Source organism: Alkalihalobacillus phoenicis, assembly GCF_047302405.1.
In the GTDB taxonomy this organism is placed as follows: Bacteria; Bacillota; Bacilli; order Bacillales; family Bacillaceae_D; genus Alkalihalobacillus.
In genome coordinates this window covers 4,786,728-4,886,946 of sequence record NZ_CP154853.1, presented here as the reverse complement: position 1 = coordinate 4,886,946, position 100,219 = coordinate 4,786,728, and the positions used below count along the sequence as shown (strand labels likewise).

70 protein-coding genes and 2 pseudogenes (1 of these 72 running past the window's edge) are annotated in these 100,219 nt (G+C 36.3%); 8 read left to right on the top strand and 64 right to left on the bottom strand.

Annotated elements, in window-relative coordinates; all coding sequences use genetic code 11:
* Positions 1–317 (top strand): annotated as a pseudogene (locus AA0017_RS22705) (glycosyl transferase family 2); the annotation flags it as partial.
* Between the two features lie 148 nt (positions 318–465).
* Here the strand turns inward: AA0017_RS22705 and AA0017_RS22700 are convergent.
* The 8 genes from AA0017_RS22700 to wecB form a co-directional block, all read right to left on the bottom strand.
* On the bottom strand, positions 466–2,073 hold the full coding sequence (locus tag AA0017_RS22700; RefSeq protein ID WP_413378304.1) for an ABC transporter ATP-binding protein: 1,608 nt from the start codon (positions 2,071–2,073) through the stop codon (positions 466–468).
* 14 nt (positions 2,074–2,087) lie between these two features.
* Positions 2,088–2,891: an ABC transporter permease gene (locus tag AA0017_RS22695; protein ID WP_413378302.1), complete on the bottom strand. Its 804-nt coding sequence runs from the start codon at positions 2,889–2,891 to the stop codon at positions 2,088–2,090.
* Positions 2,888–4,165 carry a nucleotide sugar dehydrogenase gene (locus AA0017_RS22690; protein WP_413378300.1) on the bottom strand — a complete coding sequence of 426 codons (1,278 nt, stop codon included), beginning with the start codon at positions 4,163–4,165 and terminating at the stop codon, positions 2,888–2,890. Before AA0017_RS22690 ends, AA0017_RS22695 begins: the two co-directional genes overlap by 4 nt.
* A gap of 38 nt (positions 4,166–4,203) precedes the next feature.
* Complete coding sequence (locus AA0017_RS22685) at positions 4,204–6,963, bottom strand: glycosyltransferase (protein ID WP_413382790.1); 2,760 nt, start codon at positions 6,961–6,963, stop codon at positions 4,204–4,206.
* A 7-nt stretch (positions 6,964–6,970) separates the two neighbouring features.
* On the bottom strand, positions 6,971–7,876 hold the full coding sequence (locus AA0017_RS22680) for a hypothetical protein (protein ID WP_413378298.1): 906 nt from the start codon (positions 7,874–7,876) through the stop codon (positions 6,971–6,973).
* Between the two features lie 18 nt (positions 7,877–7,894).
* Complete coding sequence (locus AA0017_RS22675) at positions 7,895–9,184, bottom strand: glycosyltransferase (protein WP_413378296.1); 1,290 nt, start codon at positions 9,182–9,184, stop codon at positions 7,895–7,897.
* 22 nt (positions 9,185–9,206) lie between these two features.
* Positions 9,207–10,415: a glycosyltransferase family 4 protein gene (locus tag AA0017_RS22670; protein WP_413378294.1), complete on the bottom strand. Its 1,209-nt coding sequence runs from the start codon at positions 10,413–10,415 to the stop codon at positions 9,207–9,209.
* Positions 10,416–10,497: 82 nt separating this feature from the next.
* On the bottom strand, positions 10,498–11,640 hold the full coding sequence (gene wecB, locus AA0017_RS22665; RefSeq protein WP_413378292.1) for a non-hydrolyzing UDP-N-acetylglucosamine 2-epimerase: 1,143 nt from the start codon (positions 11,638–11,640) through the stop codon (positions 10,498–10,500).
* A gap of 403 nt (positions 11,641–12,043) precedes the next feature.
* On the opposite strand from wecB, the pseudogene AA0017_RS22660 reads away from it, so the two are divergent.
* Positions 12,044–12,148, top strand: a pseudogene (locus tag AA0017_RS22660) (AAA family ATPase); the annotation flags it as partial.
* Positions 12,145–12,285, top strand: coding sequence for a hypothetical protein (locus AA0017_RS22655; protein ID WP_413378290.1), 141 nt, complete (start codon positions 12,145–12,147; stop codon positions 12,283–12,285). The pseudogene AA0017_RS22660 and the gene AA0017_RS22655, both read left to right, overlap by 4 nt.
* A gap of 458 nt (positions 12,286–12,743) precedes the next feature.
* Here AA0017_RS22655 and AA0017_RS22650 read toward each other — a convergent pair whose 3' ends face one another.
* From AA0017_RS22650 to tnpA, 4 genes are all read right to left on the bottom strand, one after another.
* Entirely contained in the window at positions 12,744–14,720 is a 1,977-nt protein-coding gene (locus AA0017_RS22650; RefSeq protein WP_413378288.1) for a hypothetical protein, read from the bottom strand.
* A gap of 724 nt (positions 14,721–15,444) precedes the next feature.
* On the bottom strand, positions 15,445–17,025 hold the full coding sequence (tnpC, locus tag AA0017_RS22645; RefSeq protein WP_413382470.1) for an IS66 family transposase: 1,581 nt from the start codon (positions 17,023–17,025) through the stop codon (positions 15,445–15,447).
* Between the two features lie 47 nt (positions 17,026–17,072).
* Positions 17,073–17,429 (bottom strand): IS66 family insertion sequence element accessory protein TnpB, encoded by a 357-nt coding sequence (gene tnpB / locus AA0017_RS22640; protein WP_413378286.1) that lies wholly within the window; start codon positions 17,427–17,429, stop codon positions 17,073–17,075.
* On the bottom strand, positions 17,426–17,743 hold the full coding sequence (gene tnpA, locus AA0017_RS22635) for an IS66 family insertion sequence element accessory protein TnpA (protein ID WP_413378284.1): 318 nt from the start codon (positions 17,741–17,743) through the stop codon (positions 17,426–17,428). Before tnpA ends, tnpB (AA0017_RS22640) begins: the two co-directional genes overlap by 4 nt.
* A 513-nt stretch (positions 17,744–18,256) precedes the next feature.
* On the opposite strand from tnpA, the gene AA0017_RS22630 reads away from it, so the two are divergent.
* Complete coding sequence (locus AA0017_RS22630; protein WP_413378282.1) at positions 18,257–19,048, top strand: SGNH/GDSL hydrolase family protein; 792 nt, start codon at positions 18,257–18,259, stop codon at positions 19,046–19,048.
* Positions 19,049–19,329: 281 nt separating this feature from the next.
* Here AA0017_RS22630 and AA0017_RS22625 read toward each other — a convergent pair whose 3' ends face one another.
* The 14 genes from AA0017_RS22625 to AA0017_RS22560 form a co-directional block, all read right to left on the bottom strand.
* A complete protein-coding gene (locus tag AA0017_RS22625; RefSeq protein ID WP_413378280.1) occupies positions 19,330–22,284 on the bottom strand; it encodes a hypothetical protein in 2,955 nt (984 codons plus the stop codon).
* Between the two features lie 286 nt (positions 22,285–22,570).
* A complete protein-coding gene (locus AA0017_RS22620; RefSeq protein WP_413378278.1) occupies positions 22,571–23,188 on the bottom strand; it encodes a hypothetical protein in 618 nt (205 codons plus the stop codon).
* A 2-nt stretch (positions 23,189–23,190) separates the two neighbouring features.
* On the bottom strand, positions 23,191–24,312 hold the full coding sequence (locus tag AA0017_RS22615; RefSeq protein ID WP_413378276.1) for a capsular polysaccharide biosynthesis protein: 1,122 nt from the start codon (positions 24,310–24,312) through the stop codon (positions 23,191–23,193).
* A 1-nt stretch (position 24,313) separates the two neighbouring features.
* Positions 24,314–26,332, bottom strand: a complete 2,019-nt coding sequence (locus AA0017_RS22610) for a hypothetical protein (RefSeq protein ID WP_413378275.1) — start codon at positions 26,330–26,332, stop codon at positions 24,314–24,316.
* Positions 26,333–26,339: 7 nt separating this feature from the next.
* On the bottom strand, positions 26,340–27,074 hold the full coding sequence (locus tag AA0017_RS22605; protein WP_413378273.1) for an ABC transporter ATP-binding protein: 735 nt from the start codon (positions 27,072–27,074) through the stop codon (positions 26,340–26,342).
* 14 nt (positions 27,075–27,088) lie between these two features.
* Complete coding sequence (locus AA0017_RS22600) at positions 27,089–27,868, bottom strand: ABC transporter permease (RefSeq protein WP_413378271.1); 780 nt, start codon at positions 27,866–27,868, stop codon at positions 27,089–27,091.
* Positions 27,869–28,368: 500 nt separating this feature from the next.
* Complete coding sequence (locus tag AA0017_RS22595) at positions 28,369–28,788, bottom strand: HIT family protein (protein ID WP_413378269.1); 420 nt, start codon at positions 28,786–28,788, stop codon at positions 28,369–28,371.
* 25 nt (positions 28,789–28,813) lie between these two features.
* A complete protein-coding gene (locus AA0017_RS22590) occupies positions 28,814–29,338 on the bottom strand; it encodes a KdsC family phosphatase (RefSeq protein WP_413378267.1) in 525 nt (174 codons plus the stop codon).
* A 9-nt stretch (positions 29,339–29,347) separates the two neighbouring features.
* A complete protein-coding gene (locus AA0017_RS22585) occupies positions 29,348–30,337 on the bottom strand; it encodes a KpsF/GutQ family sugar-phosphate isomerase (protein ID WP_413378265.1) in 990 nt (329 codons plus the stop codon).
* Positions 30,338–30,358: 21 nt separating this feature from the next.
* Positions 30,359–31,186, bottom strand: a complete 828-nt coding sequence (gene kdsA / locus AA0017_RS22580) for a 3-deoxy-8-phosphooctulonate synthase (RefSeq protein ID WP_413378263.1) — start codon at positions 31,184–31,186, stop codon at positions 30,359–30,361.
* Positions 31,179–31,910, bottom strand: a complete 732-nt coding sequence (kdsB, locus tag AA0017_RS22575; protein WP_413378261.1) for a 3-deoxy-manno-octulosonate cytidylyltransferase — start codon at positions 31,908–31,910, stop codon at positions 31,179–31,181. The genes kdsA and kdsB overlap by 8 nt, the downstream gene beginning before the upstream one ends.
* Entirely contained in the window at positions 31,907–32,269 is a 363-nt protein-coding gene (locus tag AA0017_RS22570; protein WP_413378259.1) for a hypothetical protein, read from the bottom strand. Before AA0017_RS22570 ends, kdsB begins: the two co-directional genes overlap by 4 nt.
* A gap of 13 nt (positions 32,270–32,282) precedes the next feature.
* Positions 32,283–33,251: a hypothetical protein gene (locus AA0017_RS22565; RefSeq protein WP_413378257.1), complete on the bottom strand. Its 969-nt coding sequence runs from the start codon at positions 33,249–33,251 to the stop codon at positions 32,283–32,285.
* Positions 33,252–34,191: 940 nt separating this feature from the next.
* Positions 34,192–34,440: a hypothetical protein gene (locus AA0017_RS22560; RefSeq protein WP_413378255.1), complete on the bottom strand. Its 249-nt coding sequence runs from the start codon at positions 34,438–34,440 to the stop codon at positions 34,192–34,194.
* A 493-nt stretch (positions 34,441–34,933) separates the two neighbouring features.
* On the opposite strand from AA0017_RS22560, the gene deoD reads away from it, so the two are divergent.
* Positions 34,934–35,635, top strand: a complete 702-nt coding sequence (deoD, locus tag AA0017_RS22555) for a purine-nucleoside phosphorylase (RefSeq protein WP_413378253.1) — start codon at positions 34,934–34,936, stop codon at positions 35,633–35,635.
* A 56-nt stretch (positions 35,636–35,691) separates the two neighbouring features.
* Here deoD and AA0017_RS22550 read toward each other — a convergent pair whose 3' ends face one another.
* The 3 genes from AA0017_RS22550 to galE all read right to left on the bottom strand — a co-directional run bounded on the left by AA0017_RS22550 (position 35,692) and on the right by galE (position 37,946).
* A complete protein-coding gene (locus tag AA0017_RS22550; RefSeq protein WP_413378251.1) occupies positions 35,692–36,399 on the bottom strand; it encodes a nuclease-related domain-containing protein in 708 nt (235 codons plus the stop codon).
* 22 nt (positions 36,400–36,421) lie between these two features.
* Entirely contained in the window at positions 36,422–36,871 is a 450-nt protein-coding gene (locus tag AA0017_RS22545) for a VanZ family protein (RefSeq protein ID WP_413378249.1), read from the bottom strand.
* A gap of 79 nt (positions 36,872–36,950) precedes the next feature.
* Positions 36,951–37,946 (bottom strand): UDP-glucose 4-epimerase GalE, encoded by a 996-nt coding sequence (gene galE, locus AA0017_RS22540; RefSeq protein ID WP_413378247.1) that lies wholly within the window; start codon positions 37,944–37,946, stop codon positions 36,951–36,953.
* 239 nt (positions 37,947–38,185) lie between these two features.
* On the opposite strand from galE, the gene AA0017_RS22535 reads away from it, so the two are divergent.
* A complete protein-coding gene (locus AA0017_RS22535; protein WP_413378245.1) occupies positions 38,186–38,989 on the top strand; it encodes an alpha/beta fold hydrolase in 804 nt (267 codons plus the stop codon).
* Between the two features lie 23 nt (positions 38,990–39,012).
* Positions 39,013–40,071 (top strand): SDR family oxidoreductase, encoded by a 1,059-nt coding sequence (locus tag AA0017_RS22530; protein WP_413378243.1) that lies wholly within the window; start codon positions 39,013–39,015, stop codon positions 40,069–40,071.
* An 838-nt stretch (positions 40,072–40,909) separates the two neighbouring features.
* Here AA0017_RS22530 and AA0017_RS22525 read toward each other — a convergent pair.
* The 18 genes from AA0017_RS22525 to AA0017_RS22440 form a co-directional block, all read right to left on the bottom strand.
* Positions 40,910–42,070 carry an ROK family protein gene (locus tag AA0017_RS22525; RefSeq protein ID WP_413378241.1) on the bottom strand — a complete coding sequence of 387 codons (1,161 nt, stop codon included), beginning with the start codon at positions 42,068–42,070 and terminating at the stop codon, positions 40,910–40,912.
* A 180-nt stretch (positions 42,071–42,250) separates the two neighbouring features.
* Positions 42,251–43,384, bottom strand: coding sequence for an IS200/IS605 family element RNA-guided endonuclease TnpB (gene tnpB, locus AA0017_RS22520; protein ID WP_413378239.1), 1,134 nt, complete (start codon positions 43,382–43,384; stop codon positions 42,251–42,253).
* Between the two features lie 276 nt (positions 43,385–43,660).
* A complete protein-coding gene (locus AA0017_RS22515; protein WP_413378237.1) occupies positions 43,661–44,695 on the bottom strand; it encodes a Gfo/Idh/MocA family protein in 1,035 nt (344 codons plus the stop codon).
* Positions 44,692–45,609, bottom strand: coding sequence for a sugar phosphate isomerase/epimerase family protein (locus AA0017_RS22510; protein ID WP_413378235.1), 918 nt, complete (start codon positions 45,607–45,609; stop codon positions 44,692–44,694). Before AA0017_RS22510 ends, AA0017_RS22515 begins: the two co-directional genes overlap by 4 nt.
* Before the next feature lie 27 nt (positions 45,610–45,636).
* On the bottom strand, positions 45,637–46,611 hold the full coding sequence (locus tag AA0017_RS22505) for an ABC transporter ATP-binding protein (RefSeq protein WP_413378233.1): 975 nt from the start codon (positions 46,609–46,611) through the stop codon (positions 45,637–45,639).
* Positions 46,611–47,585 carry an ABC transporter ATP-binding protein gene (locus tag AA0017_RS22500; protein WP_413378231.1) on the bottom strand — a complete coding sequence of 325 codons (975 nt, stop codon included), beginning with the start codon at positions 47,583–47,585 and terminating at the stop codon, positions 46,611–46,613. Before AA0017_RS22500 ends, AA0017_RS22505 begins: the two co-directional genes overlap by 1 nt.
* A 13-nt stretch (positions 47,586–47,598) precedes the next feature.
* The gene (locus AA0017_RS22495) at positions 47,599–48,453 is read right to left on the bottom strand and encodes an ABC transporter permease (protein ID WP_413382787.1); all 855 of its coding nucleotides are present in this window, start codon (positions 48,451–48,453) and stop codon (positions 47,599–47,601) included.
* 51 nt (positions 48,454–48,504) lie between these two features.
* The gene (locus AA0017_RS22490) at positions 48,505–49,428 is read right to left on the bottom strand and encodes an ABC transporter permease subunit (RefSeq protein ID WP_413378229.1); all 924 of its coding nucleotides are present in this window, start codon (positions 49,426–49,428) and stop codon (positions 48,505–48,507) included.
* A 29-nt stretch (positions 49,429–49,457) separates the two neighbouring features.
* Positions 49,458–51,050, bottom strand: a complete 1,593-nt coding sequence (locus tag AA0017_RS22485; protein WP_413378227.1) for a glutathione ABC transporter substrate-binding protein — start codon at positions 51,048–51,050, stop codon at positions 49,458–49,460.
* 1,806 nt (positions 51,051–52,856) lie between these two features.
* A complete protein-coding gene (locus AA0017_RS22480) occupies positions 52,857–54,452 on the bottom strand; it encodes a Na/Pi cotransporter family protein (protein WP_413378225.1) in 1,596 nt (531 codons plus the stop codon).
* A gap of 137 nt (positions 54,453–54,589) precedes the next feature.
* A complete protein-coding gene (locus tag AA0017_RS22475; RefSeq protein WP_413378223.1) occupies positions 54,590–55,399 on the bottom strand; it encodes an HAD-IIA family hydrolase in 810 nt (269 codons plus the stop codon).
* Between the two features lie 91 nt (positions 55,400–55,490).
* Complete coding sequence (gene phoU / locus AA0017_RS22470) at positions 55,491–56,138, bottom strand: phosphate signaling complex protein PhoU (protein ID WP_413378221.1); 648 nt, start codon at positions 56,136–56,138, stop codon at positions 55,491–55,493.
* 163 nt (positions 56,139–56,301) lie between these two features.
* Positions 56,302–56,871, bottom strand: coding sequence for a glycerol-3-phosphate responsive antiterminator (locus tag AA0017_RS22465; protein ID WP_413378219.1), 570 nt, complete (start codon positions 56,869–56,871; stop codon positions 56,302–56,304).
* A 36-nt stretch (positions 56,872–56,907) separates the two neighbouring features.
* Entirely contained in the window at positions 56,908–57,678 is a 771-nt protein-coding gene (locus tag AA0017_RS22460; protein ID WP_413378217.1) for an MBL fold metallo-hydrolase, read from the bottom strand.
* Between the two features lie 12 nt (positions 57,679–57,690).
* Positions 57,691–58,503 carry a carbohydrate ABC transporter permease gene (locus AA0017_RS22455; protein WP_413378215.1) on the bottom strand — a complete coding sequence of 271 codons (813 nt, stop codon included), beginning with the start codon at positions 58,501–58,503 and terminating at the stop codon, positions 57,691–57,693.
* Positions 58,504–58,518: 15 nt separating this feature from the next.
* Positions 58,519–59,409 carry a carbohydrate ABC transporter permease gene (locus tag AA0017_RS22450; protein WP_413382784.1) on the bottom strand — a complete coding sequence of 297 codons (891 nt, stop codon included), beginning with the start codon at positions 59,407–59,409 and terminating at the stop codon, positions 58,519–58,521.
* Positions 59,410–59,550: 141 nt separating this feature from the next.
* Complete coding sequence (locus AA0017_RS22445; RefSeq protein WP_413378213.1) at positions 59,551–60,828, bottom strand: ABC transporter substrate-binding protein; 1,278 nt, start codon at positions 60,826–60,828, stop codon at positions 59,551–59,553.
* A gap of 893 nt (positions 60,829–61,721) precedes the next feature.
* The gene (locus tag AA0017_RS22440; RefSeq protein ID WP_413378211.1) at positions 61,722–63,230 is read right to left on the bottom strand and encodes a hypothetical protein; all 1,509 of its coding nucleotides are present in this window, start codon (positions 63,228–63,230) and stop codon (positions 61,722–61,724) included.
* Between the two features lie 257 nt (positions 63,231–63,487).
* Between AA0017_RS22440 and AA0017_RS22435 the strand changes: the two genes are divergently transcribed.
* The gene (locus tag AA0017_RS22435) at positions 63,488–64,705 is read left to right on the top strand and encodes an IS110 family transposase (protein ID WP_413376313.1); all 1,218 of its coding nucleotides are present in this window, start codon (positions 63,488–63,490) and stop codon (positions 64,703–64,705) included.
* A gap of 238 nt (positions 64,706–64,943) precedes the next feature.
* On the opposite strand, the gene AA0017_RS22430 is transcribed toward AA0017_RS22435, so the two are convergent.
* The 17 genes from AA0017_RS22430 to AA0017_RS22350 all read right to left on the bottom strand — a co-directional run.
* The gene (locus tag AA0017_RS22430) at positions 64,944–67,877 is read right to left on the bottom strand and encodes a lamin tail domain-containing protein (RefSeq protein ID WP_413378209.1); all 2,934 of its coding nucleotides are present in this window, start codon (positions 67,875–67,877) and stop codon (positions 64,944–64,946) included.
* Between the two features lie 595 nt (positions 67,878–68,472).
* Positions 68,473–70,356 (bottom strand): beta-N-acetylhexosaminidase, encoded by a 1,884-nt coding sequence (locus AA0017_RS22425; RefSeq protein ID WP_413378207.1) that lies wholly within the window; start codon positions 70,354–70,356, stop codon positions 68,473–68,475.
* Positions 70,357–70,791: 435 nt separating this feature from the next.
* The gene (locus tag AA0017_RS22420; protein WP_413378205.1) at positions 70,792–71,979 is read right to left on the bottom strand and encodes a glycoside hydrolase family 88 protein; all 1,188 of its coding nucleotides are present in this window, start codon (positions 71,977–71,979) and stop codon (positions 70,792–70,794) included.
* A 56-nt stretch (positions 71,980–72,035) separates the two neighbouring features.
* Positions 72,036–74,153 carry an alginate lyase family protein gene (locus AA0017_RS22415; RefSeq protein ID WP_413378202.1) on the bottom strand — a complete coding sequence of 706 codons (2,118 nt, stop codon included), beginning with the start codon at positions 74,151–74,153 and terminating at the stop codon, positions 72,036–72,038.
* Positions 74,154–74,233: 80 nt separating this feature from the next.
* Positions 74,234–75,970 (bottom strand): sensor histidine kinase, encoded by a 1,737-nt coding sequence (locus AA0017_RS22410; RefSeq protein WP_413378200.1) that lies wholly within the window; start codon positions 75,968–75,970, stop codon positions 74,234–74,236.
* Positions 75,971–76,161: 191 nt separating this feature from the next.
* Entirely contained in the window at positions 76,162–77,496 is a 1,335-nt protein-coding gene (locus tag AA0017_RS22405; protein ID WP_413378198.1) for an ABC transporter substrate-binding protein, read from the bottom strand.
* Positions 77,497–77,592: 96 nt separating this feature from the next.
* A complete protein-coding gene (locus AA0017_RS22400) occupies positions 77,593–78,435 on the bottom strand; it encodes a carbohydrate ABC transporter permease (RefSeq protein ID WP_413378196.1) in 843 nt (280 codons plus the stop codon).
* 14 nt (positions 78,436–78,449) lie between these two features.
* Complete coding sequence (locus AA0017_RS22395; RefSeq protein ID WP_413378194.1) at positions 78,450–79,385, bottom strand: carbohydrate ABC transporter permease; 936 nt, start codon at positions 79,383–79,385, stop codon at positions 78,450–78,452.
* An 857-nt stretch (positions 79,386–80,242) separates the two neighbouring features.
* On the bottom strand, positions 80,243–84,208 hold the full coding sequence (locus tag AA0017_RS22390; protein ID WP_413378192.1) for a DNRLRE domain-containing protein: 3,966 nt from the start codon (positions 84,206–84,208) through the stop codon (positions 80,243–80,245).
* A gap of 14 nt (positions 84,209–84,222) precedes the next feature.
* Positions 84,223–85,248, bottom strand: coding sequence for a hypothetical protein (locus tag AA0017_RS22385; RefSeq protein ID WP_413378190.1), 1,026 nt, complete (start codon positions 85,246–85,248; stop codon positions 84,223–84,225).
* 444 nt (positions 85,249–85,692) lie between these two features.
* A complete protein-coding gene (locus AA0017_RS22380) occupies positions 85,693–87,285 on the bottom strand; it encodes a response regulator (RefSeq protein ID WP_413378188.1) in 1,593 nt (530 codons plus the stop codon).
* Positions 87,286–87,356: 71 nt separating this feature from the next.
* The gene (locus AA0017_RS22375) at positions 87,357–87,998 is read right to left on the bottom strand and encodes a YesL family protein (protein ID WP_413378186.1); all 642 of its coding nucleotides are present in this window, start codon (positions 87,996–87,998) and stop codon (positions 87,357–87,359) included.
* A 197-nt stretch (positions 87,999–88,195) separates the two neighbouring features.
* Positions 88,196–92,989: a S8 family serine peptidase gene (locus AA0017_RS22370; RefSeq protein WP_413378184.1), complete on the bottom strand. Its 4,794-nt coding sequence runs from the start codon at positions 92,987–92,989 to the stop codon at positions 88,196–88,198.
* Positions 92,990–93,830: 841 nt separating this feature from the next.
* Positions 93,831–94,874 carry a Gfo/Idh/MocA family protein gene (locus tag AA0017_RS22365; protein WP_413378182.1) on the bottom strand — a complete coding sequence of 348 codons (1,044 nt, stop codon included), beginning with the start codon at positions 94,872–94,874 and terminating at the stop codon, positions 93,831–93,833.
* 38 nt (positions 94,875–94,912) lie between these two features.
* Positions 94,913–97,147 (bottom strand): helix-turn-helix domain-containing protein, encoded by a 2,235-nt coding sequence (locus AA0017_RS22360; RefSeq protein WP_413378180.1) that lies wholly within the window; start codon positions 97,145–97,147, stop codon positions 94,913–94,915.
* A 611-nt stretch (positions 97,148–97,758) separates the two neighbouring features.
* Complete coding sequence (locus tag AA0017_RS22355; RefSeq protein WP_413378178.1) at positions 97,759–99,327, bottom strand: extracellular solute-binding protein; 1,569 nt, start codon at positions 99,325–99,327, stop codon at positions 97,759–97,761.
* 54 nt (positions 99,328–99,381) lie between these two features.
* Positions 99,382–100,219, bottom strand: the 3' portion of a protein-coding gene (locus tag AA0017_RS22350) for a carbohydrate ABC transporter permease (RefSeq protein ID WP_413378176.1). The gene runs 65 nt beyond the window's last position; 838 of the gene's 903 nt are visible here — the last part of the coding sequence; its start codon lies beyond the right edge, outside the window; it ends in the stop codon at positions 99,382–99,384.

Genomic DNA, 100,219 nt, shown 5'->3' with positions numbered 1-100,219 from the left:
ATCAAGAACATGTAAAACGTTTGAAAATTTGTGTAATGGAGCATAATTTAAGTCTTGAAAGAGCCGATATTATAAGTGTTTTCAAAGCTAACGATTATGTACCAAAAATTCTTTATATGCAAAATACGGCTTGTGAGGAAGATATGGTGAATCACTTTGTTCCATTTATAACTTCTTTAACTGACTTAAGTAAAGGAGGTGCCTTCAAAAACCGAATTCGAACACTTTTATATTCAAATGAAGAGCAAGGGCACAATCCACTACCTGAAAAAGAAACGATAAGTGTTATCAAAAATAATTTAAAATTACTAAAGTAATTGCTTCTAAATAGAAAAGAAAGTCTAACTCTGTATTGGTAATACCGTCAACTTAGCCAATATAGATTACAATAATAACCTATCGAATACAAATGCAAAATAATCCCCTCTTTAAAAAGGGGGGGATTATTTTAATTGTATTCGATTCCTATATCGTCACAAAAAGTGTTTTTTCACTAATATCAATAATTATAGAGTAATTATTAATATTAAAACCTAACCTATTATGTGCAGCAAATTTTGTTGACAAGTTCTCATTTAAAAATTCTATATCGGGTTCAAAATCAAAAATTATTAAGCTAGATACAATATCTTCTTCATTAATAATATAAGAAAATTTTTCACGTTCAAAATAATATTCTCTTTGCCCAAATGTATCGCTTTCCTTTTCTTCCCCACCAAACATTTTCTCTTTCATCTCAGTTGCTTCATAACCTAAATGCATAAAAAAATATTGATAAGATTGTACAAATTCCTCCGAAAAATACTCAGTAAAGGTATTAATATTAACTTGAGATTTCTCTTCAAAGTCTTTTTCTAAAAGTATCGAATTTTTCCCAACATAACCTTCAATACTATTATTTTTAAATTTATAACTTAAAGTCGTTTCTTCTAACAAATTCAATCCAGTATTAGGTAATATTTCCCCTTTAATATTCACTAGATTAGGATCATCATAAATTAAAGTATTACTAAAACCTAATTTATTAATAGGCATTATATCAATAGGTTGATTAATTTCAGCGTTTTCTGTTTCGCTTTTGATAATCATTTCAACATTATCATTCTCTTCAGTTTCACTACCCGATGTAAGAAAATGAGGAGATACAACAAGAAGAAACCCGCTTAATATAAAGATTAAAAAAGATATTACTATTTGACCGTATACTTTTTTATGGATATTCTTAGTAGACTTATAACGAGTACTACGATTAATAGAAATCTCATTATTATCTTCATTTAATAAAGGGCTTGATTGCTTACTTAACATTTCCATTTTATAGCTTTTTTTATCACGTTCAGTTAATTCATTAAACCATTTTATAAATGATTGATAGTTATCTAAAACCTGTTTAGATTCACCGAACTCCTTCAATTGGCCATAATGAATCCAAATTACTTTATCTGAAATTGACCGCATCTGACCAATGGAATGACTAATAAAGAAAATAGTCTTCCCTTCTTTTTTAAATTCATTTATCTTATTCAAACACTTTTTATAAAAAGTTTGGTCACCAACTGATAAAGCTTCATCAACTATTAAAATATCTGGATTTGTATGCACGGATATAGCAAACCCTAACCTTGATTTCATACCTGATGAATAATTTTTCACAGGTTGTGAAATAAAATCACCTATATCTGCAAAATCAATAATCGTTGGCAATAATTCGTTAATTTCTTGTTTATTCAGTCCATGCATTAAACATTTTAGTTCAATATTCTCTAACCCAGTTAACGCATTATTTAACCCAACTGATATGGCAATTAAAGAGCTCTCACCGTTAATAGATATTTCGCCAGAAGACTGTGGGATAATTTTAGCTAATAAATTTGATAAGGTTGATTTTCCAGAGCCATTAATCCCAACTATACCTATTGTTTCTCCTTCAAATACTTCAAACGAAACACCTTTTAAAGCAAAAAATTCTTTCCTCTTTCTTGAAGGAAAAAATAAACTTAGTATCTTATCGATTTTTCTATTGTATATCTCATATTTTTTAGATACACCTTTAAAAACTACTTTAGGCTTCATTAACTTAGCCTCCACTACAAATAATCAACAAATCGATCTCTAAATTTCACATGAATAAATGAACCAACCAAAATCAACAACAGTGTTAAAGACCAAAAGTATATAGAGTACAGATAGTCTTGAAATACCCAACCTTCTCCTAATAATGACATTCTAAATCCATTAACAATATAATAAAAAGGATTCAATTTTAGTAGTTCTTGAAAAATAACCGGCATATTAGTTGGAACCCAAAAGATCGGTGTTAAAAAAAATAACATTCTCATCATTGATTGTAATAACACTTGATAATCTCTAATAATAATAGAAATTGTCGAACTGAACAAAGTAAACGAAAATACAAACATATACATACAGAATAAATAGTAAGGGAATTGTAACAAATAGACCGATGGATAAATATTATTAACAAGCAGAATAATTACAAGTAAGACTAACATAACAAGAAAGCCAGCTGAATTCCCCACTATTGTCACAGAAGGTAAAATACTTACTGGAAACTTCATTTTTGACACTAAATTAACTTTGGCATAAACACTATTTGATCCTTGTACAATAGTTTGACTTATAAAAAACCAAGGTATTAATCCTATTACTAACCAAACAAAGAAGGGGGTATCTCCAACTGGAGCTCCCCCTCGGATTCCTAAACCAAACACAATCCAAAAGACAATCACTTGAAGTAGGGGATTAAGAAATTGCCAGAGAATACCAAGGTAGTGCATTTGGTACTTACTTTTCGTCTCGTAGGATGCTAACCTGAATATCAATCTTATATGATTAACTTGTTCCCTTAAGACTTTTAAAACAAATTTCATACTAAACTTGCTTCCTTCTTAATAAACTTGTGTAAATTACCGAAATTAACTAATTCAAAATCAATAGGCAATTCGTCAATTATGTTTTTAGTATCTAAAACTCGTTTGTTACCTAATTGACTTAAACTGTTCCAATCAAGCTCTTTAAATTCATTATGGTCAGTTAAAATGACAATCAGATCCGAATTAATAGTTGCTTGGTTGATATCAGCAATTACAAAGTCTGCTTCTACGTGTGGATCAAACGATCTTATCTCAAATTTATTTTGATTTATTAATTTTTCTCTTATTTCCATTGCAGGACTTTCACGTATATCATCTACATTACCTTTATAAGTTAAACCAAATAAAGTTACTGTTCTACCATTTACTTTTTCCATTAAAGTATTTATATTATTTACTACATAATCTGGCATTGATGTATTTACATTCCGCGCAAGATTAATAATCTGAGCGGTTTCAGGTGCTTTAGCAACAATGAAATATGGGTCTACTGCTAAGCAATGTCCACCTACACCAGGTCCAGGAGTATGAAGATTAACTCGTGGATGCTTATTAGCCATTGAGATTACATCTAAAGCATTAATATCTAATTCATTACATACTTTCGTTAATTCATTTGCAAGTGCGATGTTTACGTCACGGAAAGTGTTCTCCATTAATTTTGACATCTCAGCAGTTTTTGCTTCTGTTTTGATAATTTCACCTTGAACAAAAGTACTATAAACTTTAGCTCCAGCTTCAGTACAATTCGGTGTAACCCCACCAACAATTCGATTATTAAAAATAAGCTCATGCATAATCTGACCTGGTAATACACGCTCTGGACAATGTACCAAGTAAATATCTTCACCTATATTAAATCCGTTTTCTTCTAACAATGGTCTTACATAATCATCCATACTTCTTGGTGCAATTGTTGATTCAATTATTAATGTATTTCCTTTTTCTAAGTGAGGAATAACTGAATTCACAGCTCCTAAGACATACGTTAAGTCACACGATTTATACATATCATCATTATTTGGTGTTGGTACTGCAATAATAAATGTATCTGCTTTTTCAGGTACTAGACTTGCTTTAAAAGTGCCCGCTTTAATTACTTCCTCTAATGCCTCTTGTAAGCCAGGTTCTTCAATATGAATTTTCCCTGAATTTAATGATTCTATAACTTCTAGTCTAACATCTACCCCAACAACATCTACTCCATGTTTTGCAAACATTATTGATGTAGGCAATCCAATATATCCTAATCCTACTGTACATAATTTCATTTAAAACATCTTCCTTTCAATAACTTTATTCTTTTTAATCATAACTTATTTTCTACAAATTCTTCTATAATTCTTTCATAATCTTTATTTTTACACAAATTTGAAAATGTGACTAAATGAGCTTCTTTCGGTTCAAAACGCTGCTCATAAAGATTATAGATTCCACATAATATCTCTACACATTCTTTAAGTTCTTTTTTACTAACCCGTTTTAGCTTATTTAAATACCAATTATCAAAATAGTATTCAAATCTTATATCAATATATGAGTCTAATAAATTATACTTTTTAAGTTCCTTAACTCTTCCTTCTTCCATTATAAAGTATTTTTGAAAGAATGAAATTCCTACTGAATTAACAGCAGAACCAGATACTGCAGCATAGTAAATATGAATATCCAGATTAATAGCTTTAACTTTCAAACAATTTAATAATAATTCTTGGAAGAATAAAGTATCTTGACCAACTGCTCCCTCAATCATTTTTAACTGATTGTTAGAAATGATTTCTCTTTTAACAATTAATGCTTGTATACTCATAGCTTTAAAGGAACTTCTTTTTAGAAACTCGCCCTTGTCTTCAATTAATACATCCTTTTTATCATTGAAGTAATAAACTGTTTTGTAATAGTCGAAGCTCAATACATCATCTGACACTCTAAGCATGTTTCCAACAACCATATCATAATCAGTTGATTCTACAGCTTTTATTAATTGTGAGTAGCCATTATTAATAGCTTCATTATCAGGGTCTAAATAAGTTATATAAGGTGCAGTTGAGATCTCAAAACCTTTATTTCTTGGGCGCGATGCACTACCACTACCATTATCACCGAAAAAGTAAGATTTAATGTTTGGATATTGTCTAGTTAAATATGAAATAATTTTAGTCGTATAATCATCAGTAGAGCCATCATCTACTATAACAATTTCCATTTCATTAAATATAGAACTTCTTTTTAGACTATTAAAACATTTACTCATCAAATGGTCACCATTATTGTAAGTTGGGATGATGACTGACAATTTATAAGGTTTAATTTCCGGAATGACTTTATTAGTTCCCTTTTCAAAATTATACCTATCAATACTATAACCATTTGCACGACGAACATTTCTATCCATTTCAATCAATTCATTCACTCTAAATGCACTAGCCCAAAAAACAGTTTGATATTTATCTTTAATCACATCAACGTAATCGTGCTCAATTCCTTTTTGTAGCTCACCATTTATATAATAAGAATCTTTAGTAACGTAATCTACATCCGTGTACTTAAATCCATTTATCATGTCTTCCAAATAGAATTCATCATATTTATACTCTTCATTAAAAAAGGTAATGAAATCATAATGTTGTAGTGTTTCGTCTGAAAGCTCTTCATTTAAAAGTAACTCTTTATTACATATAGTTTGTGAATTATACATTTCCAGTAATCTTTCAGTTCTTTCTCTTACTACAACAGCAATTTTTCTATCTACTTTGGTGTCAGAATAACCAATGACCGAAAACATTTCTTCTAGCCTTTGATAAGTTGTTTCTTTTGACATGACTCTCCGAATTCCAAGAATTTGTTGCTTATATAATTCGTCTTCTGAAATATTATTTATAATTTCTCCCACTTCATTTTTATCATGTACTAAGTGTACATTCGGAAACAAATTATTTATCCCTGTATTATAATTTGAAATCAATATATTCCCTAATGCTTGAAGTTCATATACTCTATTTGCAAACATTGTCTCGCTATTCTTAACAGAATTTAGATTGAGCGAGTAATTAAAGAGTTTATGAAGCTTCTGCAGATAGACATGATCGATAGCTGGAGAGATATATTTAATATACCTTTCTGGAAAGAAATATTGTTCTAATTTCAAATTAAAATTACGATCAATAATTTTTAACTTATTCTTACTTTCTATTACTCCATCAAATAACATTTTTGTTTCTTCTTGTCGTTTAGGATACTTGTTATACCATGAGCCAGCAAACAATACTTCTTTTCGTTTAGCAAACTTATTAATTCCAATTGGATTATGAATAGTTGGATTTATACCGAAACTTAATACATTAACATTTGGATTTTTACAATCTCTTTTATAATCTTCAACTTTTTCGATAGCTGTAGTAAAGATATAATCACATTTTTTAGCTAGTTCAACAAATATATCATAATTGACAGGGTCTTCTTTTGAATAAAAAACTGTTTTTATACCATTGTCCTTATATAAATTGATGATTTTCTCCATATCATTTCTATGTCTTTTAATATTTGGATTACCAAGCCCTTTCCAACTTAAATCTAGACCTTTCCAAGTTGTCACTAATAAAAATATATCCAATTTATTTGCATATTCTTTATAATTATCTCTCGTAATGTATATAAAATTAGCTTGTCCTTCAAATGAATGATATAAGAATTCATCAGAAATTATTCCAATGTTAGCTTTCATCTTTTGATAGTACCTACTTCCATTACTTTCTGGTAATTCATCAAGTAAAGGCTTTATTTCTTTAAAGAAGCTACCATCATGATCTCTTTTCAACTTATTTAAATAATTTGCTCTTTCTGTATTAACTTCTTTTTTTATTTCTTTTTTTCTATTTATAGGATTATTGTTATGACCTTGATAATCTAATTGTTTTACTTGTTTTAACTTTTCTTTATACTCATTATCATTTTTTCTCTCTTTTAAATAATCTTCAATATCACTTATTAAATCATTTTTAGTTTTTTGCTTTAACTTTTCTAATGTATTTATCCTTTGATTTATAGAATCTTTATTCAATTTCTTCACCTCCAGACTATTTTTTACGTCTCCAATATGCAAGTTGAATTTTACCTAGTTTTGATTCACTTAAAGCATTATACTTTCTTTGTAAATCATCATATTTTTTTGTATTATCATTTTTGATACTCTTTAATAGTTTAGTTTCTTTTTCATATTGATTTAATAATTCTTCTTGTAATTGTATCTTCTCTTTTTTGGCTATTAAATATAGCTTTTTGTATTTATTTATTTCTTCATCTATATTCTTATTAACCTCGATAGTAACTGGTTCCATTTCTTTTTGAACATTATTTGTAAAAGATGCACTTTCTTTAGCATATAATAGCTTTTCAATCTTTCTTATCACTTCAAATAAATTCAAATTATCATTTTCATCACTATGTTCTAATTGCATCAAGACGATTCCTACCCAATCTTGCTGGTACTCGATCTCCTTTATATATAGCTTTTCTTTTATCTCATTAAAAAAATCTTCAAAATAAAAAGGACTAACAAGATTCTGTCCTTTTTTTATTCCTAAGGGCAACGTTATAATAATTCTACCTTTTATGCTTAATTTATTTGTTACATGCATTAAATATCTTTTCATATCAGTTATATGAACCAATGAATAATCCAGTAGTATTGAGTCAAATAATTTATTGTTTTCGAGGTTAAATAAACTTGTTATTCTGCACTCAACATTCTTCTGAACACATTCAGGTTCATTTTTTAATTTCTCACTTAAAACATCAATCCTATCTTTTTCTAAGCTTATTGATAGGACCCTTTTATTTTCTTTCGCTAAAATTATAGGAAAACTATCACTTTCTAAACTTGAAATGTCTAATATATTTTCTCCAAAAGCATTTTTACAGATCCAATAATTTCTAATAGATTCCCCTGAATTATTTACTAGCTCATTTAAATTATTATTCATTCTAACCCTCCTAGCCCTTCAAATAGCCATATCTTGATAGACTTTTAAAAAGTTCTTTTTCTCTAAATCCCAGTTGTATTTCTTTCCAGCATTTTCTGTATTTCCACTTAAAACATTTCTTAATTCTATATCTGTCAATAGTTTATTTACTCCATTAGCTATAGATTTATAATTATGAGAATCTACACACAAACCTACCTTTTCACCTTCAACCACTTTCTTTATTTCAGGAAAATCACAAGCAATAACAGGTACACCAGCCATCATATACTCAAAAAGTTTATTGGAAGAAGCTGAGTAATGATTAAAACATATATTATTAAGAACTTGGAACCCTAAATAAGCATTTCTCGTATACTTAGGTAGATCACTTAAAGGTACTTTAGATAAAAATCGAACTCGACTTTCTAAACCTTTTTCTTCAACCAGTTTTTCAAGGTTTGGTTTAATTTTACCATCACCTATAAAGACTAAAGTTCCTTCCTTTATGAGAGCCATTGCACATATTAATTTTTCCAACCCCCGACCTTCTTGGATTCCACCCTGATATAACAAAATTTTTTCTTCTTCGTGTATGTTTAGTTGATTATGTAAATCAACTTTTACTATTTTATCTTTATCTTGTTTAAACGGATAATTATGAACAACGTGAGGATAAAGACCATAAAGCTCCTCATTATATTTAGCTCTAGTATGGTTTTCCACAATCATTTCATCTGTTTTTTTAATCAAAAACGCTTCTAACTTGCCATAAATGGGACTTTTATAGCCCGTTCTACTTGTTTGAACCTCGTGCGAATCATAAATTAATTTCTTCTTTTTGAATCTTAATTTTGAAACAATATAAGCTTGAGGTAGAGTATTTAAATCATTTGCATGGTAAATATTATAATTTTTTTTATAACCATGTAAAATCATTTTAAATATAATATTCCCTCTTACCCACACTGTTTTTAATTTTGTTTTCACAATTAAAAAAGCAATCATAGTTACTGGCAATACAAAAAAAGGAAATAAATAAACTAAAAACATCCACAGAGCAGCTGCCAATAATGCGATTAGTTTATTCCGTTTCAAAAAAATAACACTCTCTTTTAATATCTCTAATAGAATAGGATATCGTCTTACTCTATAAACGTTGAAATTCTCATCTTTTCTTTCATATAGGGGTAAATTCTCATCAGTAGGATCATGTATACAAATCAAATCAACTTTAAATCCCTCTTCTGACAAGGCTGTACATTCTCTTAAAACCCTAGCATCATTGGTGAAGTGGTTCCATACATACATACAGACATTCTTATTCATTTTTTCGCTCAACCTCTTTAATTTAATGAAGTAAATATTCTACATTATCATATAACTTTTTAATATTTTCTTCCCACAAAAAATCATTTTTTACACAATTAACTGCATTAGAAGACATTCGTTCAATAATAGTTTCACTTGATAATATCTCAATTATATAATCTATAAGTTCATCTACATTTCTAGAATTTGTTACATACCCTACACCGTTTTTTAAAATAACTTCTTCTGAATAACCGGAAACTGCAGCTACTACTGGAACACCACAAATCATGTAATCAATAATTCTACCTGGTAAGACCGTTTTAAATACTTCTTTATCGTTTAATGTAGCAATTCCAACTGGATACTCCCTTATTATCTCTAAACATTTTTTCCGTGTTTTTGTTGAAAGAAAGTGAACATTTTCTAATTTATTGATTTCTGTATGATTTTGCAAATCACTACGTTTCATGCCATATCCAATTATATCAAGATGAATGTTATTTTTTTGAAGTCCCTCAGCTAAACTCATTAATAGAGAGACATCTTGCGCTAATCCAATGTTTCCTGCAAATACCACTCTTTTTTTTATTTTAATAGTTTCCTGTTTAGAAACACTTAATTCTGATAGCCTTGCAGAATTAGGTAAAAAAAGTATTTTATTTAGATCTATTTGGAAGTTTTCATGGATATATTTTATAAACCCTTTACTATTTACTATAATTGTATTAGATTTTTTATATAGTAATTTTTCTACTAATTTCAACAGCCAAATAACAAGTTTGTAATCAAAAACACCTACACCTTTTAAAGACTCTGGCCATAAATCTCGAATATCAAGTATTAGCTTGCTTTTGTAACGCCATTTTGCTATTAGACCAACAAAACCTATAAAAATAGGGGGCGATGAAACAAATATTAAATCGTAATGCTTCTTATTATTTATTATAAAAAGCAGCATCTTTATAGTTATTTCCATATAATAAAAAAGTCTATTTATAATACTTCTTGAATATTTTCTATTTTTGATTCTAACCCTGTGTACCATTTCGCTATTAAAATGATTGTTTGGTTCATCCCAAAACTCATTATCTTCATAGATGCTCTTATTTGGATAAGAGGGCTCAGTCGTTAGTACATTTACTGTATATTCTTGCTCTAATAGTTGGTAAATATTCTTCATCCGATTCCCAGCACTCCCTATCTCCGGATAAAAGTGCTGGGAAATTATTAATATATTTTTCCCCATATGTCCCTCACCACTGTAAAAAGTCCCTTTTCTTTACAACTAGAAATTGAGAAGGGATTCTAGGACCCTTCATCAATACTCTCTAAGCTTTAAAATGACTTGGTTTCTCATTAGTAACATTAAAGTAATATAAAATTGCATCAACAATTCTTTTTGATGCATGGCCATCCCCGTACGGATTAGATGCTTTTGACATCGCTTGATAAACACTCTGTTGGTCCAAGAGTTCATTTATTAAAGAATAAATCGTTTCTTCATTTGTACCAGCGAGTTTCAATGTACCAGCATCAATCCCCTCCGGTCTCTCGGTTGTATCTCTCATAACTAATACTGGCTTCCCTAAAGAAGGTGCTTCTTCTTGTACTCCACCTGAATCAGTTAAAATAATATGAGCTCTATTCATGAAATTATGAAAATCCTTCACATCCAAAGGTTCTATTAATTGAACTCTTGGGTTATCTCCAAAAATATCATTCGCAGCTTCCCTTACTGCTGGATTTAAATGCACAGGATATATTACTTTTATATCAGTTCTTTCTTCAACAATCCTTCTTATTGCTTTAAACATGTTTCTCATTGGTGAACCCAGATTCTCTCTCCTGTGTGCAGTCAACAAAATAAGTTTATCCGAACCGAGTTCTTCAAAAATAGGGTGTTCATAACCTTCTACAACAGTCGTTTTTAAAGCATCTATTGCTGTATTACCTGTAATAAAAATGCTATCCTCTTTTTTATTTTCCTCCAATAAATTATTAGCTGACTTTGCAGTAGGAGCAAAATTCAAATCAGCTAGTACACCAGTCAATTGACGATTCATTTCCTCTGGAAACGGTGAATATTTATTCCAAGTTCTTAAACCAGCTTCAACATGCCCAACTTTCACTTGATTATAAAACGCAGCTAAACCCGCTATAAATGTAGTAGTCGTATCACCATGCACTAAAACAATGTCTGGCTTTACCTTCTTAATAACCTCATCTAGTCCTTGTAGTGCATTTGTCGTTACATCCACTAATGTTTGGCGGGCTTTCATAATATTTAAATCATAATCCGGAGTTACCCCAAAAATCTCTAACACTTGATCAAGCATTTCTCTATGTTGACCTGTTACAGTAACAATGGATTCAATTTGTGCATTTTTTTCTAATTCCAAGACTAGCGGAGCCATTTTTATAGCTTCTGGCCTAGTTCCAAAGACGGTCATTACTTTAATTTTATTCAACATTTTTCACCTACTAAGTTAATTTATGTTTAAAAGTCTTTACCAGTTCGGATTATAACACAGTTTGTCTTAATTTGTAATTAGAGAGAGATTACACTATTTTATTGTCACAACATAAATTCCCCTATATTACTACTATTAAATATTATCATAGTTAAGCAAAATTACAGTTAGGTAAAATAAGTAAACTTAAATAGAAAACAATGATTTTTTAGATTATTCCAAAAAAACCTCAAAGCTTTATCTCTATTAAAAATTTATCTAACTTCATACTTTTTTAACTTCTGTACTATTTCATTTACAACTTCAGTCACTTCGATATCTTGTTCTTCTTCAACTTTTCCACTAATTTCTTTTAGAATTATTAATAACTGTTGTTGATTTAAATTTTTAGCAAATACCATAAGTCGCCGATGCCATATTAGACAGGATTGTTCATGATTCCTATCCTATTTTAGTAGACGGTGATGTATCGATGAGAGAGTGCCATGGATTGGTGGGTATAAGATGATTCCTATTGAAGTTGAAAATCGAATAGCTAAGTATTTTTTTCATTATTACTTACCTCAAGAGGTAATGGCGAAGGTAGAAAGTCGATTACTACAGATATGCGTATTTGAAGATGAAGAGTTTCTTGATCACGATTAGCTTTGGAGATTATCTCATACGAATTAAATGATAAGCGATTTAAATAAGCTGAACCAGCCATTGGAAAGTAACCAATGGCTGGTTCAATATATCAAATGGATCATAAGGGCGCACTCAGTGGCTCAATTGTCCGCTTTTGGTAGATCAAAACTCCTCACAGCTGGCTCATTTTGAGCGCAGTATTCAATTACATAACGACAAAAAATACCTCATTCTTTGGTAAAACGGAATAGACTAGAAGCTATTACCACAAAGAAGAGGTACCTTCTTCTAGGACAAAAGAAAAACACTTGAATGAGCAACTACCATAATGAACTTTCTACAATGTTCTCTGAATTACAAATATTAAAGTCCTCATCAATCAGACATTCGAAAAGCTTTGGATTTATATTTTTGGGAGGCACTTCCTTTTTTCTCCTTGGAATCCTTGAAACACAAGGGCTAATATTGATACTCAATTAATTATTTAGTGTTACCTTAGAGAATGGACTAGAAGTTGATATACTAAAGTTTGAATCTGTTTGAACCTCTCTAAAAATCAGTCTTTCTATAATCAATGTGCCAGCTCGACCCCAGCTCCATTTTTCGCAGTCTCTTATTGCAACAATCCTTATCGATATTTTAGATGAATTATCTTCAGCCCTAAAGGGTATTGAAATAGTATTACTTTCTTGCCATTGTGAAATATCCTCTTCAATAAATACATTTTCATTTAGCAATACCTGATACTTCATTCTTCCTATATTTTTTTTGTTTTCATATGGCGACCTTACATTCAATAAGATTAGATAATCATGATCGGCTTTTGTTTGTAAATTATAATAACATTCAACAAATTCACCTTTTTGTGGATCACTCTTATTTATTAAAAATTTATTTGAAGATCTAGTTTTTTTAAATTTAAACGATACATTACTATTGAATTTAAATTCCTTAAGATCAAGTCCGTAATTATTATCTATCTCTTCATTAATACGATCAATAGGTTTTTCAATAGTATTAATTCCCCAGTAATCTAAAATAGGCCAATTTGAACTAGTAATTTCTTTAAAAACACTATAATTTTTTTTATGGTTTTCAGAAACAGAAAGAAATAATTTCAGTATATGTCTACTATTAAACGGAATAAACGTATCGTGTGAAACGTCACTTTCCAACAACAATTGCGAGTGCCAAATGCCCATCCGATACTCCCAATATAAAATATCGTACGGATCATAGTTATAAATCTCTTTCATATTTACGTGTGAACTGTACTCATTAAAAAGATCTTGTATGGGTTTATTATCGGTTGCATTTTTAGAATAACAACTTGCCATTCCTTCAGAAGTTAATTCTCTTGGAAGCTTAATTTTCTCACGATAGAAATATCTACCTATTTCTAATATATTTGATCTAATATGGATAGACTCATCAGAAAATTTCTCATAATAAAACTTAGCCAGTTTGAAATTATGTGGACGTAAGCTATTTAAACTCATTATTTTCACGAAATCTGAAAAATCATTCTCTACTTCATCTACCCTTAAAGGTAAGAAAGAATGCTTTAGTCCGAGATTATAAACAATATCCTCTACAACATGTTTATCTATTTCTAAGGATTTGACTCTTTTTTTATCCTCTTTAAACACTTTATAATAAGTAAAGAAATCAATCTCGTTAGTTATTTCCTTACAAAGTGATAAAGTTGTTCTGCTATCCATTCCAGCTGTCAATGAAAAGATTATTTTTTTATCAAAATCAATTGACAAAATACTAAATTGTTTTCTAACAGACTCACTAATTAATTCAGCTACTTCTTTAACAGGTTTTAGATTAAGATTTTCGCGTGGGAAAAATCTAATAACCTTTTTCGTCTCTAAATCTAAGTATGTGTTTGGTGTTAAAAAATATATATTTTCATATGGTGTGTAATGACCCGGTATATAATATCCCCCAAACTCCTTTTTCCATTCATCTTTTATTTTGCTATCCTTTTTAGCTCTAGTTAAGTCTTTTACGATGTTTACATGAGACGCTATCACATTTTGATTCATAGAATAGACTATCGATTTCAACCCAGTTGCATCAGATAAAACCTTAATTTTCCCTCTTAATTGATATATAATAATATGCCTTCCTGATAAATAATCGAGATACTCATAAAATTCATTATCTGATTTATATAAACAAGCAAGCAATTTGTTAGCAATGAAACAAGAATCTGATGTATTGTTTTTAACATCAATTGTATAACCAAGTAACACTAACCAATCTTCTCCGTATTTGCTTAATTCTAATTTATTAAGTGGATCATAATACAAGTTAAATTTCCCCAAATTTAACTTCACCCACATACTATTAGGTATTTCCACATGCAAATCAGTAAGCAAATAGCCTCTTTTATATTTAAGTTCATTAAAACTAGAGATAATAATCCCTCCTAATTTCACCATTCTAATTTTATCATACCAAAAATATAGTATAAAGACTCGGAAATTAAATGAGTAATTCTAGGTCTTTTGGAAGATGAAAGCAAATTTAAAAAGAAGAACTTGAATTTTCAAAGTTATTTTGAAATGTAGTTATAATGACAACAGAGATTTAATTACAGTGTGGAGGCTTGTAAAATAATTCTTTTTTGCTTACTTCATCCTCACATTGACATGCTGACACATGCCGATGATATCACTTCGAATATTCCAATGTCTGGAACTACACCCTCTTGAATCGTCTAATCGATAATCAATTTTTTGTCGTTTGATACAACGTTCGCCCCCAGTACGTAAAGCGTAACGCTTATACCATTCTTTACTATCACGTTTGGCTCTATGAAAGAGACAAGGATTATCCTTCGTCTCTTTCTAAAAGATCCGTCCATAGGCAGATTCTGAATATGGTGTTGGACATGCCCATTCTCCAATAACGGCTGAGCAGCACCACTTACGGCAGTATCGTTTTTTACCTACTCCCCAATCTAACATTTTTCGTCTGATGAGGCAGATAGTGAGGACTTCTAAGTTATTTAGACAATGTTTTTCACCAATAAATCTTTAACTATTTGTTGAACAAATGAGAACATTGAAAGCAGGTCACTAAATTAAGAAGAAACTTGCTACAGAATCATTGTAAGCGTCAAATAGTCCCCACCTATTAAAGAGATGGGGACTAACTTATAATCTACTTATCATGTTGAATACGACAGTGAGCCGGAAGACTGTTTGACCAAGGAAGCAATTGATCAATGGCGTTTTCATCACTCACATCAATATTGGGAAGCTCCTCAAATAAGTGCATTAAGTATTGATAAGGATTGAGGCCATTTTCTTTGGCTGTTTCTACAATACTATAAGTGACAGCACTTGCCTTTGCTCCTTTCGGAGTGTTGGCAAAAATCCAGTTCTTTCTGCCGATTACAAACGGCTTAATGGATCTCTCACTTCTATTATTATCAATCTCTAGTCTACCATCCTCTAAGAAAGCCTCTAGCTTATCCCATTGATTACGGCAGTATTTGATCGCTATTCCGAGTGCACTCTTTGGTAACACTTTTGGCGTTTGCATGCGAAGCCATGCTGAAAAAGCGTCAAGAAGTGGTCGACTTTTTTCTAGACGTACTTGATGGCGGTCAGAGAATGATAAACCTTTGATTTCTCGTTCAATCGCAAAGAGTTGGTTACAGAATTTCAAGCCTTCTTTGGCTGTGACATCTTTCGACTGTTGTTCTTTAGGCAAGGCCTTTAAAGCTTCATCAAATTTTCGACGAGCGTGTGCCCAACAACCAACTAACGTTACGTTTGGAATTCCATTGTATCCAGCATATCCATCTACATGTAAGTACCCTCGGAAAGGGGATAAAAACTTTCTAGGATGTTTACTTGCTCGTGTTTGCTGGTAGTCAAACAATACAATTGGGGGACCTTCCTGTCCCGAACGATACAACCATAAAAAAGAAGTTGCCGTTGATGGTCGATCTGGCTCTCGTAGCACTTGCAGCGTCGTTTCATCCGCATGAACAATATCAAGCTTCATCAGAAATTGATACATTCGATCATAGATGAGGTTTAACCATGTATTAGCACCATAAAGAACCCAATTAGCTAATGTTTGGCGTGACAAAGAGACACCTAAACGAGCGAATTGTTGTTCTTGACGATACAATGGAAGTCCTTCTACATATTTTTGATTTAAGATGTAGGCCATCGCAGATGGCGAAGCTAGACTTTTAGGGAATACTGATTTAGGCATGGAAGCTTTAACAATAGGAGTCTCTGTACTTTCGCGTTCACAATGGCGACACGCATAGACATGTTGAACATGTTCAATGACCTTCACTTCCGCTGGAATAACTTTTAATTCACGACGTACCTCCGTCGACATTTCGTGTAGATTTCCATTGCAGCACAAACAAACCTGATCTTCTTCAGGTAATCGATACTCAATAACTTCCTTCGGAAGGTTCTCAAGTTTACTATCACGTTGACCTTTGGTTTTTTTACGTTCGTACGTAATGGTTTCAACCGTAGGTTCTTCAATCGATGGGTCAGCCGTAATTTCTACCTCATTAAAAAGAGGCAATTCTAACTGATCAGCATTTGTCTTCTCACTTGAAGTACCAAATTGGCGTTGCTTACTGAGACGGAATTGTTCTTCATACCATTTAATTTTTGCCGTCAGCTCTGCGTTTTGTTCCTCAAGTGATGAGACACGTTTTTCTAAATCTTCAGTTGTAGGTTGAGAGGTGGTTTCTGTTGTTTTCATAGCTTCATTATACATTACCTCTCATCCATTTGCTTATCATTTATTCATTAAATGACACGTTGTGCAGTAACTTTTGGATGTGCTGATTTTTGATCAATTGAAAGGCCGTCAAGTAACCAACGGAACTGACGATGGCTAATCATTTGCGGAGAAGAAGATGAATCTTCTGGCCAAGGGAACGTACCTTTTTCTAAACGGCGATAATAGAGCCAAAATCCATTATGTTCCCAGTGAAGGATTTTGATCTTATCTCGTTGTCTATTACAGAAAACAAATAAACACGGGGAAAATGGATCTAATTGAAAATTTTCTTGTACGATAGCCGCGAGGCCATCAATGGATTTTCGTAAGTCTGTATTTCCTTTTGCAAGGTAGACTTTATCAATGGAGCGTTGATTGATCATCCATGTCTCAGCACGCGTAGTACACGAGATAAATGGTCTTCACTCACATTTTCAGGAATATAGACAGACAGGTCATCTATTCTCACTTCAATGGATGTGGTGGGGAAGGTAGGGACATCAAAAGATGTCCAAATCTGGCTTGCCTCATCACTTGAATCTGAGTTTACTTCTGCCTTGATCTTCTTTCGCCAATAGTGGAATTGATATTCTGTAATGTCATCTTGTTTAGATACCCATTCTTGTATCGTCTCCCCGCTGTCTTCGTATGCCTCCATGCGTTTTTTCCACAAATCGTGTTTTTCTTTACGCTTCATAGCGACACCCTTTCATCATTATTGATTAAAGTATCGCATGGGACCAGGGTTATTGGAATGTGGGTATTATTTGACGCTTACGAATCATTCTTAAAACTATTACTTTTTGCGTATTTGTAAGCTATAGAAGCCCAATCCCTTAAGTAACAACTGCAAAAAGAGATCTCACTTGATTCAATCAGTATTTCTAACTTTCACGTAGATTGAATTGAATATAGTGATTCTAGATTTAGCTCAAAAGTTATTCCTTGGATTGGTAGAACCTTTCCATGGCAATACACCTGACACAAAACTCATCATACCATTCAAAGTCATTGATGATTTCACATTAATTTAGTCATTTTTTGTCGTTACTACTTTTCCTTTGCCTACTGATTCCATATAATAGAAAGGTAGTTTTCTATTGGTTATAGATAAATTACAAATCATTCATATAGTTCTTTATACCTATTTAATTCTGCTGCAATTGAATCGCAACATAATATACTTTAAATAACGAAAAGAGATGATTTAATGAAGAATTTTCTGTACTTATTACTAGTAATTGCCTGCATAGTCATTCTTGGATTAAGCCACTTTGCCTATGAAAACAAACTAGACAAAATTGCTAAAGAAGCTTATGACCAGTACATTGCCAATCAAGAAGGTGAGAATAGCAATACGAATTCTGATGAAGTAAATAGCAATTCAAAAGAAACTGAACCATCCTCTGGCCTACTTGGTAAACTTTTTGATGAAATTAACAATGATTCTCCGTTAAAAATTGTCTATTTCGGCTCCGAATCAATATACAGCTCAGATTTTACACGGTCAACTTGGCCTGAGTTGCTAACTATTCAATTAAGTGAGTTAGTTGGTGAACACCTCGTTGAAAGTAAAATTATTAGTACAGGCGACCGCTCCAATGTAGAAGTAGCGAATGAAGCATTTGTCACAGATGTCATTGAATCAGAACCAAACTTACTATTATTTGAGCCATTTATACGGAGTGATAATGGAAGAGTTGCTATTGAAGATAGCCTCGATTATTTAACCATTTATTTAAATCAAATAGAGGAAGCCTTACCAGATACAACTGTTGTCCTTATGCCTTCGAACCCGATCTATAATCCACAATTGTATATGACACAAATTACTGAACTAAAAGACTTTGCAGAAGTGAACCAATATTTATATGCGGATCATTGGCAAGCTTGGCCTGATATCCGCTCCGAGGAAATTCAAGATTATTACGCGGGTAAGTATACAAATGAACAAGGTCATAAAGTATGGGCTGAGTTTATGTATGACTATTTAACAAAATAGAATAAATTAAATACGGGAGACTCCGCAGCGATTTTGAAGTGAGGAGGCTCCCAGTTCACCCGCCGAACGCTGAGGGAGTTGTTAATAATCCATATCTCCTCTTGCTCATTAGATAGCACAAGAAGACTGCCCCATAAGGTCTTTCTCATGAGATAAAAGACCAGGTATTTCCTATAAATGGATTTTCGAGTACTTCTTATTCATATTATTCTTCCAACTTATCTCTTCCTAAAACATAAAATAAAACACCCGCTCAAACGGGTGCCTGACCTAAATAATAATCACTTCACTACCCCACACACTAACTCATCCATCATTCTCTCCACCTTAATAGATGCATCAAACTCAAATCCTCCGTCACTTAATTGCCTTGCAGCCCACTCCCAGCCTTCTTTTGATAAGGAATGCTCGTTTGTAGCAATAAAATGTTTGATCGTTTTATTAAGTTCTTCATAGTTGTAAACGACTGGAAGATCGGCCCTTTCCCAAAAGGATTCAAATTCAACATATTTTATCGAAAGGGACGGTGTATTTAATAAGGCGGATTCAAAGAGCATTGTACTATTAATGGAAACGACGATATCCGAATGAGAGATCGCATCCATAGGCTCAAGGGGTGCATCTTTATACCCTTCTAAATAAACATCCGGGCGTTCGGCTAGCTTAGCTAATAATGGCTCGTCTAATAATTTTTCACCTAATGCTGGTGGTAGTCTGAGAATCAGTTGAAATTCATTTTGATTGGTCACTTTTAATAAATCATCGATGATTTGATGTTGGGCCTGTCTCGCTTCTTTTTCATTATATTGGGAATCAAGAGGCTGCATTACAAATAAGATCGTTTTTTTGTTTACGGAAAAGCCAATATGCTCAAAATACTCTTTTTTTGTAACGAGCGGTTCGTAGTCTTTGTAGACATCGAACTTAGGGCTGCCAATATTGATGATTTTTTCACGCTCATACCCTCTAGAACTGAAGATATCCTTTTGTAAATCCCCCCATGCTAACACATAATCGGTTACTGGGCGATTAATTCCGGTTATATAATCAACATAGTACATCTCCCTTTTGGCAAATACAGACTCGTGCGGGATTAAAATCGTTTTTAACCCTAACTCTTTACACACCTCGATAAATAAATGAAGCGGGGCAATCCAATCTAAAGTGACCACGACGGCATCTACATCGATAAAATGAGTACGAAGATAATTTTTCATTTCTGCCTTGATTCTGTTTTTGTTCTCACGAGTATAGGCAATCACCTTTGTTCGATCTTTATGTTCATTTACATCGATAAAAAATCGAAACGGAATAAAGTTCAGGTTTGTTCTTTTTTCGATAATATGAATTAATCCATTAGTCGAACGGTCAATCCAAGGCATATAGAGAACATTTAACTTATAATTTGAAAAGGGTTCAACCTTAGGCTGTTCAAGCAAAAGGTAATCGCTTTTAAATTGCTGCCATTCCGACTCATCTTTTATGGATGATTTGGCGATTTCCTTTCGTGACCCATTCTTTTCGACCGCCATAAAGGAATTATGGACGCTTATGTTATAAAGCACACCATTAATCGTTAGTTTGTTTAAATCTACTCGTTCCTTTTCCCATTGTAAAACCGTGGACTCATTTGCTCCGTCCTTAATTAGAACGAACTCCCAAACGCCTTGATCAAATTTGGGATATTGATAAAAAATTTGCTTCGTTGTGACGGTATATTCAAGCTCAACTTCATCATGAATATTCATATCTTTTGGTTTGAGCTTATGAAAAATAGCTAATTCTTCATTTCTTAAATACACATTAAAAGGTGTACCTAAATCACCTTTAGAATAAGTTAGTTTTAACAGCATATTCCCAATTTTAGTAAATCGAATTTCGTTTACATGAATATCAAGATTATCGGCTCGATTGATTTCTTTTGGTCGTTCAATATGAATATCCATTCCATTTATCTGTAGCATTTTCCCAACTAATTGTTTAACCGATTCCTGACAAGCATCCGGGTAAAAGATTTCAGCAAAATAATCAAAGCGCAAATAATAGAGAAACTTCATAATTAATTCTTTATGAACCTTTCTTTCTATTAATGTCTCGAAGTCTTTTATTAATTTGGTCGGAGTGACATTTTCGACAACTCCTTCAATATTGTAAAAAGCATCTCCTAATGTAACCACATTTTTATACTGTTTTAACGCCTCAATTCCAACAGTAGAGTTAATCGTAATCACCATTTTGGCGTCTCGAATCAAGCCCGCCGTATCTCCGTTTGAGACAAAATAACAATGCTCTTTATACGTTTCACATATTTTTTTAATCGCTCCTAATTGCAGGGCGGCCCCGTCATTTTTAAAAAAGGGATGGGCTTTAAAAACAATCTTTAGATTCTTCTTATGTATTTGATTATATTGTAGAACGGCTGTTAACACATATAAGACAAGTTCCTTCATTTCTTTTATATAAGCGGAGTGGCTAATAATTTGTGAATCCGTTTCTAACTGGAATGGAACAAACACATAATCACACATCGCTAAATCTAATTTCGTTTCGCTCGTTGTCTTATCACTTTGTTTAATAGGAGTTTCTTCTTTATATAATAGGCTTAATTCATCGTCGACTTTAGCAAAATACGGCTTGTTCAAATATTTGGCGTACTTATCTTGGTCAATCGGATATTGTTCATAAAATTCTCGCTGCCGTGGAACCGAATTTTCAGCGTTGACACCATTTGCATCAATCATAAGTGTATACGGTCTAAAATAGCCATTTTCCATCACGATTAACTTTTTCTGATGTTTTTTAGCATAATAGCTAATCGTTTTTGGAATATAACCAGCTCCCCATACGACGAACATGTCGATGCCATATTTCTCATCATAAATCTTTAAGTTTTCTAAAATTCTTAAGACATTATGTTTATAAATATGGCTTTTATCGACTTGATGTAGTCTCCTTGTTTTCCTATCGTCAAATTCAACGATCTCTTCTATTTCGTCTTTAGAAAAACATTTGTATTCGGTAAAAGGCGTTTCTACATGACTTTTCAAAGGTAGTTGAAGTGCCTCGATCTTTAGCTCATCAAATATATTAAGGTCTGTGATATTCTCTCTATATAAATAGAAACAATCGTTGTTATTTCTTCTAAATTCATCGACGATTTTTTTTAAGAATATCGGCTGACCGACATACTTATTTTTGATAGACATAAAACTCAAACCATAGAAAAAAACATTCATTGCTATTTCACTCCTTTAAAAACGAGGCTACTGATCTGATTACATTAGTTTGCTGTACTCTGCCAGCTCCATACTCTACGCGTTCCGCGGGTGAACCGGGAGCCTCCTCGCTATTGCTGCGGGGTCTCCCGTCCTTCACTAATCCCGCAGGAGTCTCCGGGCATTTCGCTCGCTCCGTTTTGGTTAATGAAAAGACAGTTTGAAACCATGACCCATGACCGCACATCTTACTGATAGAACTAATGACCTTTGATTTTCTCCCAAAAGATGTAGTAATGGTTCGCTTTTAGATAAACCTCTTTTTGCATTTGACGAGGAATTGATTGACTTTTTGGTGTTTGTATTTTGATGGGATTTTTTTATAGAACTTTTTTGTTTTCTTATAAATTGAGTACTTCCAACCTCTCTGATGCTTCTGAGGGGATTTCTTTTGAGCCGCCGATTTTAAAATTAAATAGTCGGGGACGATTATTTTCTCTAACGTATCCTGCACATTACTCAACTGCTCTAAATATTCGGTTTCTTCAAACTTCAGATACACAAATACTTTTAGCTGCTTAAGCTTTCTTTGTTTCTGAAGGTCATTGAAGGAAACGTCGAGATGAAACCCTGAGAGTTGATAATGATATTGATTGTATTCGTCATAAAGATAGGAAAGGTCTTCTCTCTTAAACTCATTTTTATGAGGAATCAAATATTCGGTTTTATGTAACTCATCATATAAAATAAATTGGATTTGTTGTATAAGAGCGACATTTTTATGTTCAATAAAACAATACCCTTTTAGTTCAAAACCGTTCTCACCAAAATCTATTTCCTCAATTTCATGAATAAACTGAGGATGATTTGACTCGACATTCGTTTTAGAAAGGAATGGATGGGCACTTTTATTAATCATTGTCATGTTTATCCCTTCCTTTCTTCCATCATTTCTATACTAATTTGTTTCATCGCTGTCTCCATTGTGATTGTCTCACCTGATAGAACATCGACATACTTTGGATATAAAAGATAAGCCCCTGCAAAGACTTCTTCTAGGGTGAGCTTTCTTTTCCTTCTCGATACAGGTTGCCTGTCATCCGTCAAACCCCAGCCAGAGTAAAAAGGGGCTCCGATCGTCGTAACCGGTATATTTCGAATCAAGGCTTCAAACCCCGCTAATGAAGTAATCGTATAAACATGATCAATCGTTTCGAGAGCATCATTTAATCGAATCGGTTCCTCCATGACATAAGCTATCTCTTTAACCTCTTCTGGATTTGAATATAACTTTCTTTTTCCATAAAGAACGTCAGGATGTGGTTTATATATAATATCAGCATTCGGATTCTCTTTTTTCGCTAACCGTACTAATTCATTATTCGTTATCGATATCTCACATCCTTTTTTTATAGAAGCATCATCTTCCACTTGACCGATAACTAATACTCGCTTACGTTTCTTTTCTCCAAAAATTTCCTCGATACCTTTTGGCAAAACGTGGTTGTACTTACTAATCCCTAGATTTTTTATCGTTTCGATGCCTGCTTGTGCCCGTTCTATTAATCTCGTATCTGCCTGAAAATCATAATGATTTAAAATCTCTTCTAAATCACTAGGCGAAGTTGCATCAAAATAAATTCCTTTAGAATCAATACATAAAGAAAGAGGTGGAGCTTTCATGACGCCAAGGTTTTTTGAGCGGATAAAGCCATCCTCAACTCGAAAAAAAGGAATTTTCTCGCTTTTAGCAAACTCGATAATTTTGTCATCTCTTTTCTCGTCACAACCCCAAATATAAAAGGCCTTTTTTTCATACCTCTTCATTATTAAAGACAAGAAGTTCATCTGAATGGTAGAAGGAATCAACTTTATTTCCTCATTAGATAAATAATGAGCCATAAACGATTTCTTCCAATTTGAAAAACCGAATAAAAACGCGATTGGTTGATTTTCTTTATTTTTAGGTTCGATGACCCAACAGCCAACCTTCCAATAGGACCATATGACTTTTAGAGCCCCTTTAAGAGTTTCCTTTATTTTAGCCATTTCATTTCACTCTTTTTATGTTGTTTTTTTGGTCGATTACTTCCGCAATAACATCAAAAATATTACCGGGTTTATTTGTTTTCGGATTGATATAGCTGCAATAAATTAAATAAGCAGCAGCAAATAATTCCTCAAACGTCCTTTTCTTATTTCTCCTCTTTGTCCTAATACGGTCATCTGTTAACCCCCACCCTGCATAAAAGGGCATTCCAAAACAGTAGACTTCTTTACCTAACATCAGAGCCTCAAATCCCATTTGTGAGGTGACGACATAAACGACATCCATATCGTTCAGGAGTGATAAGGCGTTACTATCCTCCGTTAAAAAGATAAGGTTAGGGTCGTCTTTTATTTGCGTGAGATCGAGATTTCCTTTTTTCTTTCCTGAAATGACATCAGGATGAACTTTTATATAAAAGTCGCCATCTGGATGGTTCTTTCTTGCACTATAATACATTTCCATAAACGTTTTTTGTGACGCTAACCCCATGGAAATCGATAAATCGCCTAAAGTTTGGTCAACGATTAAGATTGTTTTCCTTGTTGTTTCTCTCATGAGCTGAGGGGAAAACAGCTCACCCGTATTGTATTTAGACAAATGATTTTCCTTGATTAAATGAATGGCTTTACTCGCTTGTCTCATTAATTCTTCTGTTTCCCAACCTGACGAATTTAAAATCCATTCTAATCTTGAAGGCTTTGTCGCATCATAGTACATACCAAGATCATCATAACAAAGCGATAAAGGAGCAACCCCATCAACACCGAGCCCAAACGAACGTAAAAACCCATCCTCTATTCGCAATTCAGGAATTTGGTTCGTCTCCATGATTTCTCGTGCCCGGTGATTTTCTTTTAAACCCCACAGGCCAATATAGTCTAAGTCTTTTATTTGTTTTTTAGATGGATTAACGATGACATCCATTGGTAAAAGGTTATTTAACTGCTTAATTTGAGCCATACCATATGAAAAGACACCGACTTTTTTTGTTTGAAATTCATTTTGTAGAAGGTTTTGGGCTGTCTGCTGCTTATACGATTCAATAAAAGCTTCTTGCCCGTTTCTTTTTTTTAGTAGAGGAATTACTTCCCTTAAACCAAGTTCTGATTTCCCCTCATATATAAAATAAGTTCGAGATAAGAAATATTGATACGCTCTCTCTAAATTTTCTTTTGCCTCATGGAGCGTATTGAGAGGGCTTCCCTTAAAAATGACCGGGATCCCAAATTGAATGGCCTTGAGCACTTGTGGCGAAGAAAAGGTATAAACCTTATCAACTAAGCCACCCGCATGATTTATAAAAAAGCTAGACTCCTCCTCGATCATAACTTCTTCAGAAATTCTAAAATATTCAAGTGGTTCATGAAACGATTGCAAAGGGTAGGGAACATAATAAATGTCTGCATCCGGATTTTCCATTTTTGCTTCTTTTACAAGCTCCCAATTACTAAACGATTCTTTGATGTCTCTTGCATGAACCGCTCTATCAAGGTAAGACTCTCCAAACACAACTATCACTTTGTTTTCTTTACCCGATTGAGGTGATGGTCTGTTTGGATAAAGCTCCATGACTTTATCAACCTCTTTAATTGGATAAGGCTGACCTTTTTCTTTCGGATAAACATGATACATAGTAAGAGAGTCAATAGAATCATGCTGATTGAATTCAGCGGGATGAATAAACCCGTTTGTGATAACCGTTGTTGGGATTTGCTGTTCTTTTGTATACTCGATTATTTTTTTTGCATCCTCTTTAGGACAAGCACTGCTTATAAAATAAGAAACATTCTTGTATCTTACTCTTTCTTCATTGAATTTTTTTAAATCGACAAACTTGATTTTGTAAGATTTGTTTAAAATAATCGCGATGTTCTTTCTTTGCTTTCCTGTAAATCCAAATAACAAAGCGACTGGAATTTTATTATTTTTAGTTGGCAAATGTTTTAAAAAGAAACCTCTTATTCTCGCTATACGTTCTTCACCAAGAAATTTAGCTATTTGTCTTTTGATAAGCTCCATCACATTCTCACTCAATTTCCATAGTCTGATTTTCATAAAATTCAATCGCTGACTTTGTATCTCCTTCATACACAAGTTGACCGTCCTTTAAGACAATCGCTTTTTGACAAATTTGTTTGACTTGATGAGTACTGTGTGAGACAAAGATAATCGTTTTTCCCTTTAAATAGCTTTTGACCGCAGCCAATGCTTTTTTTCTAAATCGTTTATCACCAACAGCCAAAACTTCATCTAATAAAATAATGTCTGACTCGACATGAATCGCGATCGAAAAGCCTAATCTCACCTTCATCCCTGAAGAATACTGTTTAATCGGTTTATCAATATGATTTTCTAATTCAGCAAACTCGATAATTTGATCGATAAGTTGGTCAATTTCCTTTTCCTTAAGGCCAAGAACGACGCCATTCATATAAATATTTTCACGTCCTGTCAGCTCCTTATGAAAACCTGCCCCAAGTTCAATTAATCCACCAATCTTTCCGTTCACTACAACCGATCCAGTAGTCGGTGCTGTCACACCCAAAATCAACTTTAATAATGTACTTTTCCCTGAACCATTATCACCAAGAATCGCTACTGAATCACCTTTTTGTATATTGAAGGAAACATCTTTTACAGACCATTGGCCGTCAAAATTTCTTTCTTTTTTTAAATATCGAGCCTTTAAAGACAAAATTTTCGTCGCATGTTTGGGATATAGTTTCCCGATATTTTTCACTTCAACGACAGGGTTTTCCATTCTCATCACTCTTTCTAGACAACATCAGCAAAATTCTTTTCTAGCTTCATAAACACAATCCAACCAATGATAAAAACGACGACACTAAATACGAGCGAATAAACAAGCATTAGCGTATTTGGCGGTTGGTTGTGTAAAATCGCTTGCCTATAGCCATCAAAAATTCCTGTTAGTGGATTTAAAGCGACATATGGTTGATATTGAACCGGGATCGCGCTAAAAGAATACATGATTGGCGATAAATAGCGTAACATTCTTAAAATTAAAGGGGCGACCACCCCGACATCCCTCACATAAGCATTGGCAGCAGCTAATAAAAACATAAATCCGAGCATCATGATCATCTGAATACATAAAATCGGGATCGCATAAAGAGCGTTTAAGCCAGGAAATAGTTGATAATATAAGAGAACAAGAACTAGACCAATTAACGTAAAGGCAAAATTAACGGTTTCAGATAAAAATTTAATGAGAACAAGGGCAGGTCTGTAAAAATTCCTTTGCTTAATCAGCCCTGAATAACTATTAATGAGCCCAGTTGAGGCCCCAATCGCTTTGCTAAAAAACAAATAAGGCAAAAGAGCAACGAATAAAAAAGGAGCATACGGTAAACCTTCACTAGGTAATCTTACAAATAATGAAAATACGATCGTTAGGACTAACATTAACCCAAGTGGCTGAATGATAATCCAGAGCTTTCCTAATAATGATTGTTTATATTTAGAAACTAATTCCCGCCTCGCTAAAGCAAGAATAAAGTCTTTATTTTCATGAATTTCAACTAAATTTTTCAAGTCAAGCAACACCTTGCGTTAGATTTAATTGTTGATATCAAGTCCGACCAGATTGAATGGGCACTGGAAAACAGTTTACTCGTTAGAATAGAGTTCCATTAGTCAGCCATACTTCGCGAGCGGCATGCCTGCAGCAATCGCGGGTAAATCGGGAGGGCTACTGGAAAGCTATGGTTACATTAGTTAGCTATACTCTGCCAGCTCCATACCCTACGCGTTCCGCGGGTGAACCGGGAGCCTCCTCGCTCATCGCTGCGGGGTCTCCCGTGTTTCACTTTTCCCGCAGGAGTCTCCGGGCATTCCGCTCGCTCTGTTTTGGTAATCGAAAGAACATTTGGGCCAATTTTTAGCAAATCACTTTGGATGAAGTTACTTCTCCGTTAGTTATAAAATCCCATTTTCGGTAGCTGCAAGATACGATCAATGGGAGATACCAGCGGCTAGTTTTGAGACTCCTGAGAGTGAAGTCAAATCGATATGTTCGACATGTCTGCTTTCTATTAAAGCTGTTCTTTTAACTTTTTGATGAATTGCTGAAAATCTGTTTCACTATACTCTTTTGACTGGCTTTTTTGTTGAGTGGCCTGTTCAATCAGGGACAACCCTTTTAAACTTATGCCCTCGTATCTTGGAATTAGATGAAGGTGAATATGCCGAACGGCTTCACTTATCGTGACACTATATAATCGTTCAATAGGGATCAGAGATTGGATAGCCATTTCTATCTTTTTTATTAAAGGTCCAAGCTCTCTTAACTCTCCATCTGTAAATTCAAACCAATTTTCGACATGACGTTTCGGTTCTAAATAGACATAACCTAATAGTTGCGATTGGACTGGACCGTGGGTTAAAACCCAGTGAGCATCTTGGTAAAGAATATTGTTATTTTGAAAATGTTTAGCACATATTAAACAATCCATCTGTAAGCCATTCCTTTGTTATCTTTTATTGTGTCATTTTTACTTTCCCATCCACATAATCGCTTAATAGCTGCTCATAATGATGTTGTTCTGCTAACATTTGGTCAATGATTTCTCGCACTGCCCCTTCACCGCCATTTTTCGAAGCGATAAAATGAACGTGGTTTTTTACAGCCTTCACCGCATTTACAGGGGCGGCCGCAAACCCAACAACTTGGAGAATTGGCAAATCATTAATATCATCACCGATATAACAAACCTCTTCTTTTGTTAGATTCAAATCATTTAGCAGCTCTTCTAAAATGGATAACTTATCATCAATCCCTTGGTAAACGAAATCAATCTTCAGCTCCTGGGCCCGTTTCTCCACTGCTGGCGATTTTCGCCCCGTAATAATCGCTACTTTTATGCCGCTATATCTTACTAAGCTAATCCCCATCCCATCTTGGGTATGAAAGGCTTTATATTCTTCTTCGTTTGAACCTATATATAGCTTTCCATCGGTCAAAACCCCATCGACATCTAATACAATTAATTTAATTTTCTTCATGATTTCCCCTTACAATCCAAGATTCATTAAGTCATGTAAATGCAGCATCGCAACCGGCTGTTTTTGCTCGTTTATAACAGGGAGAACATTCACTTTTTCTCGTTCCATTAGTTCTAGTGCGTGAACAGCTAATGAAGATTCCTCAATCATAATCGGGTTACGATTGCATAATTCTTCTACATTTTTTTCTAAGACACCATTTGCAAAAGCAAAGGCCCTGCGAATGTCTCCATCTGTTAGGATTCCGACTAAATAACCAGCCTCATTCACAACCGTTGTTGCCCCCATGCCTTTCGCTGTCATATGAAATAACGCTTCTTTAATAGAGTCATTTTCATAGACAATTGGATTTTTCGCCGCTTTTTTAACGACACTTCCGACTGTAAGTAAAAGCTTTCTCCCTAAAGAGCCAGCTGGGTGATACAAAGCAAAATCTTCAGGCTGGAACCTTCTTGCCGTCAATAAAGCAATCGCAAGAGCATCGCCTAATGCCAACGTCACGGTTGTACTCGTTGTCGGAGCTAGGCCTAATGGACAAGCTTCTTTTATATCGCCAATATTCAAGACAATATCAGAGTTTATCGCTAATGTTGAATAAGGGTTTTTCACGATGGCAATCATTTTAGCCCCAATTCGTTTGATCGATGGGATTAGATTAATCACTTCATCTGATTCCCCACTATTAGAGATCGCCATGACGACATCGTGTTTCGTGACCATCCCTAAATCACCGTGAAGCCCTTCAGATGGATGCAAAAATAAAGAAGGGGTTCCTGTACTTGCCATCGTCGCATTAATCTTCCTTGCAATGATTCCAGATTTCCCAATTCCTGTAATGACAACTCTTCCCTCGCATTCAAGAATAACCTCGATCGCTTTTTTCATGGAAGCATCAAGAGCGTTACTTAAACTTTCAATTGCTTGAGATTCTTTAACTAAAACATCTTGCATGACTTTCAAGTAATCTACTGATTGTTGATGCATAGGCGTCGTATCCATTGGAAACCTCCATTTTTATCATTAATATTGTTTGATTAAGCGATCAATTTCTTGGATTGGTTTCAGCACTTCTTCCATTTCGTTTAATTTCACCATATTAGGTCCATCCGACTTGGCATCATCGGGGTTTGGATGTGTTTCCATAAAGATGGAACTAATGCCAACCGCTGCAGCCGCTCTTGATAAATAAGGGACAAACTCTCTTTTCCCGCCCGTCGATGTCCCATTTCCACCCGGGATTTGCACACTATGGGTCGCATCAAAGACAACCGGTGCACCTAGTTCAGCCATCGTAATAAGCGAACGCATATCCACAACTAAATTGTTATAGCCAAATGTCGAACCACGCTCTGTTAAAAGAATTTTAGCTGTACCCGATTCTTTCAACTTGTTGACGACATTAGACATATCCCACGGGGCTAAAAATTGCCCTTTCTTAACATTCACTACTTTTCCTGTTTTCGCAGCCGCTACTAATAAATCAGTTTGGCGACATAAAAAGGCCGGAATTTGTAAAATATCAAGCACTTCAGCTGCCACCTCGACTTGAGCTGTTTCGTGAATATCTGACGTAACCGGAACATTAAATCTTTCTTTTACTTCTTGTAAAATCTCTAACCCCTCCACAAGTCCTGGGCCTCGAAAAGAATGAATAGAAGAGCGATTGGCTTTATCAAAAGAAGCTTTAAAGACAAAAGGAATGTTCAATTTTGTTGTTACTTCTTTTAATTGCTCAGCCGTATGCATAATCATATCTTTACTTTCGATCACACACGGACCGGCAATTAAAACAAATGGGTGATGCCCACCAAATTTGATCTGTTCATTTAACGTTACGATATTAGACAATTTGCAGTCCTCCTAAAAGCTTTTCTACTTTTTTTATATCTTCAGGTGTATCAACACCGATGGCATCGTACTCTGTTTCAATTACTTTGATTACATATCCATTTTCGATTAGTCGTAACTGCTCAAGAACTTCGACTTTTTCTAATTCTGAAGCCGGTAATTGAACAAATCGTTTCAAAACCGTTCTTGGATACCCATACAAACCAAGATGCTTATAATAAGTATGGTTTACGCCTGAACGATTATATGGAAGAGCTGACCGAGAAAAATATAAGGCTTGAGCGTTTTCACCAGTGACGACTTTTACGACATTTGGATTTAAAATGTCTGCTTCCTCTTTAATCGCCGTTTTCGCAGTCACAACCGCTTCCGGTGACGCTTTTGCTGTTTGGACAAGGGCATCAATGAGTTCAGCTTGAATCAGAGGTTCATCTCCTTGTACATTTACATAAAAGTCAGCTTCTATTTTTTCGGCTACTTCCGCTATTCGATCTGAACCGGTTTGATGGTCCGTTCTCGTCATAATCACCGTCCCACCAAAACCCTCGACCGTTTTTTTGATTTGCTCATTATCAGTCGCAACGACAACCAGCGCCAATTCCTTACTTTTGTTAACTTGTTCATAGACTCTTTGGATCATTGGTTTGCCATTGATTAAAGCCAATGGTTTACCTGGAAATCGAGTCGATCCGTACCGGGCAGGAATTACACCGACGACTTTCATACAATCCCTTCCTCTCTTTCTACTCCAGCTAGCAATCTCTCTGCTATATTTTTCGATGTAACTGGATGACCACCATTTAACGTTCCTTCTATTTGATAATGAAACCGTAAATAATAAAGGTACTTATCGATCAAAGAATGATTTACTTGTTCATTTAATGACGTTTTTAACACATTCGCTAAATCGCTTGGATGTTTACAATGCCATGTGATCCCCTCAATATTGTAAAGGGCCTCCCCTAATGTAATGACACGCTTATGCTGCGTTAGTGCTTCAATTCCTACTGTCGAATTAATCGTAATAACGGCTAAAGCATTTTTGATCAAGGAATGAATATTGAACTTTTTTACAAAAATCACGTTTCCATTCTCTTTATATCGCCTCTTTAATTGGGAATAATTGTTGCGAAAGATCTTCCGGATGCTCCTTCACAATAATTTTGATATTGCGTTTTTCTTCCCGATTAATTTGAGTCACTGCTTTTACCGTCCGTTTGAGCAGCTTTTCCATCGTTTTGATATGGGGTGAATTGTATAAAATTTGAGTGTCCCCTACCATTTGGAATGGAAGAAAGACATATTCTGTTGGCCATTCAAATGTATCTTCTTTTTTATATTTAAAAACAACCTTTGTCGCAAAATAGTTAAGTGCTTGCCAGAAATTAATATGGTCGTATAATTTAGGATTTAGACGACAGAAGCTCCCAAACATACTAACGAGTTTGACAAACGCCACTTTCAGTATTTGACCACCTAATGCTTCTTTTAAGCTTGGATTCTCTGGTTGAAAAAGATAATGATTTAATCTGTTTTGATCGACTTCAATATTTTGATAAAAACCTGGGTGACGTGGAATCGACGCCTCGGCATTTATTCCATTCAAATCGTGGGTAATCGTATAAGGTCTAAATAAACCTTCTTCAAAATAATGCATTTGTAACCCATACTTCCGAGCAAGTAATTGAGCCATTTGATCAAGCCAATGATAGCCATTAAAGGTACAAATGGTATCAATTTTCTTTTCTTTTATGTAGTGATCCATCGCAAAGAGATAACGTTTATACATCCGAAGCTCAGATTTCTTCACGCTTTTTTTTAAAATGGATTCCTTATAAGTGAGATTAAATAGGGGCATTTCTAGTAATTCTTCATCTGTTATTGGGTATTCCTTTTTTGATACATAAAAAGGCATATACTTCGTCTCAATCTCACTTTTAAATAGCAGCTCCCCAAGCTCAAATTTCATTAAAAAACATTGATTTCCTTTTTGAATTAATTCAGCTGCTATATCCGAAAAAAATCGTTTATTCCTATTCCCGCGTAAAAATAAGTAATTAGCCATTTATGCTACAACCCCTTACACCTGAACAGTTTATTTGTTATTTGATCATAACCTCGGCTAGGAACTGCCAAACTTTTTACAAAAACAATTTTCATGTCGCCCTTACTTATCACCTATATTAGCAAGCGTTTATGATGCCAACGTTAAAACATGGTAAATGTTTTCATAAGATTTTGTTTATTTGTAAATATTCATTAAATTTCGTAAATAAAAAGCTTGCCGACCATCTCGGGTTTAACGAGATTTTGTCGACAAGCTGATATTCGTAGAAAAAGTGCCTGTTTTAACCTGTTGAAGTTTCATTTTATAAAATATATAACCACGACTGAAATGAATCCCCATAAAGGAAGACTGAGGACGAGCCCCCAAAATAAACCTTTAAAAATATTCCCTTCTTCCATGCTAATCCGCCTCCTATACATTACGATTATGGGCAGATCGCACTTTCTTCATACATGAGGGGGCTCTATACTCATCAAGTCAGTAAGAGATACTTGTCGAATGTCATTGGGAGGCTATGATTCCCTTTGCGGCTCTTATTCATGTGCTTTGACTTCATTGACAACCTTTGATTCCTTTTGCAGCTTTTATTCAATCGCTTTGGCTTCATTGACGACCTTTGATTCCCTTCCTGGCTTTTATTCATGTGCTTTTGGAATCATTAGGCGTCTTTGATTCCCTTTACGGCTCTTATTCATGTGCTTTGACTTCATTGACAACCTTTGATTCCTTTTGCAGCTTTTATTCAATCGCTTTGGCTTCATTGACGACCTTTGATTCCCTTCCTGGCTTTTATTCAACTGCTTCGGGCTTCATTAGGGACATTTTCGACAAGTGACTGGCATTTGTCGAATGTTATTCAATTAAAAAAGTGGATAAAAAGGCTTACACCTTCTCATCCACTTATCTATTTAGGGTTTAGTTTAAAGAGTTCCCGTTTTTAAAATGCTCTCATCTGGGCTTCGCATTTTTCCATCATTTCTTGTAAGGCATCAGCTTCGATTAGTGGTGTCCAAGGAACTTCAATTCCTTTACCTGGGGCTAACGCTTTACCGTGAAGCTCTTTATTATGATCTGCCGCTATATAAATGTCCCAGCTCCACCTCTCTGGGGAACTATAATATTCTGGACCTTCTGTTCGATCAATTTCTGCTAAATAATGATTTTTCACTTTAAAGTCTCTAGTCATTGTAAAGTCACTTCCTTTTCTCTTATTTTCACATTTAATGGTTAATCAATTTTAGGATTCATTGATAGATATAATTAGTTTATGAGCGGTCACTCAATGTTAGACTAAGATTATCCGATTTATTAATTATTATAATAATCAGAAAATTGTAGTTTGAGAAGTATTTTGTTAGATTTCTTCACGAAAAATTCTCAAGATAATTGTATTGATGTTAATTTATGCAGTACCATTTTATCTAACAAGACTCGCCTAAAAAGGAATTTCTCCTATCTTATCACATTTGAGCAAATAATCCACCGTATAATCGTTCCAAAAATTTCTATTTGTTTCGACTATTGATGTCGAATCGCTCGATATGGTTAAATTGATTCCTTATGGGAACCCTACCGATTAGCAATCATTCCCTCTTTCGACTATACTAGAAGGGAAAACAAAAACAGACGAAGAGAACTAAGGTTTTTTATAACCTTTCGTCTTTGAAGGAGGATATTATATGAGTATTCATATTGGGGCAAAACAAGGTGATATCGCGGAAACAATTCTTTTACCAGGTGACCCGCTAAGAGCTAAATATATTGCCGAAACGTATTTAGAAAATCCAGTATGCTATAACGAAGTACGAGGAATGTTAGGGTATACAGGTACATATAAAGGACAACGAATTTCCGTCCAAGGGACAGGCATGGGTGTTCCTTCGATTTCGATTTATGTAACGGAATTAATGAGAGAGTACAATGTACAAAACCTGATTCGTGTCGGCACATGCGGAGCGATTCAAGAGGATGTAAAAGTTCGTGATGTTATTTTAGCGATGAGTGCCTCAACGGATTCACAAATGAACCGAAACACATTTGGAGTCGTTGACTATGCTCCTACAGCCAACTTTGATTTATTAAGAAAGGCTTATGATGAAGGTGTAGCCAAAGGATTAAACTTAAAAGTCGGAAATGTGTTTACTGCTGATATTTTTTACAATGAAAATGCTGAGCACAAAAAATGGGCCGAGCATGGCATCCTTGCGATTGAAATGGAAACAGCGGCTCTTTACACATTAGCTGCTAAATTCAAACGCAACGCTTTATCCGTATTAACGGTAAGTGACCACATCTTAACAGGTGAGGAAACGACTTCCGAAGAGCGTCAAACAACGTTCAACGATATGATGGAAGTGGCTTTAGAGGCAGTGACGAAATAAAGAGACGTAAGAAACAGCGGAGTGCAGAGCTTCGCTGTTTTTTTCTTAACGTTTAATTAATTCTCCGTCCGATTCTTTATTTTCGCCTTAACTTGCTCTACATGTACCTTCTTTAAAGCTTCATCGACTTTTGTTAATGGTTTCAACATTTCGTTAAAATGGTTCATTTCGTCAGACATTAAAAGAAAAACTGCATTTTTTTGTTCTTTCTTGATGTTCTTCAGTAACTGCTCTCTTTTTAATACTTTAGTACGAGGGGAATACACAGTGATCTTTTTTAATGTACAGCGTTCGCTAAAGACAATATAAGATTTGTATATGGAATTATCATGATAATCGATATAATCGCTCAAGGCTTTTATATGGCTATTATTTTGCCAGATCGGATTAAAGAAGCGGTTCTTTTGTTTGTTAGGAAGAGTCTGAGTCCAATTCCTACTTTTTTCATTTCCGAATATCCAACCACTATAGTTTTTTGACTCAAATACATAAATACCAAACTCCGAAATCATGATTAAGTCAATTTCTGTTGTTGTGCCATCTTTTTTAGGGATGTATACGTTTGTTAACAAATAATAGTTCCCTTTTAACTTTTCTAATAAATCAAAGGTTAAAAATTCTCCGTAATTCCCTTTATTAAATATCGTTTTTAAAAAGGAATTTCCACTTACTACTTTATAATTGGACCCTTTGAAGCGAATATATTTTGGTACAAAAAACGCAACTATCATCAAAAAAACAATCATAATTAAAACGTATTCCAACCCATCTCCTCCTAATAGACCACTAGTTTCTCCGTCTCTTCACTACAAAACTCACACCCAAATAAATGACTATCCCCGTCAACGCCCCAGCACTATCTATCAACACATCCTGCACTTCTCCAGAACGTCCTGGGATAAAAAGCTGATGCACTTCATCGGTTATGGCATAGATCAGACAAATGCCCCAAGACGTAGCAGCAGCCCAGTAACTGATAAAACCGCTTCTCCTCATCGCATTCAAAACGAGAACTCCGAGTAGCAAATAGCTGAAAAAGTGGGCTCCTTTTCGAATCATAAAGTGAAGTAGTTCAAGTTCTATTTGGAAAAAAGGGAATAAAAATTGGATAATACCTGAGAGGATTTCGGTAATATCTGAACTTAAATGACCTGATTTCTCACCTGGTTGATGGGATAAAAAGAAAATAAGGGCCATCCAAAGTAGGACGGCGGCCCATGAAAACCATTTTTTCATACTCGATACTTCCTTCTTTCTGTCATAATAAAACCCAAAAACGAAAGAGCTTAGTTTTTGGGTCTTATTTGTCCGTTTATTATTCTTGATAGTTTTTCTCAAAGCGCCAAGAATCTCGGCACATTTCGACGATATTCTTTTTCGCCGTCCAACCAAGTTCTGTCTCTGCTTTTTTGGCATCGGCATAACAAAAAGCAATATCACCTGCTCGACGTTCTACGATTTCGTATGGAACTTCGATTTCATTCGCCTCTTCAAACGCTGTGACCAGCTCCAATACGCTCGTCCCTTTACCTGTTCCGAGGTTATAAACATGAGCTCCCTCTGTTAAATGATTCAAGGCAGCCACATGCCCTTTTGCTAAATCATCGACATGAATGTAATCGCGGACACCCGTGCCATCAACTGTATCGTAATCATTTCCAAAAACACGAAGCTGCTTTAACTTTCCTTTCGCTACTTGGGTGACAAATGGCATTAAGTTATTCGGAATTCCATTTGGAGCTTCACCAATCAGCCCGCTTTCATGAGCACCGACTGGGTTAAAATAACGTAAAATCGATACGGAGAAAGCAGGATTCGCTTTGACAGTGTCAATTAAAATTCGTTCACTCATTGCTTTTGTTTCACCGTATGGATTCGTTGTCGGCAACAAAGTCATTGACTCTTCAAAAGGGACTTGATTATCACCATACACCGTAGCCGAAGAACTAAAGACGAATTTATTTACTTGATGTGCTTGACAAACATTTGCTAAAACCATCGTACTCACGAGGTTATTATAATAGTAGGAAAGCGGCTTTTCGACCGATTCTCCGACTGCTTTTAGCCCAGCAAAATGGATGACACCGTCGAAGGAATGGGCAGCAAACACTTTCTCCACTTCAGATTGAACCGTTACATCAACTTCATAAAAAGTGAGATCTTTACCGGTAATTTTCTTGATTTTATCGATTGTCTCGACTTTGCTATTCATTAAATTATCAGCGACAACAACGGAATGTCCTTCTTCTAATAAAGCGACTACCGTATGGGAACCAATATAACCAGCTCCGCCCGTAACTAAGATCTTCATATTAGTCAATTCTCCTTTTCGTGCAAATTTACTCATGTTCATCTTACTATTTAATCCCAATTCGAGCAATCATTTCGAGGGCTTCCGACGTGATTCGAGCGAGTTCGAGCGATGTAATTCGACAGGTGACAGGCACCTGTCGAACTTCCTCTTCACTGAATTGACATATTTCGGGGAGTGACAGGCACACCGCCTAACTTTATAATGGAAAGGACGCTTTTTAAGAGGGCAGGTGTATTATGTTAGCTTATACGATTCATCAACAGAAACCTTATTATAAAGACATTGTCCTCATCCACGGGCTGGGGGGCAATTCATCGATTTTTAAATATCAGCTCGATTCATTCAAACAACATTTTAATGTGATTACAATTGAATTACCAGGTCATGGTACCTCACCAAATACTGACTCCTACCAGGCACCTTTCACTATACAAATTGTCGCACAAGAAGTACTCAAAACACTCGATCATTTAAAAATAAAGGAAGCACATTTTGTCGGAGTTTCACTCGGAACGATCGTCCTTCACCAACTACTTACAGATGCTCCCAACAGGGTAAAAAGTGTAGTTATGGCAGGAGCTTTAACACGATTTAATCCTTTATCGAGATCATTGTTAACATTAGGAAATGCCGTGAAATCGTTTACACCTCACTTATGGATCTATAAATTATTTGCCCATATTATGATGCCAAAGAAAAATCATAGGCGTTCAAGAGATATTTTTATCCGCGAAGCAACAAAAATGAAACGTGCTGATTTCTTAGGCTGGTATAACATCGTCGCTAAAGTGGAATCCATTTATAAAGGTTCATTAAAAATCCCTAATACAATTGAAAAGTTGTATGTGTCCGGCAGTGAGGACCACCTTTTTTTGAAGCCTCTATTAGAGGACTTAAAAAAAGATTTATATGCGAAAAAATGTGTGATTAACCATTGTGGGCATGTGTGCAATATCGAAAAACATCGTGAATTTAATGATGTTTCGATCGCCTTTTTACAAAAACAAGGAAAAGTCGAAGCGATACCAAAAAGCTCGTAAACCGATACAAGAGGAGTGTTGAAATGAATATTTTCTTAACAGGCTCTACCGGTTTTCTCGGTGGAAAGTTGATTAAAAATTTAATCAAAGACGAGACCCATACGTTATACGTCCTTGTACGTAATGTTCAAAAGGGTGAGCGGATTTTATCCCAATTTACAAAAGAACAACAAGTACGCATTCACTTACTACAAGGAGATATAACGTTAGAAAATTGCGGATTATCTAATGAAGACCTTGAACTTCTGGCCCGTAAAGTTGATACATTCTATCATTTAGCGGCTCTTGTCAAATTTGACTTAGACTTACGCGACGAATTATTTGCGGCGAACTTTGATGGTACAAAAAACAGTCTCGAACTCGCAGCTCGACTAGGCGTTAAAAAATTCCTCTATGTGAGCACAGCTTATACAGTCGGAAAACGTTCCGTCGCGGTTGAAGAATTATACGATCCAGAAGTGGAATATCATAATCCTTATGAAGAGAGTAAAGTAAAGTCCGAACATCTCGTTTTCTCCTATGCCAATCAAATGGATGTTTCAATTTTGAGACCTTCAATTATTGTTGGAGACTCTAAAACAGGAGAAGCGGATTCTCAGTTCACTTTGTACGGATTTATGCGAGCGATTGATTTATTTAAACGCAGGGTCAATCGTAGCAAAGAGGGACAAGCACAAAGCTACCGTCTTGTTGCCAACAAAAACGGTACATCCAACTTAGTCCCCGTTGACTATGTCGCTGATGTGTTAAGTGTGGCCACAACTAAAGCAAAGCCAAGCACCATTTACAATGTTACTAACCCAAAGCCACCACATAATTATGACTTACTCATGATGTTACGTGACGCCTTACAATTTAACAATTTAGACGTCATAGAAGATACAAATGCCGACTACCAATTAACACCCGTTGAAGAAAAATTAAACGAAATGATTTCCGTTTTTAATGTGTACTTAGCCGGTTCGATTAAGTTTCACGATAAAAATACACAGGAAATGCTAGCCGACACCACTGTTGAACACCTCAACATGAGTGATGAGACTGTCTTGATGATTATGGAAGCTTATTTTCAGGTGAAGTGATCATTCGGTAAGTTTCGAAGTTTCTGTAGACGAGTTGGATAAATTCTGATAAATCATAGGAACATGTCGAAAGAGCGACACCTTTTTATGAATATGAAAGGAACCATATAGTAGCTATGGTTCCTTTTTTTGGTAGTTCGAGTTCGTTTGATGGCTCTTTGATTCCTTTTGTGGCTTTTATTCATGTGCTTTTGGCTTCATTGGGAGGCTTTGATTCCCTTATGGCTTTTATTAATGTTTATTTGGCTTCATTGGGAGGTTTTGATTCCCTTTGTGGCTCTTATTAATGTTCATTTGGCTTTATTGGGAGGTTTTGATTCCCTTTGTGGCGTCTTATTAATGTTCATTTGGCTTCATTGGGAGGTTTTGATTCCCTTTGTGGCTCTTATTAATGTTCATCTGGCTTTATTGGGAGGTTTTGATTCCCTTTGCGGCTCTGATTCATCTACTTTCGGCTTCATAGCATCCTATGATTCCCTTCCCAGCTCTTATTCATCTGCTTTTGGAATCATAGACAACCTATGATTCCCTTTGCAGCTCTTATTCACCTGCTTTCGGCTTCATTGACAACCTTTGATTCCCTTCCCAGCTCTGATTCATCTGCTTTTGGAATCATAGACACCCTATGATTCCCTTCCCGGCTCTTATTCACCTGCTTTTCACATCATTGAGAGCCTTTGATTCCCTTTCACGCTATGATTCACCTGCTTTCGGAATCATAGACAACCTATGATTCCCTTTACGGCTCTTATTCATCTGCTTTCGGCTTCATTGCCACGCTTTAGTTCCCTTTGCAACTCTGATTCATATGCTTCGGGAGGTGACTGGCATCTTTCCTCTATCCCAATTCAAGGAATCGTTCTCCGGCGACAATTCCTGCTCCCAATACGACTCCTTTGTTTTGAAGTGTTGAGTATTTTATTCTTTTTGCATCATCATGTTGGCTATATTGGTTTAGCCGGATTTCTAATTCTGTTTTCAAACGCGGGAAGTATTTAAAAAATTGGCCTGATAAGACAACCAGCTTCGGATCGTAAGTCGTATATATATTCCCTATCGCAATTGCCAAATACATAACCGCTTGTTCCAGTATCAATTTTACTAAAGGTTGACCTTGTTCATAATAATGAGCCAAATCAGCCATTGATTCGGCCTGCATAGCAGTCGCTGCTTGCTGAATAAGGGAACGCTCAGATATATAAGAAGCTAAACACCCTACCTTCCCACACTTACAAACATTTCCATTGGGGTTAACGATGCTATGTCCTATCTCACCAGCTGTATTGGAGCTCCCTCTATAAATTTCTCCATTAATTAAAACAGCTGCTCCTATTCCTGAGCCTATTCCAACTAGAACCATCGTTTCTTCTTCGTTTTCTTTCCATGTATGTTTTTCTGAAACAGCTTGCATCTTTAACTCATTATCTACAACTGTCTGAAAATCAGTTTTATCCAAAATTAACTGAGCTATGTTCATATCTTTCCAAATCAACTGGTCTGAATGAATGACCTTGCCCTTCTTATCATCAATATATCCAGGGAGACCAACCCCGACGCCTAATATTTTTTCCCTATCAATCCCTTGCTCAAGAATCAGCTCATTCATCATACTCACTGATTTATCAATAGCTGAATCTGGATTCGCTCTAACAGAGAAAGGAACTTCTTTCATATAGGTTAACTCGCCTTTGAGATTAATGACCCCAATACGAATCACACTCATATCAAACTCTAAGCCAATTGAACAACGAGCATCACGATTAATTTGCAAAAAAACAGCATTCCGGCCAACACTTTTTGTATCATTATCCTTTTCATAGATTAAATTTTCAGATATTAAATCATTAACAATTCGATTAATAGAAGTAGGACTCATTTTTGTATGTTTTACTAAGTCTGGTTTTGTGAGCGGTTCTTTTGTCTTAATTAATTCATATACCCATTGCTTATTTTGTTGTTTTATATAAAGTTGGTCATGCTTTAGCATTTTATCCCTCATTCCAATCCACCCTATGTTATTTATCTATTATATCGGAATTGAACTACTCGCCACTTAGCTAACGCTTGAAGCGGGAGATTCTTGGGAACAGAGCGTACTTGCCAGCGGATTTCTTTGCCAACAGAGGTTTCTCTTATGGACCAAGCTATCCCCGTTGATTCCTACGGTTCTATATGTTGTTTAAGCCAAGTCGAGGGTTCTTACCCCTTCGGCTAGAATATTTTGGCTGGCATTGATATCTCGATCGTGATGTTTATGGCAAATAGGACACGTCCAATCTCTTATTTCAAGAGATTTCTTGCCCTCTTGATGTCCACATTCGGAACATATTTGACTAGAGGGAAACCACCTGCTTATTTTCACGATGGTTTTCCCGTACCATTTTGCTTTGTATTCTAATTTCGAGACAAAAGCAGACCAGGATACATCCGAGATGGATTTGGCTAATTTATGATTACGCAACATTCCTTTGGTGTTCAAATCTTCGATACAGATAACATCGTGGTTTTTGATCATGTCTGTACTTAACTTGTGAAGGAAATCGTCACGTTGATTCCTGACTCTTTCGTGCAATCTAGCCACTTTGCGTTTTTGCTTCTGATAGTTTTTGGCATCAAATAGATGAATACCCTTATTTTTGGCCTGTAACGCACGTCTTGAAAGTTTTCGCTGTTCACGTCTTAATTTCTTTTCCATTTTGGCTGTGAATTTATGATTGTCCATCTTACGACCATCCGAAAGAACCGCAAAGACCGTGATGCCTAAATCTATACCGATAGATGAATCCGTTTTCTTCAAGGGCTGTACGTCTGTTTCGACTAGAATGGATACAAAGAACTTTCCGCTTGGATTTCGTCTGACTGTAGCGTTCAGAATACGCCCTTCAACCTCACGACTTTTGGCCAAGCGAACAAGACCCAGTTTCGGCAATTTGATTTTGTTGTTTACTATGGCAATGTTGCTATTTGTTACTTTCGTGGTGTAGGATTGTACCTGATTCTTTTTAGACTTGAAACGCGGCGCTTTATTTTGTTTCTTGAAGAATCGAGTATAAGAATCAGCAAGGTTTTTCAAAGAGGTTTGAAGGGCAATGCTATCCACTTCTTTTAGCCATACGAATTCCTTTTTTAGTTGGGTTAATTGGGCCGAACAAGAAGAATACGTTAACCCTTTGCCTGTTTCTTTGTATGTATCGTTCCATTTCCCTAAAAAGCGATTGAATACGAAACGGCTACATCCGATTGTTTTAGCAATGAAGGTTTCCTGTTCTTTGGTTGGGTAGAGACGAAATTTGTACGCTTTCTTGATGAGCATTGTTTTCACCTCCAATAGGAATGTATGTTCTTATTATACCCTAACAAGAATCTCTTTGGCTACCGCCAACCGAGATTCATCTCCCCCTTATCGTCGGGCTTCTCCCTTCACACGATTGAAGAGGGAGTCTTCTGTCTGGAAATGATAAAATCTCAAATATAGTTCGACAGGTGACAGGCATCACCTGAAAAGGCCGCCCTAATTCGGACAGCCCTTTCAACAGTATTCGACAAGTGGCAGGCACTTGTCACCAATAGACACCTGCCTACCTGCCACTCATCTAGCTGCCTTGTATATGCCTTCAATCATTTTCATTAATTCAATTCCATCTTCAATTGGGGCTGGAGATGGGCCATTTGTCACACACGCCTGAACAAATGCATCAATTTGATTTTGGAAAGCACTATCAAAATCAAATGTTGACTGATCGATTTGGGGGTCAATATTAAGAATTGTGTCATTTTCCTCCGTCACTATCGTTAAATGAGGCTCCAATTCAGCTCCACCCTTTGTTCCAAACACTTGAAGAGCGATCTGGTCTTTTTTCAAGTGTAATGAATAAGACGTATCTACCATTAACGAACTCCCGTTTTCAAAAGTAATGAGGGCGTTCGCTAAATCTTCAACAGAATTTGTCGTTGCATCATAATCAGCTGTTTTATAAAAAGACAAATTCTCAATATTCCCACGGTTGCCCATCACACTATACACATGTCCCGTTATTGACTTTACTTTCGGACGCCCCATTAAATACCAACAAGCATCAATGATATGCACACCTAAATCAATGAGTGGTCCACCTCCAGAGCGTGTTTTATCAGCAAACCACCCTCCTGGATTTCCAATTCTTCTGAGCAGCGAAGCTTTCGCATAATAAATATTTCCGAGTTTATCACTATCGATAAACTTCTTCAGGACGATGGCATTCTCGCCAAACCTGCGCACATAACCAACTTGTAAAATAGCTGCGTTTTGATCAACGACCTCCTTGATCTTTTCCGCCTCTTCAACCGTCATGGCTACTGGTTTCTCCACTAATACATGTTTGCCTGCTTGAATGGCAGCAATCGCTAATTCCGCATGTGAATTATTCCACGTACAAATGCTAACCGCATCGACTTGCTCATCCGCAAAGACCTCTTTTGCATCTGTATATATTTTCTCCACTCCATATTGTCTGGCTACCGCCATCGCACGCTCTTCATTCCGATCGCATACCCCATATAACTCTGCATGTTCGTTAGCCTTATAAGATTTGGCATGCATCTCTGAAATGGTGCCAAGACCAATAATAACGACTCGTAGCTTCATGATTTCCCAACCCCTTCTATCACCGTTTTCCATCCTTCAACCGTCACTTCATCCCATAATCTTTGGACATTATTCATCCCAATCCGCGAGCCAACAAAACAATCTTCCATTCCCTCAAATTCGACTACAATAGGACCATCATAACCATGTTCTTTTAATAGACGGATGATTTCTCGAATCGGTAATTCTCCGTGACCAACAATCGCTCCTCTCAAATAATTTTCGTTCACCGTACGGAACCATTCTCCGTCTCCAGGGTTTTTATAATAAGGACGTACGTAAAAATCTTTAAAATGAACCGTCGCGGCTTGAGCTAAGTTCTTTTTAATCCCGACTAACGGATCTTCATCTGCACATAAAAAGTTTCCAATATCTAAAGTCGTCTTGAAATTGTCTCGATTAACAGCACGTAAAACCCTTTGAACCCGATCACTAGACTGAACATTAAAACCATGGTTTTCAATCGTTGTTGTCATCTCATATTGTTTGGCATAATCCGCGATTAACTGGCTGCCTTTTACAATCTCATCAAAATGATCATCAAAATAATGAACGGTCATTTGCTCCGGTGGCAAAGTAAAGGCGGTTACATCATGACGAATGACTTTTATCCCCATATGATTAACAACATCAACGTGTTTTTTGATCCGTGCAACTTCTTGTTCAAATTCTTCCTCTGTCGCTTGGATAAAATTAGCAGGCATACAATAAGCCGATAATTCAATTCCAACGTTTACGGCTTTTTCTCGAATTTCGGTAGCTAAAGCTAAATCATCCACAACCGAGTAACCATAAGGAACCAATTCCATATGACTGCCCCCATTATCAGCCACCCACTGAATCGCCTCTAAAATCGTGATATCTCCTGCCTTAATTGCTTTCACTAAACTATACGAACTTAATCCTACTTTCATTTTCTAACACTCTCCCTTTTAAAATGATTAATCATTTGTTAAATGACAAGCTACTTGATGCTCATGATTTACCCCATTTTGTAAAACAGGTTCTTTCTTTTTGCAAATCTCCATTACAAATGGACATCGTGTATGAAAATGACAGCCAGTTGGTGGATTAACCGGACTAGGTAAATCTCCTTTTAGAACGATTCTTTCTTTTTTTTGACCTCTTTTCCCTATAACAGGTACAGCCGATAATAAGGCTTTTGTATATGGATGCTTTGGACTTTCAAATACTTCTTGTTTTGTACCACATTCAACAATTTTTCCTAAATACATGACAGCGACTTTATCACTAATATGTTCGACTACACTTAAGTCATGGGAAATAAACAAATACGCAAGATTAAATTCCGACTGTAGCTCTTTAAATAAGTTCAAAATTTGAGATTGAATCGAGACATCCAATGCGGATACAGGCTCATCCGCAATAATTAAATCTGGCTTTAAGATAAGGGCTCTAGCAATGCCAATCCTTTGCCGTTGTCCGCCGCTAAATTCATGGGGGTACTTGTAAGCAGAATACTCATTTAAGCCCACCACTTCTAGCATTTCCATAATCATTTTCTCTTTTTCTTTTTTTGATAGATTTAAATGGACATCCAATGGTTCGGCTAAAATCTCAAACACTTTCATTCTTGGATTTAGTGAAGCATATGGATCTTGGAAAACCATTTGAATACGACGATTAAAAGGTTTGATTTGCTTTCTAGAGAGCTTCGAAATTTCAGTTTTTTCTAACCATACTTCCCCACTATCAGCGGTAATTAATTGATTTAACAATCGACCCGTTGTTGATTTCCCACAACCACTTTCTCCTACTAAGCTGTAGGTTTCCCCTTTATTTATGGAAAGTGAAACATCCGAAACAGCTCGTAACCTCTCTTTTTTCTTGAACGGTCCACGCTTCATTTCGAATGACTTAGTTAATGACTCAACCCGTAACAAAACATCCTCCATTAACTCCCCTCCTCATATAACCAGCAGCTACATCGTCTCCTATCAGCTTGCGTTGTTAGCGGTGGCTCTTTTGTGGAACAAATCGACATCACTTGATTACATCTTGGTGCAAATTTACAGCCTTGAGGCATATCTGATGGCTGCGGGACATTGCCTGGTATGCTAAATAACGTTTCAACTCGCTGTCCTATTTGTGGAATTGATTGAATCAAACCTTGCGTGTACGGATGCTTGGGGTTGTTAAAAAGCTCGTCAACACTTGCTTCTTCCACAATACGCCCAGCATACATCACAATGACTCGATCACACATTTCAGAGACAACCCCTAAGTCATGAGTAATTAATAAAATCGACATCCCAAGATCACTTTGAATTTCTTTCATTAACTCTAAAATTTGGGCTTGAATCGTCACATCAAGTGCTGTTGTTGGTTCATCGGCAATTAAAAGCTCAGGGTAACAAGCTAAGGCAATCGAGATCATTACTCGTTGACGCATCCCACCAGAAAGCTGATGCGGGTATTCTTTCATCACATCTTCTGCTCTAGAAATTCCTACTTTTTTCAACATCGACACGGCATGTTCCCTTGCCTGTTTCTTTCCATATGGCATATGCAGGCGAATAATCTCTTCAATCTGTTCACCGATTTTCATAACTGGGTTTAACGACGTCATCGGTTCCTGAAAGATCATCGAAATTTGTTTGCCACGAAGCTTTCTCATTTTTGCTTCATTATAAGTAGAAATCGATTCTCCTTTATATTTAATTTCTCCACTACTAATCGAACCGGTCGTCCCCTTAAATAGCTTTAATATCGAAAGAGACGTCACACTTTTCCCACTTCCACTTTCTCCAACTAGTCCTAATACTTCCCCTTTATTAATATGAAAGCTCAAATCATGTATGACCGTTAAAGGCTGATCATTTTGGACAAATTGAGTTGCCACCTTATCAACTTCCAAAATCTTCTCCATCTTCCTTCCCTCCTTAAGACGATTTTGGGTCAAACACATCCCTTAAACCATCACCAACTAAATTAAAAGCTAGAACCGTTAGGAATAAAATGAGGCCAGGAAATAAAACAACATGAGAAGCACTACTAATATAGTCACGCCCCATACTAAGCATTGCTCCCCAATCGGGCGTTTCTGGACTTGCCCCTAAACCTAAAAAGCTTAAAGTTGCCGCTGCTAAGATGGCATTTCCCATTCGCATCGAACAATAGACCAATAACTCACCAATACTACTCGGCAAAATATGCTTCCAGATGATATGAGCACTTGAAGCACCAATCGACTGAGCCGCTTCAACATATTCGGCTTGTTTCGTCTCTAAAGCAGCCCCACGAACTAAACGAGCAAAACTCGGGATTGAAAAAATAGAGAGAGCAATAACTACATTCGTTAAGCCTGGGCCAAGAACCGCAATAATCGCAATCGCTAGGAGAATATCTGGAAACGCAAACATAATATCACTGAGCCTCATAATCAGTCGGTCCAATTTTCCGCCAAAATAGCCACTAATTAACCCTAATATCGTTCCGATAACCCCTCCTGCTACAATCGAAATAATACCGACCCCTAAAGATATTTTCGCTCCCACAATTAAACGACTAAAAATATCGCGACCATACTCATCCGTTCCTGCAAAATGTTCTGAAGTTGGACCACTTAGAACATTGCTATAATTTGGCTCATACGGGTCATATGGAGCAATCCAAGAGCCGAAAAAAGCAACGATGACAAGTAAGAAAATAAATATACCTGCTACAAATGCCACCTTCTGTTTACACCATTTTTTCCAAAATTGCTTCAGCGGAGAAGAGCGAGGGGTTTGCCTCATTAATACGTTTTGGTTATTTTCCAACTCAGTTTGATTCACCAACACCCCTCCTTATGCCGCATACTTGATTTTTGGATTTAATAAACTATAGAGTAAATCAACAATCAAATTAACCATAATAAAATAGAATGAGAAAAGGAGTAATAACGCTTGAATCGTCGGGTAATCTCTAAACCCAATCGAATCAATTAAGAGACGCCCCATCCCTGGAAAGTTGAACACCGTTTCCACTACAACAGAGCCGCCTAGTAAGAAACCAAACTGTAAACCAGCAATCGTGACTACTGGAATAAGTGAATTTCTCAAAGCATGTTTAGGGATCAATGTCGTTTCTTTTAATCCTTTTGAACGTGCCGTCCGAATAAAATCTGATTTCAACGTATCTAGCAGAGAAGCACGAGTAAATCGAGCCACCATCGCCATAATTCCTGCCCCAAGTGCAATCGATGGCAGAACATACCCTTTCCACGAATCCAAACCCCCTGTTGGTAACCAGCCAAGCTGCACGGAAAACAATTGAATCAGCAATAATCCAAGCCAAAAATTCGGTACCGATATCCCAGATACAGCTGTCATCATTCCAACATAATCAGGCCATTTATTTTTAAAGACAGCGGACACGGTTCCAATAATTAAACCAATAACAAGGGCCCATCCCATACTAGCAATTGTTAAATATAAGGAAGGTAAAAACCTTGCTCCAATCATCGAAGAAACATCGTGACCTGTAACTAACGATTGCCCCAAATTCCCTGTTAAAAGGCCAGCCATATAATCGATATATTGCTTCCAAACAGGCTGATCCAAACCAAGATTCTCCCTTATTTGTGCTACTTCTGCTAATGTAGCATCCGGGCCAGCCACTAGTCTGGCTGGGTCCCCCGGAATCAAATGAGTAAAGAAGAAAATTATGATGGATACAACAAACAGAATTGGAATCGTTTCTAATAATCGTTTACCGATATATGCAAACACCGTCCAATTCGCCTCCTTGTTGAATCATGTTACTGCTTTATTTCAGCTTCACGAACCTCAACCGCTCCTGATGATAAATTATAAATACCATCCACTTCTGCTCGTTTTCCTCCACTTACAACACCTTCCGCTAAGAAAATCCACGGTGCATCTGCATAAATTTGCTCTTGAATTCTTTGATAAAGTTCCACTTGTTCCGCTTCATCAGCTGATGTACGAGCCTGATTAATCCATTCTGTAACTTCCTCGTTCACATAGTAGGCCGAGTTGGCACCAGATGGAGGAAACATTTGACTTGAAAATAACGGTCTAATCGCATGATCGGTATCACTCGGAGAAGCCGCCCATGTGACATACCACATGTCCACTTCTGCCTCATCCGGATCTTCTACTCCATAAATTTTTTCCGATAACGTTCCTTCTTCCATCGACATGACTTCTACCTCAATCCCAACCACACTTAATTGCTGTTGAATAAATTGCATTCCTCGCATATTATCTGATGAAGTATTTCCCCAAATGGTCGTGTTAAAACCGTTTTCATAACCAGCTTCTGCTAATAGTTCTTTGGCTTTCTCTGGATCATATTCATATAACCCTTGTTGCTCGTAATGTTTTGTTTGTTTTGTAATAATCGAATCCAATGGATTACCTAGTCCTGATTTCACGACGTTAATAAACGCTTCATTATCAATCGCATGGTTGATCGCTTGTCTAACTTTTGGATCATTAAACGGCTCTTTATTGGTGTTCATCGTGACATAGTTTTGAATCGTTGATGGTGTCAGTTCCACTGTAAAATCATTTGTGTTTTCCGCTTCAGCTAAATTTTGTTCCGGGTATGGGAAAATAAAGTCCGCCTCTCCGGTTTTTAACAAGGCCAACCTTGTTCCATTTTCAGGTGTTGGGCGGTATTCTACTCCTGCTACTTTAGGTAATCCCTCTTCCCAATAATCTTCAAAGGCTTCCACCACTAAGGAACTGCCTTGGTCCCAAGAAACAAATTTAAATGGCCCTGTACCGATTGGATTTTTGGAAATTTCATCATCTGATAGTTTCAAAGACTCGCCACTTATCATTTGTGATGTGGCAAATTTATCTAACATTGAGCTATACGGCTGCGATAAGATGACTTTCATTTCATGCTCATTTACGACAACCGTTTCTTCGACAAATTCAAAGCTTCGGTTTGCCCTAATTCCATTGTCTTGATTAGCCATCCGGTCAATATTCGCTTTCGCTACTTCGGCATTAAATGGTGTTCCATCATGAAATGTTACGCCCTCCCGAAGCTGAAACGTATATTCCAACCCCGAATCACTGATTTCATAATCTTCAGCTAGTACAGTAATAATATTTCCGTCTTTATCCAACCCAAGTAACCCTTCAAACATCGAGCGCTGGGCGGTTCTAGAATTCGCATCTCCTGTATTTTGAGGATCCATCGATAAAAAATTTTGTGCGACTGCAATCACAATTGACCGATCGGATTGGGCAGTTGTTGTGTCATTAGAGCCTTCACCTACACTATCCGAGTCACCCGCTGTATCATCCGTCCCTCCACATGCCACTAAAACAATACATACAAACAGAAATAGTAAAGAAAGCATCTTACTCTTCATTAAAATTCCCCCTTTGATTTGGATAACAGGAAACAATTATTAATTCCACTGGAAAAATTATTTAGACATTTTCAGATAAAACTAGTGGAACACCTCCAAATACATGATGATAATTACAATATATTCAGAATTAACAGATAAGTCAAGCTCTATTTTTAACATCAGTTTAAAATAATAGGTGCCAAGAGTTGACAAGTGACAGGCACTTGTCGAATTCGACAGATGCCTGTCACCTGGTATGCTTGGGGCGCTTTTGGTTCCCTTTATGGCTTTTATTCGATGGCTTCGGGCTTCATTGACGCCCTTTGATTCCCTTTCACGCTCTGATTCATCTGCTTCGGGCTTCATTGCGGCTCTTTGATTCCCTTCGCGGCTTTTATTCGATCGCTTCGGGCTTCATTGACGCCCTTTGATTCCCTTTCACGCTCTGATTCATCTGCTTCGGGCTTCATTGCGGCTCTTTGATTCCCTTCGCGGCTTTTATTCGATCGCTTCGGGCTTCATTGCGGCTCTTTGATTCCCTTCGCGGCTTTTATTCGATCGCTTCGGGCTTCATTGCGGCTCTTTGATTCCCTTTCACGCTTTGATTCGATGGCTTCGGGATTCATTGACGCCCTTTGATTCCCTTTCACGCTCTGATTCACCTGCTTCGGGATTCATTGCGGCTCTTTGATTCCCTTTGTGGCTTTGATTCGATGGCTTTGGGATTCAGTGCGGCTCTTCGATTCCCTTTCACGCTCTGATTCACCTGCTTCGGGCTTCATTGACGCTCTTTGATTCCCTTTCACGCTCTGATTCACCTGCTTCGGGATTCATTGACGCCCTTTGATTCCCTTTCACGCTTTGATTCGATGGCTTCGGGCTTCATTGACGCCCTTTGATTCCCTTTCACGCTTTGATTCATCTGCTTCGGGCTTCATTGCGGCTCTTTGATTCCCTTCGCGGCTTTTATTCGATCGCTTCGGGCTTCATTGCGGCTCTTTGATTCCCTTTCACGCTTTGATTCGATGGCTTTGGGATTCATTGCGACTCTTTGATTCCCTTTCACGCTCTGATTCACCTGCTTCGGGCTTCATTGACGCTCTTTGATTCCCTTTCACGCTCTGATTCGATGGCTTCGGGCTTCATTGCGACTCTTTGATTCCCTTTCACGCTCTGATTCATCTGCTTCGGGCTTCATTGACGCCCTTTGATTCCCTTTCACGCTCTGATTCGATGGCTTCGGGCTTCATTGCGGCTCTTTGATTCCCTTCGCGGTTTTTATTCGATCGCTTCGGGCTTCATTGCGGCTCTTTGATTCCCTTTCACGCTTTGATTCGATGGCTTCGGGCTTCATTGCGACTCTTTGATTCCCTTTCACGCTCTGATTCACCTGCTTCGGGATTTATTGACGGCTCTTTGATTCCCTTTGCGGCTTTGATTCGATGGCTTCGGGCTTCATTGACGCCCTTTGATTCCCTTTCACGCTCTGATTCACCTGCTTCGGGCTTCATTGCGGCTCTTTGATTCCCTTCGCGGCTTTTATTCGATCGCTTCGGGCTTCATTGCGACTCTTTGATTCCCTTCGCGGCTTTATTCGATGGCTTCGGGCTTCATTGACGCCCTTTGATTCCCTTTCACGCTCTGATTCACCTGCTTCGGGCTTCATTGCGACTCTTTGATTCCCTTTGCGGCTTTGATTCGATCGCTTCGGGCTTCATTGCGACTCTTTGATTCCCTTTCCCACCTGTTTGCTAGGGCTATCGGATTCATTCGGGCACTGACAGGAATGATCACTGTCACTCCTCAGAATTTGGCGAAAAATCTCTACACCATTCCAATTAACGTATAAGAAATACTGACAATGTGATGGTTCAGCATGATCAATTCATTCATAATGTCTACATAAACAGAACTAAGTCGGCTGCTCTGATTACTGCCACTATTAAAATGTTGGAACCGTAAGTCTTTTTCTTTACGTAAAATGATTGGGTTACGGTTAATGATTTCTATCGCTTTTTCCCTATCATTTTCCTCAAAAGCATTTATGACCATATGATAGTTCGTTGATACTTCTTCAAATAAATGAGAGATCCCCTTTGCTTCCCACTCTTTTAAATTCGTTTGAGCTCCTTCAAGCTTCGTAGTTGTCAGAGCAATATGTTGTAATGAATCAGAAATTCCTTCTAAATGATTGTTAATATACAGATACTTTAGGCTTTCTTCCGACTCTTCATCGGTAAGATCTTTTTGAGTTATTTTTTGCAAGTAGTGATAAATACTTTTGTATATTTCATCAATATTATCCTCATATCGAATCACAGCTTGACGATGCACGGGGTTTTGGGCATCAAGTAAATCATCAAAATGACGGAGCATATGGTCATCAATCAACTTTGCCATATTCCCTAATTCCTTCCTTGTTTGAATCAGTGCAATCGTTGGAACTTCGAGACTCTCATTCTCCAAGTACTTTATATGTTTCGTTACTTTTTCTTTGTACGGCAACAAAAGAACCATCCAATCGGCAAATTTATTACAAAATGGCAACAAAACAAGTAAATTTACGATATTAAAAATGGTATGAGCATTGGCGATTTGACGTTCAATCCCTCCGCCAATTGCCTCAAGTCCATATACAAATAGTTGTGTAAAGGGCAAAAATAGTAAGACACCTATGATTTTAAAAATTGCATGGGCGACAGCCGTTCTTTGAGCATCCTTTGATGAACTGATACTTGAAATGAGTGCTGTTACGACCGTTCCGACATTCGCCCCGTACACAATGGCGATCGAAGCTTCTATCGTCAGTGAACCACTTGCCGCTAATGTCATCGCAATCGCAATGGCCGCGGCACTATTTTGAATGATCGCTGTAAAAATTAAGGCAATTAAAACAGTCAGAAGAAGGTTATCGGTTAAATAGATAAAGGCATTCGTCAATTCTGGATTGTTTTGAATCGGCAGCATTGCATCTGTTATAATCGCCATTCCAAAGAAAACAAAACCAAAACCTAACACAATACTTCCTATCGATTTCATTTGCTGTTTACCTAATAAAAAAATACACACACCGAGCGCAATAAATAAAAGAGCATAATCCGTTATTTTAAAAGCAATTAATTGCACCGTTATCGTCGTTCCGATTGCCGAGCCTAACATGAGACCCATCGCTTGCCTTAACGTTAACAAACCGGCATTAACAAAACCCACGACCATAACAGTAGCCGCACTAGACGACTGCAGAACAGCTGCTAGCGTTATACCTGCAAGCGAACCGAAAAATTGGTTCTTCGTCACTTTACTCAAAAAGTTCTTCAAGTGATGGGATGCTGATTTTTTTAAACCTTCGCTCGCAATGTACATCCCATATAAAAAAATTCCAATCCCACCTAACACCCCTATAACCATTGGCCAAATCATACAAACCCCTCCTCCCAGAACCATTTCTCTATTAATGGATAAATAATCTTGAACCCGCTTTCATTTTCCATTAATTTAAGAGCGTGCTTTTCCTAGAAAGCCATTTAAATAGAATAGGGATGTCAGGCAGAAATTGTTCATTTCAAAATAGACTTATTATTTGTGCTCCCACATATATTCTTTGGAATCTCTTTAATACTCTCTAGAATAAAAGTTGGTTTATGGAGCGATTTTTCTGCCATTTCCTTAGTTGTGATCCCAGTTAAAACGAGGATACTTGAAATCCCTACATCATTGGCCATCTTGATATCTGTTTCTAAACGATCCCCTACCATATAACAATTTGAATATTCAAGACCGAGTTTTTTTAAGGCTGCATCCGCCATCAATATCGACGGTTTACCAACAACCAAGTCTATCTTTTGACCAGTAGCTCCTTCGATGGCACCAATCATTGCTCCACAATCGGGTATCTCTCCACCTTCAACTGGACAAGTTCTATCAGGATTTGTAGCAATAATTTTTGCTCCATTACGCCATGCCTGATAAGCTGAATTTAACTTTTTATACGTAAATTGCCGGTCCCATGATAAAACAACATAACTAGCATTTAGAGGATCGTTTGTAATAGGAATGGAGAGAGCTTCAAGTTCAGCATATAATGGGGCCTCACCAATGACCAAAACGTGCTCATCCTTCCCTAAATTCCCTTTAAGGTAATTGGCCATAATGTAATTCGAGTTTAAGACTTCATCTAATGTTGTCACAATCCCCATTTTCCAAAGCTTTTCAACATAGGAATGCCGTGAAGCAATAGGCTTATTGGATAAAAATAAAACTCGATCGCCATTCTCCTTCAATTCACTAATTGTTTGAGCCGCTCCTTCTATCGCCTTTTCTCCTAAATAAACCGTTCCATCTAAATCAAAAATAAATCCTCTAGTCATCCAAACACCCTCCAAAAAGTAAATAATATTCCCAACAAAAAGGTAGAAATCCCTTGAGAGTAAAGCATTTAAGTTTCAAATAAAAAATTTATCAATCAATCAAATACGTCACTTTTTCTATTTGGCGAGTGACATTGACAACATGGTCCGCACTCCGCTCTAAATAGCGAGTGACTAATAATAAATTAGCTAAAGATTCAATTTGCTCCGTGTTACGTCTCATTTCAGATACAATACATAAGTGGATCTGATGAAAGTAGTTATCAACAATATCATCTTGTTCCGCAATTTCCTTTGCTTGGCTCAGGTTTTTATTTTGGACTACTTCCATACTCCCTTTGAGCATCGAACATGTGAGACGACACATCTCCTTCAATTCCATATATATTGGAGAATCGGCTCGTATACTCGTGTCTTTTCCTAAATCCGCAATGTTGACCGCTTGATCCCCAATCCGTTCATACTCTCTAGAAATTCTATTCATCGTTGTTAACGCTTGCAGTTCTTTAGGCAACGGCGGCTGTATCATTAATAATTCCAAAATCGAAGAATGAATTTTAGAATCGAAATCATCGACCTTCAAATCTAATTCCAAGACTCTATGACTCTTCTCTTCTTTTTTGGATACTAAAGAATCCACCGCTAACTCTAACTCCTTTCTCGTTAATTCCGCCATTCTAATAATCTTCTTTTCTACCTTATGGATGGCATGAGTAAATGTTTGTAAATTATCCCTCATCTAAAAACCCTCCTAATTTTCGACAGATGTCTGTCACCTGTCGAATTTCATTCCAATCAGACTTAGTCAAAAAAGCCCACAACAAAGTCACTTCTATATGACTTGTTGTAGGCTTCTCATCAGATCTCCGGCCCTATATTAAGTTATATTCACAAGATCGAAATTATATTTCTAAGTCCCAAAGTTCTGTATTTCCTCCAGAAGCAGCTAGTGAACCTGCTTCTAGTGCCCTCATCACTTCTTCTTTATTTGAAATTAATCCACCTGCGATAATCGGAAGGTCTGAGCGTTCCGTCAAATCCTCAATCACCTTTGGAATCACACCTGGTAACACCTCTATCGCATCAGGTCTACTCGCCGCTATCATGGACATCGATTTATTAATAGCGCTACTGTCAATTAAAAAAGTACGCTGTATCGATAAGAGTCCTTCTGCTCGGGCAATTTTTATTAATTGGTTTTTAGTGGTGATAATCCCATGTGGTTTGATTCTTCTCGCCAAATATTGAATACCATCTTTATTGCTAGCTAAACCTCCAATAAAATCTAAATGGACAAATACATACATGCCACTGTCTTTTAACCTTTGAACATCTGCTTCAATGGTTAATAAACTCCCTGTTACGAGAAAAGCGATATTTGCACGACTTTTAATCGCCACGTCTATATGTCCTTTTTCCAATATAGATGCAATAACTTGAGATTCCACCATATCAACGATTGATAAGCTCATAACTCCATCCCCCTTTAATTTTTAATTCGACAGGTGTCACTTGTCGAATGAAACGGTCATTAAATCACTCGCAAATTTCATTTTATCTTGTTCTTCTTTGCTCACATGGGTCTCCATAACGGATTGATAGTTCTCCTGATCCGACAGATGGACAAACACAATTTTATTGATTGAATGGAGATTATAATATTCAAGAAAATATTTTAAACTAGTATGAAAAGGGGTTTGCCCAATAGCCATCGTACATTCATGGATTAATAAATCAATCCTCTCATAATCCTTTATCCACTCATTTGGCTCGGTATCACTCGAATAAACGCAAATTTTATCGCCCTTTTTCAACTCAATTCCAACCGTTGGGATCGCATGTTTAGCCGGTATCGTTGAAATCGTCATACTCCCCAATGTAAATAAGCGATTTTTGCTCTTGTGATGAAATGTCTGAATTACTATGTTAAATTTGAGCGACCAATTATTAACCTCTAAAACATTCAACCAATCTCTCAGCTTCTTTTCATTATCTTGTTCACAATAGATGATAAGTTCATCTTTCCGCCCCTCTAACCACATCCCCCATAATAAGGACGGTAAGCCATAAATATGGTCAATATGAAAATGAGTAAAGATAAGATATTTAATGGAATGCAAATCAACCTTTTCTTTCTTTAGTTTGGAAAGGGGGCTTCCCCCAACGTCGACCATAATCGTTCCTATTTTATTGTCATCGTCATCACCTATCAGCAAGTACGTATTATCTCGTTCTTCTGTTGCCGCAGCATAACCTGTCCCTAAAAATGTAATCTTCAAAACATCCGCTCCTTATTTAATCCCTGAATTCATGAAGCTAGAAACAAATTGCTTTTGGAAAATAAAGAAAGCAATAAGTAATGGGAAGATAACCATAATCGTTCCTGCTGTAATCATGCCCCATTGTGCACCCGTTTCAAAAGATTGAGCAAATAAGGCCATCCCTACTGTTAACGGTCGACTATCTACTGTGTTCGTAATAATTAATGGCCACATAAAATTACTCCAATGATGGCTGACTGAGATTAAGGCAAAGGCAATGTATGTCGGCTTCGCTAGCGGAAGATAGACATGCCAAATGGTTTGATACCATCTACAACCATCCATAACAGATGCTTCATCTAAATCCTGTGGAACTTGCTTGAAGGTTTGCCTTAGTAGAAACACCCCGAAAGCAGAAGCCCAATAAGGAAGCATAACAGCTAGCTTACTATCAACTAATCCAAGCTGTTGCATCACAGTATAATTAGGAAAAATGAGAATTTCCGGCTGGATCATAAGTTGTACTAAAAAGGCGATGAATAAAAGGTTTTTCCCAAAGAAATTCAACCTAGCGAAAGCATAAGCTGCTAAAGTAATTGTAAAGAATTGGACCGTCAAAATCCCAAATACGATAATAAACGTATTAAAATAGTATTTTAAAAAAGGAGCTGCTTCCCAAGCATCCTTATAATGCTCTAGAGTAGGATTTGAAACCCATAAAGGATTTGAGCCACTAATAATTTCATTAGTTGGAGAGATTGACGTTATCACTGTCCATACTAAAGGAATCGCAAAGAATAATCCTAAGATAATTAAGACACTTTTATTTATAAAATTTGACATCCTTCCACTCCTCCCCTAGTAATGAATTTTCTTATCTAAATATAAATAATTAAATGCCGATACAGACAGTAAAATCACCACAAGTACAACCGTTATTACGGCAGCTTTTCCTAAATCCCAATATGAGAAAGCCGTTTGATAAATGTAATAAAGCAATAGATTACTAGCATTATCAGGGCCACCTTTTGTCATAATATATAGATGGTCAACATTTTTAAATGAATTAGTAATGGCAATAATCATAACGAAAAGCGTAGTTGGCATTAATAATGGAAAGGTAATTTTTCTAAACGTAAAAAACGGTTTGGCTCCTTCAATTTTAGCTGCTTCATACACATCACTAGGCAAATTCTGCAAGCCAGCTAAATAAAAAATCATAAAAAATCCTGCTTCTTTCCAAATCATCATTACGATCATAGCTCCCATTACCGTTGAAGGTTCACCGAGATAATTCACTCCACCTAAGCCAAATAAATTTAAGAACTTATCTAATAATCCATACGTTGGTGTATAAATGAATAACCAAATATTCGCAATGGCTATTAATGGCATAACCGTCGGATAAAAAAAGGTCGTTCGAAGCAAAGAGCTTCCTCTCATTTTTTTGTTTAACCATATCGCTAAGTACATGGCTAGGAAGATACTCGTTGGAACGGTTCCAATCATAAAAATAATATTATTCCATAAAACTTGCCGAAAGATTTCATCACCAAATACGGCTTGATACTGACCGATTCCATCGAACTCCATCCGATTCACAGAAGCACTATGAAAGCTCAAAAAGAATGATTTCAGTGATGGGTAATATGTAAAGACCGCTAAAAAGATTAATGAAGGAAAGAGTAGTGCATAGGCAAATAAATTTCTTTTTAAGGACGCTCGAACTTTTGATTTAACCCTTGGCAAGAACCCTGTTTTCGGTGTCTGACTTTGTGGACTTGGTTTCAAGTTATTCCCCCCTATTTATAAGGGAGAGCCTAAAACAATCAGCTAATTTAGGCCCCCTTACTTTTATTCACAATCAACTATTGAGATTGATTTAAGACTTTAATCCTGGAAACGCTGCAAAACATTGTTGGCACTATTTTGAGCCCTTTCTAGTCCTTCTTTGACACTTCTCTCACCTGTTAATATAGATTGAATCGCATCATTGAAAATTTGCTGTACTTCCCCATTTTGATACGTAGCTAGCTCACTTGCCGAGTAATCGAGTTGATCACGTGCTACTTTAGCAGCTGGGAATTCTTCAATGTATTGGACTAGCTCTTCTGTTTCATAGGCTGATTCACGTGTCGCGACATAGCCCGTATCCATTGACCACTCAGCTACCTTCTCCGGTGATGTTAAAAACTCGATAAACTTAATAGCTGCTTCTTTGTTTTCTTCTGGAATATCATTAAATAAATATAAATTTCCTCCACCCGTTGGTGAACCGAACTGATTATTCGCAGGTAATAGAGCCACTCCAAAATCAAACTCCGCACTTTCACGAACATTTGTTAAATTACCCGTCGTGTGATACATCATCGCCGTTTGCCCACTTAGGAAGTTCGATGGTACTGTTCCCCAATCAATAATTCCTTTAGGCATTACTTCATGTTCATTCCCTAAATCAACCCAGAACTGTAAAGCTTCCTCTACTTCAGGACTATCAAAATAAACCTCTGTCCCATCCTCAGACATAATGTTTTCACCTGTTTGTAACGCTAAAGCCTGAGTAATCCAGTATTGGAAGCCCGTACTTGGTAACTGGACGCCCCATTGCGTAACATTTCCGCTTCCATCGCGAACGGTTAACTTCTCGCTGTACTCTACTAACTCTTCCCAAGTTGTAGGAGGTTGTTCTGGATCTAATCCAGCCGCTTCAAACATATCCTTGTTGTAATATAGGACAATCGTGCTTCGTTGGAATGGAACACTCCAAATCTCATCGTCAATTGCCGAGTTAGCAATAAAACCTTCATAAAAATCATCTAAATAATCTTCTGAAAAATAAGGAGTTACTTCCTCAATCGCTCCCATTTCTAGTAATGTAAAAAGTTCGACCGAAAGCAGTACCGCTAAATCAGGAGAATTCCCTGCCTGAACAGCCGCCAACACCTGTGTCATCGTATCTTGATAACTCCCGCCAAAAATCGAAGTCACCTTAATATTCTCATTTTCAGCTTCAAACTCTTCCACATATTCATCAATAATATTTGCAATTGGACCACCAACTGCTACTGGGAAATAAAACTCAATTGATACTTCATCAGAACTAGCCGTAGAATTACAACCAACCATCACCATAGTTGCCATTAGAAGTACGATTAATAGCTTTTTCATCTCTTATTACTCCCCCTTTGTCCTTTTAAAAAGTACCTATCACTTCTCAAATCTCCTCAATTTCTGTCAATAAAGCTCTAGAATAATCGTTCAAAACATATTGAAAAACGAACTCTTATCACCTCATTTCTATAAAAATAGATACTCTCTTAAAATACCGTTTTAATAAAAGTTACAAAATTAAGAACCTTGTCCACAGCTTACCTATTCAAACCAATACAAAGCAACGAATAGAAAGAAAATTAACAATACTTTTACAATAATTGCATGTTACCCTAAAACATGTCGAAGTACCTGTCCCCCCCTTATTCAATCGCCTTAACAGAAAGTTAATATAATATTTAAACGCTTACATAAACGTTTAATAGAATTAATAAAATTAAGAGAATTTGGAGGAAAAGCCAGGACAAAAGATTTTTACTAATGAGAACTCCAAACTTAAAGGCACTGGATGTCTGAGCATGTGCTCCGGAAATAGACTCACTTTCCTCAGACCGCTGGTGGACCTTTGCTCCCACAGGAGGCTACGGGTATTTCCACCGCTAACGTTGTGTATTATTCACATTCTCCGTTAAATACTTTAATTTTGTCCAGCCTCAAAATATCCGAATCCATGACACAATAAGGATTATTAATCGAGCTTTTCTATTTCATTACAAAAAAATAGGAGATCCTCCCTTTCAAAGTAAATTCTTATGGCATAACAAAATAAGCCTAAGAATTTACTTTGTATGGATGATCTCCCATTCTCTACCCAAAAAGTAAACTATTCTTTTTTATTTTATAATAGGTACTTTAAGATTACAAGTATTTATTGTAAAATTCAAAAAATTAAATATTTATTTAATTGAGAGCAGGAGCCATTCCAATAAGCCCCTACTCACTTAAAAAAATTACATAATATAACGCTTTCTAGAGATTAAATGAACAAACATCCCACAAATTAACAACACTCCTCCAAACAATACCCACGTATACATTCTAGTTGCCGTAAATGGCAATTCTCTTTCAAGAACATCAGGACTACTACCAGGATATCTGTTGTTATTTGATGGAGAATTTTCATCGTTCACAATCTCTTTTTCTCCTTCTGTATCGTTACCGTCTCCGATTAATTCTTCTTCTTCTCGCTCATTATCATCTTCAGATACTCCTTCTTTTTCTCCCGCTTTCTCGTCAACTTCTTCTAAAGGCCCTTCACTTTCTCTTGGTGGTTCTTCAGTTTCCCATTCTGGACCTTCACTTTCTGCAGGTGGTTCTTCCTCAGGTGGCTTCACTGCTTCCGGATTATCTAACTCAGCCCATTTCGTTAGATCAATCTTTAACATACGATCCATTATATATGAGGTCGTAAACCTATACTTATTAGCCCCAGATTCAAAGGTCGCATACAAAGATGTTCCAACATTTATAATTCCTTCTGACATCGGGATAATCCTTAAGAGGCTATTCGTTTCTGGCTCCTGCTTACTATCAAGGAACCATACTGGTACCTCCTGTTCTTTAAGCATTACCGTCATATGTGGCTCTTCCTGTAGAGGAGAGTAATAGCGGTAAAAATAACTATCATTTGCTCTTCCATATGAAGTACTTAGGATAATTTGATCCTCTACAAAAACGACACCTTGTACTTTTTCACGCGTAGAGATAATAAAATCTGGATGAGCTGTTTTTCCTGCTTCTCCACTCCATTGCTCATTTTTAAAACTATCTGTTGTCTCATCAAGCGTAAATCCTACCATCCACGAAAAATAAGTTTCATCATCACGATTGATTAAATGATGCTCTGGATTTGTTGGATAATCATTAGCCTCGTAAAACTCACCTACCCACAGCACACCATCACTATAAACATTATAAGCAGCTTGAACTGGTACAGGTATTTCATCAATAAACTGTAATTCTTCATTATCACCCGCTGCCAACAGATCACTCAAACGAAGCTGGAATAAGCTTTGTTCGGAAGCAATCCACACATGGTCCTCACTAACAGCTACTCCCCCTGCATGACCTGTATATGGTGTTCCATCAACATTATATAAAACGATGGATTTAACTAACTGCTCCGTTGCTGCATCAACTACAGTAAGGGTACTTGGTCTTTTATCATCAAGATAATAAACCGACAATAACCAGTTTTCCTCTTCATAATAGGACAAACCTTGAGGAATTAACCCTTCAGATAACCCTGGTATAACTGGTCCATCCTCACTTATATCCCATAAATAATCATACTCTGGACTCCTCGGGTGCTCGAATCGCTCCTCTTGTTTAATAATTTGATGAGAAGTACGAATAGTAATTGGCTCTGACTTTTCTGATACGTTACCAGATAAGTCTTCTGCAACTAATTCAATCACATAATCGACATTTCCAGTTAAGGCGGCTAAAGTAAATTCCAAACATACTAAGATTAGTGGGTAAGATCATCGACGGATGATTTTACCCACTATTTTTCTTTTAGGAGTATAGTGAGAGGTGAAAGAAAGCTCGACCAAAGCCTCAGGGATTCAGAATCCGGAAATCAAACCGAGCTTCTTCACTTTCATTACTGAATCAGTTTTAAGTATGTTGGGGCCATTGAGCTCGTGTATAGGAAATGGGAATCGGAATGAATAAGTGAAGAACTTTCAACTTTCGTATGAAAAGAGGAGAAAACATGGAATTTGTAACTGCTTTAGATGTTTCAATGGGGAGAAGTTATGTCGTCATCTATCAAAATCAAACATGCATTTATGAACAAGAGATTGCCCATAATCTTAAAGGGTTTCAACAGCTGCTCCATCAAATTCAAAGCCTCCCTGGGAAGGTGACAGTGGTTTTCGAATCCACAGGTATTTACTCAAAGCCGGTTGAAACATTTTGCCAAAAGAATGCACTGCCTTATTGTCTCTTAAACCCCTTGGCAGCTAAAAAGCAACTCGAACAAAATACACTCAGAAGTTGGAAGACGGACAAGCACGATGCACATATGTTAGCTCAATCTCACACCCATCACAGAAGAGAAGAAAAGATCCATCCATCGGATGTCTATCAAAATCTGCGTGATTTCTCTCGCTTTTATCAAGAAATAGAGGAACAAATTAAACGTATGCGTATGTACTTACACAATGCCCTGCATATGAGTTTTCCAGAGCTTGAACAGTTCTTCTCAAATAGACTCACCCCATACGCGTTAACACTGATTGAACTGTTCCCTCACCCTGATCTTGTTTTAGGTTCCAGTATTACAAAGATTAAGGATCTTTTAGTGAATCACACGAAGAAAAAAATATCACAGGAACGAGCGAAACAAAAAGCCATAACCATTATGGAGTACGCACAATCATCGTATCCAGCTGTGCCGTCCAACAGTGTTCAAACTCAAAAAGTACAGTACTATGCACGTCAGCTACTTCACCTATTAGAAGAAAAAGAACACGTGTCCCGAGCGATGATTGCAGAAGCTAAAACCCTTCCTGAATTCGAACGGCTCATCAGCTTTCCTGGTATCGGTGAGATAAGTGCTGCCCTGCTCATGGGGGAACTAGGTGATGTATCCCGCTTCTCCACCCATAAACAAGTGAATGCCTTTGTTGGAATTGATATTCGAAGATATCAATCAGGTAAATATCATGGACAGGACCATATCAATAAACGCGGAAATCCCAAAGGGAGAAAGATTTTATATATAATTATCCGAAACATGATTCGCCAACAAAAGGCAGCTCCCAATCACATTGTCGATTACTATTACAAATTAAAAAAGCAACCTACCCCCAAGAAGGACAAGGTTGCCATTGTCGCTTGTATGAACAAGCTTATAAAGTGTATTCATTCCATGGTTAGAAATGATACAAAGTACGATTACTCGCACGCGGTCTCAACGGACCAATAAAAGTATTATATCACATGAACCTCATTTTAAATGAACTAGACTTGAGGTTTATTTCTTATGCCTAATCATACGTAGTCGTACTAGAAAATAAAATAAGTAGTATCCTCCTACGTTAGATTACCCAACAAAAAGTCTAATTTTATTCAGTTGATCAGCAAGTGCTTTTTAATTTCTGCAGGGCCCTCCGGGCCCTGCAGAAATTAATTACCTTAACCTACATGGATCAGAAACCCCTTGACTAAACGTAGGAAATTGAGGCTGGTACAGAATATTGCCATTGACCATCTTTATAAATATGGTAGCGATAAATATCCACTTCCTCATTGGCTTCCCATGTAAGCTTTGCCCTCCCATCAAAAGGAGTCACCTGAATACCTGATGGTGCATTCGGATTCTGCTCATGATACTTAGGCCTATTAGGAACTTGTCCTGCATCTAACCAACCAGGAGTTGCTCTAGCATGTGACTCTACTTTCTCCATTTCAAATGTGCCATCTTCAGGGTATTTATACTTTATCGATCTTAACCTCGACACATCCTCACCTTTATAGTGAGCAACAGATACTTCAATTCCATCTGGATCATACAAGGTGACTGATTGCTCATTAGTATTTACTAATCCAGCAACATTTTCAATTGGCCGCAAGCGATCCTCAGTTAAGTATTTACTTTCATATGAGAGTAAATAATAATGATTAAAAGCTTCAAGTGATATGGAACTTACCTCTTGTCTTCTTGGCCAGAGCAGGACTGTATCCCACGGTTCAATTACAAAGGAGCTATCAATTTCAACATCCCAATTATAGGAACGCACTCGGTACCCTTCTAAATCAATTGGCTCCTCACTATTATTATAAAGCTCAATATATTCAAAGGCATTGTAACTACTAAAGTTATGTGTTTGTGGAACTAGTTCTGTAATAAGGACATTCGGTATTGGTATTTCCTCGTATGGCCCTGTAATTATTTCCGTTTTTTCTGATTCATTCCCGACTAAATCAAAGGCAGAAACGGCAATCGTATATTCTCTCCCTAATTCTAACGGGACTACCATCACATTATTTTTTTCTACTTCAAGCTCTTCATAAAAAGTATCGTTGACATATACTCGATAACCTGCTAAATCACTTTCACTATTTTTGTCCCAACTTAAGTGAACATTTCCAACTCCAGGCTTTGCCTTTAGGCCCATTGGTGCAAAAGGGCTTTCTGTGTCTACTTGAACTTGCGGAGTTGCTCTTACTTCTTTGGTTGCAGGTGATTCATTTCCGGAACTGTCAATTGCTGTCACTCGAAAGCGATATTCTTGGTTGTTCTTTAACTCACCGATCGTAAAGCTTGTTGCTTCCTCTACTAAAATAGGACTATTTGTATCAGAATAATAGATATGATACGCAACTACATCATCCTCAGATGCCATCCAAGTTAATTCAATCTCTGAATCTTTAGGTGTCGCTAATAATTTAGTAGGTGAATTAGGACCTGGAATTTGTTCCGAAACTAAAGATCCTGGTGTTGGACTTTGGTCATTACGAATTTTTTTCATCTCGACATCCAGACTATTAGAGGTATAAATGACACTTCTATTTAAAAGCCCATCCACTTCACCATCATTAATCATAGCCATACTAATAGGCGCACCGTCTTTTCCAGCAATCGCTACCTTTCTTTTCGCTGTATCAGCTAAACCTTGTGCAGCAGTTGTTAAAGAAAGGTGAAATACTTGTTCAGGCGATAATGCAGCTTGATAGTTGCTGTTGAAGTCCCATAATTGAGCATTTGGGTAATTAAACTTCTTTAACCAAATGACATGAACATCCTTTGCTTTAATAACCGTATCTGTAATATTCCAACGATTGGCTGGATTGTCCATATTAGTCGTAAAATATTGAACCTCAAATCCATCTAAATCAATATCCTCTGAAGTATTATTATAGATTTCGATATACTCATACGGCTGACCGGTTCCCGCCGATCGAGCCACAATTTCCGTAATAAGTAATGAAGGCGTTTCTATACGTTCTAAAATAGGATCTTGCCCATCTATCGGAAGAGGACTTGAAATGATCTCAGCCTTCAATGACTCATTTCCACCCTCATCAAACGCTGTCACAGCAAACGTATACTCACGTCCAACTTCTAAGTCAGTGACAACTACGCTCTGAACATTTGATTCAACACTTTTATATTTCTCATCTTCTAAATAAATATGGTAACCCACAATATTAGCTGCAGACTGCTCTTCCCAACTCAAAGCTACACTATATTCACCAGGAGTAGCCACTAACCCACTCGGACTAGGGAGTTCAGTAGGATCGCTTGGATCACCTGGGTCATTTGGATCGCCTGGGTTGTTTGGATCACCTGGGTCGTTAGGGTCGCCTGGATCGTTTGGATCACCCGGGTCGTTAGGGTCGCCTGGATCGTTTGGATCACCCGGGTCGTTTGGATCGCCTGGGTCATTTGGATCACCTGGGTCGTTAGGGTCTTGCCCTAGTAACTGTTCTTCTAAGATCGTTCCTGGTGTAGGAATTTCATTGTTCCGGATTTTTATCATCTCGGTGTTAGAACCATTCAAAGTATAAATAACACTCCGATTTTGAATGCCATCAACTTCACCGTCATTAATTAAGGCTGTACTAATTGCCTCCCCATTAGGTCCAGCAATTCCTACCTTCCTTAAAGCGGTATCGTGCAAGCCCTGGGCTGCTGTTGTGAGGAATACCTCTACCACTTGACTAGCTTGTAAATCAACAGAATAGTTTTGATTGAATTCCTCTAATGTTGCATCTGGATAATTAAACTTCTTTAGCCACAACACCATGGCTTCTCCTGCTTTAATTACTTTATTTTCAAGTGGCCATCGATTAGATGGGTTGCTCATATTACTAGTGTAATATTGGAGCTCATACCCTTCTAACTCAATATCCTCGGAAGAATGATTGTAAATCTCGACATACTCATACGGTTGCCCCGTACCAGCTGAGTTTGCCACAATTTCCGTAATAAGTAATGGAGGCGATTTTTGAATTGCATAGGTTTCAGACGGTAGAATAATTACAGTGTTACTCAATGTGAATACTAGCACTAATAAATAAATCATCCATTTCCTTAACAGCTCTTTCCTAGCTTTTTTTTGTTCATCTTTTCCTCCCTTAAAATTTTTTATCATAACGACTAACTTTTGTGTTAAGACTTCACTAAGTGCTAGTCGATACTTCTCAATATGAGTAAAAAAACTAGATCGCTTTTCATAGAAGTAAACCTATGTAACTAGTCACTGTAAAACTAATAATATTTGCCTGCTTAATTCACTTAATTTTCAGAAAAAAATAACTTGTTCTTTTACTTAAAACGACACCTTATGAATGAATCCATCATAATTGCCCACACAAAAAGCCCTTTCCAATCACACATTTCAAGATTTTGAAAGTGTAAACATGTGGAAAGGGCTCTCCGGAATCTCCAGCCAAATAGTTCATTTAATTGGTTTCAGTATACCTACGAATAGGTAAGTATACAACACATTCTCCTAAAATAGGTATTTAGAACTAATATAGAAAGTGCTAAGCATCACGTTTAAAGCACGTTTTAAAGAAGGTCGCTAAGCTCGGTATTTATTAAAGGAACCGTTGTATTCAATTGTTTGCTGAGATTATTAGAAAGGAAAGCTGTGGTTTTCACATGCCAACCTTCCAATCATGGGATGTGGCTTTTACAGCTCTCAGCTTAATGTCTTTCGGCAGGCACTGTCACCTGTCGAATTTTCACCCTAAGTCTCCAGCTGTTACGATGCGGTTATAATTATTTCGTCCTATCGTTCCTTCTGGCATTTTATACGGGCCTTCAAAATAAAGCCTTGCTTGCTCTAACTCTTCTATCCTTGGCAAATTACCGTCTATCCACTGTTTCAATCGATAGGAGCTCGTTTCCAAACGAGCGATTAGTCCGCCATATCTGATTTCTAATACTTCCCAACCAAATGGCTTATTGGTCGCAAACCACAGTTGGCGATGTCTTTCCCTTAATTCATTTGCCTCTCCTCTTAACTCGTCTAATCCAACCACTAATTTCGCCATTTCCTTTTTATCAATAGAATCGTACGCTTCTTTTAATTGAATACCGAGTTCTGCCTTAACACTCAGCACCTTAGCAAGCTGCTCATAAAAATCAAAGGCCCATTCCCATTCCTTGCGTTGAACTCCTGTATTAGCTTCCGTTAATTGCGTTAATAGACTTTGATAATGTTGATTCATCCCCAAATCACGAATGTTCTCATCGTATAACCCAATCAGAACATCCTGCCAAAGTAAAATTTTTGAAGGATTGGATTCGTGCAAATTATCTTTTGCCACACCAGGAGTCTCATCAAATTGATTGAGTAACATGATAGCTTGATAATTTTCACCTGTACAAAATTGAAAACGTTGCTCTAAATGTTCCTCCGTAAACGACTGATGATAGGAATGTTCAGCTATAAATTGTAAAACGGGCAAAGCGGTTAACAACGGCGTTTCTGCTCCGTTATCTCCCCACATCGTCACAAACATCTCTTGAATTCCTTCTTTTTTACAAGCTGATAGTGCAGCTTCCGAAGTCGCTAACGCTTTTCCGTAATTGGGTGAAATTCCATTCCATGTCCAAACCCCTCCAGCAAAAATCGGTTCTGAACCTAGCTCTTGGTGTTTTTTAATAAACTGACGATAAAACTCTTCATCGGTGTGATAATAATCCCAATATACTAGCTGAGTATTCGGGATATTCTCTATGACATGATCCGGAATTTGCACATCCAAATCATAATAACCACCATTTTTCGACCCGAGTCGGAAGTACATATCACTCCAGATCATCGTGTTTAATTTTAGCTCTTCTGCCATCGCAACCACTTGTTGAAGATGGGTATTCATAATATTAAACCGCTCTTCATAGCCGTTCTTGACCAAATATTTCCCTAACCCAAGTTGATGGGCTTCATCCATGCCAATATGAATTCGGTTTGAACGGAACGGTTTAGAAGCTGCCTCCATTAAACTCTTAATAAAAGCATACGTCTTCGGCTCGCCTACTAATAAAATATCGGCTGTATCCTTAATTTCCGCTGCATAATTCCACTTAAGGGCAGCCGTTAAATGTGCTAATGTCTGAATACATGGGATCATTTCTATTCCTAATGCATGGGCATAATCATCAAATAATTTTAATTCCTGCTCCGTATATCGACCACGCATGTATCCAAAATAAGGATATTCCTTCACCTCATATGTATCCTCTGTATAAAGCATCAATGAATTTAAACCCATAACGGCCATTTTCCGAAGTAAACTTTGGATATGGTCAACATTCATAACCGCATTACGAGAAGCATCGAGCATGACACCGTTCATTTTAAAATTAGGTACTTCTTTGATTTCAAAATCTAGTTTTTCTTGATAGTTTTGCAGCCATAACCCTAATGCTCGAAAAAAATGAATCTTTTTTTCAAAATAGATTTCACCGATTCCCTCTCTATTTCGAACCATGAGCGGACCTTCTCTTTGAATGAGACGTATTGGATACCCTTGTTCTTCGAGTGAAAATTCAAACTCTTTAGCGAGTAGACTGACTCCTGCTGAAATAGCCGACACATCTCCAGTTAAATTCAGTTTCATAACAAAACTCCTCTCCAGAATATTATTTTAATAATATACGTCAGTTAATCCCATATAAATCAAACGGGGAAAATCATCATACATAATGACAGAATAAATTCTACCAACTTTCTACATCATTACTGAATCAATATTTCAATTTAATGATAGTTTAATTAAAATGTTACCGCAATACTTACTATCAGAAAAATCAGTGATTTATTCAATTGTTAAAATTTAAGGTTTAATCATTGCCAAAGATCTCAGCCTCGGTTTCGCCATCTTATTCGTTCTCATCTTTTTTGTACCTTAATTACGCACACCCACTAGTTTCATTACTTATACTAGCTTTTTAATAATTCCAGGTGCCTGTCCTCGTCGAATATCGTCGAAAAAGCACCCTCTCGTTTGAGGGTGCTTTTCTTTTTTTTCGACAAGTGACAGTGACTTGTCAAATTACCAATAAAGTTCCCAATCTTTCAATGTACGAACCAATGCTTCTAAGTAATAATAATCTCCCCAAATATTACATTCATCGATTCCATTATGATGTGGTTTACTATACACTCCATGGAGTAATAATCCGTTTGATTCCGGTACTTTTTCAGTCGTGTAATTCAGAATGAGAGATTTAAGGATAGATTTGGACGCATTTATATATATTTTTTTCATTGGATCATTCTCGTCGAGCCATTTTACAGCTTCCATAAATCCACATACAGCAATACTTCCGGCAGACGAATCTCTTTCTTCGTCCCCATATGTAAATATAAGATCCCAATAAGGAACGTAATCTTCAGGTAACCTGTTCAAATAAAAGTGAGCAACCCTTTTATATACGTCTATAAATTGTTTATCTTCCGTATATTTATAACTTAGAGGGAATCCATATATCCCCCATGCCTGACCTCTAGACCAACTAGACGTATCAGAGTACCCTTGAGCGGTAACACCCTTAATAGGCTCACCTGTTTTTGGATTAAAATAAAAGGTATGATGGGTTGAGGCATCTTCACGAATACAAACATCCATGGCCGTTACTGCATGCTTATAAGCAATATTATAATAGGTTTTATTTCCTGTTACTTCACTTGCCCAATAAAGTAATGGCAAATTTAAATAACAATCAATGATTAACCGATAATTATTAGGATCATTTACGTCTCCCCATGCTTGTATAAATTCTCCTTTTTCTTTATACCTTTCAATCAAATGATCCGCTGCTTTAAGAGCCGTATTTTTTGCTTCTTCACTTCCCGTTAACTTATATGCGGAGACACAAGAAAGACTATATAGAAAACCTAAATCATGAGTATCTGTTCCTAACCTTTCATCAATTCTTTTTTGAAATGATTTCACATGAACTTCTGCGACACTTCTATATTTTTCATCTCCGGTTACCTCGTAGGCTAACCAAAGCATTCCAGTCCAGAAGCTTTGAGTCCAACCATCCGTATTATCTACTGGTAAATAAACGTTATGAACGCTAGCAGCATCCGGAAATTGATCAGTAAATGCTTCTAAATTGCGATCAATTTTTTGTAAGGCACCTTTAAAGGCTATTTGAACCATATCTCTAGTCAACTCTGGATCTTTTGAATACTTCTCAATGGAAATAATTCCTTCATCCTTTATTTCTTTCATTTTTTTCTCCCCTAACATAAGAATATTTCCCTTTATATTTCAGAGATTAAATTTACTTAATGTTTAATCACGATAATTTCTTCATCAAAACCCTTTCTCTTAATGAGTACAATCTCACCAAATACTTGTGTACCATCAACAATATAGGACATTTGATGAAGGGAAGGCTTTTGATGACCAATTAATATGACATGTTCTTCCTTAAGATTTGGAAAAGTAAATTTATAAGCTTCTGCCGCCTTTTTATCTACTAAATTACCGGAGATGTTCAATATTTCAACTTCCTTAATAGTTGGCTTCTGTTCTTCTCCCACTTTCCACGGATAGATGAATTGAATGATAGCAGATGAACCAGTCGCTTTCAGTTCATAATTTACTGCTTGGATTGGAGCAACTTGATTATATTCATACGAGATCAGACTTTCTTTAATAGTCACAGTTAATGGGGCCGTATTTAATGGTATGAGCGCTAGGTTCCCACCGTCTATATGATGGGTCGAACAACTCTTAGTTTCTTTATCTAACGAAATCTCACAAGAAGAGAAATGAAAGTTTTGAGTAAATGTATGTTCTTCTTTACATGTAAACTGATCAATCAGTAACCAATAATAGGGCTTTACAAATACAATTTTTCTCGTTACATGGACTGGGTCGTCTAAATATAAATAACCGTTGTGACTACCTTCTACGTAATCAAATTGTGCTTCACTTACCCATTTCGTAAAAAGAGGCTCAGCAATTCGACCAAATCCCCACGTATCAATACATTCCGTAAAATCTTTCTGATCGACAAGTGTTGTATTATGAGCAGACGCACTTTTTAACTCTCTTCTTAATGGGTAATCATTACTGTAGTTATACCGTCCCAGATCCGTTAATAAATCTCTGCCATGAGCATGAATATCAAAATGGAATAAATCGGCATGACCATGTCCTCCACCTAATGGACCACAGTGAAAATATAAATATAAGTCATCTTTTCCCCAACCTGAGCTCATAAAAAAATTACCTGAGTCTTCAAATCCACAAGATAATGCCTGCGGTTTCTTAATAGGTAAGGCATGATAATCTTTCATCCCTCCTACCCCAAATAACCACAGATTTGAAAAATCAATAGAAGGAAAACCTCCAAATTTTAAGGTTGAATCTTTAAATAAAATAGCGGCCATTGTGATAATATCTCTCATATCAAAACTATCACTATCCCCCTTCATCGGCTGATGATGATTGGGTTTAGCCATATATAAATCTGCATAAGCCATTTTTTTTGCCGTTGTCGATATTTCTTCACTTATACTAATAAAATGCTTTTGACCTAAATGAATAACAGCTAAATAACATAAAAGTACTTCATTATGGTACATCGGTGATTGCTCCCAATGCATTCCATCTTTCATTACTTGTATCTGTGTAGTCTTGTTTAATCGCTCAAGACTTTTCTGTTGCCATTCCTTTGAACTTTTAAATTCAGGGGCAAACAAAGATAGTTCAAAAAGGCCTTTATTTTCGATCACACCCCAATTGCTAATTTTTTTCCAATTTGTATGGTTATTAACTAAATATTGACCTTGTTCGTAGAGAGAGAGCATCATTTTCTCAAATAAAATTGGACTAAAATGGGGGCTTTTCTTAAAATAACCGAACGCTTTTATCCAATTGCTTATTCGTAAACCTACATCAATCGTTCGCCAAGTAAGTGTACATGGTTGTGGATTAGAGTTAATCCAATCTAAAAGAAGCTCACAAAAGGCTTGAGCATATCTCTCATCACCTGTTAATAAGTAGGACTGTCCAAGTGGAATAAAATAACGATGTCTATTCAACATATATGTCCATTCATGATCTTCAAAAGGAATATGACACCAATCTACCTTTTCATTAAAAGTAACTGGAACATTAGTTTTCTCCATATCCCAAGCCTCTTGAAAGAGAAAGGTTTTATTTATTACTTGTTCAGAAACGTTCATTACATGTTCTATTTCTGTTTGAAAGTTCTCTTTCGAATAAACACATAAACTTCTTTTTTCCGAATCTGAAAAAGCAACGTTTTGTTTATTAGAAAAATAGCCTTTTAAAATAGACATAGCTTCTTCCATCATTTTATTACTGTTTTCCTCTTTCATTTGTAAAAGTAAGGAATGATTTAAATCTAGTAAGCTAAATAAATGATTCACTTATATTTACTCCTTTACTAGTTGCCTTCATTCAAGAAAACTCCAACGAATTTATTTATTCAAAAAATTCAAATGATAGATCACCATTGGTTACTTTCTGATTGGTATTTAATTTCTTCTATAGGTATAGAAAGCCTAACAGAGACACCACTATTTTCATTAGGGTGGACATAGAGTGATACTTTCTTGCCAAAAGTTAAGATTAGTCGATTATATATATTCTTCATCCCTATATGATCTTCGTGGTCTAACTTAACATTTTCTTCATGGAGAGATGTTATCAATCTTTTCATCTTATCTTCGGTCATTCCGATTCCATTATCTACAATTTCAATATTTACAAATTCATCAATACTATAAACATTTACACGTATTTGCGGATTAAGAATGTCTTCATTAAATCCATGTAAAATCGAGTTTTCTACAATAGGCTGTAGGATTAATCGCGGCACAAACATTCTTTCTAATTTCTCCGGAATATTTATAACCAATTTTAAATCCAAATCATTACGCATCTCCATGATCTCTATATAGCTCAGCAATAAATCGCACTCTTGTCTTATTGGTATTTCTTCATCCACCTTCATGTACGCTCGTAATAACCGCATTAATGAATCAACTTGACGACTGTGTATATCATCATCATTTAATAACAAATTACACTTAATCGAATTTAAAGTATTCATTAAGAAATGCGGTCGGATTTGGGCAAATAATGCTTTAAGTTCATATTGACGCTTTAATTCTTCTTCCTGTTTAACTTTATGAATCAAAAGATTAATTTGGTCTAACATTTTATTAAAAGTCATTCCAAGTAAAGCGATTTCATCATTGCCCTTATCAGGAAAACGTACTTGAAGATTATGATCACCAAATTCTTCAGCTGTTTTTTGGAGGATATTTAATGGCTTATATATCGATCTACTAATAAAGATAGAGATAGTCATAAAAATAGAGAAGCCACCAAGTAGAACAAATAAATAAAAACCGACCATCGTCTTAATTTCACCAGTTATTTCTTCACTTGAAGAACGATACACGACTTTCCAATCAGTATGTGGCACAGTCGAGCTGATTTCAAATATGCTCCCAATGATTTTCTCCGACTTTTGCGGAGTCTTATAAATGACCTCACTATCAGCGTTATACAATATAAGTTCATTATGATCATCGATAGAAAAAAGTTGTTCAAAATAACTATTGGGTATGCCAGCAAAAATAGTACCTAGATTTCGTCCCGTCGTAAAATCTTTAAATGTTCTCACCGAAAAATAAAGTGGCTGTGGTTCAAGGGAAGACGGGAGATCTAAATGATAAGTTCCTTTCCAATATTGTTGATTGGGGTTTAAGGTGTGGATTTGCTCTAAATCAACAATAGTCTTTAATGTCTCAGTATGTTTGTTGTTAAATCCGCCATTGATGAATAAACCTTGATTATTAGTAAAAAAAACATAAGTATCTAAACTAGAAGTCTTCGCAAAAGACAAATTCAAAAAATCGGCTATCCGTATATATCGAGCATAATCTTCAAATGTAGCAATTTCGGTTACATCACTAAACTTCTGTAAATCTTCATAAATACTGCTACCGGGATTCCCAAATAAATTAGAAGAATAAATAATGTCCTCAATATTTTTATTGATATCCGCTGCGATAATATCGACAAGATTCTGCCTAGAATTCTCTACCTTCTCAATGACTGATTTCTGAACTAAATAATAAGATAATATAAAGGCGAAAGTAAGAGGGATTAAAATAAAGATAATGAGGGATAATTGTATTTTTTTATAAAATGTTAAAAGTAAGATCTGTTTCACAACTCTATCCCCTTCCTTAATTTATCCACTACTTCCCTTTAGTCATGCTAGTCTCACCTATATCTTAACAAAAAAAGAAATGAGCTTGAGAAAATATTTAAGAAAGGGCTCATGCTCATTTCACTATTTAAGAAATAATATCGTTTCATTTCTAACGGGTGATGTCAGATATGAGCAACAGAAGATTCCATTTACTCTTCTCTAGCCTTAACTTCACTCACTCTCTCAACCATCCATTCTTGAACAGTCTCAACATTCTCGCCATCAAGGATATACCTACTAAAACCATCTTCTAAGATGCTCTTTAATTGACTAGCATAGGCGGTTGAATAATTTGGATTATATGGAATATAAACATTTTCGTTAAAAACTGTATTCGTCAAGGAATCTCGATGAATAATATCTTCAGCGTCCCCTATCATTAGTTCAATGACTTCATCTTGGTCAACATTTCTTGAACCCGGGAAATCTGTGATCACTTCTGTTTGTTGGGCCATATATAGGGCAAATTTATAAGCCTCTTCCTTATAATCAGAAGTATTTCCTACAGCAAGATAATGCCCTCCAGTATAAGTAGCCCCAACCTCTACAGCTTCAGAAGATCTTGGTAATGGAACAATAACCGTCTGAAAGTCGCCTTCGAAATCGTCTTTAAGTAAAGGGATAAAAAATGAACCAATTGGTAACATCGCTGTCTCTCCTGAGAAATATTCAGAAGCATAATGCAAATTACCGGCAATCGTATCTTGGAATGTTTTAACCGAACCTGATTGTTCCATCTCACGACGTAATTCAAAGAAATCGGTAAAGACTTCATGATTAAAGACCGCTGCTTCTTCCTCTGTTAAGTAAGGGTGTGCAAGCTCAGAGTATGCAGGAAGACCTGCGAATTCACCCCAAGTGTGAAAATAAGCTCCATATTGTGTTTCTGTTGTTAATGCTTTTGCATATTCATGAAAATCTTCCCAAGTCCAACCCCACTCAGGAATTGGTAAATTTGCCGCATCAAGTGAATCCCTATTTATCGCTACAAACCACGGTTGAGATAAATCTTGAACCCCATACGTACTTCCTTCATATTCTGGAACAATATAAAATTCATCATCTGGAGAAATATTATCTTCTTGGAAAAACTCATCTAAAGGTGTTAATACACCCCGTGCCGCTCGTTCAACTAAGAAATCGACATGAGAAAAAGCTACTACATCAATCGCTTGTCCTGTCCCTGTTAAAATATCAAGTTGTTGATAATATTCTAATGTATCATTACTCGGTACTAAAGCTTCATATTCAACTTTAATATTCGGATTATCCCTCTCAAAATTTTCAATCTTTTTATTGATTGTTTCTTCTAAAGCTCCACTTTCCCAAGTATAATAATTAATCGTTACTAATTCTTCGTTCCCTTCATTTGCCCCATCATCTGTACTGCTTGGCTGTTCATTTCCTGTATCTGAATTTGATGAACAAGCTACTACTACAAATGCCAATAACAAAATGATAGTGTTTGCTAATAATCTTTTCATATAAAAACCTCCCTTTTTTTAACTTCAAATGTATTATAAATGGATTGCCTTTAGTTGGTATGTGTAATATTTTTAGTTAGTTGTGCAGAATTTTGTCTACCCTTTTACCCCACCCATTGTGATCCCATCTATGACATGTTTTTGAAGAATCACAAATACTATGATTAGTGGTAAAATCGCCGAAACCGCCGCCATCATAATGACTGCATAGTTTGTCCCGAACTCAGAAGCAAAAGACTGCATCCCTAAGGTAACCGTATATAATTCATTTGATCTTAAGAAGATAAGAGGATTTTGATAATCATTCCATGACCAAATAAATTTAAGGATTCCAGCTGTTGCCAAAATCGGTTTTACCATTGGAATAATGATTTGCCAGTATATCCTGAAATATCCAGCACCATCCATTTTTGCCGCCTCAATATATTCAGTACTAATCCCAAGCATAAATTGTCTCATTAAAAAAGTAATCGGAATGGAAAAGCCTAACATGAGTATAAGTCCGAAATGAGTATCATATAAACCTAACCAATTTATAAGAATAAACCTAGGAACTAAAGTAGTCTCTGCAGGTACTAAGAAAAACGCCATTAGGAATACAAAGAGGACATTTTTATATCGATAGTTTAATTTCGAAAATGAATAGGCTGCCATAGATGAGATTAGCAAAGTTAAAATAGTGGATATTAAAGCTATTTTAAAGGAATTAAAATAATACAAATCAAAAGGGATTGCACCAAACCATACTTCCTTAAAGTTATGAATCAAATTCCATTCACTTGGAATCCATTCAATCGGAAATTTCATAACATCCTTTTCCACCTTTGATGCTGCCGAAACCATCCAAATTAATGGCGAAATAAATAGAAATGACAATAACCCTAAAAGAATGGTTCTAATTAATTTATTTATATCTATTTTGTTTCTCTTATTAAACATATAGGTACCTCCTTTTAAAATTTATCTTTTTGTAATCTAGCCGTGATAACTGTAATAATTGCTATGATAAAAAATAAGACCCAAGATAAAGCCGATGCATAGCCCATCCGAAAATTCTGAAAACCTTCTTCATAGATATAGTAGACAAGTACATTTGTTGCATTATTTGGCCCTCCGCCCGTTAAGAAAGCGACAATATCAAAGACCTTAAAAGACCCAACAATAGAAGTAATGACTAAAAAGATAGTTGTTGGCCCAAGCATTGGAATGGTAATATGAAAAAATTGCTGTATTGGATTAGCTCCATCTATCTGAGCTGACTCATATAAATCACGAGAAACATTTGTTAATCCTGCTATATAAATGACAACGTTGTACCCAATCACTTGCCAGACACCAATAATAATCACTGCCCACATTGCCGTATTCGTACTACCTAACCAACCTGGGGGATTTTCAACACCTAAAGTGCTAAGAATATTATTGACCACACCAAGTGAAGGATGGAATAATACTGAAAATACCATAGCGATTGCCACAGTTGTCGAAATATAAGGAATAAAGAAAGCCGCTCTAAAAAATCCCTTAAAATAGACCGAAGAAATGAGGACCGCAATTAGGAGTGCTATCCCAATGCTAAATGGAACGTAGAAAAGAGAATACATAAAATTGTTTTTTAATGCTTGAAAAAAAACCTCATCTTGAAACATAAACCTAAAATTATCTAAACCAACAAATTCAATGGCCTCCACTCCCCCAACTAAATTCCATCTTGTGAAACTTAAATACATAGAAAAGAGTAGTGGGAAAATCCCAAATAGTGCTATTCCAATAAATTCTGGTGCAATAAACAAATAACCACTTAATGACTCCTTACGAGAAACGGTCCAAAAAGGTTTTTTCTTATTATTGAGTGGCTTCTCAGTCACATCCTGTCTTTTTATTTCCATATAAACCCACCTCGATCTTCTTTAATATAAATTCAATATAATGTTATTTTATAGTCTCTTCTTTCGAATCCCGATTGACGATTTAAACTTGTGTGTGCAATATTTTTACCAAGTACGGTCTTCTTTACTGTGATTTGATCATTAATTATTTTGGAATTTCCTCTGATTCAAAAAAATAGTAAAGGCTGGGACAAAACTCTGTTCTGATTTGAAAAGCGTTCTACCCACCGTTCCCGAAAATCATGCTCCGCGTCCTGGAGGCCACTGAAAAACAGTCTACGCGTTAAATTATGGTTACATGAGTTTGCCATACTCCGCGAGCTGCATGCCCTACGCGTCCGCGGGTGAGTCGGGAGCCTCCTCGCTCATCGCTGTGGGGTTTCCCGTCACCCACTTTCCCGCAGGAGTCTCCGGGCATTCCGCTCGCTCCGTTTTGGATTATGAAAAAACAGTTTGAGCCTATAAAACGACTATTACATAAAAAGGTAATAGCCTTTGTTTTTTTTAAGAAAAAGTTGATGTTGAGACTTTTTCAGTAGCCTCCGCGTCCTGTGGGGTGGCGCCGAACTAGCTAGCTTAGCTAGCGGATTTCGGCTTTGCCACTACTTCGCACGGGAGTCTCCGCATGTTTTCATCCACTAAGATAGAGGATAAATCTTCTCATTCCTTTTGTAATATAATATAAGTAATTTCCATTAAAAAAGTTAGATGACCGTCATTTCTAGTCATCTAACTCTTTTTTTAGTGGTTTTGTCCCGGCCTCATTCTATCAATTTATTAGAACCAAAGTGGATGGCGATGAATGGTGCTCGATTCTAAAGTAGACATATATAGTTTCTTAATTAATCATAGAATTTTTATTCAACCAATCGTTTTCTTCTATAATAAAATAACACCACTCCTAAAGTTAAAATGATTCCTCCCACCATAAGTAAATGATAATAATTGGTTGCTGTATTAGGTAGTTGCCCTTTATTATCTGTAGCAGGTTTTTGTACTATTTCCTTTTCATTAAACTTCGGTGATTCCGAATTATCTACATCCGGTTCTCTCGGGTCTACTGGATCTTTTGGATCTTGTGGTTCTTGTGGTTCTTGTGGTTCTTTTGGTTCTCTTTCCTCTAACCCTTTTAGAGCCTCTTGTAAGCTTCTGACGGCTTCGTCCACTTCTTCTTGTGTTGAGTCGTCTCCTTCTAAGACAGCCTTTCCTTTTTGAATCGCTTGTTGCAGTGCTTCATAACTTTCCTCTGTATACTTAGCTTCGTCCTTGGCACTTGCTTGTTCTAGTAAACTTTGTAATTCGCTTTTATCTACTTCTGGATCTGTTGGCTCTTCTGGCTCTCTTTCCTCTAACCCTTTTAAGGCCTCTTTTAAGCTTCTGACAGCTTCGTCCACTTCTTCTTGTGTTGAGTCGTCTCCTTCTAAGACAGCCTTTCCTTTTTGGATCGCTTGGTGCAGTGCTTCATAACTTTCTTCTGTATACTTAGCTTCGTCCTTGGCACTTGCTAAATGAATTAATTCAATTAATTGCTCAAGCTGTAGTTCATCTCCAGGAATTTCTTTAACAAATTCATGTGCACCAATATCTGGTTTATCGATATAAAGAGGGGTGCCAAAAATATCATGTTGGCCAGGATTATCAATAATTGTCCCTGCATCAATTGCAGGTGAACCTTCCTGTAATTTAAAATTGGAGAGGTTCTTATTCCAAATACTCTCAGTCCACGTATCCATTATTTCATTTTCAGCATTTGGACTTACAAGCCTAGGGTCTTCTGTAACAAGCCCTTCAAAATGATTAGGACTTCCGGGAAGCTCCAAGATACTTTCTGGATAAATTAAATTATTCTTCATATTAGGAGCATCGAAATCATCTGAATTTCTAGAAAATTTATCTAATTTTCCATCGACGAGTAAAATATTATTTTGAAAGAACATGTTAGCAATATTGCTGTCATTGATAAAGTATTCAACTTCAACTCCTTCTCCAATATAGATTGTATTATTATAAATTTTTGTACGGTCATTCATAACATAAAATATTTCTTCCCCATTACCATCATTCTTACTAACATTATACCTAAAAATATTTCCAGGACCTGAGCTGGACATTGTTAAGAGTAGACCACCTCTATTATTGTGGCTGTAATTATATTGATAGATATTATTCGTGGCTCCAATATCAAAATCAAAAGCTTCTCCATCATTAAATCCATTTACACCATCATAAACTTCATTATATTGGATTATGACTCCGTCTGTTTGATATAACCATAGCCCTGCATAATTTCTATTAACTTGATTATTACTATGCTTTCGAACGATATTCTTTTCTACTAATCCACCGGAAGCCATTTCCGATATGACAATTCCATCCCCGAAGATATCTTCTATGAGATTGTTTCTAAAGACAACATCATGGTTCTTTATATTGCCAGTATCTTGGCCATTTCTATATGTCTTTGTACGTAAACCTTCTATTGCCACATTTTTTACATGCGAATTCTCAACAAGAATATTTCTAAAGCTAGATTCTACACCGGTTATATTTCCTTTTTCATCAATGGTATCCGCTCTAAAAATGATCCCACCTGAAATTTTCTGAGCATTTGTTCCAGAATTAACATTATGCACGTACACATTATTTAAATGAATATGTTCAACAATCCCGTGACCTCCGGATACGACCATAATCCCTGCTCTACTGGCATCATTGATTGATTCACCATTGTTGGTTACCTCTAAATTTTGTATTTCCCAAAAAGATAGATTATAAAGATGAATCGCTCCTTCTGGAATAGCATTTCCTGTGTCTAAATTCGAAATCCCATTTCCGTTAATAATCGGCTTACTTTGCCCTTCACCATATGCATCAACAATTATTTTATTATCTAACGTCCCAGATCCATTTGGTCTAAATTGTCCATTCCATACTCCGCCACGCTTGAATAAGATCGTAGTACCTGGTTGAAAATGGACAGAATTAAGTCTCTCAAGCGATTTCCATGGTGTACCTTCACTTAAACCATCATTACTATCATTCCCAAGTTGACTATCCACATAAAAAGTCTGAGCCTCTTGATGTTCTAAACTTGTTACTGTATAACTTTTTTCCACATTGTTCCCAAATTCATCTGTGACTCTTATATTTATCTTATTTTGCCCTAAGCTTAAAGGGATATCATATAAATTGTTCCCCTTCGTTACGATTTCTTGATCATTTACTGTGACAGTAAGTTCTAAAGTGCTTTCGTCCATGATTGAACTAACTATAACTGATACATCCTCTATTTTACCGGTTGTATAAATAGCTCCATCTTCAATTCCTGTCACTTCAATTGTCGGCTCAGGTACTCCTTCGACTAATTTCACTCTTGCTGCAAGCTCAGATGACTTTTCTTTGCTCGTAAAATGTGCACCCTTTTGGTCATGCCCATTTTCAACTTCCAATACAAAATTTAGACGTTCTAAACTACCTTCACTTAATAGCTTCTCATTTATATATCTCGTAATATCTAAACTTACCATTTCATCGTGCCCTAGTCTTTCATAACTTGCCTCTGCCACTTTTTTACCGTTAGCTGGTGCATTATTCCAAGTTATTGTATCTTCATCAAAATCTTCTATTTCATATATATTCACAATTTCACTTGTTCTATCATTGCCCATTAATTCATATACATGAAGTATTATTCCCGCTTCTTTTATATAAGGCAATTCATTGTCTGATAAATCAAATGAAAGATAGACTTTTCTTGTTGTATTAGCACTCTGAGCTGTTTTTAATTGTAAACCGCCTTTTTCATCAGACAAATTAAAATTAACATTAGGACTTCTCACATCTGTAAAACTATCAGCGATAACCTGAAATGTATTTGTCCGTTCCAATATAACAGTAAAAACTTTGACCTCTGATTGATTTCCCGAAGCATCAGTCGCAGCTATTTCTATCGTATTTTGCCCTGAAAGAAGAGTTACAGAATTTTGTCCATTTACTCCAGCTTGAGATTCTCCATTCACTTTTATAATGATAGAGGGATTCTCATCATAATTGTCCGTTGCATTTACTTCAAATGTAAAAGTCTCTGAACCTACTCTTTGTCCGTCATATACCCCATCTACACTTAGGCTCGGTGGCACAATATCCACGTATTCACCTTGAAAAATGGTTAGATAAGGCGTATAATTTCCATTTCCTTGATATTGTGAATAGAATCTAATTCCGCCTTGATCATCTCGTTGTTTTGGATACATAGCTATAGAAAAATCTAGATTATCCTCTTCTATTAATTCATCCTTTAAATCTGTAATATCGACCTCTACCCATGTTCCCTCACTTGTTTCATTAAATAATTGCTCTCCAATTAGAGTTGCATTCTCCATTAAATCTGAAGTGTTATTCCATGTCCAATTCTCTTCACTTAAAACCGATTTCTCCGTTTTATAAAATTGAATCGTATCTTGTTTTCCTGCCCCTGAATGCTCATGTAAGTATAAATTCAATTTTATATTTGTAACATTATCCCAGTCTAAATCACTAAAAGGTGACACATCAAACTCAAGATGACTTCTTCTACTAAAACTACTATCTCCAGCCCATTTCGCTTCTAAGATTTCTCGTGGTATAGTACTAGATCCTATAGTCGCTGAAGAATTCTGATGACTTCCCCCTCTAACGGTTGCTCCATACAGAGCATCAGCCTTTATCGGAACAACTAACGTTGATTCTTCCGCTTTTGCAATGCTAGTTTCATTTAAACTTATACTTTGAATAACCAATAATAAAGCTAAAAACATAAATAAAGTGTTACCGAAATATTTCATTCTATTACTCCCCTTTATTCCATATTTAATTGGTTAAAAGCAATATCGTTTATTTCTACTATCGCCTCTTGGATGCTTTCCTCTATTACTTTTGCAAACTGTTCTTCTTTTAAATGATCCTCAATAAAAAACTTCACATCTTCATACTGACTTATTCCACCACTTGTTCTATCTCTTGCAACAAGAAGAAAATATTGATTTCCATTGATTATCGGTTCACTTACTTCGTTAACTTGAAGCTGATATGCTTGGTCTTTGAGCATTTGATCAAGTGGGGAAGAATTTTCATCTTTTCCTTCCTGACTGCCATAATGCTTTTCAGCAATTTTTAACTCGTATTGTTCCCCGTATCTCTTATACAAAGTTTCATTTGATACATTTGATTGTAATAAATGAATAATATCGTTTACTACTTGCTCTTCACCGTTTTTCAAAGTGAAACTAATTATCGATGCTTCAACATCAGTTTGTTCCAGAAATAGACGGTCTTTATTTTCATAATAAAATTCCATCATTCTATCTTCTTCTACACTTGCCGTCTCTCTCTTAAAAATCGCTAATGTATCCAAAAACACTTTACTATGAAAAACCATGTATTCTTGAAAAACATTTAACTCTTCAACCCCATACATACTGTTCTCAGATTGGATCGCTTCCGTAATTGTTTGAAAATGAGAATTAGTTAAGACACCGTATTGTACAGCTAATTCTTGTTCTACTTTAACTTTTAATAACTTTTCTAATGCATTTTTTTTCGCAACACTTATTGGTTTCTCTCCACCGTATTCCGTTCCCCAAAAATACTCACTATCTCCTACTCCATACTTTTCATAAAAGTAACTTGCGGTTGCCGCTTTTTCATCTTGAACAAACATTCTAAATTCTTCTTCTGGTATATGAATACCGTCAATTGACATTAAATAAATCTGATTAGTCGATTCCCCTTTTGTTAAGATTAAAAAAGATGTAAGTACGATTAATACGATAGAAATTCCCGTTTTTAAAAAAGGCTGATTGATTTTTCTAGTCTTTATTCCCATCTAGTTACACCTCTTAAAAGCATTTTGTCCCATAACCATCCTAACAATTAGTATTCTTACGTCCCTTCTTTTCTCTTTCCATTTAATTTAAGCCACCTATCTAAACATCGCATCCCCCCTAAAATAAGTCTCACTAAATGCTCATAACTAAAGGTCAACCGAAGTTTCTTCATCTTAAGAATATCTACATTGTTTTGAATCCGCTTTCAAACTATTTATTTAGAAAATATAATATAAAACGGTTATCTTTCATGTGTAATCTTCTTGCTAACTTGTGCATTTTTTATACTAATTAGGCCGTAGAACTAAAAAACCGTCTAGAATAAGGAAATTTCAGGTATTTCATAAGCTCTAATTCGATTTTTGCAAAAAAAAAGAGAAAACACTGGGAATTTATCAGATGTTTTCTTAAATGTCTTAAGTCCTTATTCAATTATAAATTAACTAAGCCATTCGATTCCTACTCTCTTTCATATACTCCCCTGGACTATAACCTGTATGTTTTTTGAAAATTTTAGAGAAATAGGTTCGATCAGAATAACCAAGCTTACTTGCTATAAGTTCAATCCCACCATTATTATCTCTTAGCATTTTTTCTGCTGTTTGCATTTTAAAGCGATGGATATAATCTGTAAAATTTTCACCTGACAAACTTTTAAAATAGCGCGAAAAATAACTAGGGTTCAAGAAAAGTAATCTAGCCATATCTGCAGATCTGATATTTTGTGATAAATTATCCATTATATGTTGATCTATTTCTTGTAATTTTGGTTCTTTATTAGATTCTAATTTCTTTGCTTTACAATTCGTAAAATATTCCTCCATTTTGTTTTTCAAAAGGTCAATTACTTCTTTTTGTGTGATGGAATGTCGTATACAATAAATAAACTCTTCGATATTTAGTAAGGAATGTGTTTTTCCTTCTATCATTCGAATCCATCGAATGATACATTCATTAAAGATTTCAGGATTAATCCTCTTCTTTATGGAGATAGACGCTAAATTTTCTATTATTCTAATCACTTCTAGCTTTTCTTTTTGTTCAAACGCCTTAATTAAAACGCTTTCAAAAGAAGATAATATTAAATCCGAGTTATAATTCCACTCATTTTTATATTTATCAGATAGAAGATAAATAGACTCCCCCTGATAGAAATTGGAATATTTAGATTCAATAAGGTGATAAATTCCCTCTTGTAATTGAGTACTCGTAACCACTTTTTCACTATATATAAACGTCATGTCTATTTTTAAACATGCTTTTATTTCCTCTTGTAAATCACCTAAATATTGTATAAATTCATCTACTATTTTTCTAGAGAGCCTTCGCTTGAAATTAAGAATAAAATATATATTATTACTTTTGTCCATTAACGGTGTTAATCCATCTACGTCTTTGGCTAGCTCTTCGGCAATATTTAAAATAGAATATTGAATAATAGCAAAATCTTGAGGCTTAAAGGCTTGTGGTAAGTTCGAGAGGTTTATATAAGACATGCCTACAAGGAAATCATGATACTTCCACTCTATTCCTAACCTCTTTGCATTATTTACAATATTACTAAAAGACCTCCCTTTCAGAAGATCATCTATTATCGTTTGTTTTAATACATCTCTATTTTTATGGATCGTATCCCATAAATACAAATATTCCGGTGAGCTTTTATAATTTTTTATAGCCTTTTTGAGACTTCTCTCTAGTTGTTCAGACGTTAACTCATCTTTTATTAAATAATCATCGGCGGCTAATTGAAAGGCGCGTTTAGCATAAGTAAACTCTTCATGGCATGTAAGATAAATCATTCGTATGTCTGGTTTTATTTTTTTAAATTCTTGTGCTAATTTAAATCCATCCATTTGCGGCAATCCAATATCAGATATTACGATGTCAGGAAGTGTTTCAGTAAAAAGATAAAGTGCTTTTACAGAAGAATAAGTTGAAGCACAAATCGTTAAGTCGAGTTCATTCCATTTTATTAGTTTTTCTAAATATTTTAGTACAGGCACATCATCATCTATAAGCATTACTTTATACATTCATTAAACCCCCTTTGATGGATTAAAAATGATTATTTCTTATTTTATCATACGGAAAAGTTTTGATTAAACTATGTTTTCGCTGACAATATTTTGTCCTTTCTTTTCGCAACCTGATTAAATGATTGAAAAGCAAAGGACATTAAAAGAATGCCGATTAAACTGCCTGAGAATAGAAGTAATAAACCTGGTAAAAGATTAAACAATATAAGAATAGCCGTAAGACAAAAAATCATAGAAACTGTGCGTAGTGGATTCAAGATCCCAATTAAAAAGGAATTTTTTACCGCTTCAAAAATGGTTAATTCAAAATGGACAAAGACCGGAAAAATATAGAGAGAAATAATCGTGTATATACTTATAGTAAGCAATATAATAACAAAAAACAGGATATTCACAATAAAATTCTGAAATTCAATTAGAGTATAATTCAAGTAAATAAGGGTTCCTGTAATCAACATCAACAACCCTAATATATTCATTTTAATAAACACTTCTCGATAAAAAATCCAATATGATTTAAATATCGCGGTATCATCATTTCTAATAAGCCTTTTACGAATAATAGCAAACATTGCTGAAGTAGCTGGGGTTATACCAAAAATCCCCCCACCTAAAATAGTAAAAATAATCCATAAAAAGTTTATATAGGCAAGGAACATAATCCAATCACACAAACGATAGATAGAGCCCATTAAACCATTCCAAACCACTTGGCAATCCCCCTTTTCATTTCTTCTTATTTATTATAAAACTCAGAAAATAAAGGCGTTCACAAACATATTTTACTTATGTGTGCAAAATTTTTACCTGTTAGACAAAGTGCCTGTCCCCCGTCAAATATCATCGAAAAAGCACCCTCTAGTTTGAGGATGCTTTTCGTTTGTTTCAACAAGTGACTTGTCGAAATCTAAGCTCTTCTTCTCTTGCGGACAAACATTGCTAGTGCTCCTGTTAATAAGAGCATTACACCTAGTGCCATTACATTATAAATGTTCGTTGCTGTGTCAGGTAATGTTTTATCTGAACCTGAAACACCCTTATCTTTATCGTGTTCCTTCAGATTAGACCCTTTATTTTTTGGCTCTTCTTTTTTCGGTTCTTCTTTTACTGGCTCTTTCTGCTTCGGAGTTTCTTTCACTGGGTCTTCTTTTATTGGATCTTCCTTCACTGGCTCTTCCTCAATTACCTCTTCTTCAACTTTCTTAATATTGCTGATGGTAATAAGTTGAACGACTTCGAAACCTAATGTATCTTTTAAATAAACAGTATAGGTTCCATTCTCTGTTACTTGGAATGTTCTTGTTTCTAAGTCAATATCTTGACCTGCTTCGGCAAAGTCTGAAACGGTAAGTTGACCTGCTAACCATTTTAATGCTTCGACCTCAGCGTCTGTTTCTACCGTTATCGTGATCGGTCCTTCTGTTGGCTCCGTAGTAGACGGGATTAAGGTTAATTCTGGCTCTACGACTGGTTCTGTAATATTGTCTACTTCAATCACTTGAACGGCTTCAACGTCAGCACTGTTTTTCACGTAGACAGTATAAGTTCCATTTTCACTTACTTCGAACGATTTCTCAGCTAGATCAATGACATGGCCTGCCTCTGCAAAGTCTTCCACTTCTTTTTCACCTTGTAACCATTTAAGAGAGACAAGATCTAGTTTACTATCAGTATCAACCTTAATTGTAATCGGACCTTCTGTTGGTTCTGTTGTTGAAGGGATTAACGTCACTTCTACAGGTGCCAGATTAGGATCGATAATGTTCGTAATCGTAATCGTTTGGACTTCTTCTACCTCTAAGTCATTTTTCACATAGACGGTATACGTCCCATTTTCCGTTACTTCAAAGGACTTCGTATCTAAGTTAACTTCATTTCCTGCTTCGGCAAAGTCCCCTACTTCTTTTTCACCTTGAAGCCATTTGATTGAGACTAATTCTGCTTCAGTGTTTGTATCAACCGTAATCGTGACAGGACCTTCTGTCAGTTCCCTTGTCGAAGCGGTTAAATCAATTGAAAAGCTATCTTGATTTGGCTCTGTAATATTTTCCACAGTAATCGTTTGAACCGCTTGAACTCCTAAGCTGTTTTCCACATAAACCGTGTAAGTTCCGTTTGCTGTTACTTCAAACGAGCTTTCCTCAAGATCAATGTTATTCCCTGTATGGGCAAAGTCTTCTACTGTTTTGTCACCTAAAAGCCATTTCATGGACACTAATTCAACGGCACTGTCCGTTTCAACTGTTACCGTTACTGGTCCTTCTGTTGGTTCAACTGTAGATGGCGTTAACGTGACGGCTACTGGCTCTTGTGCCTCTGTGATATTATCAACCACAATCACTTGAACCGCTTCTACCTCTTGCTCATTTTTGGCATAAACCGTATAAGCTCCATTTTCGCTTACTTCAAACGATTTTGTAGCAAGATCAATGGCAGTTCCGGCCTCTGCAAAATCTGCAACTGTCTTTTCACCTGGTAACCATTTTAACTCTACTAATTCTACTACACTATCAGTTTCAATCGAAATCGTCACAGGACCTTCTGTTGGTTCTGTTGTCGAAGGAGTTAAGGTAACCGTAAAGTCCTCTACCACTTCTTCCTCTTCTTCTTTTACGTTAAAAGTGATTATTTCTTCAGTGCTATTTTCACCGACATCATCAACCGATAACGTTAATTGGTTTTCGCCTGGTGTTAAATTGATTAATGAAATCGCAAATGTACCATCTTGTTGTAAGGCAATCGTACCATTGTCTACTACAGCTCCAGTTACATCTGCTAATTCGTAAGACACCGTTACCATGTCATTTACATCATACGTAAGTCCAAACATTCCCCAATTAATGTCATTTCCGAAATCAACAAACTTATCAAAAACCGTACCTGTTAGCTCATATTCCGTTCCATCAATTTCTTCTTCAACCGTATCAAAGATGACTTCAGCTTGAGAAGCTTTGACAAACAATGGACCGTCCCATGCTAATAGCTCTGGTGCTCCCGATAAATACTGATTGAAATCAACTGTATACACTCCGTCTGGGATTGGTTTTAAAGCTTCATCTATCCAGTCATAGAATGTCCCATTAATAGGAAGTCTCCATGCCCCAGCTGAAATATTTCCACTAGCTAAAAAGCCAATATACCCATCCCCATATGGACCACCTTGAGGGTTTGCTAAATCCCATAGTTCAATAATCATTGCAGGATGATCATTGTACAATCCAAATTCAAGAGAGGTATCATCTCGTTTTCCATCTCCATTTGGTGAAATCACATCATCTACGAGCTCATAATATGCGACACCTGTTGGACCTTGCTCTGTAGAGAACTCCGCTGCAAACGGTAATAATAATTGGCTTGTGTCACTTTGCAGGTGAATATACCCAAGAATTTCGTTCCCAGCAGCACCTTCCCCACTCGGAACATTTAGAGTAACCGTAAGCAAATGCTCATCCGTTAAAGTAAACGAATTGGCGTCGACCGTTACGTTCGCTCCAGCCATATCGCCTGTCCCATTCTTTGTCACTTCAACAACTACGTCAAATTCACTCTGTGTATCTACTAAATTTTTAACATTAATTTCTCTCGTTATCGTTCTTTCATTTTCAGAGTCTGGTTCTACTTTTCCAAACGTGACCGTTCCCTTAATGTTGTCATATGTCTCCTCTTGAAATTCAGTCGTACCTAATGAATACGCTAAAACATTCGTAGTGGCCGCCTTTACCGGTTGGATAAGACCTGGCCCTTGGGAGAAGACATCAAATTTTGTTGTATCTAATTGTTTCGCCGTATTAGAGATAGCTACCTTAATATCAAAAGGCGTCCAATCTGGATTTTTTTGTTTTAGTAAGGCAGCAATCGCTGCTACGTGTGGGGTAGCCATACTTGTTCCCGTTGCCCGGTTGTAAGCATTCGTATAATCAGCCTCTGGATAATCTCTTTCATATGCAGGAATGGCCGACATAATATTCGTTCCAGGAGCTACAACATCTGGTTTAATATCAAAGTCCGGCGTTGAAGGTCCACGAGAACTGGACGAATTAACCTCATCACCTAATGTTGTACTTTCTGTATAAGAACCCAAAGAGACGGTTCCTGTTTGCGAATCAGTCCCGGCAATCGCTTCCCTTAAGGCATTTCCTTCAGCTGTTGACATATCAAAAGTAGGGATAAATTCCAGTGATGTACTTAAAAAGAACCCTGAAGGACCTTCCCCATCTATATTGTTATGAATAATCGCCGCCACTGCCCCAGCTTCTTTCGCTGCTGCAATTTTTTCTACAAATGGAATCACTCCACGAGAAATAAGAGCGACTTTCCCTTCCACATCTTCTCCTTCAAAATCAGTTGGGTTACCTACTCCATCAATTGCGACGACCTCATAAGTTCCAGTTAATGAATCTCTTGGATCATCGCCATATGTCCAACCAAACATAGGTAGTTCACTCGTTTGACTGTAATCTCCAGCTCCAACGGTTACTTCACCTTGTAATAATGTCTCTGGAACGGTTGAATTTCCAACCGATATTGCAAAGGCCGCAGAGGCTGGGCTTCCAATTGTCCCACGATTTGGACCACTGTTTCCTGTTGCAACGACCGCTGTCACTCCAGCTAAGGCCGCATTGTTAATCGCAATAGACCCTGGTGCCGTTTGACTACTATCAGCACCACCTAATGATAGATTGATAATATCCATTCCTTCTTCTACTGATTTATCAATCGCTGCAATAATACCAGAAGTAGCACCACTTCCATATGCCCCTAACACACGGTAAGCATATAGGTCAATTTTAGGAGCTATTCCCGTAATCCCGTAACTATTATTCCCTTGAGCCGCAATCGTTCCAGCTACATGGGTTCCGTGAGAAGTGGAGAAAGAACCACCATCACTATTATACTCTGGTCGATGATCGGGACGATCTAATGGTGACGTCTCATAAGGATCATCGTCGGCTCTTTCACGAGCATAATCATTTCCCGTGTGTGGGACAAAGTTATAACCACCTTTATAAACACCTTCGAATTCTGGGTGATGGTAGTCAATTCCGGTATCAAGTACAGCTACTTTGACACCTTGTCCTTCATACCCCATATCCCAAAGTGTTGGCACTTCTAAATGCGGAGTACTATCACTCATCTGAGCCTCTAATGTTTCATCTCCATCAACAACTTCTAATGCGTGTACTTCATAATCAGGCTGTACACTTACGACGCCCTCAGCTTCTAAAAGAGTTTCTAACTCATCTGCCTTCACCTTCATGGACATCCCATTAAAAGTCTGGTTATATGTAAACTCTTTTTTATAGTCTACTTTCTTTTGTGATAGTTCTTTCTCAAATGAATCCTGTTGAGATTCAACTTTATTCTTAGCACTGGCTGATTGAGCAGCTGTGAACACTTCCCCTTCAACTGCTTTTTTCCCTTGCTCTAATGCAACTGGCGGCTCCGATAATTGAACAATAACCGCAACTTCCTTGTCGCCACTTAAGTCCTTTAATTCAGGGTGTAACTTAGGAATCTGTGTTAGTATTTCTTCTTGCTCGGAAATCATTTCCTTCATCTGCAAAATACTTTCGTCAACACCTACGAAATCACTAACAGCTCGGTCAATATTTGCTGATACTATGATAGGGTTTAAAACAGTTAATAATAGAGTAAAGATTAAAAAACTACTAAATAGTTTACTAAACTTCTTTTTCGACAAATTTCTTCCCCCTCTTAATATAAACTAATTACAAATATTGCTAGATTTATCCTTTTTCTGACCCCTCCCTATTTTTATTCATTGGAAAAAAATAGAACAATCACATGGTATCATATGGATAATGCATGAGTAAATATTTTTTCAAAATACTTATAATCTTTTGATTAAAAAGAAAATAGATACTATTTACCTATTTTCCAATAATAAAGTGACTGTGAAATTGAAAGAAAGCAAAGCAGGTTTCAGAGGGAATACTACAAAGAACTAGGTAGATTGACACAGATCTGTCACCTCTCAATTTATGTCGAAAAAAGATTAATCCGAAAGTCATTATGTGAAACTTTGTGAATTTTTGTAGATTTATCTAAACTTTCATTTAATGATTGGTATTCATAAGACTATTATTTCAACCCATGGTAATCGGCACCTCCATTTGACTAGCTCGACTTTTTTACTACTTATCTCCTATTTTTCACACCTTCATTTAGCTAGTTCGACTTTTTTATGACCTATCTCCATTTTTTCGCACCTTTATTTGTTCTGAGCCACTTTTTTATTACTTATCTCCTACTTTTCGCACCTTCATTTTGCCTGAGCGTTTTTTTCATTACCTATCTCCTATTTTTCGCTCTTTCATATGGTTGGAGCTTGATTTTCATTACTTATCTTCGTTTTTTCGCACTCTAACTTGGCCGGAGCATGATTCTCATTACCTATCTCCCCTTATTCGCACCCTAATTTGACCAGAGCCACTCTTTCATTACCTATCCCGGTATTCACACTCTTCACAAACAAAAAGAGTTCGACAAGTGTCTGTATCACTTGTTGAACTCTTATCGAATTACCTTTCGGCTGATTGGATAATTTGCTCGAGTACTTTTTGATTTTGGTAACCGTCATAAAATGTGGGGGTTCCTTCTTGTTGATTGCCCGTTACTAAATCCAGAAAATCTTGAAATTGCTGTTTTCGATATTGTTCAGGGACTTTCTTCGTTTGAAAAGAGGGGCTTTCTTCATTCTCCTCTTTTATACAAAGGATGATCTCATTTGGACGTTCACAATTAATGTGAATCGTACCGTAATCACCGTATATCATGACCTCATGTTGGTTCCCGGAGCCAATCGCATTTCTTGACGTCACAAAATTACCTAAAACATTATTGCCTAGTATAGCTTGAAAACTCGCATAATCATCGACATCGACTTTTTTCATTTCTCCACTAATTGGGTCTTTTCTTTCATGGACAAAAGTTCCCATTAGTGCCGAAACAGAATGAAATTCTCCAATTAAAAATCTAGCACTATCAATCATATGAGCTCCTAAATCCCCTAATGCCCCTGTCCCTGAAACCGCTTTATTAAAACGCCAAGTATAAGGACTCTCAAATAGAGCAGCTCCACCAGACTGTAAATAACGAATATCTATATGACGAATCGCACCAATTTTATTTTCTTTGATTAGTTTTCTAGCGTAACGAAAGGAAGCAATATAACGGTAACTAAAACCGACCATACAAGGTATTGGTTGTTTTTTATATAAGACCACTAATTTCTCTGCTTCTTCAAAATTTAAGGTGAAAGGCTTTTCTGTCATAATCGGCTTTTGATAGTGAATGCATAATTCAATGACTTTTGCATGCAAGTTATTTGGTACTACCGAGACAATCGCCTCAACATCTGGATCGGCAATTAAGTCTTCTATCTCCCGAAACTGCTTCTCTGAACCTATTCCCTCTTGTTCCCCAACTTTATTTAATTGTTCTTGGTTCACATCACAAAGAGCAATCAGTTGGAGCTCGTCTAGTTCAGAAATAAAATGACGATGAGCATTTGACATGCCTCCAAGGCCAATTAACCCAACTTTTATGACATCATTCTTCTTCATAGCTCTTCCTCCTGTCGACATATTTCGAGTGGTGCCTGTCACCTGTCTAATTTTCTGTATTCTCCGGGTGCCATGTTTTCTAATTTTTTAAATGAACGTGTAAAGCTATTGGCATTAATATATCCAACCTGTTCGGCAATCGATTTAATCGGTTCCTTGCCTTGAATCAACAGCTGCTTCGCCTTATTGATTCGAAGTCTTTCTAAATAAGCGGCAAAGTTCTCTCCGGTCTTCTTTTTGAAAAAGTGGCTGAAGTTGGAGTAGGATAAGTTGAACTCATCGGCAAGCCTCTGCATCGAAATACTTGCTTCCATATAATACTTGTCCAGATAAAGGAGCACTTCTTTTATATCTACTGAACCTTTGATAGGATCGCTTTTTAGCAACTCATTCGAAAGCTTCTGCCCCATACTTCTGAGCTTTTCCTCAAGTTGTTCAATGTTTAACTCCTTTTCAGACATTGCATAACAATATTCTTCCTTGACTCCAAATTTGTTTAATTCTTTCGCCAACACATTATACGTATTAATAAAAATCACTTTTAAAATAAAAATACTGCTAACCTTCGTCCTCATTAAATCGATAAGCTTGTTTAACTGGGCTTTAAACTGCTCTTCATCCCGACGAGTAATGCTCAGTTCAATGATTTTGATAATATCAAACAGCTGACTCAATACATTGGAACTTTTGACATCGATATGATCGTAGCCGACTACTTTTAGATCCTTATTTAATATAGCTGACTCTAATGCTGCTAAACTATGAATATAGCTATTGTTCAGCAGCTCAACCTCTTCAATCGTTCCAATGCCAACTCGAATATTTTCTTCGACTTCATGTAATTTATAATGATAGGGCTTAATCCGTTCCTCTTCATCAAACGACATAATCAGGATAAAATCTTCATGCCTCATTCCCTTAACCATATAACTAAATGTATGGTCTAACTCGCTATTAAAATCCATCATACTTTTCAAAAGCGCTAATAATGAAATAATATTACGGTCTTCTGCATAAAAAGTGACACAACACACCTTTTTCCTCAACTGAATATTGTGCTCAAGTGCCTGCTGAATCATATCGTCATCCTTAGGCAAAGTTCCATTCAGACACTGGATCAAAAAATATTCTTTTGAAATATTCTTATTCAACATCACTTTACTGATTAACTCTAGGTTTTCGTTATGCAAACTATCAAAAGCATAAGAAACGATTTCAAATTCATTTAATTCCTTAGAAGGCATTGATTGAACCGATGCAAGAGCCTTTTGACGTAACTTACGAATAGGGGCATAATTGGTACGCATAAACAGGAAGATTAAAATAGCTTCGACTGTTAAAATTAATAAAACAAGCATAAAAGTAACCGTTTTCAATTGGTTGATTTTATATAAAATACTCTCAAGTGGAGTTAAACTTAAGTACTTCAAACCATATAATCTTGATTCTTGAAAATTGACCAAATACTGCTCACCAGCGATCGTCACTCGCTCTACCAAGTGATTCGTATCGGCTAATATTTCGCTAAAATCATTTTCGGTAAATTGGTTTTCACCATTAGACATAGCTAGTAGGTCGTCATTTTTTCCAAAGACAAAGAAATCGGGTTGAATATCATCCTTTCCTTTCTGGTTTAGAAAAAAGTTCTGCTCCGGAATAACCAACATTAGGACGGCATATGAATAACGGTTTTTATACGGAACGGGCATCATAATCGTCACAGCATCGTAGGAACTATTAAATCTCACTCCGACATTCACTTGTTCTGCTGGTCGAATCACTATTTCATTGATTTCATCCAATTCTCGCAACATTTCTTCTTTATCCCAATCCGAATAATAAAAGGTACTGTCACGTTCACTAAATTCTTCCTTGCTATAGCTTCCAGGGAAAGAATAAAAAGTTCCCGATTGCTTATTATATAAAAGCGTCTTTTCAACAAATAAATTATAACCAAACATTTTTTCCATCTCTTGCATAATATGATACGTATTAAAACTATTGTCTTCTGAAAATAGTTGGCTATTTAAGTGATTATTTTTATGAATCGCATCCGGATAATTCCAAAAAATCTCCATCTGCCTATCGATATTACTAACGGTTTGTGAGAGCATGGCATTCGAATTATCAATTGCCGTCTCTTGAATAATGGTAGAAGTTTGGGGATAAAAATAAAACAATAAAAAAAGGACAGGCAATAAAAAGACAACAATATAAGAAACGAGATACTTTAAAAGGCCCTTTTGATTTTTATACCTTTTCCATAGCTCCAAATGTATCCCCTCTTTCTACTTTGCACGAATAGCTTTTATTTAAAAGACTGATACGTTCATTTTACTATATTTATAAGGAAGAAAACTCCTTCATTTCGATAAAATTTGAGCGAGGGTATAAAAGGGGCTACCTTATCGGAGCCCCTTTTTTGTTCTAACTATATGAGAGAGTTCACGTTCTCCTCATGATATAAACGAAACTGTTAAGGGCTCTCCTCGCCCCTCATCCGCAATCGCGGCAGCAATTTTTTACCTCTGATACGTTTAAACCTACGTATTTTATGGAAAGCTTCATAATAACTAGCTCCTTCGTAATGTAGCTCTGATTTGGTTTGGATTTCCTGTGAATCTTTCTAACCAAATTAACCTACGATGTTACGAGTAAAGAGCTAGTTTTGTTCATGATATAACGCTGTTTTTCATAACCCAAAACGGAGCCAGCGGAATGTTCGGAGACTCCTGCGGGAGAAGTGAAACACGTAGGGTATGCAGCTGGCGGAGTGCACCAAATGATCGGATACTTTTTTCAATCACTTCACCCGTTACTCACAGCATTCGGTCTCACAAATATTAATCCTTAACTTCATCACTTATACTCAGCCAATTGACTGTTAGTATTGGCTATCGAGTGCGTTTTGGTAAATTTCTTTATATCTAGCTAGTCCCATATTATGAAGGTTTTCTAGATAGTTATCCCATTCAGCTTCAATTCCACCGGCACTAATCCATTCCGCCCACTTGCTTGAGATTAAATTATCTAAATCCGTCCGAATGATACTTAGTTCATTATCATCTTCTTTTGTAAATTTTAGCGGAGGTAGGACATTATCTACATCCGGATAATAAGAAGTTAAAATTTGATCCTGATCCATTCTTTCCGCAACAGTTGGTGGTGCCACAATTCTTTCATCTAATTCAGCTGGAATATACATTAATCCATGGTCAACAAGAGAATTGGTCCATTTCCATTCGTCTTCACTCGTACCTTCAGGAGGGGCAAGGACTGTGTATTGATTGTCATTTTGTTCTACTCCAATTCCAAAAGAACCGTAGTATCCTTGGGCAGACGCTTCTTCTGAATAAAAGCCATCTAACCATTTTATCGCGGCTTCTGGGTTTTCTGTGTTTGCTGTGATGACTGCTTTATTAGTTTGCGTTTTCATTCCTAAAGGATCGGCTGGCCATAATGGTGCCAAGCCTTCTTCTGCTGCAAAAGGTGTCACCACTTCATATTGATCACTCCAGCTTCCGACACGCTGCTCAAATGACCAACCAATTGTAAAACCAACCGTGGCTGCTTCGGTATTTTGTGAGCGTGAGAAAAACTGAGCCCAATCTTGGGTGAAAACTTCTTGATTCACCAATCCTTCAGAGTAGAGCTTATGCAGGAAAGTCACAAGCTCTTTGTAATCTTCTGTTTCTGGTAAAAAGACATGTTCCCCACCTTTAACTGTATTATACCAATCCGTATGAGCGGCATAATTGCCAAACCCGCCGATCAATGCCATCGCACTATAAGGTCCTTGGTCTGGTGCCCAGTCAAATGGAATTTCATCAGCTTTTCCATTTCCATTTGGATCGTCTTCTTTAAACGCCTTCAATACATCATAAAGTTCATCAAAAGTCGTTGGTGCCGCGAGTCCTAGGTTATCCAACCACTCTTGATTCATCATCGGAATGACACTACTTGATGGACGATGTGGAAGGACAGCGGGTAATCCATAAATTTCCCCATCTATGGTTGTCGCTAACTCCTTCACTTCTGGCATCTCTTCAAACATCCTTTTAATATTAGGCGCATGTTCTTCAATTAAATCACCTAGTGGAAGAAACTGGCTGTTAAACGTCGCGATATCATCATTTCCAATGGCACTTATAAACACATCAGGCAAATTTCCACTCGCAAGGATCGGGTTCTTCTGCTCATCCCAACCACTTCTAACTTCTGTCCATTCGATCTCGACTCCGGCCTGCTCCGAAATATCCTGGATATAAGGAATTTCATCCATATCCTTCGTTAAAGAATTAAGAACGGCCAACACTTCTAGCTTCGTCTTTTCATCAGAAGTTGTTCCTCCTTCTGTATTGCCTTCTGTAGAAGATGGACTGCACCCTGCAATCAAGACACTTGTCATCACAGCCGCTAACATTGTTGTGAGCATTTTCTTTGATTTTTTCATTAAAACATCCCTCTCTTTTATGAATTTTATATATGCTTCCTTGCCAACATTTCATTAGTCTTTTAAAGAGCCAATCATGACACCTTTTTCAAAGTACTTCTGGACAAACGGGAATAACGCAATAATTGGGACAGAGGACACAACAATAACTCCGTATTTAATCAAGTCCCCTTTTTGCTGTGCGGTCACATCGCCTGTACTCATCATCGCTCCCCCAGAACCACTGCTAAACGTCTGATTCATGACAAGAATATCTCTTAACACTAATTGTAATGGATACAACTTAGAATCATTTAAATAAATCAACGCCTTCATATATTCATTCCAATACCCAACGGCATAATAGAGCATCATTACGGCCAAAAGGGCTTTAGAAAGAGGAATAGCAATTCGAATAAAAAACTGAAAATCGGAACAACCATCGAGTTTTGCTGACTCTAATAGCTCTTTTGGAATGCTCGTTTGAAAGAACACCCTTGTTATGACTAGATTAAAGACATTAACAGAAAAGGGAATTAACATGACCCAAATCGTATTCGTTAAACCAAACTGCTGAACGGTTAAGTACGTTGGAATTAACCCTCCACTAAAAAACATCGTAAACACAAAGAAGATCATTAAATATTTCCTTGGTTTAAAATCCGCTCTTGAAAGGGCATACCCTGCTGGAATTGTAAAAAGTAAACTAAATAACGTTCCACCAATTGTATAAATGAGCGTATTTTTGAGCCCTCTCCAAATCCTTTCATCACTCAATATCTCCTGATACCCAGCAAACGTGATATTTCTTGGGTATAACCAAACATCCCCATTTGCGACAGAGGCAGGGTTACTTATAGAGGCAATAATAACGAAATAAACCGGATACAGCGTTGCAATAAGTATTCCCGTA

Excerpts from the sequence above, each read along its gene's own strand:
- AA0017_RS22390 (WP_413378192.1), bottom strand. The coding sequence starts at position 84,208 with ATGAAATATTTCGGTAACACTTTATTTATGTTTTTAGCTTTATTATTG.
- AA0017_RS22605 (WP_413378273.1), bottom strand. The coding sequence starts at position 27,074 with ATGGAAAACCCTGTCGTTGAAGTGAAAAATATCGGGAAACTATATCCC.
- AA0017_RS22445 (WP_413378213.1), bottom strand. The coding sequence starts at position 60,828 with ATGAAAAAGCTATTAATCGTACTTCTAATGGCAACTATGGTGATGGTT.
- AA0017_RS22420 (WP_413378205.1), bottom strand. The coding sequence starts at position 71,979 with ATGAAAGAAATAAAGGATGAAGGAATTATTTCCATTGAGAAGTATTCA.
- AA0017_RS22385 (WP_413378190.1), bottom strand. The coding sequence starts at position 85,248 with ATGGGAATAAAGACTAGAAAAATCAATCAGCCTTTTTTAAAAACGGGA.
- AA0017_RS22700 (WP_413378304.1), bottom strand. The coding sequence starts at position 2,073 with ATGAAGCCTAAAGTAGTTTTTAAAGGTGTATCTAAAAAATATGAGATA.
- AA0017_RS22430 (WP_413378209.1), bottom strand. The coding sequence starts at position 67,877 with ATGATAAAAAATTTTAAGGGAGGAAAAGATGAACAAAAAAAAGCTAGG.
- AA0017_RS22380 (WP_413378188.1), bottom strand. The coding sequence starts at position 87,285 with ATGTATAAAGTAATGCTTATAGATGATGATGTGCCTGTACTAAAATAT.
- AA0017_RS22485 (WP_413378227.1), bottom strand. The coding sequence starts at position 51,050 with ATGAAGAGTAAGATGCTTTCTTTACTATTTCTGTTTGTATGTATTGTT.
- AA0017_RS22585 (WP_413378265.1), bottom strand. The coding sequence starts at position 30,337 with ATGGATACGACGCCTATGCATCAACAATCAGTAGATTACTTGAAAGTC.
- AA0017_RS22525 (WP_413378241.1), bottom strand. The coding sequence starts at position 42,070 with ATGAGGGATAAAATGCTAAAGCATGACCAACTTTATATAAAACAACAA.
- AA0017_RS22695 (WP_413378302.1), bottom strand. The coding sequence starts at position 2,891 with ATGAAATTTGTTTTAAAAGTCTTAAGGGAACAAGTTAATCATATAAGA.
- AA0017_RS22590 (WP_413378267.1), bottom strand. The coding sequence starts at position 29,338 with ATGAAGAAAATTAAATTAATTGTATTAGATGTCGATGGGGTTTTGACC.
- AA0017_RS22510 (WP_413378235.1), bottom strand. The coding sequence starts at position 45,609 with ATGAAAGTAGGATTAAGTTCGTATAGTTTAGTGAAAGCAATTAAGGCA.
- AA0017_RS22530 (WP_413378243.1), top strand. The coding sequence starts at position 39,013 with ATGAATATTTTCTTAACAGGCTCTACCGGTTTTCTCGGTGGAAAGTTG.
- AA0017_RS22395 (WP_413378194.1), bottom strand. The coding sequence starts at position 79,385 with ATGGAAATAAAAAGACAGGATGTGACTGAGAAGCCACTCAATAATAAG.
- AA0017_RS22455 (WP_413378215.1), bottom strand. The coding sequence starts at position 58,503 with ATGTCAAATTTTATAAATAAAAGTGTCTTAATTATCTTAGGATTATTC.
- AA0017_RS22610 (WP_413378275.1), bottom strand. The coding sequence starts at position 26,332 with ATGGAGCTTATCAAAAGACAAATAGCTAAATTTCTTGGTGAAGAACGT.
- AA0017_RS22400 (WP_413378196.1), bottom strand. The coding sequence starts at position 78,435 with ATGTTTAATAAGAGAAACAAAATAGATATAAATAAATTAATTAGAACC.
- AA0017_RS22630 (WP_413378282.1), top strand. The coding sequence starts at position 18,257 with ATGAAGAATTTTCTGTACTTATTACTAGTAATTGCCTGCATAGTCATT.
- AA0017_RS22365 (WP_413378182.1), bottom strand. The coding sequence starts at position 94,874 with ATGAAGAAGAATGATGTCATAAAAGTTGGGTTAATTGGCCTTGGAGGC.
- AA0017_RS22425 (WP_413378207.1), bottom strand. The coding sequence starts at position 70,356 with ATGAAACTGAATTTAACTGGAGATGTGTCGGCTATTTCAGCAGGAGTC.
- tnpB (WP_413378239.1), bottom strand. The coding sequence starts at position 43,384 with ATGCTCATCAAGAAAGCGTACAAATTTCGTCTCTACCCAACCAAAGAA.
- AA0017_RS22505 (WP_413378233.1), bottom strand. The coding sequence starts at position 46,611 with ATGGAGGATGTTTTGTTACGGGTTGAGTCATTAACTAAGTCATTCGAA.
- wecB (WP_413378292.1), bottom strand. The coding sequence starts at position 11,640 with ATGTTGAATAAAATTAAAGTAATGACCGTCTTTGGAACTAGGCCAGAA.
- deoD (WP_413378253.1), top strand. The coding sequence starts at position 34,934 with ATGAGTATTCATATTGGGGCAAAACAAGGTGATATCGCGGAAACAATT.
- AA0017_RS22655 (WP_413378290.1), top strand. The coding sequence starts at position 12,145 with ATGATTCCTATTGAAGTTGAAAATCGAATAGCTAAGTATTTTTTTCAT.
- AA0017_RS22495 (WP_413382787.1), bottom strand. The coding sequence starts at position 48,453 with ATGAGGCAAACCCCTCGCTCTTCTCCGCTGAAGCAATTTTGGAAAAAA.
- AA0017_RS22560 (WP_413378255.1), bottom strand. The coding sequence starts at position 34,440 with ATGACTAGAGACTTTAAAGTGAAAAATCATTATTTAGCAGAAATTGAT.
- AA0017_RS22500 (WP_413378231.1), bottom strand. The coding sequence starts at position 47,585 with ATGGAGAAGATTTTGGAAGTTGATAAGGTGGCAACTCAATTTGTCCAA.
- AA0017_RS22625 (WP_413378280.1), bottom strand. The coding sequence starts at position 22,284 with ATGAATGTTTTTTTCTATGGTTTGAGTTTTATGTCTATCAAAAATAAG.
- AA0017_RS22680 (WP_413378298.1), bottom strand. The coding sequence starts at position 7,876 with ATGAATAATAATTTAAATGAGCTAGTAAATAATTCAGGGGAATCTATT.
- AA0017_RS22480 (WP_413378225.1), bottom strand. The coding sequence starts at position 54,452 with ATGATTTGGCCAATGGTTATAGGGGTGTTAGGTGGGATTGGAATTTTT.
- tnpA (WP_413378284.1), bottom strand. The coding sequence starts at position 17,743 with ATGAAGCGTAAAGAAAAACACGATTTGTGGAAAAAACGCATGGAGGCA.
- AA0017_RS22595 (WP_413378269.1), bottom strand. The coding sequence starts at position 28,788 with ATGGATTGTTTAATATGTGCTAAACATTTTCAAAATAACAATATTCTT.
- AA0017_RS22475 (WP_413378223.1), bottom strand. The coding sequence starts at position 55,399 with ATGACTAGAGGATTTATTTTTGATTTAGATGGAACGGTTTATTTAGGA.
- phoU (WP_413378221.1), bottom strand. The coding sequence starts at position 56,138 with ATGAGGGATAATTTACAAACATTTACTCATGCCATCCATAAGGTAGAA.
- AA0017_RS22535 (WP_413378245.1), top strand. The coding sequence starts at position 38,186 with ATGTTAGCTTATACGATTCATCAACAGAAACCTTATTATAAAGACATT.
- AA0017_RS22405 (WP_413378198.1), bottom strand. The coding sequence starts at position 77,496 with ATGAAAAGATTATTAGCAAACACTATCATTTTGTTATTGGCATTTGTA.
- AA0017_RS22465 (WP_413378219.1), bottom strand. The coding sequence starts at position 56,871 with ATGAGCTTATCAATCGTTGATATGGTGGAATCTCAAGTTATTGCATCT.
- AA0017_RS22670 (WP_413378294.1), bottom strand. The coding sequence starts at position 10,415 with ATGGGGAAAAATATATTAATAATTTCCCAGCACTTTTATCCGGAGATA.
- AA0017_RS22515 (WP_413378237.1), bottom strand. The coding sequence starts at position 44,695 with ATGAAGCTACGAGTCGTTATTATTGGTCTTGGCACCATTTCAGAGATG.
- AA0017_RS22435 (WP_413376313.1), top strand. The coding sequence starts at position 63,488 with ATGGAATTTGTAACTGCTTTAGATGTTTCAATGGGGAGAAGTTATGTC.
- AA0017_RS22565 (WP_413378257.1), bottom strand. The coding sequence starts at position 33,251 with ATGGCTAATTACTTATTTTTACGCGGGAATAGGAATAAACGATTTTTT.
- kdsB (WP_413378261.1), bottom strand. The coding sequence starts at position 31,910 with ATGAAAGTCGTCGGTGTAATTCCTGCCCGGTACGGATCGACTCGATTT.
- AA0017_RS22675 (WP_413378296.1), bottom strand. The coding sequence starts at position 9,184 with ATGAATAAGAATGTCTGTATGTATGTATGGAACCACTTCACCAATGAT.
- tnpC (WP_413382470.1), bottom strand. The coding sequence starts at position 17,025 with ATGAAAACAACAGAAACCACCTCTCAACCTACAACTGAAGATTTAGAA.
- AA0017_RS22690 (WP_413378300.1), bottom strand. The coding sequence starts at position 4,165 with ATGAAATTATGTACAGTAGGATTAGGATATATTGGATTGCCTACATCA.
- tnpB (WP_413378286.1), bottom strand. The coding sequence starts at position 17,429 with ATGATCAATCAACGCTCCATTGATAAAGTCTACCTTGCAAAAGGAAAT.
- AA0017_RS22615 (WP_413378276.1), bottom strand. The coding sequence starts at position 24,312 with ATGGCTAAAATAAAGGAAACTCTTAAAGGGGCTCTAAAAGTCATATGG.
- AA0017_RS22620 (WP_413378278.1), bottom strand. The coding sequence starts at position 23,188 with ATGACAATGATTAATAAAAGTGCCCATCCATTCCTTTCTAAAACGAAT.
- AA0017_RS22650 (WP_413378288.1), bottom strand. The coding sequence starts at position 14,720 with ATGGTGAAATTAGGAGGGATTATTATCTCTAGTTTTAATGAACTTAAA.
- AA0017_RS22545 (WP_413378249.1), bottom strand. The coding sequence starts at position 36,871 with ATGAAAAAATGGTTTTCATGGGCCGCCGTCCTACTTTGGATGGCCCTT.
- galE (WP_413378247.1), bottom strand. The coding sequence starts at position 37,946 with ATGAAGATCTTAGTTACGGGCGGAGCTGGTTATATTGGTTCCCATACG.
- AA0017_RS22355 (WP_413378178.1), bottom strand. The coding sequence starts at position 99,327 with ATGAAAAAATCAAAGAAAATGCTCACAACAATGTTAGCGGCTGTGATG.